Source organism: Microcystis wesenbergii NRERC-220 (assembly GCF_032027425.1).
GTDB lineage: Bacteria > Cyanobacteriota > Cyanobacteriia > Cyanobacteriales > Microcystaceae > Microcystis > Microcystis wesenbergii_A.
In genome coordinates this window covers 2,859,890-2,975,232 of record NZ_JAVSJA010000001.1, presented here as the reverse complement: position 1 = coordinate 2,975,232, position 115,343 = coordinate 2,859,890, and the positions used below count along the sequence as shown (strand labels likewise).

The 115,343-nt window shown below is 41.4% G+C and carries 101 protein-coding genes and 16 pseudogenes (2 of these 117 running past the window's edge); 56 read left to right on the top strand and 61 right to left on the bottom strand.

Annotation, left to right across the window (positions count from 1 at the left end; genetic code table 11):
* From RAM70_RS14755 to RAM70_RS14705, 11 genes are all read right to left on the bottom strand, one after another.
* A protein-coding gene (locus tag RAM70_RS14755) for a DUF1350 family protein (RefSeq protein WP_045356950.1) crosses the window boundary here: on the bottom strand, nucleotides 1–517 show its 5' portion. Its footprint begins 263 nt before the window's first position; only the first 517 of its 780 coding nucleotides appear in the window; its start codon is at nucleotides 515–517; the stop codon falls past the left edge of the window.
* A 359-nt stretch (nucleotides 518–876) separates the two neighbouring features.
* Nucleotides 877–1,425 carry a response regulator gene (locus tag RAM70_RS14750; protein WP_045356948.1) on the bottom strand — a complete coding sequence of 183 codons (549 nt, stop codon included), beginning with the start codon at nucleotides 1,423–1,425 and terminating at the stop codon, nucleotides 877–879.
* Nucleotides 1,426–1,675: 250 nt separating this feature from the next.
* A complete protein-coding gene (locus RAM70_RS14745; protein WP_045356946.1) occupies nucleotides 1,676–3,454 on the bottom strand; it encodes a S8 family peptidase in 1,779 nt (592 codons plus the stop codon).
* 135 nt (nucleotides 3,455–3,589) lie between these two features.
* Nucleotides 3,590–4,024: a VOC family protein gene (locus RAM70_RS14740; RefSeq protein WP_312674359.1), complete on the bottom strand. Its 435-nt coding sequence runs from the start codon at nucleotides 4,022–4,024 to the stop codon at nucleotides 3,590–3,592.
* A 255-nt stretch (nucleotides 4,025–4,279) separates the two neighbouring features.
* Nucleotides 4,280–5,635, bottom strand: a complete 1,356-nt coding sequence (gene ovoA / locus RAM70_RS14735; protein WP_312674358.1) for a 5-histidylcysteine sulfoxide synthase — start codon at nucleotides 5,633–5,635, stop codon at nucleotides 4,280–4,282.
* 40 nt (nucleotides 5,636–5,675) lie between these two features.
* Entirely contained in the window at nucleotides 5,676–6,686 is a 1,011-nt protein-coding gene (gene egtD, locus RAM70_RS14730; RefSeq protein WP_312674357.1) for an L-histidine N(alpha)-methyltransferase, read from the bottom strand.
* A gap of 230 nt (nucleotides 6,687–6,916) precedes the next feature.
* Complete coding sequence (locus tag RAM70_RS14725) at nucleotides 6,917–7,201, bottom strand: DUF7734 family protein (protein WP_045356936.1); 285 nt, start codon at nucleotides 7,199–7,201, stop codon at nucleotides 6,917–6,919.
* A gap of 32 nt (nucleotides 7,202–7,233) precedes the next feature.
* A complete protein-coding gene (locus RAM70_RS14720; protein ID WP_002770135.1) occupies nucleotides 7,234–7,827 on the bottom strand; it encodes a DUF3177 family protein in 594 nt (197 codons plus the stop codon).
* Nucleotides 7,828–8,000: 173 nt separating this feature from the next.
* A complete protein-coding gene (locus RAM70_RS14715; RefSeq protein WP_002781201.1) occupies nucleotides 8,001–8,225 on the bottom strand; it encodes a Calvin cycle protein CP12 in 225 nt (74 codons plus the stop codon).
* 776 nt (nucleotides 8,226–9,001) lie between these two features.
* A complete protein-coding gene (locus tag RAM70_RS14710; RefSeq protein ID WP_152606960.1) occupies nucleotides 9,002–9,307 on the bottom strand; it encodes a hypothetical protein in 306 nt (101 codons plus the stop codon).
* A gap of 526 nt (nucleotides 9,308–9,833) precedes the next feature.
* A complete protein-coding gene (locus RAM70_RS14705) occupies nucleotides 9,834–10,139 on the bottom strand; it encodes a YkvA family protein (RefSeq protein ID WP_045356926.1) in 306 nt (101 codons plus the stop codon).
* A 245-nt stretch (nucleotides 10,140–10,384) separates the two neighbouring features.
* Between RAM70_RS14705 and RAM70_RS14700 the strand changes: the two genes are divergently transcribed.
* From RAM70_RS14700 to accD, 3 genes are all read left to right on the top strand, one after another.
* On the top strand, nucleotides 10,385–11,194 hold the full coding sequence (locus RAM70_RS14700; protein ID WP_045356923.1) for a prepilin peptidase: 810 nt from the start codon (nucleotides 10,385–10,387) through the stop codon (nucleotides 11,192–11,194).
* A 101-nt stretch (nucleotides 11,195–11,295) separates the two neighbouring features.
* The gene (locus RAM70_RS14695; RefSeq protein WP_190380310.1) at nucleotides 11,296–11,445 is read left to right on the top strand and encodes a hypothetical protein; all 150 of its coding nucleotides are present in this window, start codon (nucleotides 11,296–11,298) and stop codon (nucleotides 11,443–11,445) included.
* A 19-nt stretch (nucleotides 11,446–11,464) separates the two neighbouring features.
* Nucleotides 11,465–12,415, top strand: a complete 951-nt coding sequence (gene accD, locus RAM70_RS14690; protein ID WP_045356922.1) for an acetyl-CoA carboxylase, carboxyltransferase subunit beta — start codon at nucleotides 11,465–11,467, stop codon at nucleotides 12,413–12,415.
* A 100-nt stretch (nucleotides 12,416–12,515) separates the two neighbouring features.
* On the opposite strand, the gene RAM70_RS14685 is transcribed toward accD, so the two are convergent.
* The gene (locus tag RAM70_RS14685; RefSeq protein ID WP_045356975.1) at nucleotides 12,516–12,899 is read right to left on the bottom strand and encodes a Fur family transcriptional regulator; all 384 of its coding nucleotides are present in this window, start codon (nucleotides 12,897–12,899) and stop codon (nucleotides 12,516–12,518) included.
* A gap of 31 nt (nucleotides 12,900–12,930) precedes the next feature.
* Here RAM70_RS14685 and purS point away from each other — a divergent pair, with 31 nt between their 5' ends.
* The 6 genes from purS to RAM70_RS14655 all read left to right on the top strand — a co-directional run bounded on the left by purS (nucleotide 12,931) and on the right by RAM70_RS14655 (nucleotide 17,327).
* The gene (gene purS, locus RAM70_RS14680; RefSeq protein ID WP_002796436.1) at nucleotides 12,931–13,206 is read left to right on the top strand and encodes a phosphoribosylformylglycinamidine synthase subunit PurS; all 276 of its coding nucleotides are present in this window, start codon (nucleotides 12,931–12,933) and stop codon (nucleotides 13,204–13,206) included.
* Nucleotides 13,207–13,349: 143 nt separating this feature from the next.
* Nucleotides 13,350–14,036 (top strand): phosphoribosylformylglycinamidine synthase subunit PurQ, encoded by a 687-nt coding sequence (gene purQ / locus RAM70_RS14675; protein WP_045356920.1) that lies wholly within the window; start codon nucleotides 13,350–13,352, stop codon nucleotides 14,034–14,036.
* A gap of 264 nt (nucleotides 14,037–14,300) precedes the next feature.
* Nucleotides 14,301–15,227, top strand: a complete 927-nt coding sequence (gene cdf31, locus RAM70_RS14670) for a CDF family zinc efflux transporter Cdf31 (RefSeq protein WP_045356919.1) — start codon at nucleotides 14,301–14,303, stop codon at nucleotides 15,225–15,227.
* Between the two features lie 46 nt (nucleotides 15,228–15,273).
* Nucleotides 15,274–16,350 carry a dTDP-glucose 4,6-dehydratase gene (gene rfbB, locus RAM70_RS14665; protein WP_045356915.1) on the top strand — a complete coding sequence of 359 codons (1,077 nt, stop codon included), beginning with the start codon at nucleotides 15,274–15,276 and terminating at the stop codon, nucleotides 16,348–16,350.
* A 370-nt stretch (nucleotides 16,351–16,720) separates the two neighbouring features.
* Complete coding sequence (gene rpsP / locus RAM70_RS14660; RefSeq protein ID WP_002736858.1) at nucleotides 16,721–16,969, top strand: 30S ribosomal protein S16; 249 nt, start codon at nucleotides 16,721–16,723, stop codon at nucleotides 16,967–16,969.
* Nucleotides 16,962–17,327 (top strand): KH domain-containing protein, encoded by a 366-nt coding sequence (locus tag RAM70_RS14655; RefSeq protein ID WP_024970856.1) that lies wholly within the window; start codon nucleotides 16,962–16,964, stop codon nucleotides 17,325–17,327. The genes rpsP and RAM70_RS14655 overlap by 8 nt, the downstream gene beginning before the upstream one ends.
* Before the next feature lie 9 nt (nucleotides 17,328–17,336).
* Here the strand turns inward: RAM70_RS14655 and obgE are convergent, their stop codons facing one another.
* Nucleotides 17,337–18,365: a GTPase ObgE gene (gene obgE / locus RAM70_RS14650; RefSeq protein WP_045356909.1), complete on the bottom strand. Its 1,029-nt coding sequence runs from the start codon at nucleotides 18,363–18,365 to the stop codon at nucleotides 17,337–17,339.
* A 498-nt stretch (nucleotides 18,366–18,863) separates the two neighbouring features.
* On the opposite strand from obgE, the gene sppA reads away from it, so the two are divergent.
* Both sppA and RAM70_RS14640 read left to right on the top strand, forming a co-directional pair.
* A complete protein-coding gene (gene sppA / locus RAM70_RS14645) occupies nucleotides 18,864–20,678 on the top strand; it encodes a signal peptide peptidase SppA (protein WP_287999810.1) in 1,815 nt (604 codons plus the stop codon).
* Between the two features lie 54 nt (nucleotides 20,679–20,732).
* Complete coding sequence (locus tag RAM70_RS14640) at nucleotides 20,733–22,892, top strand: ComEC/Rec2 family competence protein (RefSeq protein ID WP_312674351.1); 2,160 nt, start codon at nucleotides 20,733–20,735, stop codon at nucleotides 22,890–22,892.
* Here RAM70_RS14640 and RAM70_RS14635 read toward each other — a convergent pair.
* The gene (locus tag RAM70_RS14635; RefSeq protein ID WP_190380304.1) at nucleotides 22,882–23,412 is read right to left on the bottom strand and encodes a universal stress protein; all 531 of its coding nucleotides are present in this window, start codon (nucleotides 23,410–23,412) and stop codon (nucleotides 22,882–22,884) included. The two genes, RAM70_RS14640 and RAM70_RS14635, sit on opposite strands and share 11 nt — an antisense overlap.
* Nucleotides 23,413–23,932: 520 nt before the next feature.
* Here RAM70_RS14635 and RAM70_RS14630 point away from each other — a divergent pair.
* The 3 genes from RAM70_RS14630 to RAM70_RS14620 all read left to right on the top strand — a co-directional run bounded on the left by RAM70_RS14630 (nucleotide 23,933) and on the right by RAM70_RS14620 (nucleotide 26,083).
* Nucleotides 23,933–24,664: an acyl carrier protein gene (locus tag RAM70_RS14630; RefSeq protein ID WP_312674350.1), complete on the top strand. Its 732-nt coding sequence runs from the start codon at nucleotides 23,933–23,935 to the stop codon at nucleotides 24,662–24,664.
* 85 nt (nucleotides 24,665–24,749) lie between these two features.
* Nucleotides 24,750–25,136: a hypothetical protein gene (locus tag RAM70_RS14625; protein ID WP_312674349.1), complete on the top strand. Its 387-nt coding sequence runs from the start codon at nucleotides 24,750–24,752 to the stop codon at nucleotides 25,134–25,136.
* Between the two features lie 2 nt (nucleotides 25,137–25,138).
* A complete protein-coding gene (locus tag RAM70_RS14620) occupies nucleotides 25,139–26,083 on the top strand; it encodes an NAD(P)-dependent alcohol dehydrogenase (RefSeq protein ID WP_312674348.1) in 945 nt (314 codons plus the stop codon).
* Between the two features lie 231 nt (nucleotides 26,084–26,314).
* Here the strand turns inward: RAM70_RS14620 and RAM70_RS14615 are convergent, their stop codons facing one another.
* Nucleotides 26,315–27,550 (bottom strand): bifunctional sterol desaturase/short chain dehydrogenase, encoded by a 1,236-nt coding sequence (locus RAM70_RS14615; protein WP_312674347.1) that lies wholly within the window; start codon nucleotides 27,548–27,550, stop codon nucleotides 26,315–26,317.
* Between the two features lie 211 nt (nucleotides 27,551–27,761).
* On the opposite strand from RAM70_RS14615, the gene RAM70_RS14610 reads away from it, so the two are divergent.
* The 4 genes and pseudogenes from RAM70_RS14610 to RAM70_RS14595 form a co-directional block, all read left to right on the top strand.
* Nucleotides 27,762–29,189 (top strand): glycosyltransferase family 2 protein, encoded by a 1,428-nt coding sequence (locus RAM70_RS14610; RefSeq protein WP_312674346.1) that lies wholly within the window; start codon nucleotides 27,762–27,764, stop codon nucleotides 29,187–29,189.
* A gap of 558 nt (nucleotides 29,190–29,747) precedes the next feature.
* A pseudogene (locus RAM70_RS14605) lies at nucleotides 29,748–30,098 on the top strand (helix-turn-helix domain-containing protein); the annotation flags it as partial.
* A 565-nt stretch (nucleotides 30,099–30,663) separates the two neighbouring features.
* On the top strand, nucleotides 30,664–31,629 hold the full coding sequence (locus tag RAM70_RS14600) for an o-succinylbenzoate synthase (protein WP_312674345.1): 966 nt from the start codon (nucleotides 30,664–30,666) through the stop codon (nucleotides 31,627–31,629).
* Nucleotides 31,605–32,944, top strand: a pseudogene (locus RAM70_RS14595) (2-succinylbenzoate--CoA ligase); the annotation flags it as partial. The gene RAM70_RS14600 and the pseudogene RAM70_RS14595, both read left to right, overlap by 25 nt.
* A gap of 25 nt (nucleotides 32,945–32,969) precedes the next feature.
* On the opposite strand, the gene RAM70_RS14590 reads toward RAM70_RS14595, so the two are convergent.
* A complete protein-coding gene (locus RAM70_RS14590) occupies nucleotides 32,970–33,344 on the bottom strand; it encodes a GNAT family N-acetyltransferase (RefSeq protein WP_045356968.1) in 375 nt (124 codons plus the stop codon).
* 94 nt (nucleotides 33,345–33,438) lie between these two features.
* Here RAM70_RS14590 and RAM70_RS14585 point away from each other — a divergent pair, with 94 nt between their 5' ends.
* The 8 genes from RAM70_RS14585 (at nucleotide 33,439) to RAM70_RS14550 (ending at nucleotide 42,921) form a co-directional block, all read left to right on the top strand.
* Nucleotides 33,439–34,911: an NADH-quinone oxidoreductase subunit M gene (locus RAM70_RS14585; RefSeq protein ID WP_045356880.1), complete on the top strand. Its 1,473-nt coding sequence runs from the start codon at nucleotides 33,439–33,441 to the stop codon at nucleotides 34,909–34,911.
* A gap of 208 nt (nucleotides 34,912–35,119) precedes the next feature.
* The gene (locus RAM70_RS14580; RefSeq protein WP_004158154.1) at nucleotides 35,120–35,629 is read left to right on the top strand and encodes a hypothetical protein; all 510 of its coding nucleotides are present in this window, start codon (nucleotides 35,120–35,122) and stop codon (nucleotides 35,627–35,629) included.
* Between the two features lie 71 nt (nucleotides 35,630–35,700).
* A complete protein-coding gene (locus RAM70_RS14575) occupies nucleotides 35,701–36,480 on the top strand; it encodes a photosystem II electron transport protein, Sll1252 family (protein WP_312674344.1) in 780 nt (259 codons plus the stop codon).
* Nucleotides 36,481–36,523: 43 nt separating this feature from the next.
* Nucleotides 36,524–38,572 carry a DNA phosphorothioation-associated putative methyltransferase gene (locus RAM70_RS14570; RefSeq protein ID WP_312674343.1) on the top strand — a complete coding sequence of 683 codons (2,049 nt, stop codon included), beginning with the start codon at nucleotides 36,524–36,526 and terminating at the stop codon, nucleotides 38,570–38,572.
* 34 nt (nucleotides 38,573–38,606) lie between these two features.
* Nucleotides 38,607–39,233 carry a Uma2 family endonuclease gene (locus RAM70_RS14565; protein ID WP_190380544.1) on the top strand — a complete coding sequence of 209 codons (627 nt, stop codon included), beginning with the start codon at nucleotides 38,607–38,609 and terminating at the stop codon, nucleotides 39,231–39,233.
* 16 nt (nucleotides 39,234–39,249) lie between these two features.
* Nucleotides 39,250–40,563: a dolichyl-phosphate-mannose--protein mannosyltransferase gene (locus RAM70_RS14560; RefSeq protein WP_288001066.1), complete on the top strand. Its 1,314-nt coding sequence runs from the start codon at nucleotides 39,250–39,252 to the stop codon at nucleotides 40,561–40,563.
* A 61-nt stretch (nucleotides 40,564–40,624) separates the two neighbouring features.
* Entirely contained in the window at nucleotides 40,625–41,635 is a 1,011-nt protein-coding gene (gene trpS, locus RAM70_RS14555; RefSeq protein WP_045356853.1) for a tryptophan--tRNA ligase, read from the top strand.
* Between the two features lie 236 nt (nucleotides 41,636–41,871).
* Nucleotides 41,872–42,921, top strand: a complete 1,050-nt coding sequence (locus RAM70_RS14550) for a DNA-methyltransferase (protein ID WP_045356852.1) — start codon at nucleotides 41,872–41,874, stop codon at nucleotides 42,919–42,921.
* A 167-nt stretch (nucleotides 42,922–43,088) separates the two neighbouring features.
* Here the strand turns inward: RAM70_RS14550 and groL are convergent, their stop codons facing one another.
* The 3 genes from groL to RAM70_RS14535 form a co-directional block, all read right to left on the bottom strand.
* Entirely contained in the window at nucleotides 43,089–44,771 is a 1,683-nt protein-coding gene (gene groL / locus RAM70_RS14545; protein ID WP_002784220.1) for a chaperonin GroEL, read from the bottom strand.
* Between the two features lie 679 nt (nucleotides 44,772–45,450).
* The gene (locus RAM70_RS14540; protein WP_312674342.1) at nucleotides 45,451–46,086 is read right to left on the bottom strand and encodes an SH3 domain-containing protein; all 636 of its coding nucleotides are present in this window, start codon (nucleotides 46,084–46,086) and stop codon (nucleotides 45,451–45,453) included.
* 232 nt (nucleotides 46,087–46,318) lie between these two features.
* Nucleotides 46,319–47,857, bottom strand: coding sequence for a glycoside hydrolase family protein (locus RAM70_RS14535; protein ID WP_312674341.1), 1,539 nt, complete (start codon nucleotides 47,855–47,857; stop codon nucleotides 46,319–46,321).
* Between the two features lie 618 nt (nucleotides 47,858–48,475).
* On the opposite strand from RAM70_RS14535, the gene RAM70_RS14530 reads away from it, so the two are divergent.
* From RAM70_RS14530 to RAM70_RS14520, 3 genes are all read left to right on the top strand, one after another.
* Nucleotides 48,476–49,918 carry a sensor histidine kinase gene (locus tag RAM70_RS14530; RefSeq protein ID WP_312675936.1) on the top strand — a complete coding sequence of 481 codons (1,443 nt, stop codon included), beginning with the start codon at nucleotides 48,476–48,478 and terminating at the stop codon, nucleotides 49,916–49,918.
* 89 nt (nucleotides 49,919–50,007) lie between these two features.
* Nucleotides 50,008–51,105: a saccharopine dehydrogenase family protein gene (locus RAM70_RS14525; RefSeq protein WP_312675934.1), complete on the top strand. Its 1,098-nt coding sequence runs from the start codon at nucleotides 50,008–50,010 to the stop codon at nucleotides 51,103–51,105.
* 3 nt (nucleotides 51,106–51,108) lie between these two features.
* On the top strand, nucleotides 51,109–52,791 hold the full coding sequence (locus RAM70_RS14520) for a mechanosensitive ion channel family protein (protein ID WP_312674340.1): 1,683 nt from the start codon (nucleotides 51,109–51,111) through the stop codon (nucleotides 52,789–52,791).
* Here the strand turns inward: RAM70_RS14520 and RAM70_RS14515 are convergent.
* Nucleotides 52,718–53,221 carry a hydrogenase maturation protease gene (locus tag RAM70_RS14515; RefSeq protein WP_045356839.1) on the bottom strand — a complete coding sequence of 168 codons (504 nt, stop codon included), beginning with the start codon at nucleotides 53,219–53,221 and terminating at the stop codon, nucleotides 52,718–52,720. The two genes, RAM70_RS14520 and RAM70_RS14515, sit on opposite strands and share 74 nt — an antisense overlap.
* A 351-nt stretch (nucleotides 53,222–53,572) precedes the next feature.
* Here RAM70_RS14515 and RAM70_RS14510 point away from each other — a divergent pair, with 351 nt between their 5' ends.
* Nucleotides 53,573–54,256 (top strand): Uma2 family endonuclease, encoded by a 684-nt coding sequence (locus tag RAM70_RS14510; RefSeq protein WP_312674339.1) that lies wholly within the window; start codon nucleotides 53,573–53,575, stop codon nucleotides 54,254–54,256.
* Nucleotides 54,257–54,279: 23 nt separating this feature from the next.
* Here the strand turns inward: RAM70_RS14510 and RAM70_RS14505 are convergent, their stop codons facing one another.
* Both RAM70_RS14505 and RAM70_RS14500 read right to left on the bottom strand, forming a co-directional pair.
* The gene (locus RAM70_RS14505; protein ID WP_045356835.1) at nucleotides 54,280–55,692 is read right to left on the bottom strand and encodes an LCP family protein; all 1,413 of its coding nucleotides are present in this window, start codon (nucleotides 55,690–55,692) and stop codon (nucleotides 54,280–54,282) included.
* Between the two features lie 422 nt (nucleotides 55,693–56,114).
* On the bottom strand, nucleotides 56,115–56,735 hold the full coding sequence (locus RAM70_RS14500; protein WP_045356833.1) for a GNAT family N-acetyltransferase: 621 nt from the start codon (nucleotides 56,733–56,735) through the stop codon (nucleotides 56,115–56,117).
* Between the two features lie 308 nt (nucleotides 56,736–57,043).
* On the opposite strand from RAM70_RS14500, the gene RAM70_RS14495 reads away from it, so the two are divergent.
* Complete coding sequence (locus RAM70_RS14495; protein WP_045356830.1) at nucleotides 57,044–58,285, top strand: AmpG family muropeptide MFS transporter; 1,242 nt, start codon at nucleotides 57,044–57,046, stop codon at nucleotides 58,283–58,285.
* 13 nt (nucleotides 58,286–58,298) lie between these two features.
* On the opposite strand, the gene RAM70_RS14490 is transcribed toward RAM70_RS14495, so the two are convergent.
* Nucleotides 58,299–59,723 carry a PP2C family protein-serine/threonine phosphatase gene (locus RAM70_RS14490; protein ID WP_045356827.1) on the bottom strand — a complete coding sequence of 475 codons (1,425 nt, stop codon included), beginning with the start codon at nucleotides 59,721–59,723 and terminating at the stop codon, nucleotides 58,299–58,301.
* A gap of 206 nt (nucleotides 59,724–59,929) precedes the next feature.
* Here RAM70_RS14490 and RAM70_RS14485 point away from each other — a divergent pair, with 206 nt between their 5' ends.
* From RAM70_RS14485 to RAM70_RS14455, 7 genes and pseudogenes are all read left to right on the top strand, one after another.
* Nucleotides 59,930–60,580, top strand: a complete 651-nt coding sequence (locus RAM70_RS14485; RefSeq protein ID WP_312674338.1) for a nitroreductase family protein — start codon at nucleotides 59,930–59,932, stop codon at nucleotides 60,578–60,580.
* A 9-nt stretch (nucleotides 60,581–60,589) separates the two neighbouring features.
* Nucleotides 60,590–60,739, top strand: a complete 150-nt coding sequence (locus RAM70_RS14480; protein ID WP_288001133.1) for a hypothetical protein — start codon at nucleotides 60,590–60,592, stop codon at nucleotides 60,737–60,739.
* 111 nt (nucleotides 60,740–60,850) lie between these two features.
* The gene (locus tag RAM70_RS14475) at nucleotides 60,851–61,540 is read left to right on the top strand and encodes a mechanosensitive ion channel family protein (protein WP_376750885.1); all 690 of its coding nucleotides are present in this window, start codon (nucleotides 60,851–60,853) and stop codon (nucleotides 61,538–61,540) included.
* Nucleotides 61,541–61,845: 305 nt separating this feature from the next.
* Nucleotides 61,846–62,929, top strand: a pseudogene (locus RAM70_RS14465) (ISAzo13-like element transposase-related protein).
* Nucleotides 62,930–63,163: 234 nt separating this feature from the next.
* Nucleotides 63,164–63,442, top strand: a pseudogene (locus tag RAM70_RS23140) (AcrVA2 family anti-CRISPR protein); the annotation flags it as partial.
* A gap of 143 nt (nucleotides 63,443–63,585) precedes the next feature.
* The gene (locus tag RAM70_RS14460; RefSeq protein WP_045356821.1) at nucleotides 63,586–64,359 is read left to right on the top strand and encodes a ParA family protein; all 774 of its coding nucleotides are present in this window, start codon (nucleotides 63,586–63,588) and stop codon (nucleotides 64,357–64,359) included.
* Nucleotides 64,356–64,802 (top strand): carboxysome distribution maintenance protein McdB, encoded by a 447-nt coding sequence (locus RAM70_RS14455; protein WP_045356818.1) that lies wholly within the window; start codon nucleotides 64,356–64,358, stop codon nucleotides 64,800–64,802. The genes RAM70_RS14460 and RAM70_RS14455 overlap by 4 nt, the downstream gene beginning before the upstream one ends.
* Before the next feature lie 362 nt (nucleotides 64,803–65,164).
* Here the strand turns inward: RAM70_RS14455 and RAM70_RS14450 are convergent, their stop codons facing one another.
* Together RAM70_RS14450 and RAM70_RS22985 are read right to left on the bottom strand one after the other, a co-directional pair.
* Entirely contained in the window at nucleotides 65,165–65,449 is a 285-nt protein-coding gene (locus RAM70_RS14450) for a transposase family protein (protein ID WP_238567736.1), read from the bottom strand.
* A 37-nt stretch (nucleotides 65,450–65,486) separates the two neighbouring features.
* Complete coding sequence (locus RAM70_RS22985) at nucleotides 65,487–65,819, bottom strand: hypothetical protein (RefSeq protein ID WP_376750884.1); 333 nt, start codon at nucleotides 65,817–65,819, stop codon at nucleotides 65,487–65,489.
* Between the two features lie 114 nt (nucleotides 65,820–65,933).
* On the opposite strand from RAM70_RS22985, the gene RAM70_RS14445 reads away from it, so the two are divergent.
* Nucleotides 65,934–66,437: a helix-turn-helix domain-containing protein gene (locus tag RAM70_RS14445; RefSeq protein WP_045356815.1), complete on the top strand. Its 504-nt coding sequence runs from the start codon at nucleotides 65,934–65,936 to the stop codon at nucleotides 66,435–66,437.
* Nucleotides 66,438–66,455: 18 nt separating this feature from the next.
* The gene (locus RAM70_RS14440) at nucleotides 66,456–66,923 is read left to right on the top strand and encodes a transposase family protein (RefSeq protein WP_045356812.1); all 468 of its coding nucleotides are present in this window, start codon (nucleotides 66,456–66,458) and stop codon (nucleotides 66,921–66,923) included.
* 63 nt (nucleotides 66,924–66,986) lie between these two features.
* Here the strand turns inward: RAM70_RS14440 and RAM70_RS14435 are convergent, their stop codons facing one another.
* Nucleotides 66,987–67,208: a hypothetical protein gene (locus RAM70_RS14435; protein WP_288002419.1), complete on the bottom strand. Its 222-nt coding sequence runs from the start codon at nucleotides 67,206–67,208 to the stop codon at nucleotides 66,987–66,989.
* Nucleotides 67,209–67,252: 44 nt separating this feature from the next.
* A complete protein-coding gene (locus tag RAM70_RS14430; RefSeq protein ID WP_045356799.1) occupies nucleotides 67,253–67,555 on the bottom strand; it encodes an aminotransferase class V-fold PLP-dependent enzyme in 303 nt (100 codons plus the stop codon).
* Nucleotides 67,556–67,907: 352 nt separating this feature from the next.
* Between RAM70_RS14430 and nadB the strand changes: the two genes are divergently transcribed.
* Nucleotides 67,908–69,623 (top strand): L-aspartate oxidase, encoded by a 1,716-nt coding sequence (gene nadB / locus RAM70_RS14425; protein WP_080754234.1) that lies wholly within the window; start codon nucleotides 67,908–67,910, stop codon nucleotides 69,621–69,623.
* A gap of 5 nt (nucleotides 69,624–69,628) precedes the next feature.
* Complete coding sequence (gene asnB / locus RAM70_RS14420; RefSeq protein ID WP_312674328.1) at nucleotides 69,629–71,545, top strand: asparagine synthase (glutamine-hydrolyzing); 1,917 nt, start codon at nucleotides 69,629–69,631, stop codon at nucleotides 71,543–71,545.
* A 46-nt stretch (nucleotides 71,546–71,591) separates the two neighbouring features.
* On the opposite strand, the gene RAM70_RS14415 is transcribed toward asnB (RAM70_RS14420), so the two are convergent.
* From RAM70_RS14415 to RAM70_RS14355, 13 genes are all read right to left on the bottom strand, one after another.
* Nucleotides 71,592–72,932, bottom strand: coding sequence for an aminotransferase class I/II-fold pyridoxal phosphate-dependent enzyme (locus RAM70_RS14415; RefSeq protein WP_190381058.1), 1,341 nt, complete (start codon nucleotides 72,930–72,932; stop codon nucleotides 71,592–71,594).
* 72 nt (nucleotides 72,933–73,004) lie between these two features.
* Nucleotides 73,005–74,651 (bottom strand): alkaline phosphatase family protein, encoded by a 1,647-nt coding sequence (locus RAM70_RS14410; protein ID WP_190381059.1) that lies wholly within the window; start codon nucleotides 74,649–74,651, stop codon nucleotides 73,005–73,007.
* Nucleotides 74,652–74,849: 198 nt separating this feature from the next.
* On the bottom strand, nucleotides 74,850–75,782 hold the full coding sequence (locus tag RAM70_RS14405; protein WP_190381060.1) for a phytanoyl-CoA dioxygenase family protein: 933 nt from the start codon (nucleotides 75,780–75,782) through the stop codon (nucleotides 74,850–74,852).
* Between the two features lie 230 nt (nucleotides 75,783–76,012).
* A complete protein-coding gene (locus RAM70_RS14400) occupies nucleotides 76,013–77,152 on the bottom strand; it encodes a sulfotransferase family protein (RefSeq protein WP_288002410.1) in 1,140 nt (379 codons plus the stop codon).
* Nucleotides 77,153–77,163: 11 nt separating this feature from the next.
* Complete coding sequence (gene nthA / locus RAM70_RS14395) at nucleotides 77,164–77,796, bottom strand: nitrile hydratase subunit alpha (protein ID WP_045356784.1); 633 nt, start codon at nucleotides 77,794–77,796, stop codon at nucleotides 77,164–77,166.
* A gap of 4 nt (nucleotides 77,797–77,800) precedes the next feature.
* Entirely contained in the window at nucleotides 77,801–78,085 is a 285-nt protein-coding gene (locus RAM70_RS14390) for an SH3-like domain-containing protein (RefSeq protein WP_190381073.1), read from the bottom strand.
* A 134-nt stretch (nucleotides 78,086–78,219) separates the two neighbouring features.
* Nucleotides 78,220–78,555, bottom strand: coding sequence for an SH3-like domain-containing protein (locus RAM70_RS14385; RefSeq protein ID WP_045356781.1), 336 nt, complete (start codon nucleotides 78,553–78,555; stop codon nucleotides 78,220–78,222).
* An 11-nt stretch (nucleotides 78,556–78,566) separates the two neighbouring features.
* A complete protein-coding gene (gene asnB / locus RAM70_RS14380; protein ID WP_190381074.1) occupies nucleotides 78,567–80,486 on the bottom strand; it encodes an asparagine synthase (glutamine-hydrolyzing) in 1,920 nt (639 codons plus the stop codon).
* Nucleotides 80,487–80,527: 41 nt separating this feature from the next.
* Complete coding sequence (locus tag RAM70_RS14375; protein ID WP_045356779.1) at nucleotides 80,528–81,181, bottom strand: glutathione S-transferase family protein; 654 nt, start codon at nucleotides 81,179–81,181, stop codon at nucleotides 80,528–80,530.
* A 2-nt stretch (nucleotides 81,182–81,183) separates the two neighbouring features.
* Nucleotides 81,184–81,636, bottom strand: coding sequence for a riboflavin biosynthesis intermediates N-glycosidase (ybiA, locus tag RAM70_RS14370; RefSeq protein ID WP_045356778.1), 453 nt, complete (start codon nucleotides 81,634–81,636; stop codon nucleotides 81,184–81,186).
* A 382-nt stretch (nucleotides 81,637–82,018) separates the two neighbouring features.
* Nucleotides 82,019–83,032 (bottom strand): TauD/TfdA family dioxygenase, encoded by a 1,014-nt coding sequence (locus tag RAM70_RS14365; RefSeq protein WP_045356775.1) that lies wholly within the window; start codon nucleotides 83,030–83,032, stop codon nucleotides 82,019–82,021.
* Between the two features lie 32 nt (nucleotides 83,033–83,064).
* Entirely contained in the window at nucleotides 83,065–83,847 is a 783-nt protein-coding gene (locus tag RAM70_RS14360; RefSeq protein ID WP_052426677.1) for a class I SAM-dependent methyltransferase, read from the bottom strand.
* A 582-nt stretch (nucleotides 83,848–84,429) separates the two neighbouring features.
* Entirely contained in the window at nucleotides 84,430–84,774 is a 345-nt protein-coding gene (locus RAM70_RS14355) for a transposase (RefSeq protein WP_312675930.1), read from the bottom strand.
* Between the two features lie 123 nt (nucleotides 84,775–84,897).
* Between RAM70_RS14355 and RAM70_RS14350 the strand changes: the two genes are divergently transcribed.
* Entirely contained in the window at nucleotides 84,898–85,755 is an 858-nt protein-coding gene (locus RAM70_RS14350) for an IS5 family transposase (protein ID WP_312675928.1), read from the top strand.
* A gap of 818 nt (nucleotides 85,756–86,573) precedes the next feature.
* Here RAM70_RS14350 and RAM70_RS14345 read toward each other — a convergent pair.
* Nucleotides 86,574–87,695, bottom strand: coding sequence for an alkene reductase (locus tag RAM70_RS14345; RefSeq protein WP_045356753.1), 1,122 nt, complete (start codon nucleotides 87,693–87,695; stop codon nucleotides 86,574–86,576).
* 129 nt (nucleotides 87,696–87,824) lie between these two features.
* On the opposite strand from RAM70_RS14345, the pseudogene RAM70_RS14340 reads away from it, so the two are divergent.
* A pseudogene (locus RAM70_RS14340) lies at nucleotides 87,825–88,082 on the top strand (IS5/IS1182 family transposase); the annotation flags it as partial.
* A gap of 326 nt (nucleotides 88,083–88,408) precedes the next feature.
* On the opposite strand, the gene RAM70_RS14335 reads toward RAM70_RS14340, so the two are convergent.
* The gene (locus tag RAM70_RS14335; RefSeq protein WP_045356751.1) at nucleotides 88,409–89,524 is read right to left on the bottom strand and encodes a hypothetical protein; all 1,116 of its coding nucleotides are present in this window, start codon (nucleotides 89,522–89,524) and stop codon (nucleotides 88,409–88,411) included.
* 40 nt (nucleotides 89,525–89,564) lie between these two features.
* On the opposite strand from RAM70_RS14335, the gene RAM70_RS14330 reads away from it, so the two are divergent.
* The 3 genes from RAM70_RS14330 to RAM70_RS14320 all read left to right on the top strand — a co-directional run bounded on the left by RAM70_RS14330 (nucleotide 89,565) and on the right by RAM70_RS14320 (nucleotide 92,682).
* Nucleotides 89,565–90,449 (top strand): NAD-dependent epimerase/dehydratase family protein, encoded by an 885-nt coding sequence (locus RAM70_RS14330; protein WP_045356747.1) that lies wholly within the window; start codon nucleotides 89,565–89,567, stop codon nucleotides 90,447–90,449.
* Between the two features lie 99 nt (nucleotides 90,450–90,548).
* The gene (locus RAM70_RS14325; protein WP_238567735.1) at nucleotides 90,549–91,928 is read left to right on the top strand and encodes an ABC transporter substrate-binding protein/permease; all 1,380 of its coding nucleotides are present in this window, start codon (nucleotides 90,549–90,551) and stop codon (nucleotides 91,926–91,928) included.
* A 7-nt stretch (nucleotides 91,929–91,935) separates the two neighbouring features.
* Nucleotides 91,936–92,682 carry an amino acid ABC transporter ATP-binding protein gene (locus tag RAM70_RS14320; RefSeq protein ID WP_045356741.1) on the top strand — a complete coding sequence of 249 codons (747 nt, stop codon included), beginning with the start codon at nucleotides 91,936–91,938 and terminating at the stop codon, nucleotides 92,680–92,682.
* On the opposite strand, the gene RAM70_RS14315 is transcribed toward RAM70_RS14320, so the two are convergent.
* The 8 genes and pseudogenes from RAM70_RS14315 to RAM70_RS14280 form a co-directional block, all read right to left on the bottom strand.
* Nucleotides 92,683–94,080 carry an amidase gene (locus RAM70_RS14315; RefSeq protein ID WP_312674326.1) on the bottom strand — a complete coding sequence of 466 codons (1,398 nt, stop codon included), beginning with the start codon at nucleotides 94,078–94,080 and terminating at the stop codon, nucleotides 92,683–92,685.
* Nucleotides 94,081–94,157: 77 nt separating this feature from the next.
* Nucleotides 94,158–94,337 (bottom strand): hypothetical protein, encoded by a 180-nt coding sequence (locus tag RAM70_RS14310; RefSeq protein WP_152606954.1) that lies wholly within the window; start codon nucleotides 94,335–94,337, stop codon nucleotides 94,158–94,160.
* 135 nt (nucleotides 94,338–94,472) lie between these two features.
* Nucleotides 94,473–95,159 (bottom strand): glutamine amidotransferase-related protein, encoded by a 687-nt coding sequence (locus RAM70_RS14305; RefSeq protein ID WP_045356735.1) that lies wholly within the window; start codon nucleotides 95,157–95,159, stop codon nucleotides 94,473–94,475.
* A 56-nt stretch (nucleotides 95,160–95,215) separates the two neighbouring features.
* Complete coding sequence (locus tag RAM70_RS14300; protein ID WP_045356733.1) at nucleotides 95,216–95,677, bottom strand: cupin domain-containing protein; 462 nt, start codon at nucleotides 95,675–95,677, stop codon at nucleotides 95,216–95,218.
* Between the two features lie 45 nt (nucleotides 95,678–95,722).
* Nucleotides 95,723–96,115: a hypothetical protein gene (locus RAM70_RS14295; RefSeq protein WP_312674324.1), complete on the bottom strand. Its 393-nt coding sequence runs from the start codon at nucleotides 96,113–96,115 to the stop codon at nucleotides 95,723–95,725.
* A 516-nt stretch (nucleotides 96,116–96,631) separates the two neighbouring features.
* Entirely contained in the window at nucleotides 96,632–97,120 is a 489-nt protein-coding gene (locus tag RAM70_RS14290; protein WP_045356731.1) for a hypothetical protein, read from the bottom strand.
* Between the two features lie 43 nt (nucleotides 97,121–97,163).
* Nucleotides 97,164–97,562 carry a ParB N-terminal domain-containing protein gene (locus RAM70_RS14285; protein ID WP_312674321.1) on the bottom strand — a complete coding sequence of 133 codons (399 nt, stop codon included), beginning with the start codon at nucleotides 97,560–97,562 and terminating at the stop codon, nucleotides 97,164–97,166.
* Nucleotides 97,563–98,184: 622 nt separating this feature from the next.
* Nucleotides 98,185–99,268 (bottom strand): annotated as a pseudogene (locus RAM70_RS14280) (ISAzo13-like element transposase-related protein).
* A gap of 240 nt (nucleotides 99,269–99,508) precedes the next feature.
* On the opposite strand from RAM70_RS14280, the gene RAM70_RS14275 reads away from it, so the two are divergent.
* A complete protein-coding gene (locus tag RAM70_RS14275) occupies nucleotides 99,509–99,961 on the top strand; it encodes a cyclic nucleotide-binding domain-containing protein (protein ID WP_238567727.1) in 453 nt (150 codons plus the stop codon).
* 198 nt (nucleotides 99,962–100,159) lie between these two features.
* Here RAM70_RS14275 and RAM70_RS14270 read toward each other — a convergent pair.
* From RAM70_RS14270 to RAM70_RS14260, 3 pseudogenes are all read right to left on the bottom strand, one after another.
* Nucleotides 100,160–100,435: pseudogene (locus tag RAM70_RS14270) on the bottom strand (IS630-like element ISMae25 family transposase); the annotation flags it as partial.
* A 178-nt stretch (nucleotides 100,436–100,613) separates the two neighbouring features.
* A pseudogene (locus RAM70_RS14265) lies at nucleotides 100,614–101,963 on the bottom strand (IS1380 family transposase).
* A gap of 205 nt (nucleotides 101,964–102,168) precedes the next feature.
* A pseudogene (locus tag RAM70_RS14260) lies at nucleotides 102,169–103,073 on the bottom strand (IS630-like element ISMae25 family transposase); the annotation flags it as partial.
* A 197-nt stretch (nucleotides 103,074–103,270) separates the two neighbouring features.
* On the opposite strand from RAM70_RS14260, the gene RAM70_RS14255 reads away from it, so the two are divergent.
* From RAM70_RS14255 to RAM70_RS14245, 3 genes and pseudogenes are all read left to right on the top strand, one after another.
* Nucleotides 103,271–104,536 carry an IS701 family transposase gene (locus tag RAM70_RS14255; protein WP_045358652.1) on the top strand — a complete coding sequence of 422 codons (1,266 nt, stop codon included), beginning with the start codon at nucleotides 103,271–103,273 and terminating at the stop codon, nucleotides 104,534–104,536.
* A 142-nt stretch (nucleotides 104,537–104,678) separates the two neighbouring features.
* Nucleotides 104,679–105,619 (top strand): annotated as a pseudogene (locus RAM70_RS14250) (IS630-like element ISMae25 family transposase); the annotation flags it as partial.
* 127 nt (nucleotides 105,620–105,746) lie between these two features.
* Nucleotides 105,747–105,911, top strand: a pseudogene (locus RAM70_RS14245) (IS630-like element ISMae25 family transposase); the annotation flags it as partial.
* Nucleotides 105,912–105,920: 9 nt separating this feature from the next.
* On the opposite strand, the pseudogene RAM70_RS14240 reads toward RAM70_RS14245, so the two are convergent.
* The 4 genes and pseudogenes from RAM70_RS14240 to RAM70_RS14225 all read right to left on the bottom strand — a co-directional run.
* Nucleotides 105,921–106,481, bottom strand: a pseudogene (locus RAM70_RS14240) (IS630-like element ISMae29 family transposase); the annotation flags it as partial.
* A 21-nt stretch (nucleotides 106,482–106,502) separates the two neighbouring features.
* Nucleotides 106,503–106,886 (bottom strand): hypothetical protein, encoded by a 384-nt coding sequence (locus RAM70_RS14235; RefSeq protein WP_312674318.1) that lies wholly within the window; start codon nucleotides 106,884–106,886, stop codon nucleotides 106,503–106,505.
* A 29-nt stretch (nucleotides 106,887–106,915) separates the two neighbouring features.
* Entirely contained in the window at nucleotides 106,916–107,581 is a 666-nt protein-coding gene (locus RAM70_RS14230) for a hypothetical protein (RefSeq protein WP_312674317.1), read from the bottom strand.
* 174 nt (nucleotides 107,582–107,755) lie between these two features.
* A pseudogene (locus RAM70_RS14225) lies at nucleotides 107,756–108,054 on the bottom strand (IS630 family transposase); the annotation flags it as partial.
* Between the two features lie 82 nt (nucleotides 108,055–108,136).
* Between RAM70_RS14225 and RAM70_RS14220 the strand changes: the two are divergent.
* Nucleotides 108,137–109,188 (top strand): ISKra4-like element ISMae18 family transposase gene (locus tag RAM70_RS14220; RefSeq protein WP_288087067.1). Its coding sequence is split into 2 segments (ribosomal slippage): nucleotides 108,137–108,293 and nucleotides 108,293–109,188, totalling 1,053 coding nucleotides; the frame shifts between segments, so codons are not numbered across the junction.
* 38 nt (nucleotides 109,189–109,226) lie between these two features.
* Here the strand turns inward: RAM70_RS14220 and RAM70_RS14215 are convergent.
* A pseudogene (locus RAM70_RS14215) lies at nucleotides 109,227–109,529 on the bottom strand (helix-turn-helix domain-containing protein); the annotation flags it as partial.
* 606 nt (nucleotides 109,530–110,135) lie between these two features.
* Complete coding sequence (locus RAM70_RS14210; protein WP_288002254.1) at nucleotides 110,136–110,315, bottom strand: hypothetical protein; 180 nt, start codon at nucleotides 110,313–110,315, stop codon at nucleotides 110,136–110,138.
* On the opposite strand from RAM70_RS14210, the gene RAM70_RS14205 reads away from it, so the two are divergent.
* Complete coding sequence (locus RAM70_RS14205; protein ID WP_502572679.1) at nucleotides 110,314–111,006, top strand: reverse transcriptase N-terminal domain-containing protein; 693 nt, start codon at nucleotides 110,314–110,316, stop codon at nucleotides 111,004–111,006. The two genes, RAM70_RS14210 and RAM70_RS14205, sit on opposite strands and share 2 nt — an antisense overlap.
* A gap of 108 nt (nucleotides 111,007–111,114) precedes the next feature.
* On the top strand, nucleotides 111,115–111,972 hold the full coding sequence (locus tag RAM70_RS14200) for an IS5-like element ISMae4 family transposase (protein WP_312675926.1): 858 nt from the start codon (nucleotides 111,115–111,117) through the stop codon (nucleotides 111,970–111,972).
* 219 nt (nucleotides 111,973–112,191) lie between these two features.
* Here the strand turns inward: RAM70_RS14200 and RAM70_RS14195 are convergent.
* Nucleotides 112,192–113,467: pseudogene (locus tag RAM70_RS14195) on the bottom strand (IS701 family transposase).
* Between the two features lie 113 nt (nucleotides 113,468–113,580).
* Here RAM70_RS14195 and RAM70_RS14190 point away from each other — a divergent pair.
* Nucleotides 113,581–113,916: pseudogene (locus tag RAM70_RS14190) on the top strand (reverse transcriptase domain-containing protein); the annotation flags it as partial.
* A gap of 54 nt (nucleotides 113,917–113,970) precedes the next feature.
* Here the strand turns inward: RAM70_RS14190 and RAM70_RS14185 are convergent.
* The gene (locus tag RAM70_RS14185; protein WP_288016859.1) at nucleotides 113,971–114,987 is read right to left on the bottom strand and encodes an IS4 family transposase; all 1,017 of its coding nucleotides are present in this window, start codon (nucleotides 114,985–114,987) and stop codon (nucleotides 113,971–113,973) included.
* 89 nt (nucleotides 114,988–115,076) lie between these two features.
* Here RAM70_RS14185 and RAM70_RS14180 point away from each other — a divergent pair, with 89 nt between their 5' ends.
* A protein-coding gene (locus tag RAM70_RS14180; RefSeq protein WP_502572682.1) for a group II intron maturase-specific domain-containing protein crosses the window boundary here: on the top strand, nucleotides 115,077–115,343 show its 5' portion. It continues 249 nt past the right edge of the window; the window shows 267 of its 516 coding nt (coding positions 1–267); it begins with the start codon at nucleotides 115,077–115,079; the stop codon falls past the right edge of the window.

The window sequence follows — 115,343 nt, the reverse complement described above, 5'->3', positions numbered from 1 at the left end:
GGATTAAAAGATTGCGACGAATGGCATAATCTTGGAAAATTAACTCGTTCGTTTCTTCGGGAGAAGGGGTAAATTCGAGGTTAAAAGTGGTGTCAATTTGCAAAGGTTCGATAAAGGGAATAGCTCGACGAATGGGATAATTATTAAAGGAAATTAGGATATTTCCCTCCCGTTCGACTTCGTAGAGACTACCGATTAATAAATGTAGTTTACACCCCATACTGTGACCCAATCCGTAGATGGGGAGATAACCTTGGGGCAGACTATGATTCCAGCGCAGACGTTCAATAATATTATCAAAACGGTTTAAAACTGTGCGGGCGATCGATTTATGATCGAGGGTATTAACAAAGGGAGTAGCAACAATAGCGTATCCTGAATTACCAAGGCTTTCTAATAACCAACGATAGGTAATATTCGGGGCTGCCGCCACAAATGCCCCACCTAAAAAGTGAATGATACCCCGGGGACGACGGGGGAGAAAAACCCAATTACCTGCTATTTCTTGCCAATTCATAATTAGTTATCAGTTAATTAATAACTTAGGGTTCGCCGTCACTCACCAAATAAATACGGCTCTCCTAGACTGGTGATAGCAAATTAGTAGTTGAAATAAGCCTAACCCCTTAAATAGCCTGGAATCCAACAAAGCAAAAAGCTTTTTTTTATTAAAATTGCTTTTTTGAATTCTGGTTAGCCTTTTGGCAAGGCTTGCGTGGATTATTTTCTGCTAATATATCATAACTACTCTAGAAGAGCCATAAATACCACTTCAACTAAATCCTGTTTAAAAGGGACAGGAGATTAGCCAGAAATTGGCACCGCCGGATAACGATAACTGCTTGCCCAAGTTATAAAAGATCGGGATAAATAGTTCTAGGCCAGTTTTTTCTTAATAAAAGCCACTAATTGAGCCATTTGTCTCTTCATACTTGCCATTTCTGTTTGCATTTGGGAAATTTGGGCATGGAGAGTCTGAATATCGGTGGTATAATCCCCAGTGAGTTCCTCTAGTTTCGGGCTAGAAACTGTTGGTTTAGGAGAATACTGTTTGGCCTTGGCCATCGCTTCTTTAATTGCTTGTACCAATTGTTTTTGGTCAAAAGGCTTCTCAATAAAGGCAAAATGCTGGAAAGGTTCGGGGATTTTCTCTACTACCTCCTCTTTCCGTCCCGACATTAACACTAGGGGAATACTTTTGAGATTATCTTCGCTTTCGATTTGCTGAAACACCTCCCAACCGCTCATTTTCGGGAGAAGGAAGTCCAAAATAATCAAATTCGGGTTTTCAGCCCGGATGAGATGATAGCCCTCTAATCCGTCTTTAGCTTCGAGGACTTCAAAGTTACCCTCTGGTAGCATATCGCGAATGTGCATCCTGATCACTTTACTGTCATCGATAACGAGAATTTTATGATTTGACATGATATACACCTTAGAAAAGAGACAATAGATAAGCTCGATGATTCGAGGGGGTATTGAGGGAAACTTTCGAGAAACAGATTCAGCATTCCCAAAAAACCCTTAGAAACTAACATACACTATAAAGAAAAAACCTCGGTTAATGTCCGAGGCTGCTGTTGTAGGAGAACTCAATGCCAAACAAAAGGGAGATACCAAGACCAAAGAGGTTTTTATCGGTAAATCACCTTTGTTGTCCCATTGTAACCCCTGTTTAAGCGTATCGGGATGAAGTAGCACTTTTTAGGGCTAAATAACTTAAACCGAGACATAAAAGCGCATTTACGCCCAAAAATGCCTGAGCGCTTCTGCCAGAACCTAACCAGATCAGAGTAGGATGGATAACAGCACTGATACCTAAAGTCACCGCCATGGCTAAAGTTACCCCCACCGCTAACCATTTTGCTTGGGGATGGCCTAAAAGCAGAGCAATCAGGACAAAGGGCAGGATAACACTGGCAAAAAGCGGATTAAGGGCAGAACTTCCCTGAATAACGCCTCCTAAGTCAGAAAGAGAACTCCCCATGACTCGGAAAGGCCATTGGGGTAAATCGAAGATATAAAGACCTCTGAGGAAAAATAAGCCAGAACTGCCAAAAATTAGACCAGCATTCAAAAATCCGTTCCAGGAGAAGGGAAAATAACTTCTCAGCCACCAAGCGAGGAGATAAGAACCCAAAACCATCGCCATTTTGGGCAAAACCGCCACCGCACCGCCATCAATCCAGAAACGGGGATTGAGATAACCGTTATCGCGCAACCAACGCCAAAAATCCCGGAAAGTAATCTGTCCTTTTAGGGCCAATTGTACGGCACTGCCCGCATCTAATTGTCCGGCCCCAAAATGATTAAAGGGATCATCATTGATCTTACGGGCCGACTGTTGCAAAACCTCTAAAACTGCACTGGGTTCTTTAATTCCCGCGGCCTTGATTAAAGCTACCACCCCAGCAACATGAGGGGCTGCCATGCTGGTTCCCTGAAAACCGAGGAACGCCGGTTCCCCCCCCTGAGCGGGATCGATGGTTTCTTGGATAATTTTACCCGTATCGGAGCCGCCGGGGGCAGCAATATCGATTCCGGCCCCGAAATTAGAATAGGGAGCTTTATTTCCGGAGGCATCTACCGCAGAAACGCCGATAACGTGGGGAAAACGGGCGGGATAGGCGGCGGAATTATCGTCGGCATTACCGGCGGCGGCGACGATTACCACACCTTTACTATAGGCATATTCGATCGCCTCTTTCATTACTTGGGTTTCGCCTCCACCCCCTAAACTCATATTGATGACATCGGCTTGATTATCGACGGCAAAACGGATCGCTTCGGCGATATCTCCCACGCTTCCCCCACCCGTCCCGGAAAGTACCTTGAGGGGCATAATTTTGGCTTTGTAGGCGATTCCGGCTACCCCGTAGTTATTATTGGTCGATTGGGCAATTGTTCCCGCTACATGGGTTCCGTGACCGTTATCGTCCTCGGCATTGCTGCGATCGTTGACGAAGTCGTAGCCTTCGACAAACTCGGTTTCTCGCAGATCGGGAACTCTTGATACACCTGTATCAATAACAGCGACGGTGATCCCTTCACCGTGATTTTCTTCCCAAGCGCGTTCGATGTTTATCCCCCTCAAGTTCCACTGTTTGCTATAGTCGGGGTCATTGGGGGCGATGAAAGCATGATAAATATAATCGGGTTCGATCGATTCGGTGTATTTTTTTAGGTCGGAATTGCGGAGAGTTTTCAGGAGTTTGCTATCTCCATCGACGGTGTAAAGATGTTCATCGATGGAAAAAATACTATTTAAACTGGTGGTTTTTCCCGCTTTTTTGTTGATAGCATTTAACTGCTCATCGAGGACAATGACGGGTATATCGTCCTTAAAGTCGATCAAAATTGATTGATATTCGCCCCGATTTGCTAATCCAGTAAAGTTAAAGAGAGCAAATCCTAGACCGATAATAAATAGGGTTAACAATAAAATTTTTTTCATAGATTTCCTAAGAATTGATCATTACAAGCCAAGGTTTTTGTAGTTTTGATGAGAAAATCTGAGGGAAGTTCCCCTATTTTTGTCGCAGTTAAAGATAGAACTAACCGGTTACAAAAAAGTCACCTGTTGTTTATTTTAAGCTCGATCGCCGATCGCTGTTAATTCCCGACTGGCAAAAATAGCTTCGTAGTGGCGATAATGTTTAAATTCCAGGAGATTATAGAAAGGATCCTCTATAAAAAAGGTTTTATGCTCGGTTATCTCCCCAGTAAAGCGAGTTTTTGGTTCTAGATAAAATTGTAGTTGATTGACTCGTGCTTGTTCGAGAAGATTGTCCCAATCGCTGGCATCTGGCAGAATTAGACCAAAATGGCGAGGATAAATGCTATTTTGGGGAGTAAGAGGCATTTCGGTGACGTGAGCGACTACCTGATGACCGTAGAAATTTAAGATTATCGCTTTCTCGGTTTCCCTTCCTGCTAAACAACCTAAACCATCACAGTAGAAGCTTTTAGCGGTGGACACATTGGTAATCGGAATAGCGAGATGAAAAATTGCAGGTTGATTCATGGCGATCGATTTTATCCGCGCTCTACTAGGTTCTATTGTAGCGATCGAGGGGCAACTGTTACAGGAATTTTTTAAAAAATTGGCAATTACCTAAAGTTTGCAGAATAAATCTAAAAACCTTGTTGGATAATATCTTTAGGCTTTTTTGACATCAAAAAGTGCCGACTCTTAGAGTAATCGCAGGGAAATTTTAGGCACTTTTTCCCTGAAAATCGATAAAACCCCACACCCCACACCCCACACCCCACACCCCACCTAAAGACTTTGCGCGATTCTAAAACCAGCGTGTTGATAAAAATTCCTGCGAAACCAATTGCGATAGTAGGGTAGGATTTCTGTGCCGTTAGTCACCCAAGCTCCTCCTAACATCATTTTATGTTGACTATTAAAGAAAGGAGTGGAATTGTCAGCATAGAGGTAATGGGGTTGAAAGTCAGTTAAGGGATTAAAATCATCTTCTAGCCATTCCCAGACGTTACCGCGTAAATCATAAATTTCTGAGTTATTACCAGCATTTTTTAACATTCCTACGGGAGTGGGAGAACAGAATTTTAAATTGAGGTTATAGTCATCAAAGTTATCGTTTTCTAGGGTATAACATCGATTTTTTTGACTGCCATAGGTGACTAAATTCCACTCAGCTTCCGTCATTAAACGTATTCCTTGACCTTGAAAACGACAGTAAGCGATCGCTTCATAATAGTTCACTTCTACTGGCCAATCGAGAGGTAAATCGAAAACATCAAACATGGCTCGATATTGATAATTTCCTCCCTCATCTACCAGCCAAAATTTAGGATATTTGACTTGATAATGATTTTTCCATTGCCAAGCTTCCTCATCCCAATAGCAGGGATTTTCGTAGCCACCATCATGGACAAATTCTTTAAATTCTCCGTTGGTAATCATATATTTACTCACCAGAAAATTGTTAACTTGAACTTGACGATAACCATACTCATTATCCCAACCATAAATAGGAGAATTTTGGGGTTTACCAATTTCTACCATTCCCCCAGAAACCTCCACCATTTGATTAGGATAAGCTTGACCAAAAGCAGGAGCATAATGCCAACCTGGAGGACGTTGCAGACAATCTAAGGGCAGTTGTCTGAGTAACATTGAAGATGTTTCAAAGTGAACACGCTGATGCTCAATTCCCATCATTAATGACCAGAGAGAATGGCGAGGATGAATAGGAAGATTAAGGGGGATATTTTTAATGATTTCGACCACAATTTCAGAGACTTGTTGCCGATATTCCCAAACTTTAGCCACCCCGGGCCACTGAATTTGGGCGATAGCAGAGTTTAATTCTTCAGGAGTTGCTGGATCTACTCCCACTCCAAACAATAATTCATAGTCAGGATTAGGGCTTTTTTTTAATAGGTTAACCAGCTGCAATTTATTCAGATAAAAAGCGGCAGCATGACCTAAATAAAAAATGAGGGGATTTCTTAAATCGTCAGGGTTACAATAAAAAGTTTCTTCTTTGATGATGCTTTTTAACAGCAGCTCTTCTAATTGCCAAGCATTGTCAAAATAGTCCAGTATATTTTCTCGACTACAGTTATTTAGAGAGATAGGAGCCTGTGCTTGAATCTTTTCCATGTTTTTATGCCTCTATTACTGCTAATAATTTTCTCATTATTTACGGTGATAACTGACAGAGAATTAAACCGAATAAATTTTCAGGATCGGTGAAAACCTTAAGCGGTTTTAATCCCTTTGATTCTAGGTCTTTTTGCATAGTTTCTAGGTTAAATTTACGCGAGATTTCTGTTAAAATACTTTCCGACGCTTGAAAATTAACCGTTAAATCGAGTTTTTTGAGATGAACATGGTGAGTTTTTTGACAAATTAAATACATTTCAATTTGGGATTGCTCTTGATTATAGATAGCTTGATGACTAAATAAATCAAGGTTAAAATCAGCTTGAAAACGCCAATTTAAATGGGAAAGCATATTTAAATTAAAAGCGGCTGTCACCCCTTGAGCATCATTATAAGCTGCTTCTAGAATTGCCACTGGTTTTTGCAGATCAATCCCTAATAAAAAATAATCTCCAGCTTTTAGAACCGTAGCAATTTTTTCTAAAAATTTATCACATTCAGCCGCAGAAAAATTACCGATCGAACTTCCCAAGAAAAAAATCATTCTGGTATTATAGGAAGGGTTTTGACAATAAGCTAAGGCCTGTTCATAGGTTCCAATTAAGCCCTGAATGGGTAAATTAGGATATTCTTTTTGTAATTCTATGGCACTAGCTTTGAGAATAGTTTCACTAACATCAATAGGGACATATTTAGAGGATTTTTGTTGCCGATAATAAGCGTCCAATAACAGACGAGTTTTCGTGGAACTACCACTACCTAATTCGATCAATTCGCAGGTCCCTGTATAGGCGACAATTTCTTGAGCATATTCTTGGAGAATAGCGGCTTCTGTCCTAGTGGGATAGTATTCTGGTAATTGACAGATTGCTTCAAAAAGTTGGGAACCTTGCCGATCATAAAAATATTTAGATGGTAAACTTTTGGGGGTTTTAGTTAATCCTTTAATCACATCTTTTCCCTCGTCTTTAACCATATTTTGACCGGTGGCAGCGGTGGCTAAATACTCAATTTGTAAGAGTTCTTGGTTAGATGGTTTAAACTGCATAGATTCTCCAGATTATTCTCCAGTTTTTTGATTGTTCTCGATCGATGCTGGGGACGAAATCCACTTTGACAGCTTGAATGCTGGCAGAGATTATTGTTCTTTGGTAATTTTACCACTAAAACGCCGCAAAATTTACCTCTTGTCTAGATAGACAAAGTTTATGGATCGTAAATAAAAGCTGTTAAATCGATAGAGATGAGTGCTGATGTTATCCAAGCAAAATTACCAGTTCAATTAATCAGTAAAGACTGCATTTCCTCTAAGGTAAGATTTTCTTGAATGTAGCGAGGTTTAAGGGGATGATAGGGACTAGCAAGACGATCTATCCTAATAATTCTAGCCGTTTCAGGAATGAGCGGAATATCGGGATCGTAGGGGGTGCTGCGGGTAAGGGAACTAGAAAAACCCTTAAAAATAGAGATTTCTTCTTCCTCCCCATCCACAGCAATAGTCACCAATAAAACCTCGTGGGGATTTTTGAGGGTGTATTGTTCGAGTTGTTGACCAATATTCATAGAAAAATGGCTAATCATCGATAGCTAAAAACTTACTGTTGTAAAGCTGAACGTCCCTGTTTGCCAAGGCGAATAAGAAGAAAATGGGCAAAATAGAGAGTATAAAAAGAGAGACCAACTAAACCAAAAAAGCCCAAAACATTAGCAGTAGCTTCTGAATGAAAAATCTCGCGAAACTGCCAGGGTGCTTCCTGCCAAACCTGACAATAGGGAGAATTTAGCAATTCCCCTGACATAGCACAGGAGAGAAAAGGTAAGGTAGAAATTGCACCCAAAGGACAATAAATCGTTACTGCCCAACGCCAAGCAGTGGTGACAAATTTAATCGGACTAGCGGGTAAATCTTTAATTTCATCGTTAATATCCACCCAAAACCAGAGAGAAATCGGGATTAAAATCTTAGCTAAAAAACTGGTAACAAAACCAATCGGCCAGGAAGCGATCATTAAATATACGGTAATTAATAAAAGACTAGCCACTCGCCAATAGATAATCAACAATTTCTGCAATGATTCGATTTTTGCAAATAAAGACCAAATCAACAAAATTGCCGGAATAATCACCGTAAATAGGACGGCTAAACGATAATCTATCCAAACGAGAGGACGAAACCAAAGTTGATTCATAAATTATTCAGACAATTACACTGTCAACATTTTACTGTCTTCGGACGCAGGAGCCAAAATCGGTCACAGCTTGACCAACAAACAAAAAAACGAGGGGCGATCCCTTTATAGTTGAGATCGCCCTAAAGCTAGGATTCTACTGTGAGGAGAGAAAAAACCGCTGCCCGACTCCATTAATCTTCATAAATGCGACACTCGGCGGCATCGGGATTAGAATCACAATAATTTTCGAAGTAGGTTTTTTGGGGGTGATCCTGACGTTGGTGAGCGGCTTCTGCTTGTAATTCTTCCACCGCATCCCAAGCGGCGGCGCATTCACCAGAGGTAGCACCTTCCGTACTACAGACGGCTCTGGCATTTTCTAGCTCTTCTTGAATTTTATCTTGGATATTGCTCATGATTCCTCTGGAATTGATCTATTGACACTCTAACAATTATACAGTCACCTTCTCAAGCCACAGGATCGGTTATCCCACTCGATCGCCTTTCCTGTGCTATTAAGCCGATCCTAGCGCAATTTTTGGGGAATTTAACATCAAGATTTCCTGACTGAGCTAATTTTTAGCCCAGATTCCGCACGGGAGAAATGCCAGAGGGATTTCTCCCCAGTATAGACAGCGAGCAGAACCATATATCGACATTTCTCTTGCCCAGTCAACTGCTGTTCTCGGCGTATGTAAAGTTTTATGTACGGATTCAACATTTCTGGTAGTTGGGGGTTAAAAACTATCAGATACCCCCCTTATTAAGCTGTCCATTAGTCACATCTTTCTTAACATTTCAAACCTTTGTAGCACAGGGCTTTCAAGACTCGGTTAACAATTTGTAATATTCCTTGTTGACACCCTTACTGACAAAGAAAAAACTGAAATCAAGTCAGGATAAGGGTTGGAGTGCTTACTGAAAAAATTGTTAAGAAATATCCCGATAAGGGATAGCTTATTCAGGGGGGATTAAGGTAGGGCTGATTCATTCTCCGAATCTAATTTTTTTTTTGCTGCCCTTAATTGTTTATGAGGTAAGCAAAGCACGACGTTTTGACAAATTTTCAGCTATTTATTTCCGAGAAATCGACTAAAAAGGTTGCCAGATAAGGATTTGAGAGAATGACATTTCAGAGAATGAAACGACCCTAGAAAGCAGGGGAGTACAGGTTTTTCAGGGTAGGGCTGATTCATTCTCCGAACCATAGTTTTCTTGAGCAAACACCACAATATTCGGCAAAAAAATTCATAAAATGTCCACAATCTGGACAACAAGATCCGGTGTTACATAAATTAGGAGCAAGTAATTCTTCATCATGACAGCTACATTGATAAGTAACAACTCCCGATCTATTTCTCAGGTAATGCGCCAGAGAAAAAACGTCATTACCATATTCATAAACATCTCCATAGTCAATAGATGAATATTGATATTTATCAACTTTTTTTCCGCAATGAATACAAAATTTTAAGGTAGGATTTACTTGTTCATTCATCCACATTTCTACATTCCCCAATTCAATCTTTTGACTATTTAAGCAGGGTAAGAGCATCTCAATTAGGCTTGAAAAAAGGCTCTCAGCACAGCAATCGTATAGTTATGAACCATATTTAGAAATCTTTGTCAAGTACAATTTATACCAAATTAGATGAGCTTACCCTGAGAGGGTCGGGAATCAGTGGGACAACAACTATCATCCTCTAAAAGTCCTCTCCAGGGAAGGAAAGCTGACAAATTGTCATGCCTCTTGCCCGTTTTTTCTGCTTTTCCCTATATGTCTGTATAATCGACTACATCTTTAGGTGCGCTTACCCTGTATAACATATAATTAAATTGCAAAAGTTCTAGTCTAAAATTAGAGGAAAAGGATAGGATGGGTTAAAACCGGTCGAGTCGCATTTCATCCATTGCTTAAAAAGACAATGGCTTTCATGATCCCATGTTATTTCGGTCAAGGTAATCATGATTAATTGCTGGTGGTAAGTTAAGGAAAAAAAGGAAGTAGGAGTGAGAAGAAAAGACTATTGAAGGGGGACTTCTACCGCGTCAGTATCAACGGCATTGGTTGTGGAAGAAACTTCGGTTTGATTCTTTACTCCCCCCGGACGGCGACCGCGATAATCAAGAACTAATCGCGATAATTCCGTGGTTAAAAGGGTGAGGACAATGCCATCATCGATCCAACCAATAATCGGGAAAACGTCAGGAGAAATATCGAGGGGGCTAAATAGATAAACCATAGTTCCCAGAATGATAATCCAACGATATTTAGGGTGAGTGATTTTGCTGCTGTACCAGTTGTAAAAAGATTCAACAATCGGTTTCATTAATTTTTCCTCGTTGACGGCGATAATTTAATTTTGTCAGGTTCCCCTTGGCTCTGATAGTGGGGTTTTACCCCCGATTATGTAGGGTTATCCCCGCTAATTAACCACCAAAAAAGCCCAGAAGAAAATTCACCTTTAGGGATGAGCCTGAAGTATTATTACTGGATGCTTAAGAGGGGAGATAGGGGCATCTTTTCCCCTATAATGGGCGATGACCAACTAATCAACTATCTGCCAGTTTAAGGATGGAAACCCTCTTTCATCTAGTTACTTTTGCCTTTGTCTTCGCTTTTGGTGCCTCGGTGGGCAGTTTTTTAAACGTGGTCATCTATAGATTACCTAAGGGGATATCTCTAGTTTATCCCCCTTCCCACTGTCCGAAATGTCACCATAGGTTAGGTAAAAGCGAGAATATACCTGTTTTCGGCTGGTTATGGCTAGGGGGTCGCTGTCGCTGGTGTAAAACCCCGATTCCTGTCCGTTATCCAGCCGTCGAAACTTTTACCGGTTTGTTATTTTGTCTGGTTTTAGGAGATTTTAGCTTTTCTTGGCAGACCCTCGGCTATTGGATTCTCCTCAGTTGGTTATTAGCTTTAGCTTTGATCGATTTTGACACGATGACGCTTCCCAACTCCCTCACCCAATCGGGATTAGTTTTAGGGATAGTTTTCCAAACTCTTTTAGGTTGGCAAAATAATCAAACTGTTATCTATCTCTTTTCAGCGATCGCTAGTGCGGTTTTAGGAGTCTGGTTATTTGATCTGATCCGGTGGGGGGGGAGTTTTGCCCTCGGACAACAGGCCATGGGGGGAGGAGATGCGAAATTAGCGGCCATGATCGGCGCTTGGTTAGGATGGCAAGCATTATTAGTCACCGCTTTTCTGGCCTGCGCTATCGGGGCGGCGATCGGTATGACGGGCATTTTTATGGGTAAAATGGCCAAAAAACAGGCCATACCCTTCGGTCCATTTCTTGCCCTCGGCGCTCTGATGAGTGTCTTTTGGAGTGATAAGATCATCTCAGCCTATCAAACCATTTTTTTCCCTTTCTTGTAAAAAAGCTATCTTGTAATTAAATCTTGATACAATAGTCTTCCGTGTCTTGGATCACCATTAGAACACCCCCCAGTCTAGGGTAAGCCGATTGGCTACAGGAAATGCTCAAAGCTCACGACATCCCCAGTCCCGTTATCGCTATTGGCCTTGGTATTTATTGCGGCCAGGGGCATCAGGCCGCCCTACAAGTGCGTCCCCAAGATCGCTGGACAGCACTTTTGTTATTAAGTCCTCTAGAAGAAAGTCGATAAATTGTCTTTATTTTAAACTATGTCTCTATTTGATTGGTTTGCAAATCGCCAAAAAACAGAACCCAAGGTTCAACAACAACAGGAACGAGAAATAGCCGATGGTTTATGGACAAAATGCCCAAATTGCGGCGTTTTGGCCTATACGAAGGATTTATTAGCTAATCAACTGGTTTGTCTCGATTGCGGTCATCATAATCGGGTGGAAAGTGAAGAAAGAATTCGCCAGTTAGTCGATGCTAATACTTGGAATTGCCTCGATGAACAGATTCGACCGACGGATCCGCTCAAATTTCGCGATCGGAAAAGTTATAGCGATCGCCTGCGGGAAACCCAAGAAAAAACCGGTCTGACGGATGCTGTCCGAACGGGAACGGGGACGATCGATGGTTTACCCTTAGCTTTAGGGGTGATGGACTTCCGTTTTATGGGGGGTAGCATGGGATCGGTGGTGGGAGAAAAACTCTGTCGTTTGACGGAATGCGCTACCGATGAAAGTTTACCCCTGGTGATTATCTGCGCTTCTGGCGGGGCGAGAATGCAGGAAGGAATGTTAAGTTTAATGCAGATGGCCAAGATTTCTGGCGCTCTTAACCGGCATCGGGAGGCAAAATTACTCTATATTCCCGTCTTGACTAATCCCACCACGGGGGGAGTCACGGCCAGTTTTGCCATGTTGGGAGATATTATTATCGCCGAACCAAAGGCTACTATCGGTTTTGCTGGTAAACGGGTAATTGAACAGACTTTGCGCGAGAAATTACCGGAAGGTTTCCAAACATCGGAATACCTATTAAAACACGGGTTTGTCGATGCGATCGTTCCCCGTACCCATCTCAAGAAAACCCTGGCCCAATTAATTAGTTTACATCAGCCCTTTTTTCCCTTGTTATCCCCCCTCAACAGCCATCATCACTACAGTCAACCGGAGTTAATCCCTCTTAAAACAGTCCAGGGCCAAACAACAGTTTAATCCCTGTAGGACGGACCTGGAGTTGGGAGTGCCGGAGTTGAGAGCCTGAGCATTTGTACTAAAATTTCCCGATGGGCAGTTTCAATGTAGTACAGCTTACTTAACTGGGTTGACAGCGATCGCAAAGTCCAAAAAATTCGAGAGTGTGGTAATAAACCTTGAATTGGTGGGATTTTTCGAGTTTTTCTTCCAATTCGTGAACGGGACACTCATTAAAGACGATAGACCGACCGCAATGAATACAGGTAAGATGGTGTTGATCCTGCTGAGCGGAACTGTAGAGGGATTCTCCTGTGGCTAGGGTTCTCACCTGCACTGCACCCTGTAGTTTTAGGGATTCTAGGGCGCGGTAAACAGTGGCTAACCCCATATTTTGGTCACGCTGACGGAGTTCCACAAACAATTCTTGAGCGGATACTGCCCGATTTAAGGTTTTGAGTAAGTGGATAATGCGCTCTTGCGATCGGGTGCGTTGGGATTTCATATCAAAAAGGTCAGCGATCAAAGTTAATTCTATGCCAAAAAATTATCAGTGCTGTATTTATGTTACCCTGCGCCCCTCGGTGCTCGATCCGGCGGGTACGGCGGTAGAGTCGGGATTAAAGCAATTAGGTTATGATACTGTGGCCGGGGTGCGAATTGGTAAGTATATTGAGCTTACCGTGACAGCAGCGGACGAAACCAGCGCTCGCGCTCAATTGGCTCAAATGTGCGATCAACTATTGGCTAATCCTGTAATTGAAAATTATCGCTTTGATTTGCATTGTCAGGAGATAGGGGATAGGGATTAGGGGATAGGGAAATGGGGAAATGGGGGATTAGGGGATAGGGAAATGGGAGAATGGGGGAATTCAACTAAAACCCTAACACCCTAACAGCCTAACACCCATCTGATGAGAGCTTTCTGCAAAATGAATTAACCAAGTTAAAAATTATGAAGTTTGGGATTATTGTTTTCCCCGGATCGAATTGCGATCGAGATGTGGCAACGGTGACGGAGGGGATTTTTCGGCAACCCACCCGCTATGTTTGGCATCAAGAGACGGATCTAGGGGATTTGGATGTGATCGTGGTGCCGGGGGGATTTAGTTACGGCGATTATTTGCGCTGTGGTGCGATCGCTCGGTTTTCACCAGCGATGAAAACTGTCCGAGAAGAAGCCGAAAAAGGTAAATTAGTTTTAGGCATCTGTAACGGTTTTCAGGTATTAACGGAAATCGGACTGCTACCCGGTGCGTTAATTCGCAATCGCGATTTACATTTTATCTGCGATCGAGTGCCGGTAAAAGTGGAAAATAATCAATCTGTCTGGACGCGAGGCTATCAACCGCAACAGGTGCTTAATTTGCCGATTGCTCACGGAGAAGGGCGTTATTATGGCGCAGAAGATACGTTAAAATCTCTGGAGGATAACGGACAAATTCTCTTTCGTTACTGTACTCCCACAGGAGAGGCAAATGAGTCAGGGAATCCCAACGGTTCGTTAAATAATATTGCAGGAATTACCAATAAAGCAGGAAATGTGCTAGGAATGATGCCTCATCCCGAACGCGCCGCCGATCGGATGCTCAATTTGACCGATGGGAGTCTGTTATTTCAGGAGTTGATCAATTGTTGTTGACTAGACCTCTTGTAAAAATCAAAAATTGTTGTTAGGGTCAGGAGTCAGTAGCCGGTCGTCAGGAGTCAGGAGAATTAAAAATGAATAATAATCAATTAAATGGTCTATTTACCGACTTTAGGCAATTTAATCCTTATTTTTGCCCTTTTTCAACCCTCAAGTAGTTGGGTTTTTGGGGTTTTGGGGTTTTAGTTGAAATTTCCCTGATAACTGATAACTTACCCACTGATAACTGATAACTGATAACTGATAACTGATAATCCTGTGGCTGTTTTAAAAGATAATCGGGCTACCGTCCAAAAAGTTCTTTGGATCACCCTGCTGCTGAACATTTTGGTTATGGCGATCAAAGCGGGGGTGGGTTTGAGAATTGGTGCTTTAAGTCTGCAAGCGGATGCTCTCCATAGTGTCACCGATAGTGCTAATAATGTCTTGGGATTAGTAGCGATGCGGTTTTCCTCTCCCTATCCCGATCGAGATCATCCCTACGGACATCTGAAATACGAAGCGATCGGAGCTTTAGCGATCGCCGCATTTTTGGGGATTGCCTGTTTTGAAATCTTGCAAGGGGCGGTCATGAGTATTATCAAAGGAGGCAAACCCGTCGAGATTGCAGGTCCTGAGTTATGGCTATTAATTATCGTTTTAGGGGTGAATATTTTTGTCACCTATTATGAAAGATCCGTGGGGCAGCGTGTCGGTAGTGCGATTTTGATTGCCGATGCTCGTCATACCATGAGTGATGTGTGGGTGACAATTACGGTTTTATTGGGTTTAGTCGGGGTTTGGGTGGGCAATACGGCTAATATTCCCCAATTACAATGGTTAGATGTGATTTTGTCCTTTCCCGTCGCTTTTTTGGTGTTTAGCAGTGGTTGGAAAGTCCTGATGGAGAATTTACCTTTGTTAGTGGATGAAATGGCGATCGCTCCTGAGGTGATTCATCAAATTGTGATGCAGGTGCCGGGGGTGCTTAATTGTCATGCGATCGCATCTCGGGGAGTGGTGGGAAGACAGGTATTTATAGAAATGCACCTAGTTGTCTCCGCTCAAGATGTGGAAACTGCTCACAGGATCACGGAAGCGGTAGAAGCAAGATTAACCCAACAATTTAGCCCTGTGAGAATTTTAATTCACGTTGAACCGCCGGATTATCGTTCCGATCAGATCACTTTTGATGAAGAAGTGTGAAGCAAAAAGGCCTAAAATAAGTAGCAAACTTTTGCTAGAGGTGGCCATGACGACGGAAAATCAAGCTAGAAGCATAGTAATTACTGGTGGAGCAGGATTTATCGGCTCGAATTTTGTTCATCATTGGTGCGAGAATTATCCTGAGGATCGTGTAATTGTTCTTGATGCTCTTACCTACGCGGGCAATTTGAATAATTTAGCGACACTGAAAGATAGAAAGAATTTTCGTTTTCTGCAAGGGGATATCTGCGATCGAGCTTTAGTTGATGAATTATTTGCCGGTGAAAATATCGATACAGTTGCCCATTTTGCCGCCGAATCCCATGTGGATCGATCGATTCTTGGACCTGGGGCTTTTGTGCAAACTAATGTGGTGGGAACTTTTACTCTATTAGAAAGTTTTCGGCAACATTGGTTAAGTAATCATCAACCCGATAACTATCGTTTTCTGCACGTTTCCACCGATGAGGTTTATGGCAGTTTAGGAGTAGATGATCCGGCTTTTACCGAAACTACTCCCTATGCTCCTAATAGTCCCTATTCTGCCTCAAAAGCGGGGAGTGATCATCTAGCGAGAGCTTATTTTCATACCTACGGAATGCCGACAATTATTACTAATTGCTCTAATAATTATGGTTCCTACCATTTCCCAGAAAAGTTAATTCCTTTGATGTGTATTAATATTCTTTTGGGTAAACCTTTACCTGTTTATGGTGATGGTCAAAATGTTCGAGATTGGTTATATGTGCGGGATCATTGTCAAGCTTTAGATACAGTTATTCACAAAGGAAAAGTGGGAGAAACCTATAATATTGGCGGAAATAACGAGGTAAAAAATATCGATTTAGTCAGGATGTTATGTGAGTTAATGGATGAATTAGCTCCCGATTTACCCGTGAAACCCGCTCGGAATTTAATTACTTTTGTCAAGGATCGGCCCGGACACGATCGCCGGTATGCTATTGATGCCACTAAAATTCGCACCGAATTAGGTTGGCAACCTCAAGAAACCGTAGAGGGGGGATTAAGAAAAACCATTCAATGGTATCTCGATCATCGGGATTGGTGGCAACCTTTGTTATCCAAAGAATATCAAGAGTATTATGGGAAAGTTTACGGTTAGAGAAGGGTAAAAACTAGACCTCTTGTAAAAATCAAAAATTGTTGTTAGGGTTAGGAGTCAGTAGCCAGTAGTCAGGAGAATGAAAAATGAGCATTAATCAGTTAAATGGTCTATTGACAGATTTTATGCGATTTAATCCTTATTTTTGACGTTTTTGAACCCTCAAAAATTAATTATGCAAGAGGTTTAATTTAATCTTAATTTTGGGTGTGTTAGCGAAAACTAACACACTTAAACCTTGTACCTCACCATTAAGATATTGGCGTTATTTTCAATAATATCCAATGGCTGCCGACCGTTCCCTCGATCGCCACTTGTGGAATTACCGCCTGGATGAGTTAGAATCGGAAAGGAGAATTTTTGAGTAACCATGATCAAATTACGTCTAAAACGCTTTGGTAAAAAACGCGAAGCCAGTTATCGTATCGTTGCGGCCGTTAGCACCAGTCGTCGCGATGGTCGTCCCCTAGAGGAATTAGGATTTTACAATCCCCGCACCGATGAAGTGCGTCTCGATGAAGAAGGGATTATCCGACGCTTACAACAAGGAGCGCAACCGACGGACACCGTACGCAGCATTCTCACCAAACAGAAAATTTTCGAGAAAATCAATGCCTAGTACCCCCAACTATCTCGAACTGGTGAAATTTATGATCGAGCCGTTTTTGGAAGATCCGGCCAGTCTGAGATTGGATATCGAGCGCTGTAAGGAAAATGAACGTCTTTGGGTGCGTGTAGCCTTCGATGATGCCGATAAAGGCAAAGTTTACGGCCGGGGAGGACGCAATTTACAGGCGATTAGAACTACCCTAGAAATGGCGGCCGCGAGTGCGGGTCGCTCTCTTTATCTAGAAGTCTATGCGGCCGAAAATGAAGGCGAACAGCGCCGCACCCGTCGTTCTAATGGTAACTTTGAAGGTACGGAAAGAAGACCGAGTAATCGCCGACCACCCGCACCCCGGCAGCTCAACAACTAACGAGCGATTTTAGGAAAACAGGGAAGGGGTTTCATCCTCGACCCTCTCCAGTTGCTCTAATTGCTGCCAAACTTTGGCGAGTAAAGTGGTTAATCCGGCTCCCGTCACGGCGGAAATAGTCAAAATCTCGGCATTAGTGATTTTAGCAAACTGCTTTTGATAGTTATCTATCGTTTCCTCGTCCACAGCATCAATTTTGTTGAAAACCAGTATTTGCGATCGCTTTTCTAATTCCCGACCATAGGCGGCTAATTCCCCTTGAATAATTTGATAATCGGCGATCGGGTCTTCTGATGTCAAGGAGACAAGATGAATTAACAGGCGTGTGCGTTCGATATGGCGCAAAAATTCGTGTCCTAAGCCGATTCCTAGGTGCGCTCCCTCGATTAATCCCGGAATATCGGCGAATACCGTCCCATCTCCCGTGGGTTTGCGTACCACTCCCAAGTTAGGAATGAGAGTCGTAAAGGGATAATCGGCGATTTTGGGACGAGCAGAGGAAACGGCGGAGATTAGGGTGGATTTTCCCGCATTGGGCAGCCCGATAATGCCCACTTCCGCTAATAACTTCAATTCTAGGCGTAAATGGCGTTTTTCTCCGTCTAAACCGGGTAAAGCGTATTCGGGTGCGCGATTATTATTACTTAAAAAGTGGCGGTTGCCTAATCCCCCTTTTCCCCCGGCAGCCACGATTAAAGTCTGTTCGGGAGTGACCAAATCGCCGATAATTTCCTCGCTATCGAGATCGTAAACCACTGTACCACAGGGAACTTTAATAATGCGATCGCTACCGTTGGCTCCGGTGCAGTTGTTGGGTCCGCCCCGTTTACCATCATCGGCCTTAAAATAGCGACTATATTGGAAATCTAGCAGGGTTTGCAGGTTCTGAGTCGCCACGAAAATCACCGAACCACCTTTTCCCCCATTACCTCCGGCCGGACCGCCGGCGGGGACGTATTTTTCCCGACGGAAAGCGACAATTCCATCACCTCCCTTACCCCCTTCCACTTCTATTTCGGCGCGATCAATAAACTGCATAAGATTAAGTAGTTAAAGTGAAAAGTCAAAACCAAAAAACCAATTAGCTGTTAGGTAAGTAATCTCAATTAATTGTTAGATAGTAGGACAGGCTTCTGGTTCCTGTTTTTTAATTGTAACCGGCTACTTAGTTGATGACAGGTGGTGCGTTACGAAGGCTTGTTACCTTCAAGTCAAAGCAGGAATTTTTGCCGTCTAACGCACCCTACTGGACTGTTTCAGCTAATTTGGTGTATTAGAAAAATGCTAGAAATTCTATAATCTAAGACTTTAAGCCGAAATCTATTGCCCTATTTTAGTTGAAACAGTCCACTACGTTTTACTGTATTTTATCTTTAATTGTCAACGGCTACTTAGTTTGCCGCGACCGGTTAATCATACTCCTTAAAATAGAGCGAGAGTAAGTTTTTAGTACATCTGTTCGGGAATAAAAAACTTGTTTCTGGGCGGGGAATCCTTACAATGGAAAACAGGATAATTAGTAGCAGATGAAAACCGATGGGGCAGTTTTTTAAACAAACTTTCGCTAGTTGCTTGGGAACTTTACTGGGATTATTGGCATTTTCGGTCTTAGGTGTGGGGGGATTAGCATTTTTACTGCTTTCTTCCCTGATGTCTAGCGATAGCTCCTCAGTTAAGGAAAAATCAGTCTTAGTTTTTAACTTAGCCACCAATATCAGCGATGCTCCCCCTAGTTCCAGTTTAGCCGATAGTTTGACCGGTGAGAGTACGACCACTTTAAATTTACGACAGGTGATAGCGGCGATCGAAAAGGCCGCCCTTGATGATAATATTGTCGGTCTGTTACTCTATGGTCGCGACAATATCGGTGAATATGGCTATGCTACCCTGACGGAAGTGCGGCAAGCTTTGGCAAAATTTCGCCAATCGGGTAAAAAAATTATCGCCTACGATATGGAATGGACGGAAAAGGAATATTATCTCGCTTCCGTTGCTGAAAAGGTGATTATTAATCCCGTGGGGAGAATGGAAATTAATGGTTTAAGTAGTCAACAAACCTTTTTTGCCGATGCACTAGAAAAGTATGGTGTGGGGGTACAAGTGGTAAAAGTGGGTTCTTTTAAAGGTGCGGTGGAACCCTATACGCGTCAGGATTTAAGTGTCCAGAATCGTCAGCAGCTGCAAACCCTACTCGATACAATTTGGTCTAATTATAGTTCCACAGTGGCCAAAAGTCGCAATTTAACGACCCAAGAAGTGCAAACTATTTCCGATACTCAAGGTATTCTGGAAGCAACCACAGCGAAAAAGGCTGGTTTTGTCGATGAAGTGGCCCATTTAGATCGAGTAATTGTTTTAGCTAAAGAGTTGACGGGAGAAGCAAAAAATAAAACTAATGAGGAGGAAAATTCTGGCTCCTTTTCGCAAATTTCTTTAGCTAATTATGCTAGTTCTCTCGATGATGAGGGGGGAGATAGTAGCCATCAAATAGCGATAGTTTATGCAGAAGGGACAATCGTAGAAGGTCAGGGAGATAGAGGGGAAATCGGTGGGGATAAATTGGCTAAGGAACTGCGAAAATTACAAGAGAAGGAGGAGGTAAAAGCGGTAGTTTTGAGAATTAATAGTCCGGGGGGAAGTGCCACTGCTTCTGAGGTGATTCTGCGAGAAATTAAGCGTTTAGATGCGAAAAAACCAGTAATTATTTCTATGGGTGATGTGGCTGCTTCTGGGGGTTATTGGATCGCCATGGGGGGTCAAATAATTTTTGCCGATCATGATACAATTACTGGTTCGATCGGTGTGTTTGGATTATTGTTAAATATCCAGAAGATTGCTAATAATAATGGCATCGATTGGGATACGGTGAAAACTGGAAAATTGGCCGATATATCTACTATTACCAGACCGAAAAATCCCCAAGAATTAGAAATTTATCAAGGGTCAGTTAATCAGTTCTATGATTTATTTATCGAGACGGTGGCCCAGGGGCGAAAATTATCACCAGACAAGGTAAGAACTGTGGCCCAAGGTCGCGTCTGGACGGGAAAAGATGCGGTTAAAATTGGTTTAGTTGATCAAATTGGTGGTCTAGAAGCGGCCGTGCAATACGCGGCCAAAACAGCTAAATTAGGGGATGATTGGAGTCTTAAAGAATATCCTCGATCGCAAAGTTGGCAAGAAGAACTTCTCTCTAATTTCTTGCAAACCTATCTTCCTCCTCTCACTAAAAATAATCACCCTTTGACGCAGGAATGGCAAAATTTTCAGCAGGAATTATTGAAGTTACCTACATTTAATGATCCCCATAGTGTTTATGCTAAGTTACTTTTTAATCTCGATTTTCGCTGATACTTATGTAAAAATAATGCCCGCTAATTCTGAAATTCTTTAACAAAAATTTCTATGAATCGCCCTAATAGCGTTATTCTTGGTTTAGCCTATATTTTGGGATTGTTATCTACAGGTCTGGTAGATTTTAGTCCGCAGTTAAACCGGTGGCAAGAAGTGGTAATTAGAATTGTTATTCTTGGTTTAATTACCCTGTTAACCACAATTTTTATCCGTCGTTTTTGGTGGCAAAGTCCCCCGAAAAAAACTTGGCTGATAGCGGGATTAATAGCTATATTTGCCGTTGTTTATCTAGAAATTCGCACTCCTTACCCCAGCGCAAACGATATCAGTCATCTTTTAAAAAATAATGTAGTTAACTCTATTAAAATCACGGGGAATATTATATCAGAAATCCGTCTCAATCGCCGAGAAAATTTACAATTTTGGTTAGAAGTAAAAGAATTTAGCCTCAAGAATTTACCGACAGAAAAATCCACAGGTAAACTCTACGTTACTCTACCAAATCTAGCAGAAAATCAGGTTTATCCCAGACAAGAAATAACAGTTAAAGGATTACTTTATCGTCCCCGTCGTGCCAATAATCCCAATGCTTTTGACTTTGCTAATTATCTAGCGCATCAGGGTGCTTTTGCTGGTTTAAAAGGGGAAATAATTATCGATAAAAAGTCACCGACTTGGGGAGTTTGGCAGATTCGTCAGCGCATTGTTGAGGCACAAATTCAAGGACTAGGCCAAGAAAAAGGGACTTTATTAAGTTCGATTACCCTCGGACGACAAGCGGTTAATTTGCCAGCAAAAATCACCGATTTATTTATTAAAACTGGATTAGCTCACATTTTAGCAGCTTCTGGCTTTCATGTGGCTATTTTGTTGGGATTTGTTTTAACTATTACTCGCAATTTATCCCCTAAAAAACAGTTTATTATTGCCCTTACTATCTTAATAATTTACGGCACCTTAACAGGGTTACAACCTTCAGTCCTGCGGGCGATTTTGATGGGAATTGGTGCATTAATCGGTCTGCTTTATAATCGACAAGTTAATAGTTTAGGTTCCCTGTTACTAGCGGCTACTATTCTATTATTATGGCAGCCTCTCTGGATTTGGGATTTAGGATTTCAGTTAAGTTTTTTAGCGACTTTGGGATTAATTATTACCGTTCCTTTACTGAAAAATAAAATTGACTATTTCCCTAATTTAATCGCTGAACCTATAGCTATTAGTCTAGCTGCTACTCTCTGGACTATGCCTTTATTAATGTTTACGTTTAACTCGATCGCTCTTTATAATATCCCCATTAATATTATCACAACTCCCCTAGTTACCCTAATTAGTTTAGGAGGAGTTTTTACTGCCTTTTTAGGTTTAATTTATCCCCCTTTGGGCAGTATCAGCGCTAGTATTCTCTATTACCCTCTAGAGTTATTACTGCAAATTACCAACTTTTTTAGTCTGCTTCCTTTTAGTACCTACTCCACAGGTAAATTATCTTTAGGAGTGATGTTAATTATTTATATTTGCCTTACCTTAATCTGCTTTAATCTCTGGTTTCGTCAACGTTGGCATTTAATCGGTTTATTTATACTCGCTGTAATTTTAATACCGATTATTTATCAGCATTTAACTTTAACTCAGGTGACAGTTTTAGCCACCAAATCGCAACCAGTAATAATTATTCAAAATCGAGGAAATACTCTGTTAATTAATGGGGAAGAACCCGCAACAGCACGTTATACAGTTTTACCCTTTTTGCGACAGGAGGGAATTAATCAAATACAAGGGGCAATAACTGTCAATAATCCGGCGCAATTCTCAAATATCAGTGAGAGCATACCGATCAAAAAAACTCTTAATTTATCCCAGTTAGAAAATTTTAATCTCGGCGAAATTACCGGACAATTGATCGAGAAAAATTTATTTAAATTTCAGGTAAAAAATCAATCCTGGCTATGGATTATCAACCCGAAAATTTCCGTTAATTTATCCCAAGAAGTCAGCCCCCTAGTGTTATTATGGCAGGGAAGCAATCTAGATAAACAATGGTTAGAGTCAATTCGACCACAAACAGCAATCGCTGTCACCACCAATCTCTCCCGTAATGCCAGAAATCAACTGAGAAAGGCCGGTATTAAGACTTACTGGACCGGGAGAGATGGAGCGATTCAATGGACAGCAAAAAATGGATTTCAACCCTTTCTAATTAATGAGTGATGTGTACTACCAAAACTGAACAGGGAGCATGATGTACCACATAATTGCTGACACTACCTAAGATTAACTCAGATAAACCCGATCGACCGTGACGACCAACAATAATTAAATCTATCCCCTCTTGCTGGGCAACTTGACAAATTTTCTGCCCCGGATCACCGATATAATAATCAGCCCGAGCCGTGATATTATCTTCCTTAGCTCGATCGACTAAACCGTTTAACCAAGCTTGTAATTCCGCTTGCATTTCTTCCGTGATTTGTTGTTCTAAGGCGATCATATCGGGGGGATAACCGCCACCATAACCGATCAGATTACCGTAAATAAAAGTTTCCGTGTAGGGAGTCAAAGGTTGAGACAGACTATAAACAATTCGCAACTCACTAGCGTAGGTTTTCGCTAAGAGAATAGCCGTATTCAATACCTCTGGAGTGACATCTTGATAATCCACAGCCACGAGAATTTTATTATAGAGTTTGTTGGTATCCCGATCGACTGAGAGTGTTTCCGTATTATTCATAGAATTAACCTCCTCGATAGCAGATAAAGTCAGGGTTGAAGTTAATCTTTTTTCCCACCGGCTGCCAGCAATACCCTGGGGAAATAGCCAAAAATTGCTGAAAGCTGATGATTGATAGTTGACGCTCCTCTACCTCTAGTGTGACATTTTTCGGATAATGTAGCTGAATTAGCAAAAAAATTAACAATTTGGGGAGACTCCGAGACGATACCCTAGGGTTGATTCAAGGTAGGGTTGATTCAAGGTAGGGTTGATTCAAGGTAGGGTTGATTCAAGGTAGGGTTGATTCAAGGTAGGGTTGATTCATGAATCAACCCTACCCAAACCCCGGAGCGCATTAGCTTTTCGGTGGGATGCTTACAGACAGATGCTGATATGTATGTAATCATCTAAGAGTCACTGATAATTGCTGATTGTCGGTATTTCTGCAAATGTGAGATGCACCCCTAGATTTTTTAGAAAAGTATTTATCTTGAGATATAATACGGTTGAGATTTTTTGCAGCAGAGGATCTAATCAAATGAATGAAGACAGCAAAAATTATGAGATGCAAATTCTGGCAATGATGATCAATCAGTATTTAGATGATATGGTATCTCTGAGTGAAGAAAAATTAAATCAGCTAGAGGCAAACCGCGATCAGATTGTTTGGGATTTAGCCACAAAAATTTACAAGGAAAGTGGTCATAAAGTAGAATTTCATATAATACGAAACTTAATTAATTCTAGAATTGAAGTTATGAGATATCAGTTATTTTTCAGTCAATCCAGTCTATTGGAATCAAGGAGAATCGATGAAGAGAAAGCTATTAAAATAGCAGAACAAAAAGCTAATGCTGTTATTAACGATAAAAAAAATGATGATACCGAGAAAATAACGTCACAAGACAATGAACGAAAACTGGCAATTTTTATCAAAGTTCAAGAGATAATTAGTGATCAATTAGATGTGGAAAAGTCTGAGATACATATTGATGATGAACTATTTTATTTAAAATCTAAGGAAAACGTCGGTAGTTATAGTTCTTATAGTTCTTATAGTTCTTATAGTTCTTATAGTTCTTGTAGTTCTTTTGTCCGGAATAGTTGGTCTGACTTATTATCAAATTGGGGAGGAGATGAACTTGATACACTTGAATTAATCATGACTTTAGAAGAAGAATTTGATCTAGAACTTTCAGACGAAAAATGCCAAGAATTTACAACAGTGAAAAAGCTAGTTGATTATCTGGCTGAAAATTTAGGCAAGTAACAATCTTAATTTTTACCAAAATATCTCAAGTTATCAGCCAAATATAGCTATAATCCAATTAGAGCGAGTTCTAAACCAACAACTTATGATTAGTCGCTACATTGTCCTATGGCTCCCGATGATCGTAATAGGAATTAGTAACGGTATCCTCCGAGAAACCACCTACGGAAAATATCTCGATGAACTACGCGCTCATCAAATTTCTACCCTGACAGGAATCCTCTTTTTTAGTCTTTATATTGGCACTCTTGTCTATTTTTGGGGTCTAGAATCCTCCGGTCAAGCAATTACTATCGGTTTAATTTGGTTACTATTAACAGTGGGTTTTGAATTTTTGTTCGGTCATTTTATCGCCGGTCACTCTTGGTCAAGATTAGGTCAAGATTATAATCTTTTAGCGGGACGAGTTTGGATTTTTGTTCTCTTGATCATTACTTTTGCTCCCTTACTATTTTATCAACTTTTTTCTTAATTATGAAAGCTATTATCATTAATCGCTATGGCGATAGTAATGTTCTCCAATACACCGAAATAGAAAAGCCAATTCCCCAAGGGAAAGAAGTCTTAATTAAGATTATGGCAGCGGGGATTAATCCGATTGATTGGAAGATTCGTCGGGGAATGCTCAAAATAGCCACAGGTAATAAATTTCCCCTGCAATTAGGTTTTGATTATGGGGGAATTATCGTTGAAAAAGGTAGTCAGGTGGAACAATTCCAGATCGGAGATGAGGTTTTTGGTTTTCTCAATCAATTACCCGGTAGAACCTATGCTGAATATGCGATTATTCCCGCTTCCCTATTAGTTAAAAAACCGCATAATCAGAGCTTTATTGAAGCTGCCGCCACTCCTTTAGCCGCTTCTACCGCTTTGCAAGTCTTGCGCGATTTTGGCAATATTCAAGCAGGAAATCGGATTTTAGTTAATGGTGCATCGGGAGGAGTGGGTAGCTTTGCCGTGCAGATAGGGAAAATTTTCTCCGCACAAGTAGATGGAGTTTGTAGTAGTAAAAATATCGATTATGTCACCTCTTTAGGAGCAGATAAAGTTATCGATTATACCCAAGAAGATTGGAGAAAAACTGAGCAGAAATATGATATAATCTTCGATGCTGTGGCTAAGTCTTCTTTTTGGCACTGTCGTCAGCTTTTAAAACCCCAAGGGAGCTATATAACCACCCTCCCAAATCCCGGAATTATCCTCTTAAATTATCTCGGTGCTTGGTTGCCCCAAAAAGGGAAACTGATATTTTTTGCTCAAGCACAAGCGTCCGACTGGCAATTTCTCAAAGAAGCGATCGAATCGGGAAAATTAACTGTTAGAATCGATCGCACCTATACTTTTTCCCAGGTGGTAGAAGCTCATAATTATAGTGAATCGGAAAGAGTGCGCGGAAAAATAGTCCTGATCCCCGATTAAGGATAAATAGTTAGGGATTGCTGAATAAATCTGAAAACCTTGTTGGGTAACACTTTTAGACTTTTTTGAAATCAAAAAGTGCCAGCGATTGGAGTGATTGGGAGGAAAATCTCTGGACTTTTTCCCTGAATTTTAGGTAATTAACCCCCTGAAAATGGGTAAAACCCTACACCCCACACCCCACACCCCACACCCTACCCCCACCAACAAACTTTTTGCCGCAAACCCTAGTTAGGGTTTTTCCTGATTTTTTGGGGAACGAGTAAATAGTTTTAAGTAGGTAGAAACAGAGAATTCTTTAATTGGAAAGGTGATAAAAGTCAAGGGATTAATAGTAATAATAATATTGCGGCTATCCCTCTGTACCGCCTTGATAATCTGTTTAGCCACCCAATCGGCGGACATAATACCCACAGGATTTAAATTACTCTTAAAAGGGCCAAGAATTAGCTTTCTTACCACACAGGGGGCATCTAAACGACGCAGGGTAATCATATCACCGATCGCCCGTTTACTGAGTTCATAGAGGGGACTAAAGGCAGGATTAACCTCCGCTTCCGAGGTATTCACCCAGACTTCCTTGCGGGCAATTTGCTCGTTAGTGCGGACAGTTTTGAAGAATAATTCCATTAAACGCCAGACGGAAAAAGTATTCACTTGGTAGGCTAATTCGATCGCTTCTGGGGTTCTTTGGCCGTGGACATTAACGCCGTGATTTAAAATCAGTATATCTACAGACTTAAATAGGTCCTCAAGTTGCGTTTCTTCACCGATTTGCCATTTTACGGTTTTGACAGGTACTGATTCGCCGTTAATTTCAATAGCGATCGCATTATCTCCGGAAGTGAGAGCGATCACCTTGGCTCCCTTCAGTTGTAGGTACTTTAACAGCGATCGCCCTAAAGTTCCATTCGCCCCAGTAATGGCGATCGTTTTACCCTTGAGAGAAAGTGCCGTCCCCATCAATTTATCCATAAAGGTGAAAGTTCCACAATAATAAGCCTTTTGGTTATCAAAATGGTGTCGCCAGTGGTAGGTACGATTAACGCGCCATTGAGCGGGTAAACTCTCAAATTGCCCCGGACGATGGGTTAAATCGGTTAATTCCTCCAGATTAGCGATACCTAAACCTCGACCGATCGCCGTACTGAGAAAAGCCAAAGTATAAAGGGAACCTAACCAACCCAACCAAGGGCGATCGAACCCCCAAGAGTAGGCCAGTAGTACCGGTAAAACACTGGCAGCCAACATCACCAAGGCCTCCGGTACATCATTGTACCAGTGGGCCCGACGATAAATTTCCTCGCTCATTACCGACAGATCGGGACGAAAAACCCGATGATGCCAGACGTGCAGACGATAAAGGGGCTGCCAATGGTGGGCCAGAGCATGATAGCAATCACGCACGATCTCCACCCAAATAATTGAGCCACAAATCAGTCCGACACAGAGGAGCAGGTTTGACATAGGGGATAAATGTTAAATTTTCTCAACGAATGTAAACAAAGCAATCTTAACCGAAAAAGCGCATTTATCGGGTAAAAGGAACCAATAGCCTGAAAAACTGGGGTTTCTTTCCCGAAAAAACTTAAGATTCTGTTAAAAATTTTAACAATTTTCGGTAAGATAAAGCAAGAAATAAGCTTCTATTTGAACAATTACTTAACCTGAGTCGATTATGGCAGAAAATTATTGGTCGCGAGAGGATGATAACGAAGAATTAGACCCGATTGGTTCCCTCCTATCTGACTGGTCCGATCCCGAAGACGAGGAGGACGAATTTAGGAGCGAAATTTTTCAAGGCCGATCGGGACGCAGACAGAAAGCGGCTTTTAGCCTGATGGCGATCTGGACAATAATTATCGGACTTCATTGGCTTAGTTGGGGTTATTGGGCAATTATCGCCTTAACTATCGTACTATCGGGGCAAGCTTTGCGGCTGCTGTTCACCAAACCGGAAACGCCGCCAATTCCCTTACTGGATAAGGATTTAGCCTCTGTACCTAGGGTGTCCCTCTTAGTAGCGGCCAAAAATGAAGAAACCGTAATCACGAAACTGGTTAATTATCTCTGTCATCTAGACTATCCCCAAGATAAGTTAGAAGTTTGGATCGTCGATGACTATAGTACCGATAACACCGGTGCAATTCTCGATCGCCTTGCTTTAGAATATCCCCAATTACAAATTCTCCATCGTGCTGCTAATGCCGGAGGTGGCAAATCCGGCGCCTTGAATCAGGTTTTATCCCTGACTAACGGGGAAATTATCGGTGTATTCGATGCCGATGCGGGATTATCCTCCGATTTACTGCGTCATGTCGTCCCGATGTTCGACGATCGAGAAGTGGGTGCGGTACAGGTGCGAAAAGCGATCGCCAATGCCGCCGAAAACTTCTGGACAAAAGGACAAGCGGTAGAAATGATCTTTGATAGCTGTTTTCAACAGCAACGGATCGCGGTGGGAGGGATCGGAGAATTGCGCGGAAATGGTCAATTTGTCCGTCGTAGTGCCTTAAATCGTTGCGGGGGTTGGAATGAACAAACGATCACCGACGATCTTGATTTAACTATTCGTCTCCATATCGATAATTGGAAAATTAATGTCTTAAATTTTCCCGCAGTAGCGGAAGAAGGGGTGACAACTGCGATCGCTTTATGGCATCAGCGCAATCGCTGGGCCGAAGGTGGTTTTCAGCGTTATCTCGACTATTGGAAAGCAATTTTAAAGTCTCCCATGCCTTGGCCGAAAAAGTTTGATTTAATTGCTTTTTTGATCGTTCAATATATCTTACCTGCGGCCGCTATTCCCGATCTTTTAATCACTATTACCCAGCATCAAGCTCCGATTTTAACTCCTTTAACTGGTTTGGCTCTTTCCCTTTCTCTCTGGGGTATGGTGACAGGATTAATCCGAGTCAATACGGGTAAAAAATTGACTTTTGCTCTCGGTTTAGACATCCTTGCTCAAACCATTCGCGGCATGATTTATATGATGCACTGGTTTATTATTATTCCCAGTGTCAGCCTGCGGATGGCTTTGCGTCCTAAACGTTTAAAATGGGTGAAAACCGTTCATCTGGGGGAACATCTCAGTGCCGAAGTTTAATTTTCGAGGATAGACTCAAAAAACTTTGGCCTTATAAGGCTTGAAATCCCCTGTTAGTAAAGGTTACAGCCCTTACAAGCCCCTCTTGGAAAAATTTCCAATTTCCTTAATCATGCTTGCTGCCAATAATGTGTTAATTTAGATACAGAATTGAATTCCGTGACAGCACTGGGGTAGCGAAAAGCGCTCGCTCCAGTTTTTTTTATCTAAATCGGGGTTGGGGGTTAGGGGGAGTAGGGAGAAAAAAGCTGATGGCTCTCTTGGGTTTGAATGTATTCTAAGATACAGTCCTGCGGGGGAGCGAATGGAACGAACCACAAAAACACAAAGGACACAAAGATTGATCGCTAAGCTGCCCGCGCATTTAAATTGCTTGTTGAGACGAGGCAAGAGGCACTCTTGCAAGAGGCAACAGTAAAGGGATTGGGGGAGATTCGGCTAATCTTAAGAATAAGCGCTTTAAATGCGTCTTAGCTTACCATTGAAAATATGGCAATTATTGGAGTCATGAGGTACAATAGAAGGCAAATAGACAAATAATTGAGAGCCAGAGCAGACATGAGACCCTATTCAGTAGATTTTCGCCAAAAAATTATCGATATCTGGGAAAAAGAAAAAATTTCTATTCGAGAACTGGCCAAAAGATTTAATGTGGCCAAAAGCTTTATTCAAAAGTTATTGAAACAATATCGAGAAACTGGAGATATCCGTCCTCGTCCCCAGGGAGGCAGTCCCCCAACCAAGTTAAATAGTGAGCAATTAATAATTCTTGTGGAAATCATCGAAGCTAACAGGGATGCAACCCTGCAAGAATTATCTAACTTACTCTATGAAAAGACACAGATTAAAGTCAGTAGAGCCACCCTAGGGCGAATTACCAAAAAACTGAATCAAAGTTTTCCCAAAAAATTCCACAGGAGTCCGAGAAAGTTGGCGAAAAAGTAACATGGTTTCCCATTTGCTCATCGATGAAGTATTGAGCAATTGAGTCTAGCAGAACAAAACCTCAAAAAAGAAGCCAAAATATGGCGATATAGTCAATATTTATCGAGTGCATCTCGGTACTTTCTCCCAATTATGATCAGCAGCAGCAGTTATTAAAAGAGGGTGAATGCAATTCGTCCCCACAGGCTGCATCTCACATTTGCAGAAATACCGACAATCAGCAATTATCAGTGACCCTTAAATTATTACAGATATATCAGCAGCTGCCTGTAAGCATCCCACCGAAAAACTAATGCGCTCTGGGGTTTGGGTAGGGTTGATTCATGAATCAACCCTACTATAGAGTTCTTGTATAATTAATTTTTGAGAGTGCAAAAATGAGATGCACCCTCCCTACAAGCCCAAAATATGATATAGATATTTCTATAAAATTGAGCTGCAGCCTTTCACTGTTTACTGTTTACTGATTACTGAAAGGTCTCCTATCTCAACTAGAAAATTAATTTCTCACTACTACTTATAGTTAATCATGTATTTCTGGCAATTTCGTGTTTATCAGCGTCCTTTGCTGCGTCCCCTACAAACCCATCACGGACTATGGCAAATTAGGGAAGGAATTATTATTCGCTTAGAAGCGGAAGATGGACGTATAGGATGGGGAGAAATTGCTCCTTTACCTGAATTTGGTTCAGAAACATTATCGGCAGCAATATTATTCTGTCAAAATCTCGAAAATCCCCTATCAATAACTTCAATTTTTTCTATTCCCGAACAATTTCCCGCTTGTCAATTTGCCTTTGAATCAGCTTTAGAAGATTTAAATATAGAGAATCAATCGAGAGAATTAGAACCGAAAAACTATAGTTATTTATTGCCCACTGGTGCGGCAGTATTTCCCTGTTTGGATGATATTTTAGCCGCTAATCAAACTAATACTTATAAATGGAAAATTGCGGTCAATTCTCTCCCACAAGAGTTAAAACTATTTGAAAAATTAATTGACCGATTACCCAGGAAAATTAAATTGCGTTTAGATGCAAATGGGGGATTAAGTATTGCTGAGAGTAAAATCTGGTTAAAAATTGCCGATGAATGTAAAATAATTGAATTTATCGAACAACCTTTACCCCCGTCTCAATGGTTAGAAATGTTGCAATTAAGTCAAGATTTTACCACAGGAATTGCCTTAGATGAATCGGTGGCCAATCTTCGACAAATAGAGGAATGTTATCAACGGGGATGGCGAGGAATTTTTGTGATTAAACCTGCTATTACTGGTTCAATACAAGGGTTAAGAAATCTCTGGAAAAAATATCCCTTAGATTTAGTATTTTCCTCCGTTTTAGAAACTAATATCGGCAGAAAATCCGCTTTACGTCTAGCACAAGAATACCCCCGAAAGGAGCGAGCTTTAGGTTTTGGTGTGCAACAATGGTTTAATAATAGTGACCCCGATTGGTTAGAAAAACTGTGGACGACATCAGCAAACAATTAGCATATCTCAGTCAAAAAGATTGGTTATATGGATACAATAGCCAGAAATTTTATCAATTATATCAGTCCTATTCTCAGCAATTTATCGCCGCAGATAATCCTCGATTAACTATGCTGCTGGCCGAAGGCAATCCCATTAAATTCTTAGCGATATTCTTGGCTGCCGTCAGGTCAAAAAGTTGCCTATTTTTAGCTAATCCTGACTGGAAAACTAACGAATGGGAACAGGTTTTCTCTCTGATGCAACCCGATTATATTTTTGGCGAAAATATCAAGGTTTTTAACTATAATTCTCCTCCTGTTAATCCTTTGACTAATTCTCTGATGATACCCACGGGAGGAACCTCGGGAAAAATTCGCTTTGCTATCCATAACTGGTTAACTTTAACTGCTTCTGTCAAAGGTTTTTCTGAATATTTTCAAGTCAAGCGGGTTAACTCTTTTTGCCTACTGCCCTTATATCATGTTAGTGGTTTAATGCAGTTTCTCAGAAGTTTTTTAACGGGGGGAGATTTTGCTGTTATTCCTTACCATAAAATCAAAGAAAAGCGGGTAAATAATCTCAATCTTCAAGATTATTTTATCTCCTTAGTCCCCACTCAATTACAATTCTTTCTAGAAAATGATCCTCGATGGTTAGCCAATTTTAAAACAGTTTTACTAGGAGGTTCCCCTGCATGGCCATCTTTACTAGAAAAAGCTAGAGAATATAATATTTCTCTGTCTCCCACATACGGAATGACGGAAACTGCCTCACAAATTGTCACTCTTAAACCAGAAGATTTTCGACGAGGCAATAATAGTAATGGACAGGTATTACCCCATGCTCAGATAAAAATTAATCCCGATAACCAGAAAATTATTATTGAAGCGAAATCTTTATTTTTAGGCTATTATCCCCATCTTAATCAAGCAAGCTACTTCGAGACAGATGACTTAGGTTATTTGGATGAAAGTGGTTATTTATATATCATTGGTCGGGATAGTCAAAAAATAATTACTGGAGGAGAAAATGTTTATCCTTTTGAGGTAGAAACTGCCATTAGACAAACTAATTTAGTTAAAGATGTGGTGGTTTTAGGATTGCCAGATTCTCGATGGGTACAGGTAATTGTCGCTTTTTATGTACCCGTTAACTCTCAGATAAGCCAGAAAATTATTCAATCCCAGATTAAAGATAAATTAGTCAATTATAAACTGCCGAAACATTGGATAAAATTACCAGAGATACCAAAAAGTCTTCAGGGTAAGATTAATCGAACCACTTTAATTAAATTAGCTGAAACTTTTTTGACACCGAGTCAAACTCTCGACGATACTTAACCAAACCTTGCGCTCCTGTTAAAAATGCGGGTTTCCTAAAACCACCACTGCATCAATTCCTCTAGCGGCACATTCCCTTAGACTATATTGAGTTAAAAGAGAACCGATGCCCTTGCTTTGATAATCGGGTAAAATGGCTAGGGGTGCTAATCCCAGCAGATTTAAATTAGGTTTATCTTCCGACTCTAAAGACACTGGACTATAGAGAATATGACCGATAACTTTTTCTTCTTTTACAGCAACAAAAGAAAAGACAGGGACATTATTTCTGAAAGCATTGACTAAATTGGCTTCATTTTCCCGGCCAAAAGCCAAGGAATTTACTCGGTATATGGCAGCAAAATCGCTGTTTTTTTCCCGACGAATTTCTGGTAATGGTAATCTCTGGCTCATTTTATTAATAAATGTTAAAAGTTGATAGCTATCTTGCTAAAGATTGACCGCTTAGGCAATAATATTAAGTTTATCATCCCCATTAAAGTAAAGAATGCTCAACGCTTTTATTTGGCTACCGATTATAGGGGCGATACTGATTGCCTACACGCCTCTAGAGGCGAAAAAAGTGCGAGGATTAGCTCTAACTCTTGCTGTCGTTCTCTTACTGCTTAATATTCTTCTTGGCTGGCAATTTGACCCTAGGAACCCGCAAATGCAGTTCACGGTTAACCTGCCTTGGATTAATTTCCTCGGTTTCAATTATGCCCTCGGGGTCGATGGCTTATCATTTTCGTTACTTTTTCTTAACAGCATCTTGACAATAATTGCTCTTTATGCTAGTGGGACAGAGGTTAACCGACCGAGATTTTACTATTCCCTGCTCCTGTTACTCAATGCCGGAGTAGCGGGGGCCTTTCTAGCGCAGGATTTACTGCTATTTTTCCTATTTTACGAATTAGAAATCGTCCCGCTTTACTTTCTCATTGCTATTTGGGGGGGGCAAAGACGCGGCTACGCGGGCATGAAATTTTTATTATACACGGCAATTTCAGGCTTTCTAGTGCTAATCTCTTTCCTCGGCTTAGTTTGGCTAACCGGTGCTAATAATTTCGCCTATAATCCCCTTTTATCGAATAATTTAGACGTTAAAACCCAATTACTGCTCCTCATCCCCCTTCTCATCGGATTAGCCATCAAAATCCCGATTTTTCCCTTTCATACTTGGCTACCGGATGCCCACGTCGAAGCATCTACCCCCGTTTCTGTGCTTTTAGCGGGAATATTACTCAAATTAGGAACCTATGGACTGCTGCGCTTTGGAGTCGGTTTATTTCTCGACGCTTGGGTGACTATCGCCCCTTGGTTAGCAACGATAGCAGCTATCAGCGCCCTCTACGGGGCCAGTTGCGCTATTGCCCAAAAGGATATGAAAAAAGTAGTGGCCTATTCTTCCATTTCCCACATGGCCTATATTTTACTAGCGGCGGCGGCCACCACCAGATTAAGCATCACCGCGGCAATTTTGCAGATGATTAGTCACGGTTTAATTTCCGCTTTGTTATTTTTGTTGGTGGGAGTAGTGTATAAAAAAACCGGCAGTCGGGATGTGAATTATTTACGCGGTTTATTAAATCCAGAAAGAGGTTTACCAATCACGGGAATGTTAATGATTTTAGCGGCTATGGCCAGCGCCGGCATTCCCGGAATGGTAGGATTTATCGCCGAATTTTTGGTCTTTCGTGGCAGTTTCCCGATTTTCCCGATACAAACCCTCCTATGTTTGGTCGCTAGTGGTTTAACCGCAGTATATTTTCTCCTGATGATTAATCGGGTTTTCTTTGGTCGTTTAACCCCCGAATTATCGCGCATTCCTCGCAGTACCTGGCCCGAAAGATTTCCCGAAATTGCTTTGGCTTTATTTATTATTGTTTTGGGATTACAACCGAGTTGGATGATTCACTGGAGTGAAAACCAAGCATCAATGTTATTAACCGGGACGGCAATCAGTCAAAAGCAATCATAGAAACCTTTTTCGGAATTTTTAAAACCTAGACCCAAACTAACTTTTGGATAGGATGCACAGTTGGCATTCATACCTTGATTCAGCAACAGCTAAAACTGAATTAACCATTGACTAACGCCTCCCCTTTAATATTTTCTCGATCGATCGGCTTTTGCGTACCCAAAATCCTTACAATGGGAGATAAAGATAGCCTGAAAAGTTGGAGAATATGAATTATCTCATTGCCGTGTTAGCTGATCGCATACAAGCAGAAGAAGCTGCCGTTGCCCTGGAAAAAGCGGGAATTCCCCAATCTCAAGTGACCATTCTCGGTCGCGGCTATAAAAGTGCCGATGAGTTCGGTTTGATCGATCCCTTCCAACAAGCCAAAAAACGGGCTACTCTCATGGCTTTTTGGCTAATTCCCTTCGGTTTTGCCGGTGGCTACCTTTTTAACCTGATTACGGGATTGCATACCTTTGATTGGGCCGGAGAACCGGGCAATCATATTGTTGGCGGCATTGCCGGGGCGATTGGGGGGGCGATGGGCAGTATTTTCGTCGGTGGTGGCGTGGGTTTGTCGTCCGGCAGTGGCGATGCACTTCCCTATCGCAATCGTCTCGGTGCTGGAAAATATATTATTATCGTGCAGGGTTCAGAAAACCTAAAAAATCAAGCGACTCTTATCCTCCGTCAATTTAACCCCGAAAATCTGCAAGGATACGCCCTAGAACGGTGAACGGTTATTAGGAATAAGTTATCGGTCATCTGATTTTTTCCTAAGAATTTTTGATTAATTACCAGAAAACAATGTTACCAAGAGAAGAATTACTAAAGGGTGTCGAGAACCGCGAGGAGATAGCGAAAGTTATTGATAAAGCCGAACAAGCGATCAAGACTTGGGAAGTGACGGTGACAGACTTTCTTTCTCCTGCGGTTTTGGCAGAAGTAGAACGGGTTTTTCAGCGTTTAACCGATGTGTCAATGCAAAAATCGGGCGGTTATCCCCAAGCAGAAAGACAGCGCCTCGGTATTGCTAGAGTTGATCTACCTTTGGCAGTGACAGATATTCCCCTATCTGCCCTTGATATTGCCGGTAATTTTCTTTTTGATACCGCTAACCACCGGGATTTTTTAGGGGCGATGTTGGGGACGGGGATCGTTCGGGAAAAAGTGGGCGATATAATCGTTTTAGGTGAGCGAGGAGCGCAGGCGATTGTAGTGCCTGAATTGGCAGATTTTTTATCTGCTAATTTGCGACAAGTGCGTTCAGTTCCCGTGAAAACTAGCCCGATTCCTTTGACGGAATTAAAAGTTAGACCACCGCAAAAAAAAGAAATTAATACTGTGGAAGCTTCCCTACGTTTAGATGCGATCGCATCGGCGGGTTTTGGCATTTCTCGCAGTAAAATGACCGAGGCAATTAGCGCTGGGGATGTGCGAGTTAACTGGAAAGATATCAGTCAATCTAGTTATAACGTTAAAACCGGTGATTTGATTTCTTTTCGGGGAAAAGGTCGTCTAGAAGTGGGTGAGGTTACTGTGACCAAAAAAGAGCGCTATCGGGTTCATTTAACTAGATTTATTTAGTTTTTTCTGTCTCTAGGATTTGTTATTAGACAGATTAATTGCCATGGCTGAGAATTTCGCCGTAATCGTGCAACTGTGTCAAGTTAGTCCCATCGGTAAACTATTACCGGGGGCGCTTTATGTTCATCGAGAAGCATTACAGCAACTGGATCCTATTCTCCAGAATTACGAACAACAAGCAAGAATTAATCAGCATTTATCTGAGGCAACAATAATTAAATTTAGCACCGATAAACCGAAAATATCCTATCTTTTTTATCCCGATTTTGATCGGGAACCTCACCCAGTTTTAACTAAAAGTTTAGTGGTAGATATGGGGACATTAATCTTAAGTGAATGGAATTATCAAAATGCTGATAATCCGCCCATTTTACACCGAAAAGAAACTTTTGTTACTAGGGACTATCCTCTTTATCAAGAATTCGAGCATCTCACAAAAATCGAGAGTGCTTTAGGACTTTTAAACAGTTCTTATCCCATCGGTACTAAACAGGAATGGCAACGGCTTTTAAGAAAGCATCACCTTGATTTTGCAGGAGATTATTTAGTTTGTAATCTAGAGGGACAAAAGGAAAAATCGATAATAATTGATCGCCACAAAGCCGCTCTTGTTCGCAAAACCCTTTCTCGTCCGACAAGATTAGCATTAGCGGCGGGATTATTCCTTCCGGAAACCACTTTTTTTGATTACGGTTGTGGTTATGGAGGTGATATAGAACGCATAGCTGAACAGGGTTATCAAAGTGAAGGTTGGGATCCTTATTATCGTCCCGATAGTCCTTTAATTGAATCTGATATTGTTAATTTAGGCTATGTAATTAATGTTATTGAATCCGCCGAAGAACGGCAGGAAGCTTTATTAAAAGCTTGGCAATTAACCCGTCAAGTTTTAATCGTTTCGGCACAGATTTTAATTGATGATAGCGAACGGGGTTTAATGGCTTATGAAGATGGAATTATAACCCGTCGCAATACCTTTCAAAAATACTATCAACAGGAAGAACTAAAACAGTATATTGATAGCAGTTTAGGAGTTGATTCTATTCCGATAACTTTGGGAGTTTATCTAGTTTTTCGAGAGGAAGAAAAAGCGGAAGCTTTTCGTTTATCGAGATGTCTTTCCCGCGCTACCACTCCTAAAATTAAAACCCATCTCAAACGCTTTGAAGATTACGAAGATTTATTAACTCCCCTGATGGAATTTTACACCCAGCAGGGACGTTTACCCGTCGCAGGAGAATTATTACAAGAGGAAGAAATTAAGGCAGAATTTGGCACTTTTAGACGCGCTTTTCAAGTGATTTTACAAGTAACAGAAGCGGAAGAATGGGAGATAATTGCTGATAAAAGACGCGCCGATCTTTTACTTTATTTAGCTTTAAGTCAATTTAGCCAATGTCCAAAAGTACGAGAATTATCCCCCGCTACCCGTGCCGATTTTAAAGCTTTATTTGGCAGTTATCGCAATGCTTGCGCTTTAGCAGAAGAAGTATTAATAAGTGCGGGAAATCTGCCAGCGATCGCTCGTACTTGTGAAAATAGTTCTTTAGGCAAACTTTCCCGTTATTCCCTAACTATTCATATTAGCATTCTGGAAAAATTACCGATGTTATTACGCTTATATGAAGGTTGTGCTAGTCAAACTATCGGACGGTTAGAAAATGCTAATGTTATTCGTTTATCTTTTCGTCAACCCAAAATTTCCTATCTCTATTATCCCGATTTTGATACAGAAATCCATCCGATTTTAGCTACTAGCATGGATGTATATTTAGGTTCGGCTGATTTTAGTTTTCGCGATTATCGTGATAGTCCTAATCCGCCAATTCTACACGAAAAAGAGCTTTTAGTAACGGCGGATTATCCCAACTATGATAAATTGCTTCGCTTAACTAAATTAGAAAAGGATTGGGGATTGTTAGAAGATAGAAAAGCGATCGAACGTTTACAGGGTTGGCAAAAATGTTTAGAGGATCATTGTGCTACAATCAAAGGCTATCAGATTCTGTGGCGAAAAGATGCTGATCCCTATAAAGTTAGGGTTTTACGCGCTAAAATTAACGCCAGAAGAAATCAAAATAAGTCTTCCTGAGTAATTAAGTAAAATAGACGAGGTAATTAATTTTATGATGACTACGATTCGGTTACAAGGATTAGAAGGTTTCGAGTTAAAAGCTAATGATCCTGAACAAAGAATGTTAATTTCTGGGGTTAATTGGCAACAGTACGAAACCCTCTTAAAACATTTAGAAGATAGTTCCAGTTATCGCATTACTTACTTAGATGGAATGGTAGAAATTATGGCTCCTAGTCGTCGTCATGAAGTTAGCAAAGAAGATATCGGTAGATTAGTGGAAGCTTATTTAGAATATGCTGAAATTGATTTCTGGGGATTAGGTTCCACCACGTTGCGAAAACAGGAAAAAGAAGCTGGGAAAGAACCTGACAAATGTTTTTGTTTATTTACAGAAAAAGAGTTTCCTGATTTGGCGATCGAAATAATCTTAACCAGTGGCAGCCTGAAAGTTTTAGAAGTTTATAAAAGATTGGGAACTCAAGAGGTTTGGTTTTGGCAAGATAATCAGTTAAAAATCTATTCTTTGCAAGAGAATGGCGAATATATTTTAATCCCTAAAAGTGCTTTATTACCAGATTTAAATTTAGAATTATTAGCCGAATACGTCAACCATCCTAATCCCCGTCTTGCCGTCAAAGAATTTCGCTTGCGTTTAACAGAAAATTCCCAGTTATAATAACTATTATTTTTCCATGAATTATCAAGTAAAATTTAACCTATCTATCCTAGCAATATTTTTATTTTCTCTGGCGATAAGATTCTGGAATCTCAGTCAATTTAATACTCTTGTTTTCGATGAAGTTTATTATGCTAAATACGGCAATGAATATCTCATCGGTAAAGATTTTTTCCAGTCTCACCCACCGTTAAGTCAATATTTAATTGCTATTGGTATCTGGATTGGTTCCCATTTTCCTGCCGATCCTGAAACCATTAATAATTTAACAGGTTCCCTGCGCTCAACTTTTAGTTATCGCTGGTTAAATGCTTTGACTGGTTCTTTTATTCCCCTAATTATTGGCGCAATTGCTTATCAATTAACCCAGAGAAAAAATGTATTTTTAATCACAACTTTGCTCGCCAGTTTAGACGGATTATTTCTGGTGGAATCCCGCTATGCTCTCAATAATATTTACTTAATTTTATTCGGTTTGTCTGGACAATTATTTTTTTTATTAGCACTCCAGAAAAATCAGAAACTCAATTGGCTATTATTATCGGGGGTTTGTTTCGGTTTAGCGGCAAATATTAAATGGAATGGCTTAGGATTTTTACTGGGAATATTTATTTTTATCGGTATTGCTTGGTTAATAAAATTATTGAAGCAAGAGCAGTCAAAAGATCATCTTTGGACAAAGGCAACTAACCTGAGATTAGAGGACATTTTTATCGCTTTAATTGTCTTTCCCCTAGTTACCTATAGTTTACTGTGGATACCGCATCTTCTCGTCAACCATCAATATAATTTTTGGCAAGTACATCAGGAAATTTGGTCATTTCATCAGAGAATAAAGGGCAATCAAGCTGATGTTCATCCCTATTGTTCTCCCTGGTATAGTTGGTTAGTAATGGGGCGACCAGTGGCTTATTATTTTGAGAGAGTAGGTGATAAAATTTATGATGTTCACGCTATGGGTAATCCGTTTTTGTGGTGGCTTTCTACGGGAGCAATTCTAGTGGTTTTTAGTCGATTATTTAACCGAAAAGAGCGATTAATTTCCGCCTATCTTATCTGTAACTATATTGCCAATCTGCTGCCCTGGTTAAAAATTAGTCGCTGTACCTTTCTCTATCATTATATGGCTGCCTATAGCTTCACTTGGATTGCCCTAGCTTGGCTCTTAGCCGATGGTTTAGAAAGTTCCAGTCCTATTTATAAAAATGGCTCGCGCTCGCTGATAATTTTGATAATTTTTGCTTTTATCTATTGGCTACCAATTTATTTAGGCATTCCCCTGTCAGTGCGGGATTATTATCTGAGAATGATTTTTCCCAATTGGATTTAGGATGAAATTACCCGCAAAAACTGATACAATGAAATCATGATAAAAAGCGATCGCAGGAGTTATGGGTAAACAAAGAATCTTATCTGGTGTGCAGCCAACCGGCAATTTACATTTAGGCAATTATCTCGGTGCGATCCGCAATTGGGTGGAGGGACAAAAAGACTACGATAATTTCTTTTGTGTGGTCGATTTACACGCGATCACTGTTCCCCATAATCCCGCCACTCTTGCGGAGGATACTTTAGCAATTGCCGCTTTATATTTAGCCTGCGGAATTGATTTAGAATATGCGACTATCTTTGTCCAATCCCACGTTAAGGCCCATACGGAATTAACTTGGTTATTGAATTGTATCACCCCTTTAAATTGGTTAACCGACATGATTCAATTTAAAGAAAAAGCGATTAAACAGGGGGAAAATGTTGGCACAGGTTTACTCGATTATCCCGTACTGATGGCCGCCGATATCCTACTCTACGATGCCGATAAAGTACCCGTGGGAGAAGATCAAAAACAACATTTAGAATTAACCCGCGATATAGCCGTTAGAATTAATCATCTTTTTGGACAACCGAAACAACCAATTTTAAAACTTCCCGATCCGATGATCCGCAAGGAAGGAGCGCGGGTGATGAGTTTAACCGATGGCCGGAATAAAATGTCTAAATCCGATCCTTCCGAGATGAGTCGGATTAATATTCTCGATAGTCCCGATGTCATTGCTAAGAAAATTAAACGCTGTAAAACCGATCTAGTTAAGGGTTTAACTTTCGATGATCCAGAACGTCCCGAATGCCATAATTTACTAACTCTATATAGTATTTTATCGGCAAAAAGTAAAGAGGTGGTCGCGGGAGAATGTGCCGATTTAGGTTGGGGACAATTTAAACCGATGTTAACAGAAGTTACCATAGAATCTCTGAAACCTATTCAGGAAAAATACGCTCAAATTAGAGAGGATAAAGATTATTTAGCCACAGTTTTGCGGCAAGGTCGTCTCAAAGCAGCAGCGGTGGCCAATCAAACTCTCGATCGAGTCAAAAATGCCATGGGTTATTTACCACCATTTTAGGGATAATTTTCGGGTGCATCTCATAATTATCAATCTACTCAGTTGAGATTTTTCAAGGAAAACTCGCTGCTTTATCAGTCAATCTTTGACTCTTGGTGGGGTTCTACCCCCCCCATCCAGGGTAAGGGAAGGAGAATGATTACAAAAGTTATTAAATTAAGCACAACTCCAGTGATATTTTGGTAAAATAAGGGCATAATTGAAACTATCAAAATACTTACCTGTCCTTTGAGATTATGGTTGTAGAGTACCAGGGGAAACAAAAAAAACTATCGTCTAGGGAAGATGAGTCTCGTCCAATTGCCAATAAGGAACAAAACTCTTATCTAGCAGAGGCAATTGTTGATCATCAATCAACTCAGATTGCCCCTTCCTCCTTACTACAGCCATTTTCTCCAGAGTTAGAAAAAGATAGAGCCAACAAATTTAATTTTCTTCAAGAAATTCTGGTTAGTCATCTTGGTCAACCTTTTTACTCAGACAACGGCTTTATTCTTTATCAAGGAGATGCCATAGACTTTTTGTCTAAACTATCTCATAGTGACATAAAAATTGACCTCACTGTTACATCACCACCTTATAATATTGGCAAAGAATATGAACGAGTTCTTTCAATCAATGACTATGTTGATTGGTGTGCTAATTGGCTGCGGCAAATTTATCAGATTACTCAAGATAACGGTGCTTTGTGGCTAAATGTCGGTTATTTAGAAGTACCAGAAAAGGGATTATGTGTTCCGATTCCCTATCTTCTTTGGGATAAGTCTCCCTTTTATCTTTTACAAGAAATTGTCTGGAAATATGGGGCAGGTGTTTCTACAAAAAATCGTCTTAGTCCTCGCAATGAAAAATGGCTTTTTTATCTCAAAAATTGCCAAGAATATACTTTTAACTTAGATAATATTCGTGACCCTAACGTTAAGTATCCCAATCAAAAGAAAAATGGTAAATATCGTTGTAATCCCCTCGGTAAAAATCCTTCTGATGTGTGGGAAGTTCCTAAAGTCACTACAGGAGAAAAGCGCAGTTCTAAGGAAAGAACTGGACATCCTGCACAATTTCCTTTAGCAATTGTCGAGAGAATTATACAAGCTTCATCTAATCCCGTAGAAATAATTCTTGATCCCTTTGCTGGTTCTTGTTCTACAGGAATAGCGGCCTTGGGATTAGGAAGAATTTTTGTGGGTTTTGAAATTCGACAAGACTATTGCGAGATAGCTGCAGAGAGATTTAAAAGATTTAAAAAAGAAAGAAGCAATACTCATATTCAAGGATCATTATTCTAGATTTTTCCAGACAATTGGAGCAATTTATAATTTTCTACATCAGAGGAAAAAGGCGATCTCTGTGGTTGAGGAAAAAAAACCTGCCCCTAATGCCGATGATAACGAGAAAAGGGACAGATTGGCTCAATTGAATGAGATTATTTTGAGAGGCCAGACGGCATCAGGAATTACATCATACCCATGCCACCCATGCCGCCCATGCCGCCCATGCCACCCATGCCACCCATGCCGCCCATGCCGCCCATATCGGGGGCTGCGGCTTCTTTAACGGGTTTTTCGACCACGAGGGCTTCGGTCGTTAGGACCATACCGGCGATGGAAGCGGCGTTTTGAACGGCTGACCGCACCACTTTAGCCGGATCGATAATTCCAGCGGCGATTAAGTCTTCGTACTTGCCGGTGAGGACATTGTAACCGACGCTAAAAGCGGTCTCGCGCACACCTTCCACGATCACATCGCCTTCCACACCGGCGTTGTTGGCTAACTGACGCAGGGGGGCTTCTAGGGCTTTGGCGACGATATCGGCGGCGACTTTTTCCTCATCGTTAGTCAAAGAAGCTTTGAAAGCCTTCACCTTAGAAGCCAGATGAATCAAGGTTGTACCACCGCCCGGGACGATACCTTCTTCCACGGCGGCTTTGGTGGCATTGAGGGCATCTTCGATGCGGAGTTTGCGATCCTTGAGTTCGGTTTCTGTGGCTGCCCCGACTTTAATGACGGCCACACCGCCGGCTAATTTAGCGATGCGTTCCTGTAATTTTTCCTTATCGAATTCAGAATCGGTTTCTTCTAACTGTTTTTTCAGTTGGGCGAGACGTTTCTGCACATCGGCTTTATTGCGGCTGTCCCCGGAGGCGACAATAATTGTATTGTCTTTTTCTAGGGTGATTTTTGCCGCTTGCCCTAGCAGATCGAGGCTAACCGTGTCAAGACTCAAGCCCACTTCTTCGGAAATCAGACGACCGCCGGTGAGGATGGCGATATCTTGTAAAACCGCCTTGCGACGTTCCCCAAAACTGGGGGCTTTGATAGCGACGACATTTAAGACTCCCCGGGCCTTGTTGACCACTAGAGTGGCTAAGGCTTCGCCGTCCACATCTTCGGCGATAATTAATAGGGGACGACCTTGACGGGCAACGGCTTCGAGGACGGGGACTAATTCAGCGATCGCACTGATTTTTTTATCCGTAATCAGGATCAGGGGGTTGTCGTACTCGACGATCTGTCTTTCTTGATCGGTGATGAAATAGGGAGAGATATAACCGCGATCAATCTGCATCCCTTCCACTACTTCTAATTCGGTGGTTAGGGATTTCGATTCTTCCACGGTGATTACGCCATCGGTGGTGACTTTTTCCATGGCGGTGGCGATCATTTGTCCCACTTCTTCATCGTTGCCAGAAGAAACGGTGGCCACTTGAGCGATCGCATCTCCAGCGATCGGTTTAGCGACGGCGGCGATTTCTTCCACCAGATAGGCGATGGTTTTGTCTAGTCCGCGTCTTAAAGCGACGGGATTGGCCCCGGCGGTAACGTTTTTCAGACCTTCTTTAATTAAAGCCTGGGCGATGATGGTGGCGGTGGTGGTGCCATCTCCCGCTAAATCTTTGGTTTTTGCCGCTACTTCCTGAATTAATCTCGCCCCGGTGTTTTCGAGGGGATCGGACAATTCGATTTCTTTGGCCACGGTGATGCCGTCATTAACGATCTGGGGGGCGCCGTATTTCTTTTCTAACAAGACATTGCGTCCTTTCGGACCGAGGGTGATTTTTACCGCATCGGCCAAGGCGTTGACACCTCTTTCTAGGGCGCGACGGGATTCATCTTTAAAGGCAATGATTTTGGACATGGTATCGCTGTTGTGATAGGACTCCTTATAGTTAATTTAGCACTCTTAGGGCTTGAGTGCTAAGATGCGGCCGCGGTCATTGAGGGGATAACGATGTTGAGGAGATAACGATGTTATGTCCCCACGGCAGACTGAATTGAGTTAAAAAAATAAAAAAAGACCAAGAGAGCCTTCTAGTTTGACAAAAAAAGGATAACTCCGATTAACCCGAAATCGGGTTAATCGGAATGGCGATCGCTTGAACTTGAATTTTTTTTAACTCGGATGTTCCTGACTCTTGGTTTCGATATTTTTAACTTTTTCTTCTCCTAATTTGTTAGATTTTTTGATAATTTTAAACTATATTAATAATCTAATTCCACAGTTAATGTCGCATTTTTTATTGTCGATACTAACGATATTTAACCGAATATAGCGTTTCCTAAGCTAGTGAGGTACACCTGTTTTTCTTCCCCTTTGCCTTTTGCCTCTTGCCTTTTGCCTAAAACCCATAACTTTTGTACCTCAGCAGACTGAAAAACGCTATAACTGCCATCTTCTTGTTCACTTCAAGGGAAGCTCCACAGGCAACTAAAATAGTTTTTATGACAGTTATAATTGATATTCTGATGACTACTTAGTTTTCAAGTAAGAGCCTCCTTAATGAATTAAAAGAATAATATTGATCTTGTATTTGCTACTAAGGATAAACAGGATTACGCCTATACCAATCAACGTAAGTTAAACTTTTTGGAGAAATATTTTGCATAAATTTTTCCAAGTTTTGACGCTCATTTGTGTTAGTACCTAATCCAAAATCGAGAGAAGATAAAACTGCTCGGCGAATAGTTGGACTTTGACGATCGAGAATGGCAACTAAAAATTTCGGATTTTGATTAGCCCATTGTACAATAACTCGGGCATAATTTTCTTCAACTATTCCATCTATATACGGAGACATTTTAACCAAAGTTTCTGCATCTTTTTGATAGCCAATTGCTGCTTTTTTTCCAAGTTTAATTATAGTCGGCAGTCCCAATTCTATAAGTAAATCACGACCTTGATCACAAGAAATTCGAGAAATTTGACTACCAGCTAACCAACCGGCAAGAGGTAATTTAATTTTCAGCCATTTTTGATAACGCTCACTTAATTGTACAGAACTGCCGCTAGGTAAAGTGGCAATAACGTTATTTCCTTGTATTTGAGGATAGGAACGGATATTCACATAACCATCGCGGGCGGTAACAAAAAATTTTTGACAAGATTCTGCGCTAACAATTGAGTTACCTGTTAGCAATAAAGATAAGGAAAAAATGGTAATTGTGCCTAACATTTATGGTTAGAAAAGTTTTCAATGTACCAATAATTACTAGAGACAATTGAATCATCATTAAACAATTCAATTGCCCCTTATTAAAGATAGGCTAGGGTTTGGGACAAGTTCCTAAACCCCAATCCACAAAAAAGTCTCGTGGGAGCATCTCACCTTTGTAACCCCTAAATCAGGTTTTATGTCAAGATATTTTGAAAGCCTTGCTAGAAACCAGTTTTAGGGACAAGTATAATTACTCACTTGCATAAATGAGATGCTCCCAGTCTCGTGGGTCAGTTTCCCGAAGCCAACGAACAAAACGTTGATAATCGCCAATCGTATAAATTCCCACACATCCTGCGGTACCAGGAGACTTCTTGCGGCGATTCCAGTCGATGTGAATTTCAATAGCACTTCTACGGGTTGAATTGGGCTTTTGATAAGTTAAAGGCGTTGACACTGGACCAACTCCAGGATCAGGAAATACAAATTTTCCAGAGTAATCATCTTTGTGTGCAGGACCCCCTGCCCATTTAATATTCTCAATTCGCCATAACCCTTCTGGTAGCGGCTCAAATGATTTAGGTACACTAGCGGTAGCCGTCTTAAAAATCTGTCTCGATGGCGTACCAGAACAGACATTAAGACTGTCTTTCAGTTGTCCATCTTTAAAGTATTCCATTTTTAAAATGAAACAACCAAATTCATCTTTTTTGTTGGTTTTGGTTAATTTAAGATAATTTTTACCCGGACTGGATACGCCGACAGGAGGAGTTACAGGAACTGGATTTCCTTCCCACAGTTTTTTCCAAGTCAGGGGGCCGACTTTGCCATCTGCTTCATTAGCTCCAAAAAATTTGGCTTGGAAAGCTTTAACAGCTTGATCCGTTCCTGAACCAAAGTTGCCGTCAATTTCCCCTTGATAGTAGCCCAAATCTCGCAAACGTAACTGCAATTCCTCAATATCTTGCTTTAAACTGGCGGGAGTATCTTCGTCTGCTCCCATTCCAATTATTAAAAGTTGATTATCCAATGAGGGAGGAGCATCAACTTTTGTGATTGTCGCAAATTCCCTTTTTTGAATTAAGATTCTTTCCCCCGCAGGTACTTGTTTTTCCTGGGGGGCAATGAGGAAATTTTTAGCATTAGGATATTGACGTATGACGGTAATTAAGTCCTCTTTATCTGGGCTTTCTACAGTCAAAATTTCTATAACATCAGAGCCTTTTCGAGCCACAATAATCGTATCATCATTATTTCTGTCTCGATAGCCCTCTAACCAATCAACTTGAGCTTGTAAGGAGGGTTCAGGCTTGTCTAAAGGTTTTCCTTCACTTCCAGATTTTTCAAATAAAGCCTTTTCCTCACGGCGACGATTAGTTAAACCTTCTAAAACAATTTTCACTCCGTTTTGTGTTGCTTTATTCCAAACTAAAAATTGTTCTGCCGCTCCAGTAAAATCACCACTATTAAGTTTTTTCAGTAGGGTACTTCCTTGAAACGCCCCACCACCGACGTTGTAGCAAAAAGAAACTAGAGCATCGAATTGATTCTGATTGAGTCCTACTGTTACTTTTTTGGTAACTAACTCAGCAAAATCGTCAGCTTCTAATTTTAATAAGTCCTCCGCTTCTGCTTCGGTGACAATATCTCCTAACTCCACAGGTTGCCCATTGGGATAACGAATCGTTCCATAACCAATAGTAGGTATTCCCACTGGATCTAAGTAAGCATTGGCACGAAATCCTTCCCATTTTTTAATTAAGTCAAGACAGATTTGCGAAATTTCCATATTTAATTTTCCTCTTAATTCTCAGAATTTGCTCACGGCAAAATATAGTCAATAACCGACCCCAACTATTGCTGGACAGTTACCACTAATCAACTGTTTACCTAGCTTGAAAGCAGCACTTAAACAGGCAAACCAAGGGCCGATGGTTCCTCCCATTGACGTAATGTCAAGGCAAAAGGGTTTGGGATCAAAGATTGGTTAGTTAGGGAAATAATTGGGTAACACTTTTAAGTTATTCAATGATAACTATAGATAAGCAAAAAAAATACTTAAATGTAACAAAAAAATACATAGGTGGGGAAGTGTAATTAAATATCAGACTTATCGAGGTTGAATTGAGACACGAACCCCACAACCGGCATAGGTGATCAACTGGACTAACCTATATTACAAAGTGCGAAGCCGATTGACAGCCTTTCTGATCAAGATGAAGTATAACCTAACCTGGTATCGACGACCGACTCCCCAAAGCGAAAACTTTGTACCTCACCATTAAGATAACTACCATCAAAACGCGGATATCACTGCCAATAGAGTTCGGTTTTACCGTTATGGAATGAGCATTAACAGGGGTAATATTCTAGGTAAGGAATTTGTATCTAGTCAGTGATGAAGACGATGTTAAAGGGGTCTTTACCGAAATTAAGCGATATTTTCCCGCCGACTGACCATCAGGACCGGGAAACTTTCACCCCCAATGCTTTTTATCCTAATTTATCGGAATGGCTCAAGCGCTCGCAACTGAAAGCGGAAAGTGAGTGGTTCGCAGCGATCGCCGCTTTAGAAAATATCTTATTACAAAACCAAAATCATGCTGCCGCCGGTCGGGGTTTAATTCTCTCCGGTCCGACGGCTTTAGTTAGAGAAAGCAAGGCTTTAACGGGTTTTGAATTTGGTGTTTTCACCGTTAAAGCTTTAAAACATTTACAATGGCCGGGTTTGCAATTGCCTTCTCAGGAAAAATCCGCCGCCGATGTTTCCCCGACGGAGATTCATGAATTGCCTCTCTTGCCAACGGATCCGATTGCTAATGAAAGGTTTTGTCTGGTTTTTAGCGAAAGTTTCGCTCTTTTGCTGGTTTTAGGCGAGGATCAGTGGGGTTTGTCCTCTTTTCAATTTTCCTTTGATCCCGTCCTCACTCAGCAAGCTTGGCAGCAGTTGCGGCAACGATTAGTTAATCTGCGTTATCCGCAAATCGGGACTTTAGAGGCAATTATCGAGGCTAATGGCAGTCCCTCGCCGGATTATCGTCTAGTTAGCCAATTTAGTCGCCAATTACTGCAAAATTTACCCGACCAGTCTAACTTAGACCTGAAAAAAACGAAATCGCCTATCAATGCCGAAATCACTCCCCCAGAGGAAGATAATTCTAATTTAGAATCGGGTTGTGATTTGGAGTTATTGCGCGCCTTAACCCACGAAATTCGCACCCCTTTAACCACCATTCGCACCATTACCCGATTATTGTTAAAACGGGCAAAAGTAACGGAAGATGTGCAGAAATATTTAGAAACAATCGATTTAGAATGTAGTGAACAAATTCAGCGCATGGAATTAATTTTCCGAGCCGCAGAATTGGGTATTAATCCTCTGGTAGATAAACCGATTCAATTAATTCCAATTGCTCTAGAAAAAGTCTTTCAAGATAGTATTCCCCGGTGGCAAAAACAAGCTAAACGGCGCAATGTCAATTTAGAAGTTAATGTACCGAAAAAATTGCCTTCGGTAATTAGCGACCCGAATTTATTGGATCAAATGTTAAATGGAGTCGTGGAAAAATGTACTCGCAGTATGGCTAGTGGTGGTCTGTTACAAGTACATATATCAACGGCAGGAAATCAATTAAAAATGCAGTTCCAAACTCAGGTAAAATCGCCTAATCTTACTTTCAAAGATTTAGGAAAAGTCTTAATGTTTCAACCAGAAACGGGTAGTTTAAGCCTGAATATGAAGGTGACTAAAAACCTTTTTCAAGCTTTGGGAGGTAAATTTATTGTGCGTGAAAAACCCGAAGAAGGTGAGATTTTAACCATTTTCTTGCCCCTCGGACGCATTAAATAAGTTGGGATTATGCTAAAATTTTCATCTTGGAAAATAGCCAAAATTGCCAAGAGGATGCTATACTAGGGCAAATATTATTGATAGTTGCCATGGAAAAAACTGTTTTAATTTTAGGTGGCACTGGTCGCATTGGTCAAAGTGTCGCCCTAGATATTATTAATCATACTGCAGCTAAAATTATTATCACAGGACGCAAGGAAAAAGCCATTAAATTACTGCCAAGAATGCAGTTTTTGGCTTTGGATTTAGAAGAAATAGACAAGCTTAGACAGGCAATTAAAAATAGTGATTTAGTCATTCATTGTGCCGGTCCCTTTCACTATCGCGATGGCAGGGTAGTAAAAATTTGCATCGAAGAAAAAGTCAATTATATTGATGTTAGTGATCATCGTTCTTTTTATCAAAAGTTAATCCCCTATCGAGAATTAGCGATAAAAGCGGGAATAACTGCCGTGGTTAATACGGGAATTTTCCCCGGTATTTCTAATAGTATAGTGCGGGAGGGAGTCGAACAGTTAGATAGGGTAGAAACGATCCGTTTAAATTATGCCGTAGCCGGTTCAGGAGGTGCGGGATTAACTGTGATGCGGACTACTTTTCTCGGCTTAAAAAAGCCTTTTTTAGCTTGGATTGAGGGACAATGGCAAGAGATTAAACCCTATACTGCTAGAGAAGTAATTGACTTTCCCGCTCCTTTGGGTAAAACTGGTGTTTATTGGTTTGATATGCCAGAAACCTATACTTTTGCTGAATCTTTTCAAGTGCAAAATGTGATCACAAAATTTGGTTCTATTCCCGATTTTTATAATCATTTAACTTGGATTACTGCCCATATTTTTCCTGATGCTTGGGTAGAAAGTTCTCGGGGAATCGAGTTTTTTTCCCAAGTTAGTTATCGCATGACAGAAGTAACCGATAAATTTTCGGGAATTGGGGTGGCAATGTTGGCAAAAGTCGCCGGATGGCAAGGGCAGCAAAAAGCAGTTTATCAAGCAACTATGCTTCACGAAAACACTGCCCAAGCAGCGGGTTGGGGAACTGGCAGCGTGGCAGAATTAATCTTAGCGGCAAAACTCCAAAAAGCCGGGATTTATCCGGTGGAACAGGTGTTATCCACAGAACTATTCCATGCTACGATGAAAAAAAGAGGTATTAAACTCGATCGCTCCTGTGCAATTGTGGCTTAGAAGATGAAAAAAATCTGGCGTTACTTAGGGCTGTTTTGTTTAGTTTTGTTACTGACTTTATCCCCCATCTTCATGATAGCAGCCCAGAATAATCCTGCTAAACAAGGACAGGAAACACCCCTGGAAACTTTGGGAGAAGTTTTTCCCGTCATGCTTGATAATCAAGAACTTTTTACGATTCGGCAAGGAATAGGTTCTTTTTCAGCGCAAGAAAGAGCGAAATCGATTACAGATAGAATTGAAAAAATTGCCGATGACGATGCTCTTTCTCCTGAAGATTTAACTATAAAAATCGATCCTGAAGACAAAAACCCTTCGATTATTTTGGGAGATACGGTTATTGCTACTATTACTTCTAGAGATGCCAAATTACACGCGGTCAGTCAAGAAGTATTGGCCGAACGAGCTTTGGCAAAGATGAAAGCAGCCATTGTCCGTTATCGTCAAGAACGTCAACCAGATAACCTCTTCAAAGATGCAGTTTTGACGGTAAGTGCTACCTTGGCCACGGTCTTAATTTTCTGGGTAATAATTTTTATATCTTCGCGGGTTTTTCCCCAGATTCAGAGATTAATCACCTCCCTAGTTCCTGGGGTCGTATTCCAAAATTTTGAGATTATTAGTTCCCAGACAATAGGAATTTTTTCCCTAAGAGTTTTGCAATTTATCCGCACTCTGATTATTTTAACTATTCTCTATTTTTATTTAACTTTTGTCCTTCGTCTTTTTCCCTGGACTAGAAAATTTGGTGATGGTTTTCTACAATACTTTTTTAGTGCTTTGGAAGTTATTTCCCAAGAGATAGCAAAATATTTACCCAATATTTTTATTATACTGATAATTGTTTTTATAACTCACTATCTGTTGAGAGCAATTAAACCATTTTTCACTGGATTGGAAAGAGAAAATTTAGTAATTAATGGTTTCTATCCCGATTGGGCAAAACCAACCTATAATTTACTGTCACTGCTGATAATTGCCTTAGCTATAGTCATCGCTTTTCCCTATCTACCCGGATTTAATTCTCCGGCTTTTCAGGGGGTGTCGGTATTTTTAGGGGTGCTATTTTCCTTGGGTTCCACCTCTGCTATCGCTAACGTGGTAGGAGGAATTATCCTCATCTATACCCGCTCTTTTCAACTAGGAGATAAAATTTCTATTGGTGATGTTATTGGAGATGTGATTGAAAAAGGATTATTAGTCACCCGTATTCGCACACCAGCTAATAGAATTATCACGATTCCTAATTCATCGCTGTTAAACACCAATGTGATTAACTTTAGTGTCTCTCAAAGGGAATTCAAACAGCCTTTAATTTTGCAAACCACAGTCACTCTCGGTTATGATTTACCTTGGCGTAAGGTTCACGCAACCCTGAAAGAAGCAGCCTTAGCCACTAAATTTATTGTCTCAGAACCTGCTCCTTTTGTCTTGCAAACCAGTCTCGATGATTTTTATGTCAGCTATCAGCTAAATGCCTACACCGATCATCCTAGCAAAATGGTGTATATTTATTCTGAATTACATCAAAATATTCAGGATAAATGTAACGAAGTCGGTATCGAAATTATGTCTCCTCACTACAAGGCTCTCCGGGATGGCAATCACAGCACTATTCCTGAAAATTATCTGCCGGAAGATTATCAAAGTCCGGCTTTTGGTATTCAGTCAAATCCTCAGAAGTAATAATTTTCCTAATAGCTTTAATCGCTTTTGTCAAGCCCTTTTGAGTTATTGTTGATAATTCTTCACCAAATTCACAGTTAATAGCAGGAATAAATATTCCCCAGGCCCTGGGAGTTTGTTGATAAATTGCTTGAGTTAATGCTAATAAAGAAGCGGGACTTTCTGCATGACCGAAATTATTCCATTCCGTAACTGCCGCTAATTTTTCTATCCGGATATCGGTTTGATTAGATAATACCGCATCAACAAAAATAACTAGGGAAGCATCAGCCATATCGGCCGCTAACTCAGGAGTCAATTGATGGGTAGCGATGACTTGCAGATGAGGCCAATTCTCCTCGGCGATAATTTCGGCTATTCTCACTCCCACTCCGTCATCATTTCTTAAAGTATTACCGTAACCGATGAGCAGTATTTTAAAATTATTCATGGTTATAGCATTTATCTTAATGATGAGGTGCAAAGTTTTCCTTTTTGGGGAGTCGGTGGTCGATACCAAATTAGGTTATAAGCTAAGACGCATTTAAAGCGCTTATTCTTAAGATTAGCCGAATCTCCCCCAATCCCTTTACTGTTGCCTCTTGCAAGAGTGCCTCTTGCCTCGTCTCAACAAGCAATTTAAATGCGCGGGCAGCTTACTTCATCTTAACGAGAAACGCTGTAAAATAAGTATAGGATATCTTCGATGCTCTCGATGCACAGCTTAACCTAATCGATAAATTAACTGAGTCTGCTAAGAAAACTTAAGCCTTGATAGTAGTTTCTTGATGAGCCAAAAATTATGCTATCGACTAACATAGTTTCCTCTAATATTATTCCCCCTCTCGAAAATGGTGATAGATTAACTCGTCCCGAATTCGAGCGCCGTTATCAAGCAATGACAGAGCTAAAAAAAGCTGAATTAATCGCAGGAGTTGTTTATATGGCAGCCGCAGTGAGAGCCAAAAACCACGGTAAACCCCACGCTAATATTATCGGTTGGTTAACTGCCTACGAAGTGGCGACACCGGGGGTAGAAACACTGGATAATACTACTGTGCGACTTGATGGGGATAATCAACCACAACCAGATGCTTTATTAAGAATAGAAACCGGTGGACAATCAAGCATTAGTGAAGATGATTATGTAGAAGGCGCACCGGAATTAATCGTGGAAATTGCCGCTTCTACCGCTTCCTACGATTTACACGAAAAACTCAAAGTTTATCGTCACCATGGAGTACAAGAGTATATTATCTGGCGAGTTTATGATGTTCAATTGGATTGGTTTCGGTTAACTGATGGGGAATATTTGCCCCTAGAATCAACTCAAAATAACATCCTTTGCTCTCAAGTTTTCCCTGGATTATGGCTAGATAAAAATGCTTTATTATCGGGTAATTTAGCCGAAGTTTTGGAGGTGTTAAAGCAAGGAATAGTTAGTCAAGAACACCAAGATTTTTGTCAAACTTTGGCTAATCAATAACCCAGATAAATTTGATTTTTTTCTTAGTTGCCTAGGGATGGCTCAGAAAGATTAGCTGACTTTTCTTGCCAATCTTGACCGGTTTTAATCGTCACATCAGAAGCGAGATTCCCCGTACTTTCCACCAAAACTTCCCCGACACCAAGACTGTTATGCAGGTCAGAAGCGAGGGAATTATCCCCTTTTTGAGCAATAATTTTGGTAGTTTCTAGAATTGGCGATGAAGACTTAGAGACAAAAACATTTTCATAACCCAATGAGCGCAGATATCTGACTAGAGTTTGCACCGCTTCTGGATTATCGGTGCTGTCTTCCACAGCTATGCGAGTCGGTTGCGTCGTTTCCTCAATGTCAGCCATAAAAGAGCCGTGGTTAAAATGTTGAGCCACTAGCTCTTGAATTTTACTTTGATTGGGCAACCAATAACTGATCCCCTGCCGACCATCACCATTAAAGTCTCCGGGTAGCAGTAGCATTTGCACATCAGCGCGCTGAGTTTTGGAGGCAAAGCCGGCTAGGGCGAGTAACTCCTCTAAACTGAGATTAGTATCGATATGATTGCGGATAACCTCGATAATATCGGGAATTTTCAATAAAGTTGCTGGTTTTAGGGTTTGTTCCACTAAAGACCGCATTAATTGCTGTTGTCGTTGGATACGACCGATATCGCCGTTAGCATCGTAACGAAAACGGGCAAACTGGAGGAATTTCTCGCCGTTGAGGTGTTGTTCCCCTTTTTTCAGGTCAATGTAGAGGTGTTGACTAAAATCTTTGTACTTCATGTCTTTGGGAACATATACCGTCACCCCCCCCAAAGCATCAATTAATTTTTCCACACCCTGCACATTAATGCGAACATAGCGATCGATAGCCACTCCGTCCAAAAGATGACTAACCGTTTCCGCCGTTAAAGCAGGTCCCCCGATGGCGTTAGCTTCATTGATTTTTTTCTCCCCGTAACCCTCGATATCGGTGCGGGTATCCCGGGGTATGGAAAGCATGGTTAACTTCTGTCTTTGGGGGTCAAAACGCAGTAACAGCATGGTATCGGTTAAACCAGCCAAGGAATTAACCGGGGCATGATAACCCAGATCTGGGGTTTGTGCCTCCTTGACATCGGATGTCAACACTTTCGCGCCAACTACCAGAATATTAACGGGACGGTTGAGGGCGGGAAGTTGCAGATTTTGATAGGATATGGCCTGCTGATTGTTAAAAGCGGCGGCTTCTTCGGGACTAAGAGCAGTTTGTCGCAAAGGTGTGGAGGAGAGAGACACAGCCAACATAGCCCCCGCCGTAGCGGAAACTAGGGCGCAGCCGGTGAAGCCTAGGGCTGTCAGGAACCATTTACCGGACAATCGCCGCTTTTTAACAGGTTTAGCCGCTAATTTGCTTGATTTTCCGCTTTTAAGCCTTGATTTTGTCTTATTAACCACAAATTGCCTCACACAATCACTAAATATCTCCCTAAAACCATATTTAAAGAGATAAACTATTTGTTTTCTCAGATACCCGGAAAATATTACGAAACTAATCGGGTTTTTTAGAGAGTTAGCAGATAATATAGCAGAATTTTTCCCTATAATCGTTCTGCATCTCAATTTTGTACAAATATCTAGGGTTTGTTTCGTGGGAGCGGGGAGTGGGGAAGTGGGGTGTGGGCTTCGGCCGTGAGCTTTTGCGTTCGACAAAAGCTCACGCCGAGGTCCGAACGGGTGTGGGGTGTGGGGTGTGGGGAAATGGGGAGAATAAATAAAAATAATCTCCTGACGACCGAATCCTGACGACCGAATCCTGACGACCGAATCCTGACGACCGAATCCTGACGACCGAATCCTGTCTCCTATCTCCTATCTCCTCATTGGCTGATTTTCTTGTGCAGAAATAACTTTTGTGGTCGATTAAATAACCAATTGCTCAACCAACCGTCGGTTTTTTGCAGACGATAACCGCTACTTAAGTAGAGTGACTGGGCCGCTAGGTTATTATCGAGAACATGGAGGGAAAGTTCCTCAAAACCCCATTCTCTAGCGATCTGTTCACACTTGAGCAGCAATCTCCGGGCCAGACCAGCACGCCGGCGATCGGGACTAACGGCTAAATTAGAAATATAAGGAATGGGAACAGCCAAAAAAGAACTGGATTTTAAGCTGATTTCCGCCGTAGCGACAATAACTTCCTGAGAACCCGTGGCGGTGACACTGGTTTGACTGACTACCAGACAGTGATAGTGAGGAGTATCGCCGCGCAATCGTCCCCGTAAGTCCTCGTAAATGCCTAATTTAAAGATGGGACGCAGAAAAGACCAATAATTGGCCGTGGGGAAAAAACTATCGGTGAGAATCTCCGCCAAGCTTTTGAGATCTTGGCTTTGGGCCAAACGCACCTCGACGGTAATGGTGGCAGTGTCACCGGTCGCTTCCGAGTCAGAGGGGTTAGACAATAGGTATGAGATAAAACAGGAGTCCACTTTAATCACAGGAGTCGGCGGGGAAGGTGGGGATGGCAGTCCTTATCCGGGAAAGGTAAATAGGGGTGGGAGCTAGTTGGGAGAATCAAGCATCTATCTTAGGGAGAATACCGCAATTTTTCAAGACTACTGAATCAAAATCTCATCCATTCTACTGCCTATAGCCCCAGTTGGGGGAAAGACCGCTATTTTTCGGTAATTTTTTTTGATCGCCGGGCAATGGTTAAGAGGGGATGATGCTGGTCAGAACTAATCTCTTTCTTTTTGGGTCAATTAACTATATTCTTTAATCTAATCTATCCTCCTATCCCCCCTCCATGATCAAAGAAATTTCCGCTTATTTGCAAGTGTTCCGCAGTCAAAAAATGGCGGCTTTGTTATTCTTAGGTTTTGCTTCCGGATTGCCCTTGTTGCTCACCAGTCGCACCCTGCAAGCTTGGATGACCACCGAAGGAGTTGATCTGAAATCGATCGGTTTATTTAGTTTAGTCACCCTCCCCTACTCTCTCAAATTTCTTTGGTCTCCCTTACTCGATCGCTATCTTCCCCCGCTGCTTGGTCGTCGTCGCGGTTGGATTTTAATCGCTCAAATTTGTTTAACTTTAGCGATTGGTTTTATGGCTTTTCAACAACCAAAACAATCTTTAGAATTATTGGCAATTAATGCTTTACTGATTGCTTTTTTTAGTGCCAGCCAAGATATTGCCTACGATGCCTATCGCACAGATATTTTAGAAAAATGGGAGATGGGTGCTGGGGTGGCGATCGGGGTTTTAGGTTATCGTTTGGCTTTAATTTTAACTGGTTCGATCGCTTTAATTTTAGCCGATCACTTTCCCTGGCCCCTCGTCTATCTTTTCCTAGCGGGATTAATGGCTTTAACGATTATTTGGTCTTTTTTCGCCCCAGCTACTACCCCTAGAGATGATCATCCCCAAACCCTTTTAGAGGCGGTTTGGTTGCCTTTCCAAGAGTTTTTTCAACGCTATCGATTCGGTCAAGGAATCGGCATTCTCGCCTTTATTGTTCTCTATCGTTTAGGGGATGCTTTAGTTAATAATATGGTGACTCCTTTTCTCTTAAAAACTGGTTTCAGTCAAACCGCTATCGGGGCGATCCAAGGCGGCCTGGGCATGATAGCAACTATGGTGGGAGTTTTATTAGGTGGTTCCCTGTTAAGTCGTTGGGGAATTAATCGATCGCTCTGGATTTTTGGTGTCTTGCAAGCTCTTAGTAATTTAGCCTATTTTATTTTAGCAAATTTAGGGCAAAACTATCCTTTTATGGTCTTAGCTATTAATATTGAAAATTTCTGCGGCGGCTTAGGCACTGCCGCTTTTGTGGCTTTTTTAATGAGTCTTTGTAATGCTCGTTTTACCGCTACTCAGTACGCCCTCTTATCAAGTTTAATGGCTTTTAGTCGCGATATTTTGGTGGCTCCCGCCGGAGTTGTAGCCGAGGTGATCGGTTGGCAGTGGTTCTTTTTAATCACGGTAATTGCCGCTTTACCTGGGTTAGCTTTATTGCCTTTATTTGCCCCTTGGCAAGAGGAGAATTGAGCTAATTGATGATTTATTCCTCCGATTTCACTCGCATAACTACTAAAGTCATATCGTCGCTACCGTCATTTTCCAACCCGGTAAAAGCGGCAACTTTCCCAAATAAATATTCGAGAATCTGTTCGGGATCGGTGTACTGTTGACAGGCTTCCTTAACTGCCGATAGCCAATTTTTCTGATCAAATCTTTCCCCTTTCGAGTTAACTGCATCGGTAAAGCCATCGGTATAATAAATCAGTGTATCTCCCGCTTCTAATTGCACTTGGGCATCATCATAGATAGAATCGGCCTCTAAACCAACTAATGTCCCTTCCGTGTCGAGAGACTCTAACTCTCCCGTTTTGGCCCGCCACCGGAGGGTGGGATAATGGGCAGCATTACTGTAGCCAAGACGACGCGTCAGGGGATCATACTCGGAATAAAATAATGTCACGAAACGATGAGAATTATCGAGATCGGCATACATAACCCGATTGAGATGACGCAAAATCTGGGCCGGGGAGTGACGATTTAACACTTCCGCTCGCAACATTCCCCGGGTCATGGTCATCAATAATCCTGCTGGGACACCTTTACCCATGACATCACCGATCACTATACTCCAAGGAGCGGTACTAGCTTCCATTTCCGCCTCCCTTGCCGGTTTAAATTGATCGTAGTTGCAGGGGATAAAATCATAATAATCGCCACCAACGCGATTAGCCGTTTTGCAGTGGGCTGCCAATTCTACCCCCTGAATTTTCGGACATTGCCGGGGTAAAAGACGATTTTGGATTTCGGAAGCGATTTCTAACTCTCGATCCTGACGTTCCTTGGCCCGTAATTCGACCGTTAATTCATTATTAGCTATAGCCACCGCCGTTTGATCGGCCACTAGCTGCAACAGTTTACGACGGGTGGGTGTCCAACCATAATCGGGATCGCGACTGAAAACGTATAAACGCCCCCGCTCACTGTTTTTTATCAAAACAGGTGTACTATAAACCTGCGTACCCTGTCCGAGAGTTTGCCGGATTTTATGGTCGAGACTATCGAGAAGCGATCGATTATTTTTATTCTCAAGTGCCGCTTCTTGGTTTAATTGTCGGATAATTGCCTCTAATTGTCGGCGTAGTTCCCCATTAATTTGATTATCTTGGCAATGCAGCTGATCAAGCGCCACTTGACCGTTATTTTTGCTCAAAATCAACGCCCCTCCCTCCGCGTCTGCCACTCGTGCGGCCATCAAGGGGGTAAGATCGAGGAATTGGTTTAAATTATTGAAACTCCGCAGGGCAAACCCGAGGGAACTTAAGAGATTTTGAACTTTGTTTTGTTCGCGATATAAACTGGCGACCAACTCTTTTAAGGCTAAAATTGGCTTGATATCGGTACTGTGATCGCCCATATTGACGGTGGCAGTGGTGAGGGTGTCCCTCGGTTCCGGCTCAGAAAGCATAAAATGATTTTTGTGGCGGTGACATGATTATAGCTAGATGGTCATTGGGTTATGACCTGTTTAAGTTTAACAGTATAGTCGATCTTTTCCTGACCGCCACAATTTAACCCTGATGTTTTACTATTTCTGTTTTTTCACACCTAAGACTGAGGCTGATAGCTTGACCCTATAATAATTAGGAATATGTAACTCAATCAACTGACTTTATGACCTTGCCTCTCGATGTTCCCACGGCGATTAATCAACGTCGTTCCATTAAAACTTTTACCACCGATCCGATCGCCCCAGAACTGCTGAAAACCCTAGTAGAATTAACCGTTGCCGCACCTAGTAGTTTCAACATCCAAGATTGGCGAATTATTTTAGTACAAGATGAGGCACAAAAGGCCGCTTTAGCCGAGGCCGCTTGGGGACAAAAGCAAATTATCCAAGCGCCGGTTACTTTTGTTTTCGCTGCCGATGCTGCCGCAGGAGGAGGAGAGCTAACTCCTATCTATGAACAGGCTCTCAGTACAGGTGCCTGGAACGAAGGCACGGTAAAATATTTTCAACAGGCAATCCCGGTATTTCAAAAGAATTTAGGCGAAAAAACCCGGGAATACGCGATTAAAGATGCCATGATCGCCGCTACTCATCTGGTTTTAGCTGCCGAAAGTCTCGGTTTATCTAGTTGTTTTCTCAACGGTTGGATCGAGGACAAGGTAAAAGCTGTGATTGGTGCTGCCGATCATCCCCATCTGGCGATCGCTGTTGTCGTTCCCATCGGTTACGCGGCGGAACCGCGGCTTAATCCGGGTCGTTTACCCTTAGATTACAATGTTTTTGTGGATCGCTTGGGTAATCCCTATCAAATCTAAACTCTAGCGATGATTTTCTCTCCCTCAGCTTGGTTAACGCCCTTTTTTAACACTCCCCTTTGGCGCGCTGGGGGTGTGTCCATCACTCTTGGTTGGATTGTTAGTATTTTTGTGCTGTTTGTTCTTGTCACCTGTCTGACGATCGCTTTTAAAAGTTGACTAAAAAATCGTCTGCTGAAAAGTATCGGTTTTGATGAGGGTAATCGAGAAGCGATCGCGACTCTGGCTAGTTTCGCTTTTGGGGCTTTTGGTTATATTATCCCCCTACAATTGACTGGATTCAATCTCGCTTCGATCACTGTTTTAGCCGGTGGTTTGGGGGTGGGTATCGGTTTCGGTTTGCAGGAGTTAACCAAAAATCTCACCAGTGGTTTAACTTTGTTGGTGGAACGCAAGTTAAAAGTGGGCGATTTTATCGAATTTGAGCAAACAAAGGGTTATATCTGGGAAATATCGATTCGTTCTACCACCATTCGCACTGTTGATGGTGCAGAGTTAATCGTTCCTAACACAATCTTAACTAGCAATCGCGTCCAGAATTGGCATTATACCGACTCGCGCATTCGAGTCATTGTGCCGGTGGGAGTTGCCTACGGTACAGATGCTTTGATAGTAACGGAAATTCTGATGCAATCAGCCTATATGTCGGGAGAAATTGCCTTTAATCCGCTTCCCAAGGTGATTTTTAACGGTTTTGGTGATAGTGCTTTAAATTTTGAGTTGTGGGTATGGGTGGAAAAAGTCGAACAGGCCGTTTTTCTGAGAAGTTCCCTACACTTCATTATCGAGCATAATCTGCGTCATCGGGCCATAACGATTCCTTTTCCCCAGGGAGAGTTATGGTTGCATAATACCGACAGTTTTGAGGCAGTTAAGGAACAGGATCAGGAGATAGTTAAACCTTCAAAACCGCTATCGTTAAAAGAAATGTTATTGGGTGATTTCTGCTCAAGAAGATAAGCTGCCCGCGCATTTAAATTGCTTGTTGAGACGAGGCAAGAGGCACTCTTGCAAGAGGCAACAGTAAAGGGATTGGGGGAGATTCGGCTAATCTTAAGAATAAGCGCTTTAAATGCGTCTTAGCTTACCTGATAGATTAAAATAGGGGAAATGGCGAGTAGGAAAGAAAAAAATGGTGTCTATGCCAGAAGATACAGCCTTAACCCCCTCTCAAATCGAAGACTTACGTTTTGCAGCTAAAAAGATGACGGGAGCTTCTCGGCGAGCCTTTCAAGGGAGGATTTGTCAAAAGTATTTTGAAGGGAATGCCAGAAAAACGGAAAAAATCTTGGGTTGGGGGCTCCCGATCAGTCCAATGGGGATTAGAAGAACAAAGAAGCGGAATAATATGTGTTGGGCGACAGTCAACTCATAGTGGAGCGAAAAAATGGGAAGAGAAACAACCCGAAGCTGCCGAGTCTTTAAGAAAAATAGCCGAGTCATACGCACAACAAAATCCAACATTTAATAACCCCATTGCTGATACTCGAATGACGGCTTCTGAGGCGAGAAAACAATTAAAATTATTGGGATATAAAGAGAGTCAAATTCCTTGTCTAAGCACAAGGGCAGTGGTGTTAAATAGAATGGGCTATCGGTTAAGAAAAGTAGTAAAAGCTCAACCTAAAAAAAATGCCAGAAACCGATGCTATCTTCTTAAACTTAAAGAAAAGAGATGAAGAAAATTCGGAAAAAGTGAAGCGGATTAGCATGAACTGTAAAGCGACAGTAGAACTGGGAGAATATTCCCGTGGCGGCAAAACCAGAGGAAATAATCAGGTCCTTGGTTATGATTTAGGAGAAAAAGAAAAATTTATTCCCTGTGGCATTGTTGATGAGGATAAGGGACAACTTTATCTTAACTTTGGAGGTTCTTAAAAAACGAGTGACTTTATGGTAGATAGTCTATATCAATGGTGGGAAACCCTGAGGGAAACCGAAAAACAAGCAACAGAAATTATTCAAATAAAAATGGATAATGGCCTAGAGAATAGTGGTGTGAGAACTCAATTTTTGAAGAGGATGGTAGAGTTAGCCGCTCAGATTAAAAAATCATTTCATCTTCTTTATTTTCCGCCTTATCACAGCAAGTATAATCCGAGAGAACGTTGTTGGGGAATTTTAGAACAACCTTGGAATGGAACTCTATTAAAGGATGTTGACACTCTGTTAGGTTGGGCAAAAAGCATGACAGGGAAAGGATTACATCCGATTATTAGCCTGAGTCAAAAAGTTGCTCAAAAAGGAATTACCTTAACGAAAAAAGAGATGAAAGAGGTTGAAAGACATTTAGAACGTGATTCTAAGTTGCCGAAGTGGGATATTTTTATTCGACCCAATATGGCCTAATTAATAGTTTTGTCCTCATGAGTGGAACAGGTCAATAAAGTTGAAGTTAGTCAAGTTTAATTAGCGGAATTAATCTGCTAATATTTGTCTTTTATTTACTTGTCAAAAAACCGTCATTAGAACTTGAAAATCAAGTTAGGTTAGCGGAAGGTGTTCGCTAACTATTTTCCCCTTATTTTTTAAGTTGATTAGATTAGGTAAACTCTTTGTCAGAAATCACCTAAGGTCACGGATTTATTGGTTCAAACTCTTCTTTACCTACAGCAAAAGTCCGATTTCTCGGTCTCGTCGAGCCGATCCCTAGTCAAAAACTCCGGCAACAACCGCAAGCTGACCCCCCATATCATCGGTCGAGATTATCGCATCAGAAGCGAGTCCGATCCCGATGTCCGCACCGACCGTCAGTACCGCACCCATTGGCGTAGGGGTTTCTATCGTTGGCAACCCTACGGCCCCAGAGAACGACCCGATCGCAAGCTGATCTGGATCGAGCCGGTTCTGGTTAATGGCTAAATCGCTAGATAATAAGCGTGTACTATTTTGATGGACTGACGGCTTTTTTCAAGATTTTTATTGTTGGTATAGATTAAATGACTAACTTATGCTATTTCACCTATATGTCTTGATGTCAAGACTTAATAGTGTCAGAACTTAATATGAAAACCATCGTAATCTCATCCTTATCGGGAGGGCAGGGCAAAACCACCACGGCTTTCTTTTTGGGTAAAATGCTGGGCCGAACGGCGAGGGTTTTATCGGTCGATGCCGACCCGCAGGCGAACCTGACTTTTTTTTCGGGTCATGAGGTGGAACCGAATGCGCCGACGCTTTTGGAGGTAATCAAGGGGACGGTAGCGGCGACGGATGCAGTTTATGCCCTCAACGATTCTAGGTTTCTTATCCCCGCAGATGACGGTTTGAGCAATGCCCAAGAGTATTTGGCTTCTAGTGGGATGGGCGCGCTAATTCTCCGGACGCGGCTCAAACTCCCGGCGGACTATTTTGATTACTGCATCATCGACTCCCCCCCGGCCAGGACACAGATATCTATTGCCACCATCGGTGCGGCCGACTATTTGCTGATCCCCGCCGAAGCTTCTACTAAAGGAGTCAATTCTCTGGTTCGCACCCTGGAACTAGCGGACAGTCTCTCAAAATTAGGGGCTTTCACCGGAACGCTACTCGGTGTCATTCCTTTTCGAGATCGCTGGTTCGGTCGTTCTCACTCAAAGGATAGCACGGCGGCGATTGCCGCCATGGCCGAGGTTGCCCCCGGGGTGAAAATTTTCCCATCAATCTTGGAGAGCGAACGCTATAAACAGGCACTCAACCAAGGCAAACTATTGAGCGAGATCGGCCACGAAGACATGGAAACTTCTTTTCGAGCCGTGATCGAATTACTGGGTACTCAAACCAAGGAGAAAAGATGAGCAACGCCCTCGATCGATTGGTCAACAAGAAAAAACCTTCGGTTCCCCCCCGCATCGATGTGGTCGAAGAAATCCTGCCAATTCCTTCACAACCAAAAGAAGAAATTGCTGAATTAACTCAAGATGCTATAAAAAATTTAAGTCAAGACAGCAAGACATCTTTGAGTCAAGATACTAATACCGAAACAGATCTGGATGATTTCGAGACAGTTCGCAATACTATCCGTCTCGATCGGGCGATCGATGATTCCTTGCGTCAGTTGTGTCAGGACGAGAGAATTACCAAAGAAACACTGCTGGAGGCAGCTTATCTTTACCTAGATGCTCATCCCACCGAGTTAGAGGAGGTGGTAAGGACGGCACGGCAACGGCTACAACGACGCAAGGAGATCGCCGACTATAAACGAGCCAAAACGATGCAGGAGAGATTCTTAAAGTCTTGATGTCAAGATACTTTAGCGTCAAGGTGTTTTAATGTCTTGATATTAAGACACTTTTTTGTCCTAGTGTCAGTAGAAGTCCGTTCTTTTAGCGATGGGAGTGTCAATTGGGTCGATTTCTCCACTAGAAAACCTTTTAGTCTTGAGATAATATTAGGTAGAGGTCTGATGATCTCCGAAACCAATCGGTACGTCGATAATCAGCCCAGACCGTGGAGACCGTGTCTTTGAGTCAGAGAATAGCGGAGAATGGCAGCGATAGAGGCGGGGGGTAGGGGTAAATAATAGACTTGTTGCTCCCATAAGAAAAAGCCGAATGAATTGTTTTGTGAGAAGTTCAGCTGGCTTCTCCTTTTAATTAATGCTTATGCTGCCGCACCCATAAAAATTCCATAAGCCGTTAAGATTAATTGAGCATCAAAATTAGCTACACGATTCCTATAAATATCGGAAACTGCACGGTATCTTTTCACCCCAGAAAAAGCATTTTCACCCACAACTCTTTCTTTGGCTAGTTCTCGATTTTCTTGTTTTTGTTCTGCTGTTAACTCTCCTCCCTTCGGTTTTTTGTGGGGCAAACGGATATTTACATACTGTTTTTGCACTCCCTGAAATCCTGAATCAACCAAGACTGGGATTTGAGCAGGGATGCCGCCAATTAAGTCTTCTTGTTCTTGTATCTTTTTATCATGGGTTTTTCCGCGCTTTCCTAGGGGTTAACAGCAAAATCCTCTTGTCTTCTGCACTAGCTGCTAGGTTTTTTCGGGTGCATCGCTTTTTCTTTCCTGAGTAGTTCTCTTTCTGTTTTTCCGCGTCTTTGGGACGAGCTATCGGTATGAAGGTCCGAGGGACTATCACTTCTTTCACCTCTGGAAAATGTTGGATAAATTCCTCGAGCCTCTCGATTTTTCTAAGGGGCAGTACCTTTTTTTCTCCTAAAACCTTTTCTAAAATTGGTTGTAGGCGATGTACCCATCTATTCGCTTGTGAGCGGTCAAAATCGAACCATACTGCCGCCAAGTCAAAGGTTGGATAGCACTTGAAGTAAAACAGGATATAGAATAGACCTCGACCTAATTTAATTAAATCACAATAATAGGATATAATAAAACAAATATTAACTCAAAAAAAGCCTTGAAAAACTACCCTTGGCAATACATTAAAAAATATCCGAAACAAACTAAAAGACTATTAGGGATTGACTACCAACAACTAGAACAACTGATGGCCCTTGGAAAACTTATACATCGGAAAAACCAATCAGAAATCGAAAAAACCAAAATTAGGATTAATCAACCAGGAAGCGGAACACCTCCTAAATTGTCAGAAGAGGAACAAATTGTTCTAATGTTGGTTTATTTAAGACATCATCTAAGCTTTCAAATCTTAGGACTAATGTTTCAAGTGAGTGAATCAACGGCTCATAATATCTTTACCTATTGGCAAAAACTTTTTGAAGGAGAGTTACCGCCAAGTTTGTTAGAACAAATAAAGAAGTGCCAAGAAGAGGAAATAATAATTGAACAATTAAGGAATTATGAGTTGATTGTCGATAGCGCAGAACAGTTCCTGGAGAGGCCGACCGATTATCAAGAACAAAAAATATATTATTCGGGAAAGCAAAGAAGACATACTTGAAAAAGTCAATTTATTGTCTTGCCAAAAGCTGAAGATATTGTTGATGTAGTTATTGGTCAACCTGGTCCGACGAGCGATATAAAAATCTGTGGGCAAACTTTAAGCAAATTCGATTCTCAACAAACTTTTATTGGAGATAAAGCTTACCTGGAAGAAAATCAAATCAGAACTTCTGATAAAAAACCTAAGAACGTAGAATTAACCGAGAATCAAATTAAAGAAAATAAAGTTTTATCATCTCGGCGAATTTTTGTTGAGCATTTAATTCGAGTTATCAAAGTATTTAAAGTGGTTCAAGAAAGATTTAGATTAAATAAAAGTCGATATAAATCGGTTTTACTGACCGTTTGTGGCTTAGTAAGATTGAGAATTAGTGCGCTAATTTTAGAAGTAATAGAATGGGAGCAATCAGGGGAAGTAATTGACGTTATAATTAGCCATAGTTTTCCGTCAAAATTCGATTTTGTCTCTTTAAACCCTGATTAATCGGTTTTTAGAGCTAATTTTGACTCTTGGTCTAATCTGCCTGTCTTCCTTGCTGTGACTGACTTATAAATTTTTGGAGATGTCTAATAATTTCTCTTTGATGCTTTGCAATCTAGCTTTCCTGCCAGCTCCGATTTTTCTTTTTCTTGGCTTTTCCCTGTTGTCTGCTTCCGCCAAATACACCTGTTCAAATTTCTCTAACAAGGTCTCAAACGCTCTTCTATTGAGTCCTGTGGTCGCTCTCAAGAGTCTATCTTGATGCAATATTCGGCCAATGTTCAGCATTCAAGGGGATATCCAATCATTGTTTCTTCCCCATTATGCCACTATTACACAACAAGTCTAATATTACAACCAACGGTTACATTTTCCGTTAAAGTAATCGTCTCCGGTGTCACCCCTAATTCGGAAGCAATAATAGTACGGGTTGCCTGAGATAATTCCGTCAAAAAACCTGTTTTATCATTATTGATTCGACGAGAAAAAGGATCATCTTCCTGTAACTTTTGATAGCAGCAATAGATAGCATCTAGAGCAGTTCGGGGAAGCAGTCCTTGTCCCCCATAATTAAAGTAAGCTTTTTTCTCCAAACCGAGAAATTGCTGTCGATAGGATGTTACACTTTCGCGCATAAACTTAAATCGTTGAGTTAATTCAGTAACACCCGACTCACAAACATTGCCGGTCTTCTCGACTTTCTATTATAATCAGTGCGCACAATTCGTAGGGGTCTTGCTAGGCAAGGCTTTGAAGATTATACTTCTGGAAAATTATCCCTATTCTTCTTCCTTCCACACAGAAACGAGAAGAGCCCCATTGCTATTGCTTAAGAGTTTATTTGGTGATATACTGTAAATTATACTATAGCGGGTTTCAGTCTAATAAGGTATAGTAAATCCCTTGATAGATAGGCGTTTCAGAGTTTCAATCGGGACTCACTTCTGTGAAAACCGCTATATATATAAATCTGAAGCTAAATACAACATGAAACAAACCCCCAACTCCCCAAGCTCCATCAAAGAAGTACCGAATCAATTTGATGTTTTGGTGGTCGGTAGTGGCGCTGCCGGACTTTATGCTAGCCTTTGCATTCCCTCTCATTTACGGGTGGGATTGGTAACAAAAGATGACCTTAAAAGTGGTTCTAGTCCGTGGGCGCAGGGGGGAATTGCTGCCGCTATCTATCCTCCAGATACGCCCAACCAACATTTGGAAGATACATTAAAAGCGGGAGTGGGATTATGCGATCCCGAAGCGGTAGAGTTTTTGGTGAATCATGCTACTGAAGCGATCGCCTTTTTGCTGAACCTGGGGGTTAATTTTGACCGCCAGGGGGAAAATTTAGCCACCACCTTGGAAGCGGCCCATTCTCATCCTCGAGTTTTGCACTCTCGTGATACTACTGGGCGGGCAATTGTGGACGTATTGGTTGCGGCGGTGTTGGAACGCCCCAACATTCAAGTTCTCTCCCAAGCCGTTACCCTGAGTTTGTGGTTGAACGCCCAAACCCGCCACTGTCAGGGAATAAGTATTCTCTCCCAAAACCAAATTTCTTGGATTCAAGCAAAAGCGGTGGTGTTGGCGACGGGTGGCGGTGGTCAGATTTTTGCCAAAACCACCAACCCAGTCGGGAGTACCGGAGATGGAATAGCGATCGCTTGGCGGGCCGGGGCAATAGTTCGAGATCTGGAGTTTTTCCAATTCCATCCCACTGCATTAATGAAACCGGGGGCACCTCACTTCTTAATTAGTGAAGCAGTACGGGGAGAGGGGGCTCATTTAGTCGATCAGGAGGGGCGACGCTTTGCCTTTGATTATCACCCTTCTGGAGAATTAGCGCATCGAGATGTGGTTAGTCGGGCGATATATTTTCACTTGCAAAAAACTGCCGAAAATCCTGCCAATGCCCATGTTTATTTAGATATGCGACCGATAGAACCTAACAAAATTCGCCATCGGTTTCCCAATATTATTCAAGTGTGTCAGCAATGGGGAATTGATGTTTTTAACGAGTTGATACCGATTGCCCCCGCTGCCCATTATTGGATGGGAGGCATTGCCTGTGATGTGATGAATCGTACCTCAATTTCTGGGTTATATGCCATTGGGGAAACGGCAAGTACGGGCGTTCACGGCGCTAATCGGTTGGCGAGTAATTCCTTGTTAGAATGCTTGGTTTTTGCTTCCCAATTAGCTAAAATTGAAGACGATTTGTCTGAGGAAATAAATCAAAATTTCCCCTCATCCCCAGAACCAGTATTCCTAGAGCAAATTGAAATTAACGATCGGGTTGCTCCATCTGCTGATCGCCTTGCTACCTACCGACAGGATTTAGCGGCTTTAATGTGGAATAGTGCTGGGATTTGTCGTACCCAAACCGTTATGGAATCTGCGATGGCAACTGTCAAAACTTGGCAATATGAGTTAAAAAACTGGAAAATTAGTCAATATTTGCTAAACCTAAAGCCTCAACAATGTGTTCAATTTACCTCCCGAGAAGTTGCCGAATACTTAAAGTCTTTAGCGGCAATCTTGAACTTATTAGATGTCGCCTATTTGCTTCTCCAAAGTGCTACATTTCGCACCGAAAGCCGGGGTGGACATTACCGCTTAGACTATCCAGAAAATAACTCTGAGTGGCAAGTTCATACTGTCATCAAAGGTGATTGCTGTACTTCAGTTCCTACCAAAAAAGATTAAAATTTATGTGTGGTATTGTTGCCTTATTTGGTTTCAAAGGGATAATTGCAGAATCTCAGCTTAGGCGATCAGTATTGTCACTAAAACATCGCGGACCCGATCAACAAAGTATCTGGATTGCTGACAATTTTCGGATTGGCTTGGGACATACTCGGCTCAGCATTATTGATCTTAATTCTGGCAATCAACCGATTGCTAATCGCGATGGTAGTTTACGAATTATTGCCAATGGAGAATTTTATGATTTTGAACGAATTCAGCGACAATTAAAGCAATGGGGATATTCGCTACAAACCAAGTCTGATAGTGAAATTGCTTTGCATCTTTATGATCGTTTTGGCACCCAGTGTTTATCTTATTTGCGGGGTGAATTTGCCTTTGTTTTGTGGGACGAACGCAACCAACTTGTATTTGCTGCCCGCGATCGATTTGGCATCAAACCCCTATATTATACCATATATCAAGACACTCTTTACCTCGCCTCTGAAATCAAAGCAATCCTAGCAGCCGGAGTCCCTGCTGCTTGGGATTGGGAATCATTTCATTTGCTTGACAGTGGTGTTTTACCACCGCACAATACCCTATTTTCTAATATTTATCAAGTGCCACCAGGCTATTTTATGCTTGCTTCAGACGCAGGCATCCAACTACATCGTTACTGGGATTTTGATTATCCCCAAATTGAGACCAAAAAACCGCAAATTTCAGCACAAGAATATGTGGAAGAACTGCGAGAAATTCTTGATGAAGCAATTCGACTTCGTTTAAGAGCAGATGTTCCGGTTGGCTGTTATCTCAGTGGTGGTTTAGATTCATCAGCTATATTAGGCATGGCATCTCGTTATACTACTCAATCGATTCAGGCATTTACCCTTAGTTTTGAGCGCACTGAATATAATGAACAAGCCATTGCTGCTGAAACTGCTCAATACGCAGGAGCGAATCTCCAAGTTGTTCCTATTACTCAATCTGACTTAGCCGAGAATTTTGCTGATGCCGTTTGTCAGGGTGAAATGCTTTGTTATAACGCGCACACAACCGCCAAGTATATTTTGAGTCGTGCCGCCAGAAATGCCGGATATAAAGTTGTACTGACTGGAGAAGGTGCAGACGAAATTTTCGGTGGCTATATTCATTTTTGTGTAGATATGTTGCGTCATGTAACTCAAGGGTTAGCAGAGTCGAGAAGACAAAACCTTTTAGAAGAATTACAACAAAAAAATAAAATTTCTCCTGGTCAATTTGGCGCGGTAGAAACTCAATATCTGGCAAGTATTTCTAATAGTTTAGGATTCACCCCAGCTTGGATGGAAAGAAGAGTCCGACTCAAATCTGTTCCAGTTTATTCCGCCGCGTTTCGTAATCGCTTTAGGCAGCGAGATGCTTATCGTTTATTTTTAAATAATATCGATTTTGTCGGACAACTTCAACAACGAGAACCAGTTAATCAATCTTTGTATTTATGGTCAAAAACTCACTTACCTAATTATATTTTGAGAATGCTTGGGGATGGAGTAGAGATGGCTCATTCTTTGGAAGGACGCTTACCTTTTTTGGATCATCAAGTTGTAGAATTTATTGGTCGGCTACCAATTACTTTAAAAATTAATGGGTTGACCGAAAAATATATCTTGCGAGAAGCTACCCGTCCTTTTATTACAGAAACCATTTATTCTCGACAGAAGCATCCTTTTCTGGTTCCACCTTCAAGTTTTCAACCCCAGCAACCCTTGCATCAATTTATGCAAGATACTCTTCGTAGTTCGGCAATGGCTGCTGTTCCTTTTTATAATCATAAAGCGGTGATTGAATTACTTGATCAACTACCAGAAATGAGCGAAAGCCAGCAAGCGTCAATAGATGTTACATTGATGAAAATGCTCAGTGCTTGTTGTCTTCAAGAACGTTTTGGACTAACTTAATTGATAGTCTAATTTGATTGTGAACAAGAGAGCCAAAATCTAAAATCTAAAAATCTCCGCCGATATTTTCTTTAATTAGAGTAGCATATTCTTGACCAAGAGAATCTGGTAATTGCATCGAATGGTAATCTACACCAATCTCTTTCATTCTTCTGAAAGCTTCTTCTAATAGTGCTTCATTTTGCATGACTATTAGCCGGATATATTGTTGTCTTTCTGGATTAAAAGAGCGAATAGTTGATAATTTAACATAAGCGCGACTGAGGACGTAATAATCAAATAATTCAACTGCGGTAAATTCCCCTTGAGATTGTAGATGCGGTGGGACTGAGAGTAAATATTTAAATCCTCCATCTGGAGAGTGAATCGCTTCTGGCGGCCATCCCATGCTTTGCCATCCGGCGATAGATTTTTTAATTAAATAGCCGACATATTCATTGATTTCTGGTTTTTGGTGTTCCGCATTAAAACTGTCTAAGGCTGCTTTTGCTGCATACTGACAAACCTCTGGAATCATCACAGAAAAAGTTGAATTGTGCATCCGAATTACATTGATTGCATAATCATTTCCGGCCACCAAACCAATTCGTAGTCCGGGTAATCCAAACTCTTTACTCAGGGATAATACTGTGAGGCTACATCGTTTTGCTTGGGGAATTTCTAAAATATTAACCAAATCCGTTTCATTATTGTGAGTAGTGTACCACGAATCCATGTCGTGTAAAATTAGAATTTCCTGTCTTAAGGCAAATTGTACTAACTCATTTAGATACTCCCATTTAGCTACTTTTCCGTTGGGATTACAGGGAGAATTTAAATACAGAAAACGGATAGATTTTTCAGGCAAATTATTGACGATCTTTTCTGCTTCAATCAAATCGAAAAATCCACATTCTCCGACTGGTAAACGGATTAATTTTGCCCCATTACCACCAGCAATAATTGCTACTGTGGATAACGTAAACTCTGGAATCAGCACATAAGTTCCAGCAAAAGACCGAGATAGAGCATCAAAAACTTGAGATGCTCCAGTGGTAATCATAATTTCTTGATGCAAATCTAGCTCGACATTGAACTGAGTTGACATAAAGTCTTGAAAAGAACTACGCAGGGAAATTAAACCGTAAGAAGATGGATAGTGTAATACTTCATCAGCGTAGCTTCCTAACGCTTGTAAAGCTTGTTTGGTTGGTTCGTATTCATGATAAAATGGGTAATAGTAGTCAGTTCCCATGTCAATCAATTCAATTCCTTTTTCAATGGCATTTAATCGCATAATTCGATTGGCGACTAAATGCACTCTTTCGATTTGACCTATCTTTTCTCCTTCAAGCAAATTGGGGGAGATACTACCACCAAGATTGGGTAAATTTTTCGAGATTTTCATGCTTTTTAAAGTTATTAATTGCAATAGTTTGACACAATAAAACTGCGAGGCAATTTTTTTCCCAAAGTCTAATCACAAGAGTGACTTACCTTCAAAATATTCAGGAGATGGTACTCCCATCAGCTTTAAAATTGTTGGTGGTAAATCTAGGACATGACCCTTTGGAAGTTGAGAATTTGGCGCAATTCCTAACCCTTTCGCAATCAAAAATCCTTCCGGTGGATGACCACCAGTCCGATGATAGGGAACTGGACCAATGCGCCCAAATTGGGGACTGTCAACTACATCACTGGGACAATCTGCCATTACCACTACGAGATCAGCATTAGGCAAATCTGGGTCTTGATTGAGAATATTTTCTCGAGTCCGAACAACTTTTTTAATCACTGATTTTCCCGTTCGAGCATCTTTAAGATCATAGAGATGCTGAGTTAATTCTTCACACAGTTTATCATAATTTTCAGGTTCAACAATACCGTTAGGTTCTCGATCTTTTAAATTAATCCGAATAAATCCTTCTACCGCAAATGTCGGGAGCGCAAATGCTTTCATTTTTGACCAAAAAGGTTTATACCACATGGTAGGTTGCCAAGCGTACAAAGACTTTTCTTTGTATAATTGAAAAGGAGAATCTAAGTCGGGTGAATTTTTTGCGCTCAACCATTGATCGATTGCCTCTTGAAATTCGTCAGATACTCGCCCTCTTAAAAACCTTTGAATTGGATTACGATCCCACTTCAATTTCCAAACTTCACTCGCCCAAGTTTTGCGATCCAAATGAGGGAATATAGGTGGAGAAAGCTGATCTTTTTCCCCCGCTGCGAGGGCGACTTTCCCAGGAAAACTAAACCGATACAATAACTCTGGTAAAAACACCATACTGGGTAAATCAGTGGAGTTATTTGTCATTCCTTGTAGGGAATAAATCAGAATATGAGCATCTTTAGGTGCAGCTTCGATTAGTTCTCCAATCGCAGAATCGGTCGCTTCGTAGAGTTCGAGCATCAAATCGTCAACCGCTCCATTTTGATCTTTATACGGGTATAAAGGATGATCGGGTTGACTGAGATGATAATAGTGATGACCAGCAGGATGAGGTTCACTAAATCCAGTTAAAAATAAGTCCCAATTTTGTTGTTTTAGTAAAAATTTACAAATATCGGTTCGACGAGAAATTCCCGTTTTAAGATCGTTACAAAACTTGGTAACTATTTTTGGGTCCCACCAGTTATTGATAAAATCCCGCCGGAAAGTCGGATGCTCACCGAATTTGCTCACTAAGTCTTCTAATAATTGAGGTGGTTGGGATTGATTGACTACATAAGGAGCATGACACCCCCACCCCAAAACCTGTACGCCTTGAACTTGATCCGATACAATCGTTTGTGGTATATCAAAAACAGCGATTTGAGATTCTTTGGCTAAACTGTAGAATGGTGGATATTGAGTAAAGTTATATGACTGCTGCTGACGTTGCATTTCGTATGTACCGTCATGAAACTTTAAAGGACCCCAATATCCAGTAGTTTTCGGCATACAACCAGTTAAAAAGATTGTCCATTTTGTTTCGGTTGTATAGTAGTCGATATTTTCTAGTGTTCCTGACGCTCCTCCTTCTAACAACTTGGCTAAATTTTTCAGGTTTCCTTGAGAAACCCAGTTATTGATTAAATTGAGATCGCCAGCACCAATTTCGATGGCTAAAATGGGATGATTCATTAATTTTAATCTTTCTATTGAAGAAATTTCAATGGCAATTGTATCATTTATCACAATGACTAGCAAGTAGGGGGGGGATAGGAAATCTCAAAATATAGCGGTATGCAGTTGTATGAGGTACAGGGACAAGTGGCTTAAGCCACTTGTTAAAATCCTTCTCCCACCCCATCACCAGCCAATTGAATTTTTCAGCAAACCCTATTTAAATATTCGGGGATTACCTTCCCATAAAATAGGACAAAAAACTGGATCAGTGTAATCAGGTGTTCCGTCTGCTAATTTACGACAGAGACGATCATTATTGTGAACGTGAATATTACCGTTTTCTTGGCGGTGAAGACGATATTGATTGTCTTTATCTTGTAGATGGAAAGCAATCGCAATTCTCGGCTGACTGCTAGTATTAGAAGGACTGCCATGAAAAGTCAAACAATGATGAAAACTGACTTGTCCCTTTTTGAGATTCATGGGGACTTTATCAATTGGTCTTCCTTGAGCATGAACCAGCAAAATATTCTCTTGTTCGTTTCGATCAGATTTAGCAAAATGGGAAAACCCTTGTGAGATTCCATTAGGTTCAGTCCACAAATGACTACCATCAATCATCGTCAAAGTTCCCATACTTTCATCACAATCGTGTAGAGGAATCCACGCACTAATCATATTATCTGACCTGCAAGTTTTCCAATACCCACGATCATGATGCCAACCGATGGTAGTTTCCACCGATTGAGTCTTCGGTGGTTTATAATACAGGCTACTGCTGAATAAGCGAATTTGGGGGCTACCTGTTAGTAAAGCAGCAATGGCTCCAATTAGATAATTCTGGGATAATTGATGAATTTGTCGGTTTCGCTGAACCAGAAATTCATTAATTCTTAGCCCGTCTCCCTGATTCGGTGTCCAATCCTCAAAATCTGGCAACGCGACGGGTAATTGACTATCGCGATGACCTTGATAAAAGCGTTCAATTCCTTCCTTAGCTCGATCAATTTCTGATTCTGAAAATAGCGGTTTCGAGATATACCAACCATGTTGTCGATAGAATTCGATATCTAAATCAGATGGAAGAAGTTGACGTTGCTCTGAGTTTAGTTCCCAAATTCGAGGATTTTTTTCACAAATTTCCATGTTTGTTATATTTTTATAGCGTTTTTCAGTCTGCTGAGGTACAAAAGTTATGGGTTTTAGGCAAAAGGCAAGAGGCAAAAGTCAAAAGGGAAGAAAAATATGTGTACCTCACTAGCTTATAGCGGTGTGCAGTCGTATTAGGTACAGTGTCACAAGCTATAAACCATGCTAGGCAAAGCTTGGTCTGTATCTCACTCAAGCGCTTACCGCTATATAACTTCACTAATCTACTACATTTGGTTCCATTTGTCAATAATGGGCTTCCAGGCTTTTTCTAGCTTAACCATTGTTTCTTGATCCAGCTTTTTTTTACTTCTATTGTCTCGCTCTTTATATTCCTTGTGTCTTTTGGTTTCTTCTTCAATGAAATGAGCAAATCTGGGTTTTGCTTCTGCAAATCCGGGTAGGTTAAACTGTTGATAGATCTGGCTTAAAGTTTCTATTTCATTGCCAATGAAATTTTCATACTTAATTTCTACTAAGTTTTCTGGAGGAATTAGATTTTTGTCAAGGAAATATCGATTCATTAGTTCTTGATAAAAGAACAAAATATTTTCCTTCATTTCCGCTTCATTAATTGTTTGAAATGTCCATTCGGGAACAATGATTTGATACAGTTTCACCGTCGAAGCATAAACGTCATAGGGATTTCTTAAAATATGAATAAATTTTGCATCTGGGAATAAATCTAACAGTAACTTTATGCGACCGCCGTTGAGAGGATTTTTGATGAGAAGTCTTTTACCACCTACACTTAGATGAATCCTTGACAACATTCGCTTATAGTCATTTTTCCAAGCTGTTTTCTCTGATTCATCACCTTGAAACAAAACGCATTTTTGAAAAATAAACTTAATCTTTTTAGGAAAATAAAACCCTTCATAAAATGAGGATAGACTACTATTAACCAGCGCAATTTCTTCCTCGGCTGGGTCATCAGCGTGCAAGACTAAAGAATCGGTTTTTCTCGGAGTTGGGTAAACCCGACTTGCCCAATTTTCAACTTTTTGAGGACTTCCCAGAAAAAATTCTGAGCCACCCACTAAGACTTGAGCTTTGGTAATATATCCCCAATTGGGATCTTGACCGATTAAATGATGTAAATAGCTTGTACCACTGCGACAATGACCAATAATAAAAACAGGAGAGTTTTCAAGTTGAACGTTCTCAACTTCTTTGTCAAACTCAACTCGTTCTTTTAGAATTAAAGGGGTATTTTTAATACTTTGAGCCGAAACATACAAGGCTTTGGGTAAATATTTTAGATCGATGCCCCCATTTCTCAAAATCAATTTGATCCAGTGGATTAATGATATGCCAGTAATGGGCAAAGGTTTATAAGTCTTAGAATTTTGGTTTTTGGGTTCCATAAGTGTCAGGTTTAATTAGCTTGCTTGAGCAGTGCAACTCCAATCATAGCATCTCGCATCACTAGAGTTTCTAGTGCTTCTAAATCTAGTTTCTCTGTTCCTTCTGGTCGCTGCGGCAAAACTAAATACCGCATTTCAGCCGTGCTATCATGAACACGGATTTCTACATTATCTGGTATGATTGTGCCAAATTCTGCTAGTACAGCACGGGGTTCTCGGACTACTCGTGAGCGATAGGCTTTATTTTTGTACCAATCTGGAGGCAATCCTAAAATCATGCGTGGGTAGCAAGAACATAGAGTACAAACAATTACATTATGAACTTGTGGAGTGTTCTCGACAACCACCACGCGACTGCTACCAATATCAATCCCTAATTCCCAAGCTGCGGCTTTACAATCCTTTAGCAAACGCGCTTTGTAGTTTGAATCTAACCAGGCTCGTACTACCATTTTCGCCCCCAAAGCTGGACTACGAGCATCCATTGCTTCAATTGTTTCTCTAATCTGAGTAGCAGTGACAATTCCTTTTTCAATTAGTAGTTCTTGAATCGCCAGTGTGAGAAGTTGATAGTCCGTTAATGGCTGCTCATTATCAACGATAATTTCGTGTTCGTGATGGTCGTGGGAGAATGGATTTTGCATTATTTCAGACTGGTTCTAGCCAGTGTTCATAAATATCAACAGTAATTGTATCTTGAGGAGAGCCTGTATAATTATCCCACACATGACTTTGCTGAAATTGTACGCAATAAAGCCAGTGTAATTCCGGATCATCTTTTCCGTAAGCGAGGGCTTCTGGATTGGGAAATTTTCCCAAAACGCGCACAATTACACCAATTTTACCACGAATATAAAAAGGTGTGCGAGTATGACCAAGAGGATACAACGCACGGACAATCACTTGCTCTCCCAGATTAAAGTATTGGCTCATATAGCAATAGTATCATCTTGCTCAAGCTAAAAGGTTCTACCGAATCTGTCATGCAAAACTAACACTTTAAGAGGAGGGAACAGGGAACAGGGAACGGGGGGGGGATTGATGTCACTATAGTGTTTTCAGGCGTTTTAAAGGTAAGATTTGGGATCAAATCGAGATGAGATTTCCCTGATTTTCTGTTCTAAGTCATCAACAGTAAATAGATTTTTCTCAAGCAAAATGTGACGAATAACAACAATCCAACGTTCATAGTAGTCCAGTTTTTCGTAATCATCAGCATCTAAGTTTTCAATCCCTCGTCGCAATTCATCATCGCGGACTAAAGGGGGATTCATTTTGCTAAGAAGTGCTTCGATAGCATCAACCTGCTTTTCCCACAAAGCAATATCGTGTTCCGAACTTTCAATAGTTCCAGAGGGTAAACCTCCGATATCATGATGACCTCTCATGGTAAACTCTTCCATTATTTAGATTTTTAGGCCAAGCCAAACCGTTCTTGCAGAAAACAAGCACTCAACATTTTCATCAAAGGAACTTCGAGCGCTGTTTTTTCAATATCATCCATCTCGGGAATTCGATCAAGTAGTTGAATCGCCTTTGTTTGATTATAAAAGGGAACGGCTGCCATTACCGATCCTCGCAGTGTATCTTGAACCAATTGAAAAAAGGCTCCTTGAGGATCAAACGTAGAAGGCGGTGCGAGTAAAGAATGTTTTTTGCCAGCATAAACTGTATCAGTGAGAAACGGTCGTGCTGCTTCTCGCAAGATATATTTCCCAGTAAATTTGTGAATTTTTAGTTCTCCAGGAATCTGAGTTGCTAATTCGACCACTTTGCGGTCTAAAAATGGTAAGCGTCCTTCAATCCCGTGGTATCGAATTACACTCTCTCCCATCACCCGCAACACATAGACAGGTAAGTGAGTTTTACACCATAAATACATCGATTGATTGACCGATTCTCGTCCTTTTAGTTGTCCGATAACATCAATGTGATTTAAAAAGATACGATAGGCATCTCGCTGAGAAAATTGAGCCATAAATTCATCTGAATAAATCCCATCAATTTTGAGCCGAACCCGCCGTTCCATCCAAGCAGGAATAAATCCCAGACTTTGACGAACACTTTCTAAGGCTTCTGCGCCTCCTTCTACAAATAAAGCAGGAGAGATTTGTTTACTATTTTGCTTCAACTCTTCTAGTAGCTTTCTGGTTGTCTTTTCATCTTGTCCCGCCGTAATTTGTCGTAACATATCTTGGCAAAAGTGAGCATATCCTCCAAAAGTTTCGTCGGAACCTTCTCCGATCAAAACTAGGTTACATCCTGCATTTTGCGTTGCTCGACTCAATAGATATTTAGCGGGAGTATGAGCATTATAAGTGAGCATTTCTCCTTGGCAAACCGCATCAGCAAAATGTTCTGCTAGCTCTACATTACTGAGAGAAACGACGTGAAAATCAGCCCCGATCTGCTGGGCGGTTTCGCGAGCAATTGCTTCTTCGTTATAAGTTGCATGATCAAAACTAATAGTGAAGGCTTGAATCGGTTTGCTAGTATGAGTTGATGCCATCCCCAGAACTGTCGAGGAGTCGATTCCTCCGCTGAGATAGCAACCGATGGAAATGTCACTTCTTAAGCGAATTTTGATCGCTTCATCTAAGGTATGGCGGAGTTTTTCAATATAATCTTCTTGAGTTAGTTGAGTGGAAGAATCGCCGATTAAAGGATAATTAAAATCCCAATATCGATGAATTTGGATACCTGAATCAGAAGCAATTAAAAAACATCCACCTGGAACTTGATAGATATTAGCAAATAGCGTATTATTTGGCGGTAAAACACCACTGTCAGTCAAGAAAAAAGATTCCTGATCCCAGTGAGCAGGAACACCAGCAGCAAATAAGGCTTTAACTTCTGAGGCTAAATACACTGTTCGATTATAAACAGTATAGTATAAGGGTTTAACGCCAAAGCGATCGCGAGCAGCAAATAATAACTGGTTACGTTCATCCCAAATCGCAAAAGCAAATTCACCTCGAAGTTTATCCAAGCATTGAGTTCCCAGTCTATCGTAGAGGTGGAGGACAATTTCACTGCTGCTATCAGTTTGAAATGAATAGCCTTGTTGTTTCAATTGTTGTTTAACCGAACCCAAGTCATAAAACTCACCGTTGGCGACAATGTAGCGGGTTCGCTCCCCATCTGAGAGGGGTTGATCCCCACTCAGATCATCGATGATACTCAGTTTGGTATGACCCAAACCCACTTTTTCATTTTCCGATATCCAAATATTTTGGCGATGCAAACCTTGATGGCTTAAAGCATCTAGGGAGCGCTTGAAATTCGTCTGAGATATCGGCTCGTCTTGAGAGCGAAAAATCACAATACCACTCATTCAATTTCTCCTTTTTTAGTTAATAAATCTCCAAAATTTAGCTAAAGCTCAAATTGAGGTACGACCTCTACTTCGGAATTGGCATCTTGAAGCCATTCTTGGACAGATGGAAGTGCTAAAATCGCTTCCATATAGTCTTTAGACTCAGAATTAACTTTGACCTCGTAAGTGTGAAAACGCAAGACTTCCGAAGCGAACATTGCATCAATGATTGTGAATTCACCAAATAACATTTGACCGCTACCACCGAATCTTTGCCGACAATCTTGCCAAATTGTCGTGATGCGATCAATATCTTTGGCGACTTCAGGTGTCATTCCTTTACCGGGCAATTTTGCTCGACAATTGAATGGCATTTTTTGGCGCAGATGAGAAAAGCCTGAGTGCATCTCTGCACAAATAGAGCGTGCTACTGCTCGTTCTGTTCGTTCTAAAGGCCACCAGTGAAAGTTAGGAAACCGTTCCGCTAAATATTCAAAAATTGCTAGAGAATCCCAAATCTTAAGTTGATCTTCTACGAGAACTGGCCTTTTCCCAGTTGGTGAATATTGTCGAATTTGTTGTTCGGATTCAGGAGTATAAATCGGAATCCGAATTTCGTTAAATTCAATGCCAAACTGCTTCATTGCTAACCAAGGTCGTAGGGGCCAAGAGCAGTAGTTTTTATTACCAATTACCAGAGTAAGCTGTGTCATTATTACAATATTTCTTGAGATTGACGTAATTCCTGTCGTACAGCCATTAAAATTTGTCCCATCCGGTTTTTTCCGTTTCCATCCTTACCCGAACCCCAATATTCCTCATGGGGTGCTTCTTCTATAATCTGTTCGTCTCCTGTACTTAAAAGAACTTGGCGAATTTCTTTATTAGTTTGAAATTTATGCAGAACTCCACGCTGCATGATCGAATCTTTCACGTCTTCCCAATCGGAACGCAACGGACGATTGCGATCGCGTCCCATTTTGGTGGCCTCAGTTGGAGTGACAGCTTGTCTGATGGCTTCAACATGGTCAGTTCCGGCGAACTTTTGAGCTTGAAAATAATGTTCTGATGTCGGCCACCAGACACCATCTAGTTCAAATCCGTAATCCGAGAAATTGGAAAAGCACCCATAGATTGGATCGGTTTCTTTGAAAAAATAAATGGTCATTACAAGTAGAAGAAAATGAAAAATGCCAAGATTGATTATAGCAACTTAAAGGGAATTGTCAACCCAGTCCAAGTAGAATATTAGCATCAAATATCTAATATCTTATGCTAAATCTACCTGAGAAAATCCAGTTGACAAATTTCCTAGTTAGTAAGCTAAGACGCATTTAAACTGGGTATTGTTAAGTTAGCTAAAAAAGCAGATAACCCGTACTGTTCACCGTTCCCTGTTCCCTGTTCCCTTATCCCCATAGACCAATTTAGATGCTTAACAGCTTAGTAGCGACTTCAGTTGTCCCTGATTATAAGCTCATAAGCATTTAAGTGGAACAGGATTCTAGCCTGTGTTTTATATTTAATTGCAATGAGTTACTTACAGCTTATCACTGATAAGTATAAGGGATGCGACAAACTAAATTTGCCCAAGATTCCCAGTCGAGAATTTCAGCAAAATCTTTGGGTTCGAGTTTTAAGGCTGAATGTTCTTCCCTCCTCAAGGTCGATAGGCGTTCAACTAGACGATCAAGATGAGTTCCGGGTACGGGTTTAATCCCTTGAGGAAGTCGCTTGTTCGCCTGTTTTCCTGAATACATCACCCCTTGAACCTGTCTGACTTGACCCTCCCCATCGACATACTCATCTCGTCCGTGCAGAGTTGATTGATTGGGAATAATAATAACTTCATTGGCGTAGGCATTAAGTCGGATATAATTACTTTCTTGTTGCAGATAATGAGCGATAATTTCTAAACCTTTTTGAACTCGATGGTAATTTTTTCCTGCTTGAGGAAGCATTTGTCTGGTCTGGTCGTTTCGATAATAAATGAAGATTTGATTATCTTGAATTTCAAAAACCGTATGTTCTTTGCTGCGGCTACCATCTGCGATTTGGGAAATGACGCAATTGGGTTGACATAATGCTAAAAACTCTTCGGGATAATACCGAGCCAAAAAATGTACAAGTCTAGCTCCCCCAGCCACACGGGTTAATCCTCCAGATTGAGGGTGAGAAAGATGACAAAATACGATAAATACTGGCGTAATAGAGGAAGAAGTTGTTCCATCTGTATGGAGAGAGAGCGAACCACGAGAATTGAGTGCAACCTGATAGGAAATAGCCCTGGGATCGTAGGTTAACAAAAAGTGATTTTTATCTGTTTCTGCTTGCAGATAGACTTTTTCCGAGGAAGGAGAATCATAGGGAAATTCTTCTCCTAATACATTTTTGAGAGAGGCTAAATTAAATTTATTTTCTGAAGACGAGCGAAGGACTGCAACTTGATAAGTTGTTAATTTTGTGGCGATCTCTTCAACAATATCAACTCGATCAACTTCAGAACTATCAGTGAGGGAAACAACAAGCTGTTCTTTCGTCAAATAAACAGGGTCAATATACATAAATAAACCTTGCTAAATCAAAGAAAAAAGTTTTACTTCTTCTGAGCAATTATCAGTTCCAGACTGAAATCTACTGGAAAAGAACTATAACCTATAGTATCACTAATCTTGCTTTCTAAGTCGGTAACGTATTGTTCGGGATTGGCCAGCGTTTTTACGTAAGCTGAGCAATAGGATGTGCTACAAAAATAACCGATCAGTTGTTGAGTATCCCAGAAAATCACATGAGGAACCGTCAAAACCTGAATTGCTTTAAGTTCAGATTGCTCAGCAATAAACCGACGAGAATAATCCTCATCTAAAAGTCGAGGATGTCGAAATGAATGCCAACGTTCGGTTAACTCAGTTTCTAAAATGCCTCGTATCGTTTCAGGAGGACGAGGGACTCCATAACGATAAGCAGCAAAGATGCCTTCTTGGCGAAGCCAGTTTAGGACTTTTTTTTCCACCACAGAGCGATCAACCCAATAGAGTACATTTCCCAGCGTAATCAGGTCAATACTTTCAGGTCTTTCACTGAATTCTTCAATGCTGCATTGTCGAACTTCTATTTTGGGGGACAAATTCCGCAACTTAGCAGCCATTCCTTCATTCGGTTCGACAGCTAGAACTTGGTTAAACCAAGGACACAAAGGTAAAGTTGATAAACCCGTTCCCGCTCCCAAATCTAAAGCTCGATCGCGAGGAAGAGGAACGCGGTTTATTATCTCTTGAAATAGAGCCTCTGGATAATTAGGTCGAGTGGCCACATACAAGTTAGGAACTAGGTAACCAATTTTACGAATATGGGTAGATTTATACTCAGGACATGGCATTTAGGTCATACATCTTCTTGGTAACGGTTTTGTTCGAGTACAAGGTGATCGTTATTTTGCTTGAACTAAGAAGTAGAACCTCATTGTGAACTACTCTCAAGGTCGTTGAGAGCTTCCTGCTTCAATGGGATGCGCTTTCTACCCCGAAAGATAGCCAGTCTTACCTTCCCTCCACCGGCATCCGTCCTAGTTCCTAAGACCGTTCGGCGGTTCGGACTTCGGCGTGAGACTTCGGACGTTCGGCGAGCTCAGTCGAGCCGCGTGAGCTTTTGTCGAACGCTCGGTCGAACGCTGATCTCACCGTCGAAGCCTGATCTCACGGCCGAAGCCCATACTTTTTCTGGCAACACGACCCGTTGAGCTTGGTTATCGCTTAAGGAATAGTGGTCAAGATATGTTCATAGTAGCATCGGTTTTTGAGAATTGTCTATATAATCCCGTGTGCAACAAAGAAAAAAAGTGGCAAAGAAAGGTCTCACTCAGTCATCCTAGAAGTATCAACCCTCTAGCCCTAGTGAAACCTATGATTTCTATTGAAGATTTTATCATCTCCGTCTTTTGTTGTGTGGACGACTTAAGTAGCTAGGCAGAATTAAACTTAAAACAGTGAGTTTCGTATCCTCCTTTTTGAGCGCGAGCTTCGATCCCTTGTTTAACAGCGATCGCTAAATCGTCCTCATCGGGAAAAATTTGACCTGCCAGTTCGTGAGTTTTCAATTGATGCCATTCAGTTGCAATAAGATTCATTTCAGAGGAATATTTGGGCAGTTGAAAGAAAAATAATCCCTGCTGCTGCCACTTATCCCAATATTCTCTGACTTGCTTACTTGTATGAATGGGATGATTATCTTGAACGATGACGGTAATCTCCCCCGTCTTTTCAAAATGTTGGGCAGCAAGTTGGGCTTGCCATTCGAGAAGCTTAATAGACCTCTTGCATAATTTTTTTATGGTATAATATAAGGTTTTGCTTTTTTCTCGATTTTTAGATTGAAGTTGAAAAAAGAATAAAATGTGATCTTAGGTCAGGAAATCATCTATACTTTTGCTATATTTATTAGCAAAAATATGGATTATCAAAACTTATCAGCTGAACAGTTCAAACGCCGTTTCGGTGTGTATAAACAAACCTATAGAAAGATGGTAGAATCAGTAAAAAGTGTTGAAGCCGACTCTAATTCACCATCTAAAAGGGGACCGAAACCTAAACTATCTATAGAAGAACAAGTTTTAGTAACGTTAGAATATTGGCGAGAATATAGAACATATTTTCACATTGGTACAAGCTGGGAACTATCAGAATCAACTATAGGTCGGATTGTAAATAAGACGGAAAAAATGCTTTTACAATCGGGAAACTTCCGTTTAAAAGGAAAAAAAGCTTTACTCAATCAAGCAGAGATACCGGTCGTAACGGTAATGGATGTAACGGAAACTCCCATTGAACGCCCCCAAAAGAAACAGAAAGATTTTTTGGGGGGTAAAAGAGGTTATCATACTTTAAAATCCCAATTAGTAGCTGATCAAAATACAGAGGAAATTATCTGTGTCTTTTGTGGGAAAGGCAGCGGTCATGATTTTAGTTTATTTAAAAAAAGTCGAGTTCGTTTTCATCCTTTAACTACCAGCATAGAAGACAGTGGTTATCAGGGAATAGCTGCATACCATAGTAATAGTTATACACCGAAAAAGAAATCGAAAAATAGAAAATTAACAGAGTTAGAAAAAGAGTATAACAAGGCTTTAGCCAAAGAAAGGATTATCATTGAACCTATAAATAGGAAACTCAAAATCTTTAAAATCTTATCCTGTAAATATCGGAATCGTCGTCGAAGATATAGTTTAAGAGTTAACTTGTTGGCGGCTATTTATAACTGTGAGTTAGGGATAGGTATAGCAGCTTCTTAAAAGTTGCCTAAAGATTAATCAAGTCAAGGAGAATTTATTCTCAATTATAAAAATTGAGATAGTTTGTGCCGCTTAAATAAAGAGGTTTTGATAACCAAATTAAAGCATATCTAAAGAGTTTTGAGTTAAAAGTTAAACTTCAAGTTTTCATTCAGGACGAATGTACTGGTTAACTAATTTTCCCAAAAAAATTAGTTAAACCATCATTATAACATATAATTAATTTGCAAGAGTTCTAGTAGATATCTGGCTCGTCCCAGTTCATTTTCTCACACTTTCTGGTATAGTTCACTTATCATTTTCGTTATTTAGGTCATATATGGTAAATATGACTGATCTTTTTTGGGAGTCTGTGTCTGTATTCCATGCTACATAAGCTTTTCAGCTTGCTTGTCCCCCTGTCAGGGAGCCAGGCTTCGGCCGAAGCCTGACGACCGGCTACTGACTCCTAACCCCACCAACAAACTTTTCCAGCAAACCCTAATTATGCAAGAACTCTACTTATCACAAATATCCCGATACGTTCGAGATAATAAAGAGAAAGTTTTTAAATATTTTCCCTCAAGTTGAAGATTTAAAAATAGAATCTTTAGAACTATCCGAACTAGGTGATATTGATATGCGTGTTTTATTAACTCGACTTGATTCACTTAAAAACCAAGCTTTCATACAAATAAAAGGCCAATTCAAGTCTGAATTGCATCACTGTCTGATCTGGCCATTTTTTGGAGATGTCCATCAATTTTCCCCCCATACTCATTACCCATGTTCCAAAGACGTGTTCTACCTTCGCCCTGGTTTTTGATTTTTCCCGATTATTAGCTGAATGGATAGTCAGTATAGCCTGTAGCATCTCCACCAAAAAATGTTGCTCGATTATAAGAATTTAAGTGGACATTTAGAGCAAATTTTTCAGGTAAGTCTGGGTTAGAAATAAAGAGCCTACCGTAAGCAATGAGATCGGCATATCCGGCGGCTAAAACAGTGTTTCCGAGATCCTTATCGTAACCTCCTGCTGAAATAATCGTCCCCTTAAAAAGAGGACGGAAGTAGCGACAGGGCAACCCCACTTCCGGTTCGTTGGGGTCGATATCTCGTTGAACCCAGCGATTAAAAGCATCCGTATTTGATCGGGGTTCAATCAAATGTAGATAAGCAAGATCAAAATTATTGAGAGTCTTGACCACATAACTAAACAAGGCTTGAGGGTTGGAATCAAACATACTGTAATAATGATTACTTGGGGAAAGGCGAACTCCCACCCGATCGCTACCCCAGATCTCGACAACTGCTTCCGTTACTTCCATGAGTAAGCGAGCGCGATTCTCCAAGGAACCGCCATAGCAATCTGTCCGTTGATTTGAACCATCTTGCAGAAACTGATCCAGCAAATAGCCATTAGCGCTATGAATTTCCACACCGTCAAATCCAGCCTCAATAGCATTCTTAGCCGCATGACGATAATCTTGAATAATCCCAGGAATCTCTTCAATTTCCAGGGCGCGAGGGGTAACAAACGGGCGCTCTCCGTCCTCTGTAGAAGCCATACCAATAGTTGCGGCAATCGCACTCGGAGCAACAGGTAGATGACCGTGAGGTTGCAAGTCAGGATGGGAAATGCGCCCAACGTGCCATAGTTGAAGAAAAATTAACCCTCCTCGCTCATGGACAGCTTGCGTTACCAGTTTCCATCCCTCGACTTGTTCGACTGAATGGATTCCTGGGGTATGGGGAAATCCCACTCCTTGAGGAGAAATTTGGGAAGCCTCAGCAATAATCAAGCCAGCGGAAGACCGTTGCGCGTAGTAGAGAGCATTGAGGGGTCCACAAGTGTTTCCCAGTCCGGCTCGATTGCGCGTTAAAGGAGCCATCACAATTCGGTTTCGCAGGGTGTATGTACCGAGCTTGACGGGCGAAAATAAATTTACCTCAGCACTCATCGTGATATTTTTCCAAGAACCTATTTGAAAAGATGGTTGTAGAGTAGAAGGGTCTAAAAGGAGACCCCAAAAATGATAGGACTATCATACGACACAGACCTCACAGTTGACCAGTGGCAAATTTTAGAACCCCATGACCTGCCAAAATGGCAGAGTGTTTACACCTATTTTCGGGATTGGGAAGCAGATGGCACTTGGCAGAGACTAAACGATGAATTGCGAGTGATGGTGCGGCTACAAGCAGGAAGAAATGCCCAACCGAGCGCGGTTCGTGTCGATAGTCAATCAGTGAAAACGGCAAGTGGTGGAGAAGACATCAGTTTTGATGGCGGCAAGAAGGTCAAAGGACGCAAGCGAACGATTTTAGTCGATACGATGGGATTGATAAGCTAAGACGCATTTAAACCGCTTATTCTTAGATTAGCCGAACCTCCCCCAATCCCTTTACTGTTGCAAGAGTGCAAGAGTGCAAGAGTGCCTCGTCTCAACAAGCAATTTAAATTACGAACAGCTTATTCTGGTCGGATTTCATCCCCCGCAAAGGTGAGTATCTTGTCGAAAAATGTAGCGGGGGCATTCATCCGACATTTTAGGTAAAGATTATGAATTTTTGCCCACGACTAGCGAAATGATGATTTTTGCTGCTATGGTACATTTAATGGTTCGACGATTAAAGCCTAAATCTCAAGCTGGTTAGGCATTCCTTTAACTTTTCAAACAGCTTCTAAACGTTCGATCAACTCAACAGCCCGCGCCGGAGCATCCGCCGGATTAAGTCTGGGACAATCGTATCCCAAAATTCGGTTCATCGCAGCACTTGCTTGGTCAGTAAAAATCACTTCACCGTCCGCTTCAATCGATTCAATCCCATCGCCAATCAGTCCTTGCGCTTCAATCTGTTGGGCTGCTTCTAGAGACAAATGGCGTGGGTAAAGAACTTCAGGGTAAGCGCACCTCAAGCGAACATCATACCCCCCACTATGACCCAGGGGACTGCAAACATGAGTTCGGGTCGGATCATTCCTCACTAAACGCATAATATTTTTCACCGCCGATTCTCCTGTCCGAACCGCCATCACTCGGCCGCGGGGAAGTTGTTGTCCCGCCAACTGTAACAAGGTATGGGGATTTAGTTCGGGCGTAATATCGGTTCCGCCATGAAAAACCCTGAGCCAATAGGGTCGATTTTCTAAAGATTCAACCGCTGCTAAATTCCCCCAAAAATAATTACAGTGAAAATGATGGGCGACCATTTCTACGATGATTTCTTTGGGCGGAATTCCCAAACGACGAGAGACGATATTGGCGATCGCTGCGTGCAGAAACTCAGAGTTTCCTGCGCCACAGGTAGGAGCTAAATTGAGTTGATTTAAAACGGGATTGACGAGATCGGGAAGAGCAAGATTCACTACCGGGGTATTGGGGAGTACTTGCTGTCTCGCTTTCATCAGGTTGAGGGTCAAGGTGAGATGAAGCGGTAGCCAAGGACCCTGGCGTGCTTCTAGTTGTAACTGACGCTGGATTTCCGGTGGAAATGGCATTGGCACCCACCAGGCTCGTAGGGTAGTAGTATTGACGATTACATCAGGTCGGCTCTTGGCTAAAGTTTCCGAGAGCAGAGGGAGATTGCGTAAATCGAGGGATTGAAACTGGATGTCTAGGTGGCGATCGCGATAATAGGCTATTGTGGCGATATCGGCTACTATAGACTCAAGACGCTGAACATTCAGACTGAAAGCCCAAATCCGGCTCACTTCTGGATAGGTCACCAGACCCCGTAGAATCGACTGACCGATATCCCCTACTCCAAAAATTGCGATCGTTGCCAAGAGTTGATCTCCCGTTAAAAGTTAAATTATTTACTAATATATGAAAGTTTTTCTCACCGGAGCAACCGGATACATTGGTAGTACCGTAGCTGAGTCCCTACAAACAGTCGGACATCAGGTTATCGGTTTAGCTCGCTCAGAGCAAGCGGCTCAAAGTTTAGAGGCTGTTGGGATTGAAGTAGTGCGGGGAGATTTACACCAACCGCTGAAGTGGATAGAGGCGCTGTGTCAGGTGGATGGAGTGATTCATACAGCAGCGACGAAAGATGAGAAAATGCCGAATTGCGATCGCATCGCTGTTACGGAAATGTTGTCAGCTTTGAGTGGAACAGGAAAGGCATTTATCTACACCAGTGGAACCTGGATTTTGGGCAATATTAACTCAGATGTTAACGAACAACCGCCGCTTAATCCTATTCCTTTGATGGCTTGGCGTTCAGAGATTGAACAGCAGGTTTTGGCGGCGAAAGAGCGTCAGGTGCGGTCGGTTGTTTTGCGTCCCGGGATGGTCTATGGTCGTGGTGGAGGGCTGGTGGGACAACTGGTGGCCGGCGGTAGAAGCAATGGGGTAGTGCAGTTTGTCGGGACAGGAGACAATCACTGGGCTTTGGTTCATGTTGAAGATTTGGCGCGTTGTTATGTTAAAGTGATTGAACAATCGCCAGGGGGAATGGTTTTTAATGTTGTAGATGAATGTTCTTTGTCTTTACGAGAAATTGCTCGTTTAGCCAGTCAAGCAGCCGGTATTTCTGGTCGAATTCAAGGACAATCTCTGGAAGCAGCACGCCAGCAAATTGGACTCTTAGCAGATGGGCTGGTACTTGATCAACAGCTTTCTAATACTCATGTCCGACAAATTTTGAATTGGCAACCAATTGCTCGGTCACTGTTAGAAGAATTAGAATTAAAGGTGGAGTATATCTAATTGTATAAAAACCAACATAAAAGAGTATTTTTTCTTTTTTTTTGTGTCATATTGACGCTCATATTACTGTTAAGAAATGGACAGAATCAGCCAGGAATTGTGATAGCTAAAACAGAGGTTCGCCCGGCATTAATCCTGGCTACTTCATCAGAGTATCCTCCCTTTAATTATCGAGATACAGCAACAGGAAGCGACGAAATTATTGGTTTTAATATCGATCTAGCCAAGAGAATTACCAATTATCTCGGTTATAAAATTGAAATTCTCGATACAGATTTTAATGGGATTATTCCGGCTTTGCAGTCTCGTCGGGCTGATTTTTCCGTCGCTAGTATGGTTCCCACTGAACAACGCAAGCAAAATGTAGATTTTTCTGATTTGTATTACGAAACCAAAAGTACGATTGTTTCTCGCAAGGGAAGTGGCCTCAAAACTGACCAAGATTTGCATGGTAAGAAAGTGGGGGTTGCTTTAGCTTCTGTCCAAGAAAAGAGAGCAAAAAAAATTCCTGGTGTAATTCTTGAAAGCCGCACAAAAATGAGCGATCTTATCGAAGAAATAAAGATAGGACGTTTAGATGCCGCTTTAGTAGAAAGTACAGTTGCGCCAGGGTTTATCGCACAAAATCCCCAATTAGAATATCACATTATTCCTAATTTAGAACCTTTGGGATATGCCATCGCTTTTCCGAAAGGCTCGCCACTGCGTGATCGCTTTAACTCGGTTTTAAAGCAAATGAAACAAAGGGGAGAAATTGACCAATTAGCGAAAACATGGCTCAATCAACCACCACCAAAGCCGAAGAAAAATCAGCTTTCTGGGATTTTTTCATTTGCTCAAATTATTCCCAGTCTACCTTTTATTGTTAAAGGTATTGGCGTAACCTTACAATTTACTGCTCTATCAGCAATATTTGGCTTGATTTGGGGAACGATCCTGGCGCTATTTAAGATTTCTCGGATAGCCCCTCTGATTTGGTTTGCTCGAATTTATACTTCGATCTTTCGCGGGACTCCAATGCTGCTGCAAATCGCGATTATTTATTATGCAACACCACAATTAACAGGATACAATATTTCTGCCTTATTCGCCGGAGTAGCAACTTTTACCCTCAATTCCGGCGCTTACATTTCAGAAACAATTCGGGCGGGAATTTTATCTGTAGATGTTGGACAACGAGAAGCCGCTTTATCTTTAGGTGTGCTTTACCCGCAGATGATGGTAGATATTATTTTACCCCAAGCTTTAAAGAATATTTTGCCCGCCCTGGTTAACGAGGCGATCGCATTACTAAAAAATTCAGCTTTAGTCTCTACCATTGGGGTTACTGATTTGTTTCGTCGCGCTCAGATTGTTGGGGCTGAAAAATATCTTTACTTTGAACCGCTTCTATTTGCTGGGGCGATTTATTATTTGATGGTGATGCTCTTAACCTGGAGCGGTCACATTTTAGAAAAGCGACTTCAACGGAGTAACTAGGGTGAAAATGCTATACCATGATCGCAGTGTGATTATTAAAGTTGAAAATCTTTGTAAATCTTTTCAAAACCTTAAGGTTATCAAAGGTATTTCTACAGAAATTTTATCTGGGGAAGTCGTGGCAATTATTGGACCTTCAGGATCGGGAAAATCAACTTTTTTACGATGCCTAAATCTCTTGGAAATGCCCAGTGCGGGAAAGATTTATTTTAAGGGAGTGGAAATTACCGATCCAAAAATTAATATTGCCAAGATCCGCCAAAATATTGGCATGGTATTTCAACAGTTTAACTTATTCCCCCAGATGACCGCTTTAAAAAATGTCATGTATGCTTTAGTGAAAGTCAAAAAACTTTCGCCGGAAGTGGCGCGACAAGAAGCCATTCATCAGCTTCAAAAAGTAGGATTAGCAGATAAGATAGAGGTTTATCCCGCTCAGTTATCCGGTGGACAAAAGCAGCGAGTTGCGATCGCCCGCTCTTTAGCCATGAACCCGGAAATCATGTTATTTGACGAACCAACATCGGCTCTTGATCCAGAGATGATTAAAGAAGTCTTAGACGTGATTAAAGCCCTGACTCACACGGGAATGACGATGATCATTGTCACCCATGAAATGGGCTTTGCGCGGGAAGTTGCTGATCGCATTTTATTTTTGGATGAGGGAAAAGTGATTGAAGATTCGCCCCCAAGAGAGTTTTTTATTCAACCCAAGCAGGAACGCGCTCGACAGTTCTTGGAAAAAATATTATGATTAAATGTTCAACTCTGGACGCAATTTGCGCCAAGGGGTAGCTTGTTCGTAAGCATTTCCGATTGCTAACACTGTCGCTTCTTCAAAAGGCTTACCAATAATTTGCATTGACAACGGCAAACCCTTCTGATTAAATCCACAACAAACCGCTAGTGCTGGCAAACCCGTCACACTAAATGGCATCAAGGGATCGGCACTAATTGCCTCATCAAGGTTTCGCGTTTTAACAATAAGAGGTGCGGCTCGAAATTCTGTTGCTGTTACCAAGACATCTACATTTTGCATTACTTGTTCTACCGCGAAACATAGTTCCTGGCGACGACGGACGGCTTGCAAATAATCAGCAGCGCTGATAAAAGCTCCCATCAACAAAAGACCGCGTAATCCTTCCCCGTACAAATGGGGTCGCTGTCGTAAGTCTTGTTCGTGAATAGTAAATGCTTCAGAGAGCATAATAATTTGACAGCAAGCGATAAATTCTGCTAAAGCTGGCAATTCGATTTCTACTAATTCTGCGCCCAACTCTTCCAAGATAATATAAGCTTGCTCAAGGGCGGCACAAACCTCGATATCTGCTAGTTCGTCGCGCTCATAAAAATGACGAACAATGCCAATCCGACGATCCTTCAACCCGGTTTCTAAATCGCCAGTGAAGTCAGGGACAGCAACGGCGACACTCGCCGGATCATTGGCATCGTAACCAGCAATCGCTTGAAGCAGTAAGGCATTATCCCGCACCGTCCAGGTCATCGGCCCCGCATGATCGAGGGAGGGAGACTGGGGAATCATTCCCGCACAACTGACGCGGCCGTATGTAGGTTTGAGACCTACCAGACCGCAGAAAGCAGAAGGTTCTCGAATCGAGCCGCTGGTATCGCTCCCCAAGGCGGCCATACACAATCCGGCGGCGACCCCAGCGCCTGAACCAGTGCTGGAATCGCCCGTGACGTGATGCAAATTCCAGGGATTTCGCGCTGGTGGATAAAATAGGTCGAAGGAAGGCCCGCCTCCAGCAAATTCTTTCGTGGCTAATTTTCCCAGCAAAATCGCTCCCGCTTCGGACAAACGACGGACAACGGTGGCATCTTGGCTAGGAATGCGAGTTTGCAGCAGTCGCGATTGAGCAGTGGTGGGAATTCCCGCTGTATCAAACACATCTTTAACCCCGACGGGAATCCCGTGTAGTGCCCCCCGGTAGTCCCCTCGCATAATTTCGGCTTCAGCTTTTTGTGCAGCAGTAATTGCTAGTTCAGGGGTGACGAGAAGAAAGGCGTGGAGGTGATTATTGAGGGCTTCAATCCGAGTCAAAAAGGTGCAGGTTAACTCGACTGGGGACAGTTGCTTGGTGGAGATGAGGTGAGCCGCTTCGGAAATGCTCAAGTAGTACAACTGGCTCATAATTTTGGATTTTAGATTTTAGATTTTAGATTTTAGATTTTAGATTGAGCAAGGAGTACAGGGATTTCTCGTTAGGTCTAATGTACTTGAAATTTATGGGCGAATTGGTTACTGTAATCGCGAGGTTTGCGGATTAGGAGTTTCATCTGTTCTAATTTGACATAGACGCGACATAATGGCTCGATTTCTTCAGGCTTAAGCTGCACGCCACTACGTTGAGCGAGGAGTTGCAAGGTTTCGGGTGTCATGTCGTTCATTTTATAAATTAAGTACCTAAGCAAAATTAATTACACATATCTAACCCCCCCTTGCCTCTTGCATGAGTGCATGAGTGCCTTTCTTCACTAGGAAATTTATTTTGCACGACTACTTATGAATGTTGATAGCTCTCTTTATCCTAACCAACCCGAAAAAAAATCATTCAGCCAATTTTTGACGAATGGAGCATACTTAATATGGTCTTGAATTTGCTCAGACCAGGAATGACCATTCGGTAATTTTACTTCGGTTTCTGTCCGTTGCCATCGTTCTAATGTGCTTTGAACCATTTCTGGATGAAATTGTACACCAAAAGCATTTTCCCCATAGCGAAATGCTTGGTTTTCAAAAATACTGCCCGATGCAAGTCTGACTGCACTGGATGGGATGTCAAAACCTTCCGAATTCCAATGATAGAAGTAGCACGCAGAATTAAAATATTGATGTCCTGCTAGGGTAGGAGTCAGAAGATGATAGCCAATTTCAACTTCACCTTGAGGATGTTTTGCTACAGTGGCTCCTAAAACCCGTGCTAACAATTGAGCGCCCAAACAAATGCCTAAAAAGGGCTTATTTGAACTAAGAACAGTTGTGGAAATCCAGTCCAATTCAGCACGAATAAAGGGGGATTTTTCGTAATCATTAGCACTCATGGCTCCCCCAAAACTAATAGCGGCTTCATAGTCATCCAGCGTCAACGGAAGTTGCTCTCCTTCTCTGGGAGTTCGCTTCTCAATCTGATAACCTCTCTCGGATAAAATCTCGGCAATTGGTCCAGGATTTGTGGTTGCTTTATGCAGGATAAACAGAATTTTTTTCATGTTTGTTGAGAGGGATAGGATGATAGAAACCAGATTTCTAAACTTTGACTGTTATCTTAGCTTTCCCATAATGTGCCATCTTTGTGAGTGACAATCCAACCATCAGAAACTTCTTTGAAAAATATATCGTCGTCAGGATAGTATATTTCCTGATTAGGAGTTTTATGGTTGATCTGAAGTAAGACAGCGTTGGAATTCGATTTATTGATTAACTGGTGTCCATCTTCTTGCCCAGCTGGGAAACCTGCCCTCATACCGGGCTTTAGGAGGTGTTCTCCAGCAGTGTCGATCAAGGTCACTTCCCCCTCAATAATGTAAACAAATTCGTCTTGTTGTAAATGCCAGTGTCTGAGGGTCGAGCAGCCTCCGGAGGGCAATGTAATTAGAGTCACCCCCAAAGTTTTCATTCCGACAGCTTTTCCTAATGCTTGCTTAATCCGACCAGCTACGAGATATTGAAACGGAGCGGGATAATAGGTCTTGGTATCACCCGGTACGTTTTTGGGATCAATAATCATTGGCAAACTCCTATGACTCGCCTATAGACCATCAATTTGATCATATTACGTCTGGAGTAGCTTGAGATAGTTAGGGGAACGCAAATCCTGCTTTACGATACCTAGATTATCACGTTCGGCATCCCGACAACGGGACGTTGTCGGAAAACGGGGTTGCGGACGGGATCGTACTTTCACCCCTATCCAGAAGGTTGAGATTTTCGATTTGAGGTTGCCGCGCTTCGGGACGGCTTTCGCCCGCGGTGTGGGCGGAAGATAGTTATAAGGCCATAAAAAAACGTTGAAAGGCCGCGCTCCCAGTTGCTCTCTATATCTAAAAGTATCTTGCTCCGACAAACTCACCACCGCATCGAGTCTTTCGGCCAGGGCGATACAGTTGCGAAAATTTTCGGTGGCATAACATTGAACGTCAAGCTGATTGCACCGACCGCGCTTCACTAAATCCGCCTGAAATGGCTGAATGCTGCAAAAAATCGGTTTCCGGTACTGAAAATCTAGAGATTGGAACTCCCTCTCCGAATAATGGGCAAAAAAATGGTCATCGACCTGAATCCCATCCCCAGGGCGAGCCTCGTGGATCAGTCCGGCGACGGTCAGGGAACGATACAGAGGCGACTGAACCCAGACCACTGGCATTAACTTGTACTCTCGCGCCTCCCGACTCACCCGCCTCTGTACCTCATCGGACACTCCCCGAAAATCCAGGAAGACCACCTTATAGTTTTGGCTTTGGATGTCTTTCATGACCCCGACCTCGATTCCTTCTTTCAAAACTATACCTATCAATTATTTGCTCTTTTTTTAAGTTTTTTACTTTTTTGTTAATAAAGATTCCAACCGATATCGGCCTTATCTATGGTCAGTCCGATCAATTCTCCCCTCACTTAAAGATTCGTTAAGTGAGAGACTCGAAAAATTCGTTAAGTGAGCAAATCAAACCGAGTTGACTGCTCGTTAAGGTTGGTCGTTCTCGATACTTTCTAACATTCGTTTGATGGCCCCATCGAGGGTTGCCGTACCGATGCGATTTCGATATCGTAGCAGCCGCTCCCAAGTAGCCTGTTCTACCCTGACATACCACTCACAGCCGTTACCCGCCCTGTAATTCAGCCCTTCCTTGACCTGAAATTTAGCGGCCACATCGACGGTTTTTGGGGAAAGGAAGTCCGAACTTAATATTTCCCTGTTGCCATCGTCGAAAAGGATGATGGCCGCGTAAGGATTGGGCAATGCGGTTATCTCCCCCGTCTGTCCTTTTCTGGGATGCTCACCGGTAACGGTGACGGAATTTCCCACGGTCAACCGAGTAGATTTAACCGACCCATCCTCACCTAACGATTTTTCCGTTAGGGTTTCATCCTCACTTAACGAATTTTCCGTTAACGTCCCATCTTCTCTTTCACTTAACGATTTTCGATGCCGACCGATGTTAGTGGTGTCCATGATCGAGATGGTTCCGTGTTTAGTCTGATAAATTCTCTGTCTCTCACTTAACGAATCTGGAAACAAAACATAATTTGGCGATACGGTTGTTACTGTACCGCGACCATTCCCCGTCCTGCAAGAGCATCAACACCGCCCGTCGTTTATCGGCATTACTGCGTCTGAGACCGTGGTGGGCATTCGCCCCGACCGAGTAGAGGATCGCATCCCGTCTGGTTCCCCGACGGATATCGACGGCGATTGTGGGTAATTCCAGCGACTGGGGGGCCAGCAGCCGGTGAAACCCATCGGCCAACCAGTAATCGCCGCCATCCCAGAACACCAACACGGGGGGAAAATGATCACCGGAACGCATATCCTCGGCATATTCGGCGACGGTGAGTCGATCGATCATCGCCCTCGGTTGTGTACCGCCGTCGGTACGGATCAGGGCGATGGCCAAGTATTCGGGCGCGGGGTCTTCCCGACCGGATTTCGTTAAGTGAGGTTCGGGGGTCGGATCGCGGGGCAGAAAAAACTCGCAGTGAAATAGCCGGTTGTCGGTGGTGAGAATCCAGCCGTTCCCCTTAAACTCCCTGACCTCGAAGGTTTTGCCGGCGGCTTCGGGATGGTTCCCATTTATGGTAACGGTGTCACCAACCTTCAAATCGTGCAAGAACGGCTCGTCCTTTAACCTGTTGGGTCGTTCGGGAACTGGGACGGAAGCGTACCAACTGACCCAAACGACCGGCAAACCGACCGACGGGAGAGATAACTGAGCGATAAGGTGATTTCTGCTCAAGAAGATACCTGATAGATTAAAATAGGGGAAATGGCGAGTAGGAAAGAAAAAAATGGTGTCTAGGTGATTTCTGACAAAGAGTTTACCTAATCTAATCAACTTAAAAAATAAGGGGAAAATAGTTAGCGAACACCTTCCGCTAACCTAACTTGATTTTCAAGTTCTAATGACGTTTTTTTGACAAGTAAATAAAAGACAAATATTAGCAGATTAATTCCGCTAATTAAACTTGACTAACTTCAACTTTATTGACCTGTTCCACTCATGAGGACAAAACTATTAATTAGGCCATATTGGGTCGAATAAAAATATCCCACTTCGGCAACTTAGAATCACGTTCTAAATGTCTTTCAACCTCTTTCATCTCTTTTTTCGTTAAGGTAATTCCTTTTTGAGCAACTTTTTGACTCAGGCTAATAATCGGATGTAATCCTTTCCCTGTCATGCTTTTTGCCCAACCTAACAGAGTGTCAACATCCTTTAATAGAGTTCCATTCCAAGGTTGTTCTAAAATTCCCCAACAACGTTCTCTCGGATTATACTTGCTGTGATAAGGCGGAAAATAAAGAAGATGAAATAATTTTTTAATCTGAGCGGCTAACTCTACCATCCTCTTCAAAAATTGAGTTCTCACACCACTATTCTCTGGGCCATTATCCATTTTTATTTGAATAATTTTTGTTGCTTGTTTTTCGGTTTCCCTCAGGTTTTCCCACCATTGATATAGACTATCTACCATAAAGTCACTCGTTTTTTAAGAACCTCCAAAGTTAAGATAAAGTTGTCCCTTATCCTCATCAACAATGCCACAGGGAATAAATTTTTCTTTTTCTCCTAAATCATAACCAAGGACCTGATTATTTCCTCTGGTTTTGCCGCCACGGGAATATTCTCCCAGTTCTACTGTCGCTTTACAGTTCATGCTAATCCGCTTCACTTTTTCCGAATTTTCTTCATCTCTTTTCTTTAAGTTTAAGAAGATAGCATCGGTTTCTGGCATTTTTTTTAGGTTGAGCTTTTACTACTTTTCTTAACCGATAGCCCATTCTATTTAACACCACTGCCCTTGTGCTTAGACAAGGAATTTGACTCTCTTTATATCCCAATAATTTTAATTGTTTTCTCGCCTCAGAAGCCGTCATTCGAGTATCAGCAATGGGGTTATTAAATGTTGGATTTTGTTGTGCGTATGACTCGGCTATTTTTCTTAAAGACTCGGCAGCTTCGGGTTGTTTCTCTTCCCATTTTTTCGCTCCACTATGAGTTGACTGTCGCCCAACACATATTATTCCGCTTCTTTGTTCTTCTAATCCCCATTGGACTGCTCGGGAGCCCCCAACCCAAGATTTTTTCCGTTTTTCTGGCATTCCCTTCAAAATACTTTTGACAAATCCTCCCTTGAAAGGCTCGCCGAGAAGCTCCCGTCATCTTTTTAGCTGCAAAACGTAAGTCTTCGATTTGAGAGGGGGTTAAGGCTGTATCTTCTGGCATAGACACCATTTTTTTCTTTCCTACTCGCCATTTTCCCTATTTTAATCTATCAGGTATCTTCTTGAGCAGAAATCACCTTGGAGGTGAGTTACTTTAAACATTTTAACGAGCTGCAATTGCGTGTATTAATTGAAATGGGTTGTCGTAAACATCTCCAGGACGGGGAGATTTTAATTAGACAGGGAGAAAGAACTAATTATTTCTGTATTGTTTTGCAGGGACAAGTGGATGCTTTTTATGAAAACGATAAAATCAGTCGTAAAATTTTTGCTTTTAATAAAGGTCAATATTTTGGGGAATTACCGTTAATATTAGAGATTCCCTCTCCCACCACTATGCAAGCAGTGGGGGAAACCTTGTTATTTTTGCTCGATCGTCAGGGGTTTCAGCATCCTATCACTACTTATCCGGCTCTAGCGGAGGAATTCACTCAGGCACTCGCCCAACGTCAAGAGGAATTGGGCGAATGTCAGCAGAAATTGCGAGAAATGGGGATTTTAGACTCCGAAGACCTGAAAAATCCCGTCTCTTGGCTGCGACAACGGTTAAAGAGCTTTTTTGCGACTTAAAAGGGCATGATACCAAATCCGTTGAGTATAGGCTACATATCAGGATAGGCAAGAGGCAAGAGGCACTCATGCAAAAGGAGGAATAGATAATCAGTCTTTAATAACCGGATTTAGTATGACTTGAGTAATAAAGAAAGTCCCTCCAAATACATGAGGTCTTCGATAATTAGACATTTGGAGCGTAGTGGACTGTTTCAGCTAATTTGGTGCAATAGATTCTCCCGATTCCTCCTCCTCAAACACAGGATAAAGATGTTTCAGCTTGACCCTGGCATCGCTGGTCGTAAACGTCCATATTACTGTAGATGCAGTCTGATTACGTTCTTTTTGCCATGTTTCTATCTCCCTTTTCAGTTCTTCCTTGCTAGAAATCCTTCTATCTAAACATTGCCTCGATAAGACGCTTAGTTCAGTTTCGGCTACATTTAACCAGCTACCATTACGAGGTGTGTAATAAATTTCCAGTCTTCTAGCCTGCATTATTCATGAACCAAAAAACAAGGAACCCGAAAAACTGGATTTACATCCAGTTTTTTTGGGGTTTAAATAAGTAAGTAAAAATCCTTAATCAACCGCACAAAATTAACAATTAAAGCCTGAAAAAGCGACTAAAACTGTCATTTAGATACAATAATACTAGGAAGGCTTGGCTTTAAAAAAAAATTAATTGAACTCCACTAGAAAGTCGCTGTGAAATTAGACTAATTTCATAAGCAAATGGACAATGAGCTGCTAACTCAACTAATACTTTTCTGACCGAAACACTAACTTTTGCCGCAGTTTTAATAAGAGTTTCTTTTAAACGAGAAACTGTCGCCTTTGCCAATCTTGTCCCCTGTGCTGCTTGCCGAATCCCCAGCAGCAAAATATAAGCAGCTTGAGATAAAAACAGACGAAACTGATTGACAATAAATTTTTGACAACTGAGTCTGTCAGCTTTGATTCCTAGTTTTAATTCTTTAATTCTATGCTCCGAACTAGCTCCTCTTTGGACATAAAAATCATCCTAGAGTTCTTGGGCATCTGTGAGTAAATTGGTAACGATAAATCTGGGGTTAGCCCCTTTTTCTAGCCATTCTGCCTTCATTACTACTCGTCGTGGCTCTTTCCAAGTCCCCGCCGCATAATAAACATCATCAAATAATCGGGCTTTTTCTCCCGTGCGATGATATTGTAATCTTGCTTGATCCAGAAGATAACTAATTTTTTGTTTCAAGACTGCATTACTACTATAACCAAACGCATATTTAACTTCACTGCGTTCGCAAACTTTCAAGATTTCAGGCAAGGAGAAGCCCGCATCTCCTCGTAAAATAATTCTTACTCCTGGCATCGCTTTTCTTAACCGCCAAAATAGCCATCTTAGTATCCCCGCTACCCCTTTACCTGGGGGAGAATTTCCCGCTCGAAGTTGTAGAACTAACGGGTAACCGCTCGCAGCTTCATTAATTAATACGGGAAAGTAAATATAGTGTCCATAATAACCATGAAATAAGCTTAGTTGCTGATGCCCATGAGTCAAAGCATCCCAGCCATCTATATCTAGCAATATTTCTTCTGGTTGTTGTGAATAACTTTTGAGGAATTGGTCAACAAAAAAGCGACGCATTCCTTTGATTTCTCTGTTTGTTACCTGATTCTCCCATCGACTCATCGTTGGCTGACTAGCTAATAATTCTTCTCCTGGAAGCGGAACTTTATCGCAAGCAATCTTAAAAATAGGATCATCACGCAAATAGTTACTGTCGTTGCTATCTTCATAGCCCGATGCTATTTGATAGACTCGTTGACTAATTAACTGATGTAGAGAATGTTTTACTTTACCTGGCTCTCGATTATCCTCCAAACAATCTGCTAATCCTTCACAAATTTTCAGTTGTTCTTCTGCTTGTCTAACCAGAAGTACCCCCGCATCTGAACTCAAATCAAGGCTAGAGAACTTGGCTTCTAAAGGTTTTTTGGTAAAGAAGTTTAGCGAAATTTGAGAAGAAAACTCAGTCATGATCAACGAAAATTTTAACTCTTACTGTCCCTAACATTATAGAGTTTTTTGTCCCCTTTTTTCTGCTTTTTTAACCATTATTTTCTCTCCTGAAAGCCCAGTGACGGAGAGACAAAACAGACTGTTGTTGAGATCAAGTCGCTGTAACTTATATCTGGTAGTGGTTTCAGGGTTTTTTACCCTACTCTCATGAATAATGCAGGCTAGCTAAACGATGAGCAACGGGTGCTGGAAATGCTTCATCAAGCGAGGCTATGTTATGAGTGTTCAGATTATCACAGACGAGCTTGACTTTTCGAGCCTTTGGATAGTCCACATCCAATAATTGACGAATTTCTTCTGCCCAATCTATTCGGGTTCGACTATCTCGGTTACTCACCCGTCTCCATCCTCGATGGGGGTCAAAAAACATGAACAAGGCTTGAACCCCTTCACGACTATAGTGATAGTCTTCTTTTTTATCTTGTCCAGGTTGCATGGGTATCGGGGGGTAAACTTCTCCAAGTAGTTGCTTTGATGCCTCATCCATGGCGATTAACGGTTCTTCTTCCGATGGCTGAGTGCCATACAGGTCAAGGACAACTTCCATCTGGGCAACAAATCGGGCTAAATCCTGTTCCGGAATACAGTATCTTTGGGTTTTCCAAGGGCGTAATTGGTTTTTTTTAGAGTACGCCACACCGTTGGACTGGAAATCTCGGTGATAATTTGTCTTTGTTTGAGTTCCGAGGTTAATAGTCGGATTGTCCACTCGGCTCGGCCAGATGGTGGCTCCGAACAGCACAGGGCAATGATTTGGGCGGCGGCGGCTCCATCAACTTTTGCCGGAGTGGGGGGAGTTTTTCTCAATTTCCGTTCTAATGCTGGTTTTTCGCCTTTTTGAAGAAATCTTTGACGAATACGTCCCACTGTGTTTCTATGGACCTCTAAAGCTTCGGCTATTTCTTCATCTGTCCATTTTCTTTTCGCCTGTTCTCCCTCGTCACACATCAGCAAAATCCGAGCGTGGAGAATTTTTTTAGCCGGTGCATAGCCATTACGACTGATTTGTTCGAGGTTTTCTCTTTGTTCCCCTGTTAGATTGACTTTATCTCGCCGACCTCTTCCCATGATTGATGTCCTCTGCTTGTTCGAGCTATTGCCCTATTTTAGCTGAAACAGTCCAGTAGAGTGTATTATGAAATGTACAACTTGAATGATAATCAACAAATTCGTGCGTTACGCTGACGCTAATGGGACTTAAACACAGAACCGAATTTTTTTAGCTATAATCAAGTCATAGTAGGCTTTCACGTCAAAATACGCCCATGGGAGAAACGACCCCATCCGCTATGCCGCCCTGCTTCGAGAGATGGTGCGCTAGATTCGATGACTGTTTCAAAAACCAGTCGCAAAAAGATGGCTTCCGACACTATTTAGGCGGATTATTAGGAGAAAGCGAGCGAAAAAACCTAACCCAGATGGCGGATAACTCGGTGGGGGTGGTTTATCACCGATTACATCACTTTTTAACCGAGGCTCCTTGGTCGGCGACGCAAATTAACCAACGTCGTCTGGAAGTGATGAACAAATGCTCGCAGACTAGGATCGGCGTGGGCTTCACGATGATTCTGGATGATTCGGGACATCGAAAAAGTGGCAATTTTACCGAGGGAGTCGGAAGACAATACCTCGGTGAGATCGGCAAGACAGACAACGGAGTAGTGGTAGTAACCACCCATCTCTACGACGGGAAAAAAAGCTTACCCTTAGACATCGAGAGCTATCAACCGGCATCTTCTCTACTATCGGGAAAAGAAGACGAAGAGTTGAAAAAGAAACCCGAACTCGGACTCGAATTAATCGACCGAAGTTTAAAGCGAAAATACCGACCGAAAATTGTCTTGATAGAGGCGGGGTATGGAAACAACACGCCGTTTCTGAAAGAGTTAGAAAAGAGAAAACTAAAGTATTTAGGAGGAGGGGCTAAAAATCGAAAAATTATCCGAAAAACGGAATCAGGAATCGAGGAAGAAATCAGTCTGGAGAAATTAGCAAAAAGCTTGAAGCCAGAGAGTTTTACCCCAGTAATTCTCTCAGTTGAAAAACCGAAAACCCTGTACGTATTTATTGTTTCTGCTCGCATCGCTTCTTTAGAAGAAGAGAGAACTTTTGCCATCGTCATGAACGCGAGTTCTTGGGAAGAAGCGACGGACATCGATTATTTTATCACGAATGTCCAGGCGGAAAAAGTAACCCCGCAGTGGGTAGTAGAAACTTACTCGCCAAGAAATTGGGTAGAAGTTTTCTATCGAGAGGCGAAAGGATGGTTAGGGCTAAGAGAATATCAGGTTCGCGAGAAAGAAAGCCTTCTTCGCCATTTTATCCTGGTGTTTTGTGCCTACACTTTTATTCTCTGGCATCACTTAACCGGGGGACTACAAAGGCGATGGGCGAATAAACCTTTGGAGACATTTACTGATGCTTTGGAGGCTTTTCGTACAGCGATGTCTTTTCGTTTTTTCCCTTGGCTAACGCAGAATATTGATGTCTTTTCCGCTCACAAAGCGGCTTTGGGCTACATTTGGGCTTGAAATTTGTTTAAGTCCCACTAACACACCCTACATCATATCGATCTTGAAGATTAAGTGCGATCGCCGATCTTGTAGCCGATCTTGTAGTGGACTGTTTCAGCTAAAATAGGGCAATAGCTCGAACAAGCAGAGGACATCAATCATGGGAAGAGGTCGGCGAGATAAAGTCAATCTAACAGGGGAACAAAGAGAAAACCTCGAACAAATCAGTCGTAATGGCTATGCACCGGCTAAAAAAATTCTCCACGCTCGGATTTTGCTGATGTGTGACGAGGGAGAACAGGCGAAAAGAAAATGGACAGATGAAGAAATAGCCGAAGCTTTAGAGGTCCATAGAAACACAGTGGGACGTATTCGTCAAAGATTTCTTCAAAAAGGCGAAAAACCAGCATTAGAACGGAAATTGAGAAAAACTCCCCCCACTCCGGCAAAAGTTGATGGAGCCGCCGCCGCCCAAATCATTGCCCTGTGCTGTTCGGAGCCACCATCTGGCCGAGCCGAGTGGACAATCCGACTATTAACCTCGGAACTCAAACAAAGACAAATTATCACCGAGATTTCCAGTCCAACGGTGTGGCGTACTCTAAAAAAAACCAATTACGCCCTTGGAAAACCCAAAGATACTGTATTCCGGAACAGGATTTAGCCCGATTTGTTGCCCAGATGGAAGTTGTCCTTGACCTGTATGGCACTCAGCCATCGGAAGAAGAACCGTTAATCGCCATGGATGAGGCATCAAAGCAACTACTTGGAGAAGTTTACCCCCCGATACCCATGCAACCTGGACAAGATAAAAAAGAAGACTATCACTATAGTCGTGAAGGGGTTCAAGCCTTGTTCATGTTTTTTGACCCCCATCGAGGATGGAGACGGGTGAGTAACCGAGATAGTCGAACCCGAATAGATTGGGCAGAAGAAATTCGTCAATTATTGGATGTGGACTATCCAAAGGCTCGAAAAGTCAAGCTCGTCTGTGATAATCTGAACACTCATAACATAGCCTCGCTTGATGAAGCATTTCCAGCACCCGTTGCTCATCGTTTAGCTAGAAGACTGGAAATTTATTACACACCTCGTAATGGTAAGCTGCCCGCGCATTTAAATTGCTTGTTGAGACGAGGCAAGAGGCAAGAGGCAAGAGGCAACAGTAAAGGGATTGGGGGAGATTCGGCTAATCTTAAGAATAAGCGCTTTAAATGCGTCTTAGCTTAGCTGGTTAAATGTAGCCGAAACTGAACTAAGCGTCTTATCGAGGCAATGTTTAGATAGAAGGATTTCTAGCAAGGAAGAACTGAAAAGGGAGATAGAAACATGGCAAAAAGAACGTAATCAGACTGCATCTACAGTAATATGGACGTTTACGACCAGCGATGCTAGTAGTCTGTCAAGTTTGAATTGAGGGATAGAGTTTTTTTAATTTAATACGAGCATCAGCAGTAGTAAATCTCCAGTCAACTGAATTTGACTTTTCATTTCGATTTTCTTCCCATGCCTTAATTTCTTGTTTTAAACTATCCATGTCTGGGATACGACGATCGAGACATTGACGATTCAAAACGCTCAACTCAATTTCTGCCATATTTAACCAGCTGCCATGTTTGGGAGTGTAATGAAATTCGAGTTTATCTAAAATTCTCTTGGCCTCTTCCGGTTCAAAGGCTTTATATAATGAGGCTTTTACATGAGTATTTAAGTTGTCTTGAATTACTCTAATTTTCTGGGCATCCGGATAACGCTCATCAACCAAATATTTCATTTGGTGTGCATAATCGCTCGCCGTCCTTTGTTGTGTAACTTCTACATGTCGCCAACCTTGTAATGGTTCAAAAAACATAAACATATTGGCTACACCATTACGCTCATATTGATAGTCATACCTTTCTGGTTCTCTCGGTTCGGCTGGTATTTTCTCTTTTGTTTCTTTGACTAATTGTTTACAACTCTCACTGAGAGGGGGACAAGCGAGCTAGAAGGTAGATAGGGCAAGCGATATCGCTCTTTGTCCTTTGATGTAATCCTTCAACCGATAGCGGCTAATTTGCATTAGCTCTTCTATATTTTTTGGGAACATTTGATGTAGCTGGAGCCAATGATAGAGATGTTGACCCACATAAAAACTGCTGTGTCTGCGTTGACCTTTATATCTTTTTTCAGGTCTTGTAACATATTTTTGGATTCCCATATCCTTAATTTTTTTACCTTGTAGTGTGGCACTTGTATAGGCGATAGCTATAACAATTATCAGCTTTGATAGGTATTTCGGTGCTAATTGAGAACCTTCTAAGCTATAGCCTCCCGACTTAAAATCTCGGAACATCTCCTCAATATCAAATCTTTTTTGATAGGCCATTATTGCCGTCTCTAAATCTCCAAAGTTAGTCAGAATATACCAAGGCTCTTTTGTTGGAAAACCCCGATAAGTTTTTTCCACTTACCCGCTAAGTTAAACTCGCCAAATCCCTTCTCTTTTGTAAGATTAACATCATTTAAAAATAGTTGAGTTCCTGGACTTAAACCTAAGGCTCTCATTTCTTGATAAATTCCTTCTTTTGTCTTGACATTTGTACTTTTTTTTTGTCTTAAGCAAAAGTATAAACTCTGCTTCTGAAGCCACTTTCCAAGACTGACCGAGCAAAATTCTCTATCTCCTAACACCACGATTTTATGACCTGATAGCACGGTCAATGTTTTTTCTAATACTCGCTGCTGTTCTTCGAGATTACTACTTCCTTTTTTATCTAATATCTCCCCATAGATTGGGATGGCTCTCTTGTCATAAATTAGACTCACCATCAAGATATTTATTGCTCCCCAACTTGTCCGGTCTATAGCAATATACGCTAATCCTTTTGTTGTGAATCTCTGCTGCTGTTTTAACATCTCTTTTAGGCAGAGAGACCAGATTTTTTCAATATTCAGAATTTCCAGCTTTAAAAATCTTTTTAGTTTTTTTCTCCGACTCTCAAACAGGATTGGTATTGGTAAGGCTTCAGCTAATATCTCTAACTTAGCTTGCTTTAGTATTTGCCAGGTTCCAACTATCATTAACAACAGTAGATATCTGGCTCGTCCCAGTTCATTTTCTCACACTTTCTGGTATAGTTCACTTATCATTTTCGTTATTTAGGTCATATATGGTAAATATGACTGATCTTTTTTGGGAGTCTGTGTCTGTATTTTATGCTACATAAGCTTTTCAGCTTGCTTGTCCCCCTGTCAGCAACTCTCATCAAAACACAGCCAGGGATTTTGCTGGTCATACTCACTATGATAAATATCCAAGACATCTTCCATGGCACAGACAAACTCCGCTGATTCTTTTGGGGGAATGACCCATGATTGATTCAGCCATGGTTTCAATTCATTTTTTTTAAGGTTTTTCTGATGGTTTCTCGTGATATTTTTTCCACATATTCAAGTTCGACCATTTTATCTGCCAGCATTTGAAGTGTCCATTTTGCTCGTCCCGTTGGTGTTTCACTACAAGCGATGGCAATCAGATGTGCTGGGAGCATCCCAATTTTGCCATAAGTATAAATGCTTAGAGACTAAAAACGTTAGCTAAGGCAAAATAAAGAGAAACAATTAAACGGTAGAATCATGAATACAGACCAAAAAGAACAACTAGATCAACATTTAAAAGCCATTGCTCAAATTCTAGTCGATAATACCCCAGAAGAACAACTACGTAGCTTTGAGGGCATTGAAACCGCCCTGCGAGACCATTGGCTGACTACATTGGGTCCTGCCATAGGCAATTTTTTTTTGAATCAGCAACAGGAACCCAAGCAGGGCGAACCAAAAGCGTAAGCAGTATCATAGGGAAAGTCAAGATAAGCGAGAAACAAGCCGATAAACTAGGATTAAGCAAGAATAATCGATTAAGTCCCATGCTGGAGAAATGTTGCTTAGGAGCAGTGGCTAAAGTCTCTTTTGAAGATGCGGAAAAAGATCTCAAAATGGCGACAGGAATGGCAGTTTCAGGCAGTAGTCAACAGAGGCTTGTACAAAGATATAAATTTGAGGAAGCAGAAGCAAAGAGTCCGGTAGAAGCATTGAGTGTAGAGGTCGGAAAAGTCAGAATCAGAACGCCCAAAGGACAACCGAGTCAAGGTCGAGATTACAAAGCAGTAAGTCTGCATGGTCAAGAATGTGCGGGATTTTTTCAGCAAAATGAAGAATTACTGGAATGGGTGAACCGTCAGCCCTTAACAGAGGTAGTCACCTGTTTAGGAGATGGTCATGATGGGGTGTGGAATCTGATGGAGAAAATCGGTGTTAAAAGGAGAGAAATATTGGATTGGTATCATTTAGTAGAGAATATGAATAAAATAGGCGGGTCAAACAAGCGTCTGAATAGAATCAAAGAGAATTTATGGAAAGGAGAGGTGAAAAGAGTTTTAGAGGAATTAGAGGGATGCAAAAAGAAACAGGCTATAAATTTCACCAAATATGTCGATAAACATCGAGAAAGAATACCCAATTACGAACTCTATCAATCCCAAGGGATTTGCATCGGTTCTGGAAGTGTAGAGTCAAAGATTAAGCAAATAGGTGCAAGAATGAAAATTGTGGGAGCACAATGGAAAGCAGAGAATGTTCCTCAGTATTTGAAGCTACGTTGTGCTTATCTCAACGGCGATATTGCCTGAGTATTTTTACTCATTGCAAAACTGGGATGCTCCCGATGTGCTTCCTTTTCCCCATCGATAATTTTGGCACGGCGATGTTCTTGCTTTTTTCGAGTTAATGATGATTCAATTCCTGACTCGACCAATCTTTTTCGTACTCTCTCAATGGTGGCTTGAGCAACATTTAAGGCTTCACTAATTTTCGAGTCAGTCCAACCACCTTCCTGTTGATTGACGTCTGCTAAAAGTAGTATTCTGGCATGGTTCATTTTGTAAGCTGCTATTTTTCCTTTCTTGGTTAGCTGCTCGAGTTCAGTTCTTTCGGAGTCTGTTAGATCTACAATATATTTTTTCTTCGGCATTTTTTTGTCTGAAGTTGGATAACTTCTTCCAGATTAGCTCTTTTTTTATCCCTCAAAACAAAATTGATGCTCTACTAGGGTCAAGCTGAAACATCTTTATCCTGTGTTTGAGGAGGAGGAATCGGGAGAATCTATTGCACCAAATTAGCTGAAACAGTCCACTACATCATATCGATCATCAAGATTAAGTGATTGCCAAAGCGATCGGGTATAACACAGTTTGATCGTTCCGATCGTTAATGAAATGTAAAGGTGCGATTCGTTTCTAGGGGAATAAATAGCCTAGAGTGCCGATAAAACAGCATAACTGACAAAAAGGATGTAGGTGAAAGACCTACCCTGTAAGGGACACAGTGACTCCCGACCTGCCCCCAGTGACTGGACTCGGAAATCTAGAGGCTGAAGCGGGGAACAAGGACGCAATCAGAGCCAAAACAGATAGGCGCACTGGCGTTAACGGGGAGACAATAAGGGAAAACCAGAAAAAGCGTCCAATTTCAGAGCAACAATCTGAGCTAAAAATGTTGACTCAACCTTCTAAACTCGCAGAGCTTTCGTTACGGTATCTGCTATCCCTAGAGTTGAAGGTGGGTGAAGTGGTCAACCCTAAGTTGTCAAAACAATCCAACAGTCGGAACGAAGAAAAACGATGATTAGGTCAAGAGAAAAGTCGAAACTCAAGTAGGTTGGACGAGCAACGTAACCCCTAACATCGGGTAGGACGAAGCGTAATTGCTTCGAGGTAATCAGAACACAAGAAACCAAGTAGAGACCAGTTAGACTCATGATTAGTAATAGTTTTAGAGAACTGTGGAACAACATTCCGTGGAAGAAACTCCGTAGGAATCTATTCCGACTACAATGTAGATTGTGGAAAGCCATGAGAGTAGGAGACAAGGCAAAAGCCAAAAATCTTCAAAAGCTAATCTTAAAATCTCGAAGTGCTAGATTACTGGCAATTCGTCAAGTAACTCAACTAAATGCTGGTAAGAAGACAGCAGGAATAGATGGGAAAGCATCACTTTCATTCCGAGAAAGGTGGGAATTAGAATCAGTCCTAGAAACCAAAGTCTGGAATTGGCAACATCAGGGACTGAGAAAAATTCCGATAGCCAAAAAGGATGGAACAACCCGGATGCTCAAAATTCCTACCATCTCAGATAGAGCTTGGCAATGTCTTGTCAAATACGCCCTAGAACCTGCCCACGAAGCCACATTTCACGAAAGGAGCTACGGTTTTAGAACTGGACGTTCCGCTCACGATTGTCAAAAAATACTCTTCTTAAACTTAAGAAGTAGCAGCAACGGATTAAACAAAAGAATCCTAGAATTAGACATCGAGAAATGCTTCGATAGAATCAACCACAACACATTAAGGGAATTAATCATTGCTCCCCAAAGCATCAAAGCTGGATTGATGAGATGCTTAATGGGACTTAAACAAATTTCAAGCCCAAACAAAAGACCTCTTGCATAATTTTTTTATGGTATAATGGAGGGTTTTGCTTTTTTCTCAATTCTTAGATTGAAGTGGAAAAAAGAATAAAATGTGATCTTAGGTCAGGAAATCATCTATAATTTTGCTATGTTTATTAGCAAAATTATGGATTATCAAAACTTATCAGATGAACAATTCAAACGCCGTTTCGGTGTGTATAAACAAACATATAGAAAGATGGTAGAATCAGTAAAAAGTGTTGAAGCCGACTCTAATTCACCATCTAAAAGGGGACCGAAACCTAAACTATCTATAGAAGAACAAGTTTTAGTAACGTTAGAATATTGGCGAGAATATAGAACATATTTTCACATTGGTACAAGCTGGGAACTATCAGAATCAACTATAGGTCGGATTGTAAATAAGACGGAAAAAATGCTTTTACAATCGGGAAACTTCCGTTTAAAAGGAAAAAAAGCTTTACTCAATCAAGCAGAGATACCGGTCATAACGGTAATGGATGTAACGGAAACTCCCATTGAACGCCCCCAAAAGAAACAGAAAGATTTTTTGGGGGGTAAAAGAGGTTATCATACTTTAAAATCCCAATTAGTAGCTGATCAAAATACAGAGGAAATTATCTGTGTCTTTTGTGGGAAAGGTAGAGGTCATGATTTTAGTTTATTTAAAAAAAGTCGAGTTCGTTTTCATCCTTTAACTACCAGCATAGAAGACAGTGGTTATCAGGGAATAGCTGCATACCATAGTAATAGTTATACACCGAAAAAGAAATCGAAAAATAGAAAATTAACAGAGTTAGAAAAAGAGTATAACAAGGCTTTAGCCAAAGAAAGGATTATCATTGAACCTATAAATAGGAAACTCAAAATCTTTAAAATCTTATCCTGTAAATATCGGAATCGTCGTCGAAGATATAGTTTAAGAGTTAACTTGTTGGCGGCTATTTATAACTGTGAGTTAGGGATAGGTATAGCAGCTTCTTAAAAGTTGCCTAAAGATTAATCAAGTCAAGGAGAATTTATTCTCAATTTTTATAATTGAGATAGTTTGTGCCGCTTAAATAAAGAGGTTTTGATAACCAAATTAAAGCAGCTCTAAAGAGTTTTGAGTTAAAAGTTAAACTTCAAGTTTTCATTCAGGACAAATGTACTGATTAACTGATTTTTTGGGGAAAATTAGTTAACCCATCATTATAACATATAATTAATTTGCAAGAGTTCTAAAGCCTAAACTGGCTTTGTAAGCGGCAAACACATCCCGATTCTCGGTCAGCCACTCAAAGAAACGGAAAGACATCGCTGTCCGAAAAGCTTCCAAGGCTTCCACAAAAGTGTTTAAAGGTCGATTCGCCCACCGCCTTTGCAATCCCCCAGTTAACTTATGCCACAAGATAAATGTATAGGCACAAAACCCCAAGATAAAATGACGAAGTAAGCTTCGTTTATCCCTGACTTGGTATTCCCTTAACCCTAACCATCCTTTGGCTTCTCGGTAGAATACTTCCACCCAATTTCTTTCGGTGTAAGTCCTCACTATCCACGACGCTGTTACTGTATCTGCCTCAACTACATTGGTGATGAAATAGTCCACCTCTGTTGCTTTTTCAATTGAACTTGCATTCATGACGATAGCCAAGTTCCTTTCTCCTTCTAGTTGAGATATTTTCGCTCTGAATACCGCTACCCAAACCGTTTTTTCTCGCTCTAGCTGAATAGTTATTTTCTCAAAATCCCCTTCTGATAAGCTTTTTGCTAGTTGCTCAAGCTGGATTGTTTCTTCCACACCCCCTTCTTTTTCAATAATTACTTTTCGATTTTTGGCTACTCCTCCTAAGTATTTTAGCTTTCTTTCTTCCAGGGCTTTTAGAAAACTCGTGTTATTGCCATAACCAGCATCAATTAACCCGATTTTCGGTCGATAGCCTCTGGTTAAGCTCCGGTCAATTAAATCTATCGCTATCTCTGGTTTCTTCTTAAATTCTTTGTCTTCTTTCCCCTCGGCTAAGGAACTAGCCGGTTGATAAATTTCAATGTCTAGGGGTACACTTTTTTTGCCGTCGTAGAGATGAGTAGTTACGGCGACTATTCCGTTGTCTGTGGGAGCCAATTTCTCCCAGGTACTGCCTCCCAACTCCGGCGGTCAGATTGCCACTTTTTCGATGTCCTGAGTCATCGACAATCAGGGAAAATCCTCGGGGGATTTGCGTCTGGCGGCATTGGTTCATCACTTGCAAGCGACATTCATTTACCTGACGGTCTGACCAAGGCGATTCGGTCAAAAAGTGATGTAATCGGTTATAAACTACTCCGACGGCATTATTGGCCATTTGAGTGAGGTTTTTCCTCTCACTTTCCCCTAATAATCCTCCTAAATATTGTCTGAAGCCGTTTTTTTGCGCTTCGTTTTTGAAGCAATTGTCAAACCGCCGACACCATCGGTCAAAGCATGGGGGCATCGCGGCTGGGGTTGTCTCTTTCATCGCTGATTTTTCAACGTAAAGTGCTTATTCTGTAACGATTATACTCGATTAAACCTTTGTTGAGCGTTTAAGTCCCATTAAAAGCAGGAGTTAACCCAGAATTTCCTGAACAAGGAACTCCCCAAGGAGGTGTCGTGAGTCCATTACTAGCAAACATCGCTCTCAATGGAATAGAGAATATTCACTACTCAGTCAGATATGCTGACGATTTGGTGTTCCTTCTTAAACCCCAAGATAAAGCGGAAGAGATTCTGGAAAAAGTCGCAAGTTTTCTAGCTACAAGAGGTCTAAACATTAAGCCATCGAAGACAAGGTTAGTAGCCTCGACAGAAGGATTTGACTTTCTAGGGTGGCACTTTGTTGTGCAAGCCAACGGAAAATTTAGAAGTTATCCCTCAGAGGAAAACTTTAAAGCCTTTCGTCAGAAAGTTAAAGCCCAGAAACGTTGAATCCTGTAATAAAACTTTACATTGACAAGCATAATACCCCTATAACATCAAATTTTAAATTGAATAGACAATCCTCCGGAACCAGTGTACATAGCTAATATGTTGACACATGAAACTCTGTAAATAGCGCAGTTTGTCTAATAAGCTTTTCCCAAATCCTTCTTCAATATCTATTAGCTGTAGAATCAGATAAGCGATAATGCAACTATAGATCTGTAGGCGGATTCCGTTCTCGTTTTTAGTGATTAGATTATCCAACTTTAGATGCATTTTTAAAAATTTCCACAGCAGTTCTATTTGCCATCTTTGGATGTAAATTTCGGCAACTTCTTCATTACTAACTGCTCCTTCTCCTTCTAGAGGTAAATCTGTCGCCAGCCGAAATTCTGTTTGACTTTCTAGGTCGCAAAAAGCGACTACTCTTACTTCTATTTGTCTTTTATCTTTTCCGAGTTTACACTTGCCATTTTCGAGCATCTCTAGGCTAATATTATTTTTCACTCTCAAGACAAAATGCTTGTCACTACTCTCTAATAATTCGGTGATTCTTTGATTAGACGCAAATCCTCTATCCATTGCTCCAACTCCATTTACAGGAATTGCTTCTATCGTTTTTCCTCCTTCTTTTGAGTCATGACCTTGACCAAAATGGATGAGTATTCCGACCACCTCTGTTGTGATACTATTAAGACCAGAGAATAGTTTTACTTGATGCCATCCCTGGGACCATAGTAATTTACTGGTTAAGCTAATTATTGTTGAGTCAATAGGAAATAAAGCTCGCGCATTCTCTATTCCTTTTTTGGCAACTAAACGCTTATTTAATTCGACAATGACTTTCTCAAATGGACTTGTTTCTCTAATTTTGCTTGCCTTAGAAAATGTGGATAAATTTACATTAATTCCTTGAAGTACCATTCTACTGCATAAGTCCCTCATACTGACGATGCTTTTATCTAAAGCAAAACCAATCCAACAGGACAAAAATGTAAAAGTATCTAAAGCGGGGTAGTCATTTTTAGGCAGTGGTTTGAGAAGCTCTTTTATGAGTTTTGAAAAATTCGTCATCAGGGCAAACTCCCTATTGTGAGGGGAATAAGTTGTCTAGATTCTATCTATAATAGCATTTTTTTTCTGACTTTTCTCAACGTTCAACACTTCTGGTTAAAGCCATCATCAATCACTCGAATTATGGGGCAAAGATTAAAGCCCAAAAATTAGCTCCAATAGTCAGAGGATGGAGAAACTACCACCGCTATTGTAAACTGAATGGCTCAAGATTCTCATTATGGCAACTTAATCATAGGACATATAAAGTGTTCTTAAAAGAAAAAAAGGTAAACCGCCAGATGGCTGCAAATTTAGTCAAAAAAGCGTTTCCACCTGTGCCATATTCAGAAAACAAGCACATCAACGTTAGAGGAGAT

Bases quoted from the DNA above. Each gene is read 5' to 3' on its own strand.
- RAM70_RS14525 (WP_312675934.1), top strand. From the start codon at position 50,008: ATGGAAAAAACTGTTTTAATTTTAGGTGGCACTGGTCGCATTGGTCAA.
- RAM70_RS14235 (WP_312674318.1), bottom strand. From the start codon at position 106,886: ATGGCCTATCAAAAAAGATTTGATATTGAGGAGATGTTCCGAGATTTT.
- RAM70_RS14430 (WP_045356799.1), bottom strand. From the start codon at position 67,555: ATGCGCGAAAGTGTAACATCCTATCGACAGCAATTTCTCGGTTTGGAG.
- rpsP (WP_002736858.1), top strand. From the start codon at position 16,721: ATGATCAAATTACGTCTAAAACGCTTTGGTAAAAAACGCGAAGCCAGT.
- ybiA (WP_045356778.1), bottom strand. From the start codon at position 81,636: ATGACCATTTATTTTTTCAAAGAAACCGATCCAATCTATGGGTGCTTT.
- RAM70_RS14495 (WP_045356830.1), top strand. From the start codon at position 57,044: ATGATCAAAGAAATTTCCGCTTATTTGCAAGTGTTCCGCAGTCAAAAA.
- sppA (WP_287999810.1), top strand. From the start codon at position 18,864: ATGGGGCAGTTTTTTAAACAAACTTTCGCTAGTTGCTTGGGAACTTTA.
- RAM70_RS14460 (WP_045356821.1), top strand. From the start codon at position 63,586: ATGAAAACCATCGTAATCTCATCCTTATCGGGAGGGCAGGGCAAAACC.
- RAM70_RS14360 (WP_052426677.1), bottom strand. From the start codon at position 83,847: ATGCCATGTCCTGAGTATAAATCTACCCATATTCGTAAAATTGGTTAC.
- RAM70_RS14405 (WP_190381060.1), bottom strand. From the start codon at position 75,782: ATGGAAATTTGTGAAAAAAATCCTCGAATTTGGGAACTAAACTCAGAG.
- RAM70_RS14530 (WP_312675936.1), top strand. From the start codon at position 48,476: ATGTTAAAGGGGTCTTTACCGAAATTAAGCGATATTTTCCCGCCGACT.
- purQ (WP_045356920.1), top strand. From the start codon at position 13,350: ATGAAGTTTGGGATTATTGTTTTCCCCGGATCGAATTGCGATCGAGAT.
- RAM70_RS14515 (WP_045356839.1), bottom strand. From the start codon at position 53,221: ATGAATAATTTTAAAATACTGCTCATCGGTTACGGTAATACTTTAAGA.
- RAM70_RS14375 (WP_045356779.1), bottom strand. From the start codon at position 81,181: ATGACACAGCTTACTCTGGTAATTGGTAATAAAAACTACTGCTCTTGG.
- RAM70_RS14385 (WP_045356781.1), bottom strand. From the start codon at position 78,555: ATGGAAGAGTTTACCATGAGAGGTCATCATGATATCGGAGGTTTACCC.
- RAM70_RS14565 (WP_190380544.1), top strand. From the start codon at position 38,607: ATGATGACTACGATTCGGTTACAAGGATTAGAAGGTTTCGAGTTAAAA.
- egtD (WP_312674357.1), bottom strand. From the start codon at position 6,686: ATGCAGTTTAAACCATCTAACCAAGAACTCTTACAAATTGAGTATTTA.
- RAM70_RS14435 (WP_288002419.1), bottom strand. From the start codon at position 67,208: ATGCTGAACATTGGCCGAATATTGCATCAAGATAGACTCTTGAGAGCG.
- RAM70_RS14695 (WP_190380310.1), top strand. From the start codon at position 11,296: ATGCTCAAAGCTCACGACATCCCCAGTCCCGTTATCGCTATTGGCCTT.
- RAM70_RS14655 (WP_024970856.1), top strand. From the start codon at position 16,962: ATGCCTAGTACCCCCAACTATCTCGAACTGGTGAAATTTATGATCGAG.
- RAM70_RS14390 (WP_190381073.1), bottom strand. From the start codon at position 78,085: ATGAGCCAATACTTTAATCTGGGAGAGCAAGTGATTGTCCGTGCGTTG.
- groL (WP_002784220.1), bottom strand. From the start codon at position 44,771: ATGTCCAAAATCATTGCCTTTAAAGATGAATCCCGTCGCGCCCTAGAA.
- RAM70_RS14365 (WP_045356775.1), bottom strand. From the start codon at position 83,032: ATGTATATTGACCCTGTTTATTTGACGAAAGAACAGCTTGTTGTTTCC.
- RAM70_RS14720 (WP_002770135.1), bottom strand. From the start codon at position 7,827: ATGAATCAACTTTGGTTTCGTCCTCTCGTTTGGATAGATTATCGTTTA.
- RAM70_RS14575 (WP_312674344.1), top strand. From the start codon at position 35,701: ATGTTACCAAGAGAAGAATTACTAAAGGGTGTCGAGAACCGCGAGGAG.
- asnB (WP_190381074.1), bottom strand. From the start codon at position 80,486: ATGAGTGGTATTGTGATTTTTCGCTCTCAAGACGAGCCGATATCTCAG.
- RAM70_RS14510 (WP_312674339.1), top strand. From the start codon at position 53,573: ATGCTATCGACTAACATAGTTTCCTCTAATATTATTCCCCCTCTCGAA.
- RAM70_RS14290 (WP_045356731.1), bottom strand. From the start codon at position 97,120: ATGGACACCACTAACATCGGTCGGCATCGAAAATCGTTAAGTGAAAGA.
- RAM70_RS14300 (WP_045356733.1), bottom strand. From the start codon at position 95,677: ATGATTATTGATCCCAAAAACGTACCGGGTGATACCAAGACCTATTAT.
- RAM70_RS14585 (WP_045356880.1), top strand. From the start codon at position 33,439: ATGCTCAACGCTTTTATTTGGCTACCGATTATAGGGGCGATACTGATT.
- RAM70_RS14305 (WP_045356735.1), bottom strand. From the start codon at position 95,159: ATGAAAAAAATTCTGTTTATCCTGCATAAAGCAACCACAAATCCTGGA.
- RAM70_RS14255 (WP_045358652.1), top strand. From the start codon at position 103,271: ATGGGAGAAACGACCCCATCCGCTATGCCGCCCTGCTTCGAGAGATGG.
- RAM70_RS14205 (WP_502572679.1), top strand. From the start codon at position 110,314: ATGATTAGTAATAGTTTTAGAGAACTGTGGAACAACATTCCGTGGAAG.
- ovoA (WP_312674358.1), bottom strand. From the start codon at position 5,635: ATGGAAAAGATTCAAGCACAGGCTCCTATCTCTCTAAATAACTGTAGT.
- rfbB (WP_045356915.1), top strand. From the start codon at position 15,274: ATGACGACGGAAAATCAAGCTAGAAGCATAGTAATTACTGGTGGAGCA.
- RAM70_RS14635 (WP_190380304.1), bottom strand. From the start codon at position 23,412: ATGAATAATACGGAAACACTCTCAGTCGATCGGGATACCAACAAACTC.
- RAM70_RS14400 (WP_288002410.1), bottom strand. From the start codon at position 77,152: ATGGAACCCAAAAACCAAAATTCTAAGACTTATAAACCTTTGCCCATT.
- RAM70_RS14580 (WP_004158154.1), top strand. From the start codon at position 35,120: ATGAATTATCTCATTGCCGTGTTAGCTGATCGCATACAAGCAGAAGAA.
- RAM70_RS14600 (WP_312674345.1), top strand. From the start codon at position 30,664: ATGTATTTCTGGCAATTTCGTGTTTATCAGCGTCCTTTGCTGCGTCCC.
- RAM70_RS14455 (WP_045356818.1), top strand. From the start codon at position 64,356: ATGAGCAACGCCCTCGATCGATTGGTCAACAAGAAAAAACCTTCGGTT.
- RAM70_RS14610 (WP_312674346.1), top strand. From the start codon at position 27,762: ATGGCAGAAAATTATTGGTCGCGAGAGGATGATAACGAAGAATTAGAC.
- RAM70_RS14485 (WP_312674338.1), top strand. From the start codon at position 59,930: ATGACCTTGCCTCTCGATGTTCCCACGGCGATTAATCAACGTCGTTCC.
- RAM70_RS14230 (WP_312674317.1), bottom strand. From the start codon at position 107,581: ATGATAGTTGGAACCTGGCAAATACTAAAGCAAGCTAAGTTAGAGATA.
- RAM70_RS14315 (WP_312674326.1), bottom strand. From the start codon at position 94,080: ATGAGCCAGTTGTACTACTTGAGCATTTCCGAAGCGGCTCACCTCATC.
- nadB (WP_080754234.1), top strand. From the start codon at position 67,908: ATGAAACAAACCCCCAACTCCCCAAGCTCCATCAAAGAAGTACCGAAT.
- purS (WP_002796436.1), top strand. From the start codon at position 12,931: ATGCCAAAAAATTATCAGTGCTGTATTTATGTTACCCTGCGCCCCTCG.
- RAM70_RS14705 (WP_045356926.1), bottom strand. From the start codon at position 10,139: ATGAAACCGATTGTTGAATCTTTTTACAACTGGTACAGCAGCAAAATC.
- RAM70_RS14345 (WP_045356753.1), bottom strand. From the start codon at position 87,695: ATGAGTGCTGAGGTAAATTTATTTTCGCCCGTCAAGCTCGGTACATAC.
- obgE (WP_045356909.1), bottom strand. From the start codon at position 18,365: ATGCAGTTTATTGATCGCGCCGAAATAGAAGTGGAAGGGGGTAAGGGA.
- RAM70_RS14615 (WP_312674347.1), bottom strand. From the start codon at position 27,550: ATGTCAAACCTGCTCCTCTGTGTCGGACTGATTTGTGGCTCAATTATT.
- RAM70_RS14320 (WP_045356741.1), top strand. From the start codon at position 91,936: ATGCTATACCATGATCGCAGTGTGATTATTAAAGTTGAAAATCTTTGT.
- RAM70_RS14310 (WP_152606954.1), bottom strand. From the start codon at position 94,337: ATGAACGACATGACACCCGAAACCTTGCAACTCCTCGCTCAACGTAGT.
- RAM70_RS14625 (WP_312674349.1), top strand. From the start codon at position 24,750: ATGATTAGTCGCTACATTGTCCTATGGCTCCCGATGATCGTAATAGGA.
- RAM70_RS14210 (WP_288002254.1), bottom strand. From the start codon at position 110,315: ATGAGTCTAACTGGTCTCTACTTGGTTTCTTGTGTTCTGATTACCTCG.
- RAM70_RS14520 (WP_312674340.1), top strand. From the start codon at position 51,109: ATGAAAAAAATCTGGCGTTACTTAGGGCTGTTTTGTTTAGTTTTGTTA.
- RAM70_RS14480 (WP_288001133.1), top strand. From the start codon at position 60,590: ATGATTTTCTCTCCCTCAGCTTGGTTAACGCCCTTTTTTAACACTCCC.
- RAM70_RS14685 (WP_045356975.1), bottom strand. From the start codon at position 12,899: ATGAAATCCCAACGCACCCGATCGCAAGAGCGCATTATCCACTTACTC.
- RAM70_RS14560 (WP_288001066.1), top strand. From the start codon at position 39,250: ATGAATTATCAAGTAAAATTTAACCTATCTATCCTAGCAATATTTTTA.
- RAM70_RS14620 (WP_312674348.1), top strand. From the start codon at position 25,139: ATGAAAGCTATTATCATTAATCGCTATGGCGATAGTAATGTTCTCCAA.
- RAM70_RS14550 (WP_045356852.1), top strand. From the start codon at position 41,872: ATGGTTGTAGAGTACCAGGGGAAACAAAAAAAACTATCGTCTAGGGAA.
- RAM70_RS14490 (WP_045356827.1), bottom strand. From the start codon at position 59,723: ATGCTTTCTGAGCCGGAACCGAGGGACACCCTCACCACTGCCACCGTC.
- RAM70_RS14540 (WP_312674342.1), bottom strand. From the start codon at position 46,086: ATGTTAGGCACAATTACCATTTTTTCCTTATCTTTATTGCTAACAGGT.
- RAM70_RS14630 (WP_312674350.1), top strand. From the start codon at position 23,933: ATGAATGAAGACAGCAAAAATTATGAGATGCAAATTCTGGCAATGATG.
- RAM70_RS14330 (WP_045356747.1), top strand. From the start codon at position 89,565: ATGAAAGTTTTTCTCACCGGAGCAACCGGATACATTGGTAGTACCGTA.
- RAM70_RS14415 (WP_190381058.1), bottom strand. From the start codon at position 72,932: ATGAAAATCTCGAAAAATTTACCCAATCTTGGTGGTAGTATCTCCCCC.
- trpS (WP_045356853.1), top strand. From the start codon at position 40,625: ATGGGTAAACAAAGAATCTTATCTGGTGTGCAGCCAACCGGCAATTTA.
- RAM70_RS14750 (WP_045356948.1), bottom strand. From the start codon at position 1,425: ATGTCAAATCATAAAATTCTCGTTATCGATGACAGTAAAGTGATCAGG.
- RAM70_RS14725 (WP_045356936.1), bottom strand. From the start codon at position 7,201: ATGAATATTGGTCAACAACTCGAACAATACACCCTCAAAAATCCCCAC.
- RAM70_RS14715 (WP_002781201.1), bottom strand. From the start codon at position 8,225: ATGAGCAATATCCAAGATAAAATTCAAGAAGAGCTAGAAAATGCCAGA.
- RAM70_RS14590 (WP_045356968.1), bottom strand. From the start codon at position 33,344: ATGAGCCAGAGATTACCATTACCAGAAATTCGTCGGGAAAAAAACAGC.
- RAM70_RS14570 (WP_312674343.1), top strand. From the start codon at position 36,524: ATGGCTGAGAATTTCGCCGTAATCGTGCAACTGTGTCAAGTTAGTCCC.
- RAM70_RS14745 (WP_045356946.1), bottom strand. From the start codon at position 3,454: ATGAAAAAAATTTTATTGTTAACCCTATTTATTATCGGTCTAGGATTT.
- RAM70_RS14535 (WP_312674341.1), bottom strand. From the start codon at position 47,857: ATGGAAATTTCGCAAATCTGTCTTGACTTAATTAAAAAATGGGAAGGA.
- RAM70_RS14740 (WP_312674359.1), bottom strand. From the start codon at position 4,024: ATGAATCAACCTGCAATTTTTCATCTCGCTATTCCGATTACCAATGTG.
- RAM70_RS14200 (WP_312675926.1), top strand. From the start codon at position 111,115: ATGTTTATTAGCAAAATTATGGATTATCAAAACTTATCAGATGAACAA.
- asnB (WP_312674328.1), top strand. From the start codon at position 69,629: ATGTGTGGTATTGTTGCCTTATTTGGTTTCAAAGGGATAATTGCAGAA.
- RAM70_RS14410 (WP_190381059.1), bottom strand. From the start codon at position 74,651: ATGAATCATCCCATTTTAGCCATCGAAATTGGTGCTGGCGATCTCAAT.
- RAM70_RS14710 (WP_152606960.1), bottom strand. From the start codon at position 9,307: ATGAATGAACAAGTAAATCCTACCTTAAAATTTTGTATTCATTGCGGA.
- RAM70_RS14640 (WP_312674351.1), top strand. From the start codon at position 20,733: ATGAATCGCCCTAATAGCGTTATTCTTGGTTTAGCCTATATTTTGGGA.
- accD (WP_045356922.1), top strand. From the start codon at position 11,465: ATGTCTCTATTTGATTGGTTTGCAAATCGCCAAAAAACAGAACCCAAG.
- nthA (WP_045356784.1), bottom strand. From the start codon at position 77,796: ATGCAAAATCCATTCTCCCACGACCATCACGAACACGAAATTATCGTT.
- RAM70_RS14700 (WP_045356923.1), top strand. From the start codon at position 10,385: ATGGAAACCCTCTTTCATCTAGTTACTTTTGCCTTTGTCTTCGCTTTT.